Raw genomic sequence first — 115343 nt, forward strand, 5'->3', positions numbered from 1 at the left:
ATACTATATTAAAAATTTATTTATAACTAAAACTCAATTTACTCGAAAGGTGTAAACAATATGGAACAAACGAACAGCTTAGGTAAAATTCGTTCTTACTATGCGCGATTAAGTGATAAAGAAAAAAAGATTGCTGATTATATATTACAAAACCCAAAGCATATAATTCACAGTACAATTACAGAAGTAGCTGAAGACTTAAACGTTGCTGATGCAACTGTTTTTAGATTTTGTAAACGGATTGGATTTAAAGGTTACCAAGCGCTCAAAATTGCATTAGCATCTGAAATTATGACACCAATCCAGCAAATCCATGAAGAAATTAATGAAAAAGACGATGAGATAACGATTGCGAATAAAATATTTCAATCTAATATTCGAACACTTGAAAATACTGCCCAAATCTTAGATAGTGCATCGTTTAAAAAAGCAGTAAATCTTATATTAAAAGCTAATAAAGTTGAATTATATGGTGTAGGTGGCTCATCTGTTATTGCGATGGATGCCTTTCACAAATTTATTCGCACAGGAATAAAAGCAAATTCATACACTGACTCACACTTTCAATTGATGTCAGCTTCTCAACTAACCAAGGAAGATGTAGCAATCGTCATCTCGCATTCGGGCTCAAATAAAGACATCCTTCGTATTTTGCAAGTATTAAATGAAAACGGTACCAAAACGATTGGAATTACAGGTTTCCCAAAATCTACTTTAAGTCAAAATGTTGATGTCTCGCTTTACACCTCTTCCGAGGAAACAGAATATCGACCAGAAGCACTGGCATCTAGAATTGCACAATTAAGTATTATTGATGCATTATACGTAAACTTAATGATCTTAAACTCTCATAAAGCTAAAACATCATTCGAAAAGGTAAGAACTGCAATATCAGAAACAAGATCTTAATACTATTAGGAAAAAAGATGTCTCAAATAAAAATCTTGAGACATCTTTTTTAGTGGTATTGAGAAGGCTTTACTCTAACCTTCATTATTTAGCGATTTGACTAACAAATGTCTTCATAAATTTCAATAGCTTCATATGCATGATTGCCATTTCTTCAGGGGTAATTGGTTCTTCTTTTTCTAGCCATTGCTCCAACAGTCCAAAGAAGGCCGATGAAATGAATGCAGTTGTGTATTCATGTGGAATATCAATCATGTACTCTTCTTCTAATAAATCCACTAGTTTTTCATAAATCGTTTCTTTAATATGTTCCTTCATTTTCTTCGGAAAAGCTGGGTCCCCTTTTGTACTGATCAAAATTTTTATAAATCGTTGATTTTCTTTTAAATAATGATATACATTTAGAATAGGTGGATAGACCATATCATTTGAATAAAACTCATTCATTTCTTTTGGTCTTATAAAAATCAGTCGATCCTGTAATCCTTCTAAGATTTCATTTTGACTTTTTTCCATTAAATCATATTTATCTCTATAATGTAGATAAAATGTACCGCGATTTAATCCTGCTTTTAAAGTAATATCTCTAACTGAAATAGCTTCGAATCCTTTTTCCTCTATTAAATCTAACAACGTCTCTTTTATTAATTTCTTCGTTTTTGCAACTTTTATTTCTCTCAATGATTGACTCATTTTAGATCATCCTTTTGAAATATAAGTTCTTACTAAACAAATTTCATAAATGTGTTTAGCAATGAACACATTTGTATGATTTGCTTATTGTGATTTATTAAAACTCATTGTAATATCTTCACATAACAATAGTCAACACGTTGTTCAGTAATTTTATATAAAGGAATTAGGAGGTTATTGAAATGAACTTATTTAAACAAAAACAAGCTATTTTAGCTCCTCTACTAGTTTTAGTTATTGCGATTATTTTCAGTCTAACATTGGCATCATCCGTTAACCCTACACCTAAAAATCTTCCAATTGCGATTGTAAACGGAGATCAAGGAATCCAAGTTCCTTCAAAAGGGAATGTTAATATAGGTGATATGATGGTTTCAAAAATAAACAAACTATCTAAAACGAATAATGGTGAAAAACCAGCGATTAAGTGGATACAAGTATCAAGTGAGGAAAAAGTACGTAAAGGTCTAGATGATCAAAAATATTACGGTGCTCTTATTCTTCCAAGTGATTTAAGTAAAAATCAAGCTTCACTAAAAACAGCAAATCCTTCACCAATAGCGATTAAAATTTTAGTAAACCAAGGTAAAAATACAACTGGCTCAACGATGGCTAGTCAAATGCTAACTCATATTGTAGAAAATCTTAACCTAACTACTCATACTCAAATTTTTAACGAATTAAAGAAAAACGTGAGCTCAATTTCAGTAAAACAAGCTGAAGTTTTATCAAATCCGATTGTGGCAAATATTGAAAATGTAAATGCAATTGGGACACATACAGCAAATGGAAATGCTCCTGTCATCCTAATTACACCACTTTGGATGTCTAGCTTAATAGGAGCAGTTATCGTCTTTTTAGCGAAAAAGAAAACACAAACATCAAATTCAATAAGTAAATTAAAAGTTATTTTTGAACAATTAATTCTAGGAGTTATCCTATCATTCATAATCGGTTTTGGCATAACATTAATGGCAAAATGGATTGGCTTCACCCTTCCTAACTTCTTAGATGTTGCGTTATATTTAACAATTGCTTATTTCTGTTTCCATATCCTTATTTCTGCTGTTATGTCATGGGTTGGTTTTGGTGGAGTTGGGATCTTTGCCCTAATCTTTTTCTTCTCAGGTTCTTTAATTGGAATGCCAAAAGAGCTTTTACCAGCTTTTTCAAAAGACTGGATTTACTCTTGGGTTCCAATGCGATTTGGTGCTGACGGATTAAGAGAAATCTTCTATTTCGATAATGGATTATCAATGAGTCATCCAATGAGTATTATTTTATGGATTGGTATAATTTCTCTACTTGCCTTATCTTTATCTGCCTTTAAGCCGAAAAAAGAAGTAGTAAACCAAGCAGTAGCTATGAAATAACATAAAAAAGGGAAACCGGACTAATCGGTTTCCCCTTTCTTATTAATGATCTAATCCTAAATCTTTTAAGATGTCTTCTAAAGTCTTTCCTTTATAAGTAGTTTTTGGTTTTGGCGCATTATCAACTGAAGGATTTTGTAATCCGAAATTTTTTACGATAAAAGCCATATCCTTTGCGTCTACTACTTTATCAAAGTTAAAGTCTGCTGTATTTTTATTTGTCCCCCAATAAGTTTGGACAGCTATTGCATCTAAAATGTCGATTACGTTATCTTTATTAACATCTCCTGCAGCTGCTCTAGTTAAATTCCAATTCATTCTCTTTCCTACTAATTTACCACGTACATTATCTGCTAAGTTCATTTTTCGATACATTGTAAAATGACCTGGGATATCGACTTTCACAGTATAAGGTTTAAGATCAGCATTTATGCCTTCAGCAATGTATTGACCATTTTTGTTAGAAATCGGTGCTTCTACAGTCGTTTTTCCATCATAAGAAGTAACTGTTACTTTTGCTCCAATTTTACTTTGATCAATTGCATAATTCGTTTGACCTGTAGACGGATCAATTGATCCTTCAGATAATATGGCTCCATCTACCCTTGATTGAGCTTCCTTAATTTTATAAGTTTCCATATAAGTATAGACGTTATTTGTTTCTACATTTGATTGGTCAAGTGTTGATGCTGTCATTGTATACCAATCAAAAGGCATACCTTTACTCCACTTACCTGCTGTTTTCAAATCAAAATTAAATAGTTGTAAATCTTCGGGTAATGCTTTCGTTCCATTATAAGTAAATGTAAACGTATAAAGAAGTGTACCAGTTGCAGTAGGTACTGAAGACACAGAAACTTGCGCATCCCCATATTGTTTTACCGCATCATTTACTACGACATTTTGTATTGTTGCAAGATTTGGATCAACCTTTAAATTGATTTTTGTTGTTTTTAAGTTTTGCACATTATTTGAACGTACACTGTAATTGACCGTATCGCCTGTTGTAACCGTTTGTTTATTTGGTTTTAAGTAGTAATATGGAAAATTTTGATCGACAAATACGATTCTTAAATCATTCGAAGCGTTTCCAGTAAAGTTTCGTGCTGCATCAAATCCATAAAATGAAACTTGCAATGGTGTAGAACGCTTTTTAACTTTAATCTTATCCGTATAGTTCCCATTTTTATCTGTAAACTTTGGCTTTGCTGGGAATGGACTATCGTAAAACGATACAACCGAATTGCTTGATTGATCAACTGGAATACCTAAGCTGTTTGCTTCAGCAGTTTCAGGATCATTTAAGTTAATGTTAAAGTCATATAAAAATTGACCACTCCAATCGAATTGGCTATCTTTATATTCAATAACTTTTTGATCTAAATTGTCAAAGGTAGTTGTCATAGTTGGTGCGCCAGCATCAAAAAAGAAATCAGCTGTTTTAGTGAATACCTTACCATTTTCATTTGTTCCAATCATTTTTAATCGATATTTACCTGCTGTTGCATTAATCGGTTCGCTACTTATCGGATTTTTCGCATCTCCAGTAAATGGATAGTAAATCGAATTAAATCCTCTTGAATTCGTATAATTTTGGTTTTCGTTCAATGTGATTGGTACAAATGAGCCTACTAAACCTAAATCCTCACCAGTTTCTGCATCTTGTAACACAACATCTAATGTTTTCATATATGATTTTAATGAATAACTAAAACTTATAAAAGGATATGCATTTTCAGGCCAGTCTATATTATTGCCAAACATTGGATTGTTGATCTTAAAAGTATCAATTCCTTCATCAACAAAACGTCCACCAAATGGAATTTGATATGTTTCTGTTGAATCTGATGTATTTGTAAATGTAATATACCCTTCGTATGTTCCTTTTTCTGCAGTTTTTGGAATGTTTAAGTTAAATTTAATATTTTTTTGACTAATTCCATTCAATTTTACAGATGTAGGGCCAGTTAACGTTACATTGTTGGCGGCCGCATCTTTAGAACCTCTTAATCCGGTTTGGAATTTTACATCCACTTTAAATGTTTTCGCTTTTTCACTACGGTTTTTTAACGTAATATTTCGGGAATCCGTAATATCCTGGTCATCTGAACCGTAAGAACCGAAACTAACACCACCTGTTAATTCTTTAATTGATTTTTCTTTTCCATCAATAAACGTAGATGTTAGATCCACAACTTCTAATTCTACATTAGAGTGAATTGCTTCATATGCATCTACTCGCCCACTACCTACTTCAAAAACGCTATACGCTTTTGATAATGGATCAGCTGTGTTCATTAAGATTGATTTAATATCCTCTGGTTGTAAATCTTTATTTGATTGAAGTAATAATGCTGAAACCCCTGCTACATAGGGTGTTGCCATTGAAGTTCCAGATAAGCGCGAATAAGCATATTTATAATCTTCAGGTTTTGACCCATCAGCTGTTTTATTATTTTCATAAAATGGTACAGTTGAAAGAATCGAAACACCTGGAGCAGTCACTTCTGGTTTAATATCATAATTCCTACGAGATGGGCCTCTTGAACTAAATGTCGCTAATTCATCTGATGCAGTTTGTACTTTACTAAAATCTCCAAATGTGAAATCTGATGCACCAGCTTTGATTGCTGCTGAAATAGCTAAACCATCTTCATTTGAAACAGAGAATGCTGGAACTGCATCCATTGATTCACCAAGATATGATTGGATTGCACCTTCAGCCTTATTTGCTTCATCGTTATACATTAATACGCCAATTGCACCGTTTGCTTTTGCATTTTTAATTTTATCTATTAATGCAATCGTTCCACGTTTAGTAAATGCGATTTTTCCTTTTACATCTTTACCAGTAAAATCAGCAGGATTTCCTAAACCAACATCAACTAATTGATATGTTTTTCCTTTTAATGATGTCATATCATCAGAATAGTTCTGTGCTAATTGTCTTACTGAATAGTTTTTACCATTATTTACTCCAGCGTATTCGTATACGTCTAAAGCAATTGAAGACGCGCCAACCGTTAATGCTAATGCTGCAGCTCCCGGTGAACCAAGGGTATACATTTGATCACCAGTATTCCCTGCTGCAACTACTGTTGTCACACCACTTAAAACTGCATTATTAACTGCAATTGAAGTTGCATACATTGGATCATTTAAAGTCGCTCCAAGTGACATATTAATAACGTCCATACCATCTTGAACAGCACGGTCGATTCCTGCCAGTATGGCATCAGTTGTGCCACTTCCATATGGACCAAGCACACGGTAAGCGTATAAATCCGATTCTGGTGCTGCCCCTACCGTTTTATAATCACTATTTGCTTTGCCACGACCACCAATGATACCTGCAACATGTGTACCATGTTCAGTGTAATAAGCTTCTGAATTACTAACTTCAGGCTTACCAGATTTTTTCCAATCAGCGTAAGTTGATTCCATTGGATCATTATCGTTATCGACGAAATCATATCCACCTTTATAAGCATCCTTTAAATCTGGATGGTTATAATCCATCCCCGTATCTAAGATTCCGACTTTAATTCCTTTACCTGTAAATCCTTCATTATGTAAACGATCTAAAGCATCATAAGGTGTATAGTTTCCAACATTTGCTTCGTCTGCTTTTAGTTGATCATTTTCTTTTGGTGGATCAATTGAAAACGTTTGGTCACTCCAAATCTTACTAACAGCTTTTGATTTTAATAGATTCATAATTTGATTTGCTGGTAGTGTCATGGAAACACCATTAAATGCATGTTTATAAGAACGATTAATTTTATAATCTACCTTTTTACTTTTACCACTTGTTAAAACTTGGCCAACATCCTGAGTAAAAGTATCATGGTCTTGATTGATTAGCGCTTCAGCATCTGATTTTGTTAAGCTTTTACCTTCTACACTCGCTTCAATTTGTGCTACTTTAACAGGTTGATTTACAAATTCAACAATGACACTTGTTTGCTCCGAAGAGTCCAAATTAATATCAGAAGAAATTTGAAGCCCTGATTCTTCATTCGTTGAAAGCTCTTTAAAAGCCGCTCTTTGCTGTGCAGTTAGGTTAGCAAGAATGTCTTCTGCTTTACTTGGACTTTCTGCATTTGATACATTTGATGCTTGTCCAAGAGAACCTAAAATAAAACTAGATGTTAAAGCTACTACTGTAAAACCTTTAAGAACTTTACCCTTCTCTCTCTTTTCCCCCATCTTTCTTCCTCCAGTTCGTTTTCAACAATTTAGCTAATCCAAATAATTACAAAAAATATCTTATTCTGACAAAATCCATTGTAATTAATCGTATAAAATGAACAATTTTCGTTCATTTATCTTAATTAAATTATCGTGAATATTCTGTTTTTAATCAAATGGGTTATTGCAGGCCTTGATTTATCAAGTATTTATTCCATTAATTAAAAAATGCGACAAAACTCTACATTTTTCTCAATAAAATTAACATGATTTTTAACAATTTTAGGGATTCATTTTATCATTTAATTAACCTATTAAAACTTTTTAATTAAAATATTAATCGTTATTTAGATTTCTATATGTGTTAGATACAAAGTTAAAAAGATAGAATATTCCCAAGTAAGGTCTCTAAAACAAAAAAAGAACCAAGCTACGTTGATTCTTTTTTCATATATCAATTGTCAATTAAGTATCAAACAACTTTCCATCCAGTGCTTCAATATATCTTTTAGCAGATTTATAAACTACTTGTTTTGCATTCTCTTTTACAATCCCATGAAATGCATTATAAATTCTATCAAATATTAACTTCTCTACAGCTGACGATATTTCTTTTACTTTTTTTGCAGGTAGTGGTATTAAATTAGGATAACTATACATAAAACTTACCCAATTTGGATCTGCAACTACTTGAATAATATCCCCCGTTAACAGTATTCCCTTTTGCTCATTTCCAGCTTTCCATTCTAATACAGCCCCACCTTTAAAGTGCCCGCCTAATCGGTGAATTTCAATTCCTTTGTTAAGCTCTAACATTTCGCCGGTCCAAAAAATAATCTTATCACTTTTTCTCGTAACCCACTCTTGATCATCTTCATGTATGTATACAGGTACATCAAATTTTTCAGCCCATTCAATTTGACTAGAGTAATAGTGTGGATGTGATAGAGCAATCGCATTGATTCCTCCTAACCTCATAATTTCTTCAATCGTCTTCTCATCTAGATAGGTGACACAATCCCATAAAACATTAAACCCTTCATTTTTAATGAGATAAGCAGTTTGACCAATTCCAAACTTAGGACTAGTAACGATACTATATAAATTTTCTTCTTCAAAACGAATAATATTTTGATAGTTTTGGTCTTTCATTGATTCTAATGTTGTCCAACTTTGCCCAATTGGACTAACATATTGTCTTTCTTCAGAACAAATTGTGCAGTACTCAGGAGGATCGATCGACTTGTTATATTGAACGCCACATGTCGTACAAATAAAGTTGAACATTTGCTCATACATCTCACTTTCCTTTGAAATTATTCTGACAAATGGAACTTTATCAAAAGGTAAAAACTTCCAATAAAAATAGACACATTTAAGTATAGTAAATCAAAAACTGATTTATTACACTTGAATGTGCCTTAATAATTAAAGTTAGAGCATTCTATTATTTAATTTTTACAACTTTACCTTTTGTCATTTCAACTAATTCATTTGGTGTTAATTGAAAAATAGCTTTTGGATGACCAGCAGCTGCCCATATTTCACTATACTGTAATAGATCCTCATCAATAAATGTAATTACTTGGTTTTTATGCCCAATTGGTGAAACTCCTCCAATTACGTACCCAGTTTGTTCACGTACAAAGTCAGCATCTGCTTTTCCTAGTTTATCATTTAGTATTTTCTCGATTTGTTTCTCATTTACACGGTTTATTCCACTTGCTACTACTAGTACAGCGCTATTTGAGCTTTCTAATTTAAATATAATCGACTTTGCAATTTGAGCCACTTCACAATTTAATGCTTCCGCTGCTTCTTTAGCAGTTCTTGCACTATTTGGTAATTCAATCACTTTATTTGAATAACCTAACTCAAAAATTAAATCTTGTACGATTTGTGCACTTTCTTTTAATGCTTCCACAAACATCACTTCCCTAAAAAATTGATTTTTAAATTATTCAATACTAAAAGGTACAATCCTGCTTTTTTTCAAATAAATAAACTACTTCCACCAAATTGAATTAGGATATTCACCTGTACTTATATTAATTGTTTCACCAATTTTAGGTGTAGAATACTTTACTTCATTTTCTTTAGCAGCCTTCACGGCACGTTCAATTGGGTCATTCCAGTCATGAAATGCTAATGTAAAGGCACCAAAGTGAATTGGTACAAGAACTTCACCTTTTACATCAATAAAAGCTTTAACAGTTTCTTCTGGCAGCATATGAATTGCAGACCATCGTTTATCATATTGACCACATTCCATTAACGCTAGATTAAACGGTCCATATTTTTCCCCTATTTCCTTAAAATGAGGTGCATATCCGCTATCTCCACTAAAATAAATTTTCGTTTTCCCACCAATGATGACCCACGAGCACCACAAAGTACTGTTACGATCAGTTAAACTTCTTCCCGAAAAATGTCTTGCTGGCGTACAAGCTAATGTTAATTGATCAAATTTAAATTCATCCCACCAGTTATGCTCAGAAATACTCTCTTTTGGTACCCCCCAACTCACTAAGTGACTTCCTACACCAAGCGGAACAATAAATCGATCTACTTTCTGTTTGATTTTTTTTATTGTACCGTAATCTAAATGGTCATAATGATCATGCGATAGTATGACAGCATCTATTTTTGGTAATTCACTGATCTCAATTGGCAAACCTCCGCTATATCTTTTACCACCAAATTGCGGAAACGGGGTTGGTGCGTTCCCAAACATTGGATCAACTAAAATGTTTTTGCCTTCTATTTCAATTAATAAAGCTGAATGTCCAAACCAAGTAACTTTCGAATCTTTACTTTCAGAATGAAACCTGGAAACATCAACTTTCTCCATTGGAATACCAGCTCTAGGAACACGATTCGGATTTTTCTTAACAAAGTCTCTAATCATAGAAATGTTTGTTTTAAAATCCATACTCATACTTGTAGGGACTTGGTTTATAAACTTACCATTTTTATAATGCTCTAAAGCATAAAATGACTCCATTTGATCCTTTGAATATTTCTTCCCAAAATGAGGATATGTATTTAAAAACGTTAAAATAACGATAACTAATATGACTAAAATTAGTAAAAATAACATTTAATTTCTGCCTCCAAATAAACCTTTACTAAATTTTACACTACCACAAATTTAGATGATTAAACAAATATTCAGATTGCTTTTTTATATAAAAAATTACTTTCTCTTGATAAAAAAAGAGAGGTGAAATTCACCTCTCTTTAATCAGTTTCTTCTATTATATATATACTTAGTTTAAAGTTCTTAATAAATTAGCCATTTCAATTGCTGAAATACCAGAATCCCAGCCTTTATTACCAGCTTTAGTGCCCGCTCTTTCAATCGCTTGTTCAATATTTTCTGTCGTTAATACACCAAAAATGACAGGTATACCAGTTTGTAGAGTAATAGCAGCAACACCTTTTGCTACTTCATTACATACGTAATCGTAATGAGTAGTTGCTCCACGAATAACTGTTCCTAGCGTAATGATTGCATCGTATTTTTTTGAATCTGCAAGTTTTTTTGCAACTAATGGAATTTCAAATGCACCTGGTACCCAAATAACATCAACGTCTGATTCTTCTACACCATGACGATATAGGGCATCTTCTGCACCTCCAAGTAGTTTTGATGTAATAAATTCATTAAAACGTCCTACGATTACAGCAACTTTAAGTCCAGATCCTACTAAATTTCCTTCAAATTTCATCTTAATCTCTCCCATTTTTAATAGTGTAATAAATGTCCCATTTTTTCGATTTTAGTAATTAAATATTTTTCGTTTTCTGTTTTCATTTCGGTTTGAATTGGCACTCGATTATTTATCTGGATTCCGTGAGATTTTAGCGCTTCTATTTTAACTGGATTATTCGTTACTAAATCTATACTCACAATCCCTAAATCTTTAATAATTTGAGCACTTATCGCATAATCTCTTAAATCTGAATCAAATCCTAAATTTAAGTTTGCTTCAACAGTATCAAAGCCTTCTTCCTGTAACTTATATGCTCTTAACTTATTAAGTAAGCCAATCCCTCTGCCTTCTTGTCGCATATAAACAATTACGCCTTTGCCTACTTCTTCAATCATCGATAATGTTGATTGCAACTGAGGTCCACAATCACAACGACATGAGCCAAATACATCACCTGTTAAACATTCCGAATGAATACGTACAAGTACTGGTTCACCATCGTCAACTTTACCTTTTACAATCGCAATATGCTCTTTGCCATCGATTTTGTTTGTATAACCAATCATCTTAAAATCACCAAAATCTGTTGGTAATTTAATTTCAACTTCTCTTTTTACAAGTTGTTCAGTTTCTTGTCTATAATGAATTAAATCTTTAATTGTAATCATTTTTAAATTAAATTTATTTGCGATTTGAATTAGATCCGGTACTCTTGCCATCGTTCCATCGTCATTCATAATCTCACAAATGACACCAACTTCTTTCGATCCAGCCATTCGAGCTAAATCCACTGCCGCTTCTGTATGACCTGGTCTCTCAATAACTCCTCCGTTTTTAGCGACTAAAGGAAACATATGCCCAGGTCTTCTAAAATCTGCTCCAGTTGATTCATCATTTAACATTTGTAAAACAGTATGTGAACGTTCAAATGCCGAGATACCAGTAGTAGAGTCAATATGATCAATACTTATAGTAAAGGCAGTACCATGAGAATCTGTATTTTTTGTTACCATTTCATATAAATCTAGTTTCTTGGCTATCTCTTCAGAAACAGGTGCACAAATTAATCCGCGACCATGAGTGGCCATAAAATTGATATTTTCAGGAGTTGCAAATTCTCCGATAACAACAAAATCTCCTTCATTCTCTCGATCTTCATCATCACAAACAATAATAATTTTACCTTTTTTTAAGTCTTCAATTGCTTCTTCTATTTTAGAGAACATGAGCTTACTCCTTTATATATAGCCATTTTGAGTTAAAAATGAAGTTGTTATTGCATTACTCTTTTTCGTCTCATTCATACCAAGCATTTTTTCAACATACTTACCTAATAAATCAAACTCAATATTAACAACGTCTCCAACTTTTTTACTGCCTATGATCGTATGTGAACGGGTATGAGGAATTAAAGAGATTGTTACAATATCAGTTTCAACTTCAAATATTGTTAAACTTGTACCATCAATCGTTATACTGCCTTTTTGAAGGCAATATTTAGCAAACTGACTTGGAATATTAATTTTATAGATTACAGCATTTTCCATTGATTTGATGGATACAATTTTACCTGTACCATCAATATGACCCGATACAATATGGCCACCAAACCGGCCATTTGCTGCCATTGCCCGCTCTAAATTTACTTTTTGGCTAGAAACCAGAGTACTTAGATTAGATGCTTGAAATGTTTCAGGCATGACGTCAACAGAAAATTCATTTTTAGTAAAATTCGTAACGGTTAAACAAACCCCATTTACAGAGATGCTGTCTCCTAAATGAACATCCTCTAAAATTTCTGATGCGCCAATTGTAAGCACTAAAGTTTTACCTTTTTTTACGATATTTTTTACTGTTCCTATTTCTTCAACGATTCCAGTAAACAAGTTTATTCACCTCAATTCGAAAAAGCACATTACACTCAAGCCCGATAAATGACTTTGTAAGATCCATCTCTAATTTCATAAATAGTTGATCCAACTTATCACACCCTCTAATTCAAATTAATTTGAAAAAGTGAAAAGCCCCTTAGAAAACTCCTAAGGGGCAATAGATGTTTAAGAAAGGAAGTGTACTTAAATAAACGCAAGTACAATTTGAGTCTATTAAAAGACAGTACTATAGCGCGTCTATTGTTGTACATAAAAGATATGCACAACGAACTAAGCCTATACGGGTAGTATTTTTGAAAACAACCAAACCGTATATGCACTCCATCCTTCTCCCATCCAGACTATACTGTCGGCTCTAGATTCTAACTAGATCAGCAACAAATAAAAAATCTATATGAAGCTCACGGGCTTAGTATAAAAATATACAACACCGCCGGTTGGGAATTTCACCCGACCCCGAAGGACACTAATTATCAAATTTGGTTTCATTATAACTAGCAATTATTTCGTTGTAAAGATTTTATGATTCTATTTTCTTTTAAAACGATCTATTAAAAAACAAAATTAAAGTAAAAAACCTTATAAAATATGGAAAATTCCTCACTCTACTTAATTAAAAAAAATATTATTTTTTATTCTTATAAAATTAATCATCATGTTTTAAATATTTTCTTGCAACCAATACAAAAGTGTATAAATATTAATATTAAAATCATTACAGAAAAAAATTGAATTCTATTATTAGTATAGAAAGTAAGACTTACGAATTCCAAAAAACATGAATTTAGCTTAATTAAACACACAACTGAATTCGTTTTTTCATTTTATCATTATATTTTTTATTAACACAAAGAGTATCCCCCTTTTAACAATGTCCCTATAATACTTAATAATTTCAATTTTTAAAGCCCTGGTAACGTTAAAACAATATATAATTCTAAAATAACAAAAGGCTTTCATTCGTATTTAAAAAGGCAATAGTTAAACAGAAATATAGATACCAAACTGAAAAAAAATGGCTTGTAATTTCAATAAACACCCTTTAAAAACAATAATAAATATACAACAAGAAGAATTATTATAAGTATTTCAATTTCATAAAAATAGAAACTTCTTTTTATAGAAGTTTCCTTTCTAACTCATTATTCATTTCCTACTTGTAGAACTTTTTCATGTTGCTTTGAATCTCTTTTTTGCAGCCAAATAAAGTACACTGAAACTAATATGACCAATAGTAGAATGACCGGTGAAGAAAATAAAAGTATTCCTAAAAAGCAAATTGCTAGAATAAATGAACCGATTTTGAAAAACACAGAATCAAATAATCGCAAACATGCCAATACTCCTAGTAAAGCGTTGCATAAGAAGAATGCATTTGCAATTGCTACCAGTGTTTGAATACTTAGGAAGTCGCTAAAATAAAGAATAAATACAATTATGTGAATGCCAAACAAGCTAAATAATGAACGAGTTGCCACATTATTTTTATTTTTAAAAGAAAGCCATGAAGGTAATAAACCTGTTTTGGCTTGATCGGCGATAAGTCTTGATACTGCTCCTATTACTAAGAGAACCGTACTAATACAAAGAGCAATTGTAATTGACGAAATAATTGGTGTTGACCAACTTCCAAATAAACTCTGAAGTAGTGGTGCTAATGATTGATCCATCATATTTCCATTTTTAGAATGAATCCACTGGAAAGCAAATGCAACTGTTAGACTTACTATTGCTATAATCGAAAAACTTAAGACTACTGCTCTAGGAATTGTTCGTTCTGGATTTTTTACTTCTAAAGAATAGCTACCGATGACTTCCCATCCGATTAAAGCCCAAAATAATAATAGTAAACTTTCTCCAAAATCTGAAACAGTAATTGGATTCGATAAAGTAAAGCTCCCATCAACTGTAATTAACGTATGAATACTCCCAACTATAAGCGTCACTACAATGAAGCTAGACATAAAAAAGGCAAATTTTCCAACATCGGCAATGCTTCTAGTTAAAATGATATAAACAAAACATAGTATTCCTAAAGCTAGCCACTTTTCATTGAAAAAACTTTGATTCGTCAGTAGTTGTAAGTAATGCCCTGCCGTACCTGTAACTGCAATTGGACCAAAACAAACTGCAAGTAAAAAGAAAATAGCTGAAAGATTTTTTATTTGTGTACCAAATGCACGCTCAACTGCCAATGGTACTCCGGAATCTCCTGGAATCAACAGACTTAGCCTACCAAACATAAGTGCAAATATTAAACTTAAACCGAGCATTATAACCCAAGCAAAAATAGCATAATTACCAGCAGTTTCATACACTGCAGGTGGTAAAATGATAATTCCTGATCCTAATATAGGTCCAATCATTAACCCACTGAGCAAAAGAAAACCAATTTTTCGATTCCTCATTAATATCCCTCCAATAGTTATTGAAACAAATTGTAATCTCGTATACTTTAATTATATGAACAGATCTCTCATCGGTAAAATGAATAGTTACGATATAAACCATCGGAAAATCCGATACTAAGGAGGCTATTATGGAAATCCGTCATTTAATTACGTTAAAATCAATTGTCGATCTGGGCGGGTTCTCTAAAGCTGCGGTCCATCTCGGATATGCACAATCTACGGTAACTGCACATATACAAGCACTTGAGCAAGAGTTAGGAGTACCTTTATTTGACCGTTTAGGTAAAAAGGTTCATCTGACGGAGGTCGGTGAGAACTTTTTAGTTCACGCAATCGAAATGATTCAACTTTATTCAAAAGCTAAAGATGTATTTCAAATGGAAAATGAGGAAGTATCCACGTTAAAGATTGGAGCTCCTGAATCTTTAACGATCTACCGTCTTCCACAAATTATCCAAGCTTTTCGATCACAAAATCCGAAAGTAAATATTATGATGAAATCTGGTTCATGTTGGGAATTACAAGATGAATTACGTCGAGGAGATCTTGATATTGGCTTCTTTCTACAAGCTCCATTAACTGATTCAGATTTGTATACGGAAACACTAATTGAAGAACCACTTGTCATTTTGCTACCTCCAACTTCTGATACTAGAACACTTTCATCCTTTACACTAAATGCGAATGAAAATATCATTCTTACAGAACAAGGCAGTTATCGTGACTATTTTGAAGCATTCCTAAGAAGTAAAGGTATCGCAACTGAGTCTGGAATGGAATTTTGGAGTGTAGAGGCAATTAAACAATGTGTTATGTGTGGACTCGGAATATCCATACTCCCACTCGTAGCAGTTCAAAATGAAATGCAGCAACAAAAACTAAAAGTCATAAATTGGGATACAAATTTAGGAAGTGTCTCTACGATCATGTCTTGGCATAAAAACAGATGGCAATCACGTGCTGCTAGAAAATTTATGGAAGTTGTTAGAGAACAGTCTCCTTTATGGAATCAGTCTATTAAAAGCTAGTTTCTTACTAGCTTTTATTTTTTTGTTTAATTGAACTTTATTGATAAAGTTGTGAACTTTGTTGGTAACATTTCTTGATCATTCATTTGGAACTTCTTTTTGGAAGGATTTACTGAGTTTTGTTTAGTTTTGGTCGTTTCTTGGTCAATTTTATTGTTATTTTTCTATTTTTTTGATTCATTCACTCTCTTCATTCATGTTTCATGACCTTATTTGCAGTTATCCAGATTTTAATTGCAGTTTTGACATATTTATTTGTAGATTTGCCTTTTTTTTTGCAGTTCGACCTTTTTTATTTGTACTTCCCAATTCAACGAAATGAAAAACAGCTAGCCCCTGACTAGCTGTTTTATTATACCGTCTGCCGCTCAATTAATTTGATCGCTATCTCCTCTTGATTAATTGCAGAATTAATCGCTTGTATAAAAAGTTTCTTCCCTATTTCTCGTAATGGAATTTCGACTGTTGTTAACTTCATTACTTTTGCAATTGGTTGATTATCGAACCCAATTATCGCTAGATCATGAGGAATAGCTATTCCACAATCATTACAGCAAGTCTGCACCCCCGCTGCCACTTGATCACTTGTTACTAACAAAGCTGTTGGCCTCTCTTTTAAATTTAACAAAGATTGGACAATTCTTTCACCGTCTTCAAAATAGTAACAATTATCGAATACAAAATCGTTATTTAGTGATTCATTATATTTACTGTGAAAATCACTATAGGCAGCCTCTCTTTGTTTACTATTCTTACCTGTTCTACGACCAATACTATAACCGATTTTCCGATGTCCTTTTTGATATAAATATTCTAATGCAATCATGAAACAATTGTATTGATCGATAAATGTTGAGGAAACCCCTGTATTTCTCGTATCTTCAAATAATACTATTTGCCCATATTGCTTATAATTCTCGATCATTTCAATCGAACAAATTCTAGAACAAATAATGAGTGAATCGATTTGTTTATGCTGCAGCATTTTTAAAGCCTCAATTTCCCTCTTCTTCTCATAATTTGATTGAAATAGTACTAGCTTATAATTATTTTTTATCGCTTCGTTAGCAATTCCATCAATTAGCAATCCAAAGTATGGATGTTGTGAGAACGGAATAACCACTCCAATTAGATTCGTTTTTCCTTTGCTTAAATTTACTGCATTTTGATTTCGTTGATAATTCGTTAACTCAATTGCATTTAAAACTGCATTTCTTTTTTCCTCACTAACATACGGCTCATCATTTAAAACTCGTGAGACTGTTGTAACTGAAACGCCGGCAATCCTTGCAATATCTTTAATATTAGACATTTTCTCACCTTTTCTAAACTTTTTCTTGCTCTGAAACTAGTTCCATACTTTACTCTGTACTCATAATAAAAAGGAGGTACAAATATGCAATTACTTTTTGGCTTACTATGTTTACTATTTATGTGTAGTTCAATTTTATTTTTAGCTTCAATTGCTATCATACAACAAGATAAGAAACGAGTTAAGAAATGAGGAAAAAATTGAACAATAAGCTAGTTTAATCAATTTAGTAGTTTTTTTCTTCATCAATTCCCGCCTTAGATTTACATAATCCTAAAAGATGTCTCACTTTTTATGAATACTATAACTAGGCTATGTAAATAATAAAGTAGGTTAGTTATTAAAGGAGGTATTATGATGGATACTGAAAGAGCATTAGAAATCGTAGCTGCACCTGGTATGATTAATGTAACTTGCGATGGAGTACCGGTTTATATTCAGCATGTTAATAAAAATGAGGCGACAGCAAGAATTTATCCTCTTGATCAACCACAAAATGATAAAGAAGTATCACTAAGTCACTTAAAAGAACATTAAATGATAAAAAAGACCCAAAAATAAACCTCTATTAAAGAGGTTTATTTCATTTTTATTAAAAAAACATAAAAATATAATTATTTAGTCTGATTACAATTGCAACCATAAGAAATATGAAGATGTTAGAGATTTATTGTTACTTATGACATAACTTCTATCTAGTTCAATTTAACTGAACGACTAGGTATTGGGTAATATGTCGAATTTACTACATAATTTTAAAAAAAATGAAAAAAAAGTCGAAAAATTGTTTGAATATTTCTATAAGTGTGTTATCATAAAAATCACTTAAGCGAGACAATCTTTAAATTACTTCGGAGCTAATTGTCAGAATTTTCTATTTTTTAAGGTAAAATTAGAAAATAATTAACTTTCTAAATAGGAAATTAAAAAACTACTAAATATAGGATTAGAGGAGGCTCATATGAATTTATTTCGAAAAAAATCAGTTACAAGCAGTTCGCCTAGTTCACTTAAACAAGTTCTAGGAGCGTTTGATCTTACAATGTTAGGTATCGGTGCCATCATCGGTACAGGTATATTCGTATTAACTGGTGTAGCGGCAGCTGATTACGCCGGTCCAGCACTTATTCTTTCATTTATTATCGCAGGTTTAGCTTGTACATTCGCCGCACTTTGTTACTCTGAATTTGCATCTATGATTCCAGAGGCTGGTAGTGCTTACACTTATAGTTATGTTGCTTTTGGTGAAGTCATAGCTTGGATATTAGGTTGGGACATGGTACTAGAGTATGGACTTGCATCTTCAGCAGTAGCAAGTGGATGGTCTGGCTATTTCCAAAGTTTATTACATGGTTTTGGACTAAACCTTCCAACAGCTTTAACTAGTGCATTTGATGCATCTAAACATACTTTTATTGATTTACCGGCAGTAATCATTGTTTTAATTGTAACGTTCATTCTTACTAGAGGTGTTAAAGAATCAGCAAAACTTAACACAATCATGGTAATTGTAAAATTAGCAGTAGTAGCACTTTTCATCGTAGTTGGTATTTGGTACGTTCAACCACATAACTGGACTCCATTTATGCCAATGGGATTCCATGGTGTAACAGCTGGTGCTGCAGTAGTAGTATTTGCTTACTTTGGATTTGATGCAGTATCAACTGCAGCTGAGGAAGTTAAAAATCCTCAACGTAACTTACCAATCGGTATTATCACTGCTTTAACAATTTGTACAATCTTATATATTGTCGTTTCATTAATTCTTACTGGTATCGTTCCGTTTGATCAATTAGGTGTTAAAGACCCTGTTGCTTTTGCACTAGCATTTATTCACCAAGATTGGGCTGCTGGTTTCATTTCTCTAGGCGCAATCATCGGTATTACAACTGTATTAATCGTAATGATGTTTGGACAAACTCGTCTATTCTATGCAATCAGTAAAGACGGTTTATTACCAGGTAAATTATCAAAAGTTAACAAGAAAACTGCAGTTCCTGTAACAAGTACTTGGGTAACTGGCGGACTAGTTGCTTTATTCGCTGGCTTAATTCCATTAAACAAATTAGCTGAATTAACAAATATCGGTACTTTATTCGCTTTCTCTGCTGTTTCTCTTGGTGTACTAGTATTAAGAAAAACTCGCCCAGACTTAAAGCGTGGATTCAAAACTCCTTGGGTACCAGTAGTACCAGTATTAGCTGTTGTATTCTGTGTATATTTAATGCTACAACTTTCAACATTTACTTGGAAAGGTTTCGTAGTTTGGTTAGTAATCGGTTTAGTAATTTATATAACATACGGATATAAAAATTCTAAACTAAACGGTAAAAATAAGATTGATAAAGATTCAAATCAATCTGCATAAGTAATTAAATGAGGCTGTCTCAAAAGGTCGTTAAATGTCGACATTTTGAGACAGTTTTTTTTATTTTTTGAGGGATTTTTATAAAATTGTAAGCTTTAAAGGAGAGATTTTTTCTTTAGCCCTCTTGTTCTTACAATCTTGTCCTAGTCTTTTAACTAGATTTTTCACAGTTAGCTTAAAATTCATTTTTTTATATTTATTAACAATTTTATGTTTCCAATAACACTAGTAAGTTTTTTTTTTCAGAAGTTAAAAATATTATGAGCTAATTTTTAGAAAAACAAATTCAATTCATTAGTTTATTAATTAATGTTCGATATTAATTTACTTACAAACTGATTAATAAACAACAGTTAGGATACTCTTAGTAAAGGCTATTTGATTAGGATTTATTGCAGACTTTTTTTGATGAATAAGTTGATTGGAACGGAAGGTTGCTCGACTCCTATGGGATAAGCGGGAAGGCTGAGACCCCGCAGGCTTGCCGAGGAGGCTCAGGTCTCGCCCCATGGAAAGCGCGCATCCTGTAGTGGAAATCAACATCACTCTACTCCTTTTACGAAAATTTAGTTATTATTTGACAAGGTTGTTTTTCAACAGTGTGAAAAAAATCCCACTATAATAATCTATAGTGGGATTTTTTTGTTAGTTACATATTTCCCTCAACAAACTAGAATAATGATAAATATCCACATCTACAAACTTTACAAAAACAGATTTACTTTATGATATGATACGACTTAAGAAATTTTATTTTCGAATGAACAGGAGCTGTTAAAATGTTCCCATTAAAAAATTATTATGAATCATTTATAAAAAAAGATCTAATTGGAGTGAAAAGAGAGATTGCATTAAAACGACTAAGTAATTTACTTGCTTGTCAAAAGATTAGTAAAGATACGAAGGAAGTTGTACATATTCGTTATTTTACTTGTACCGAAACACTTCAGCCTACTGACACTTATTTAGGTACAATTGCTGTGAAGTTTCAAAATGGTTATGTAGTTGAAACAGCAATTTCACTTCCTAAGGAAAAATAATTCATTTATTAAAACTTACTTCTAGGTAAAAGCCTAATTACATTATAGACTAGTTTCATAGTTGGCAAAAAAACATACGATACATTATCCACCTCTCCTAATTGAAATTTTTCAATTAGCCGCATGACCCTAAGGGAGTTTTCCCTTAAATATCGTATGAAGGAGGTCACATGTATGAGTACTGGACATCACGGACACCATCTTAACGGTTTTGCTTTAATCGTTGTTCTATTTATCCTATTAATCATTGTTGGAGCAGCTTGCTGGTCTGGATATGACGGATATGGATATGGACATGGACATCACTGGTAATCATTAAAAACTATAAAACTCCTGTTAAGTTTTAACAGGAGTTTTTTTATTTTTAAAAAAGCTTGTACTTAATTATGAATACTCAAGTATACCTCTGTTAATAATATGTTAGGTTTCAATTATTAATGTAGAGGAGGTTATGTATGAATAAACAACGAGCTCAAGAAATTGCTTCTTCACCTGAAATGGCTAATGTGACATATAATGGAGTGCCAATTTACATTCAACATGTTGATGAAACAAATGAAACTGCTAGAATCTATCCGCTAGGTCAACCAGATCGAGAGGAAGAAGTTTCAATCAATAGTTTGTCAGAACATTAATTTTCGAGTAAAAAAACAAACCTCTTTGTTTTGAGGTTTGTTTTTTCTCGGTATTGAAAAAAATACTTGTCAATTAATTACCCAATTTTCGTAAAAGGAGTAGAGTGATGTTGATTTCCACTACAGTATGCTCGCTTTCCATGGGGCGAGATTCTTTAGCCTCCTCGGCAAGCCTGCGGGGTCTCAGCCTTCCCGCTTATCCCATAGGAGTCGAGCACACCTCCGTTCCAATCAACTTATTCATCAAAAAAAGGTCTGCAATAAAACCTATTCAAATAGCCTTTACTTAGAGTCCTAATAGTTGTTTATTAATCAGTTTGCAGGTCAATTACTATCGAACATTCATTAATAAACTAATCAATTAAATTTGTTTTTCTAAAAATAAGCTCAATCCTTTAACTTCTGAAAAAAACCATTACAAGATCATCCAAAAAATAATAATTTCATCATTAATAAATGTTCATTTAATTTCCGTTTTCCCTATTGTCCATTTTCTATTTCAACAATCTGCAAAAACAAACCTCTTTATTTTGGGATTTGTTTTTGCAGTGTTAATACCTATTACCAACATAAGCTCTCAATTAAACTGCATTTAAGACATTCTTGTATCGTATCTTTCTTCAAAAAATCGTGGTCACAATTTTTTTGAATCGTTTTCAGTTCTATTTTTAAGTGTTGCATATATTCTTCCAATTGTTTTATCTCGTTTATGATTTCTTCTACCCTATTCATATAAGGCTCACACCCTTATTGATAGATTTCCCCGCCTTGTTTTCTAAATTCAAGTGCTTTTTCTTTCATTCCTTCTTCAATGATTGAACCATTCTGAAGTTCTTCTTGTTTTACTATATCTCGAATATCTTGTGAAATTCTCATACTACAGAATTTTGGACCACACATTGAACAAAAATGCGCTGTTTTAGCTCCTTCGGCAGGTAATGTTTCATCATGATATTCAATTGCTCTTTCAGGATCAAGAGAAAGATTAAATTGATCACGCCATCTAAATTCAAATCTAGCTTTTGAAAGTGCATCATCTCTTTTTTGTGCACCAGGGTGTCCTTTTGCTAAGTCAGCTGCATGCGCCGCTATTTTGTATGTAATAACTCCTACTCTTACGTCTTCTTTATTTGGAAGACCTAAATGCTCTTTCGGAGTTACATAACAAAGCATTGCAGTACCAAACCAACCAATCATTGCTGCACCGATTGCTGATGTAATATGATCGTATCCAGGTGCAATATCAGTCGTTAGCGGTCCTAAAGTATAAAATGGCGCTTCCTGACAAATTTCTAATTGTTTATCCATATTCTCTTTAATTAAGTGCATTGGTACATGTCCCGGTCCTTCAATCATAACTTGAACATCGTGCTTCCATGCAATTTTCGTTAACTCACCAAGTGTTTCTAACTCAGAAAATTGTGCTTCGTCATTTGCATCGGCAATTGAGCCTGGTCTCAGTCCATCTCCTAAAGAGAATGTTACGTCATAACGCTTCATAATTTCACAAATTTCTTCAAAATGAGTATACAAAAAATTCTCTTTATGATGAGCTAAACACCATTGAGCCAAAATAGACCCTCCACGAGATACAATTCCTGTCACTCGTTTTGCCGTTAATGGAATATAGCGTAATAATACACCCGCGTGAATTGTAAAATAGTCTACACCTTGTTCCGCTTGCTCGATTAGTGTATCTCTAAACACTTCCCAGCTTAAATCTTCAGCGATTCCATTAACTTTTTCAAGCGCTTGATAAATCGGAACTGTCCCTACTGGTACTGGAGAGTTTCGGATAATCCATTCACGTGTTGTATGAATATTCTTACCAGTAGAAAGATCCATCATCGTATCCGCACCCCAGCGAGTAGCCCATGTCATTTTTTCTACTTCTTCTTCGATTGAAGACGTAACCGCTGAATTACCTATATTGGCATTAATTTTCACATGAAAATTACGACCGATGATCATTGGCTCACTTTCAGGGTGATTAATATTCGATGGAATGACAGCTCTTCCCTTAGCAACTTCATCACGAACAAATTCAGCCGAAACATTTTCTCGAATCGCAATAAATTCCATTTCAGGTGTAATAATTCCTTTTCGAGCATAATGCATTTGAGTAATATTTCCATTCTCCTTTGCTCGTAACGGTTTTCTTTTTAACCCTTTAAATACTTCAACATTATGTTGATCTGACTCTTTTCTATATCCATTATCTTCAGGCTTTATTTCGCGCCCTTCATACTCTTCAACATCATTTCGTTCAATTACCCAATTTTGTCTAATCGCCTTAAGTCCATTTCGAATATCAACTGAGCTAGCTGAATCTGTGTAAGGTCCGCTAGTGTCGTATACTCTAACTGGAGCATTTTCTTCTTCTCCAAAAGTGCCAGTTGTTGGGCTTAATTGAATCTCACGCATTGGCACCTTAATGTCAGATCTAGATCCTTCAACATATACCTTCTTACTCCCTGAAAAACTAGACATGATGGAAAAATTCATTTCATTTACAGAATTGTTCATTTGATTTCATTCCCCTTTTTAATTAGTTTAAAAAGGACGAAATCCAATTCATTTAAAGCATGAAAAAAGCCGGAATCTTATTTTTAAGACCCGGCTAGGTGTTAGCAAAACTACATTAACAATTATGAAATCATTAATGAGAAATTTCTAACTTCCCCACGCTGGTATGAACCAGATCAGGTCCTGAGGGTTAAGAAACTTAATCGCGTTTCTCTCTCAGCCCAACTAATTGGACACCCCTAGTCAATCTATTAACTTGTTCAAAACTAAATATAAACCCACAAATTTAAAATGTAAATGTTTTTATTTCCCTAAATTTTTACAGAAATTCCAAATAAAAAATTTTTTTGGTTTTTTTATACTCCCGAAAATACTTGATTTTACTATACTTCAAGCCCAATTTCTGGTAATAAAATTGGACTAGTAAAAATAAATTTAGTATTGAATATTATTTTTTATATGCTATGCTAAGATTAATTTTCAAACATATTCATCACTAGGGGATCCCTTGATAAGGGCTGAGAATAAAGTAGTTACTTTTAAACCCTCAAAACCTGAACAGGCTAGTACCTGCGTAGGAAAGTGGCGCATTTTATACTTTTTTCGCGTGCAATGTAACCACTTTCTTTGTTTTAGGAAAGTGGTTTTTTTGTTGAAAAAATTTTGATAATGAAAGAGGCTGGGAAATGGAACTTATTGCAATTACAGATGATCAGCACTCAGTCGAAGTACTTGCTACAAAAATAATTCAAATAATCGATGCAGTCGACTATGTACATATTCGCGAAAAATCGAAAAAGGCAATCGAGCTAATATCACTCTTAAATCTACTAAAAATGAACAAAGTAGATATGAAAAAAATCGTTTTAAATGATCGTTTAGATATAGCTATTTTCTCTAACCTATCAAATATTCACTTACCAGGACATGGTCTTCCACTTGTTGATGTAAAAGAATATTTTCCTAATTTACGAGTAGGAAAATCAGTCCACACACTTACTGAAGCAATTCAGGCAGAAAATGATAAAGCTGACTATATTCTGTACGGTCATTGTTTTGAAACAGAGTGTAAAAATGGATTAACACCTAATGGGATTGAACTAATTCCAGAAATGAAAAAAACGTTAACTATACCAATCTATGCAGTCGGCGGTATATTACCTGAACATATCCAAGTTCTAAAAGAGAACGATATTGATGGTATAGCTGTAATGTCTGGCATTTTTTCTGCCCGAAATCCACTAGAAGCTGCTCTGCAATATTTTGAAAGGTGTAAATTCGCTTATGAACAAGAAATTTGATGTTGTAGTAATTGGTGGTGGAATAATAGGTTGTTCCATTGCTTATTATCTAGCGAAAGAAAACATTAATGTCGCAGTTCTTGAAGAACAGCAAGTTGGACAGAAAACAACTAAGGCAGCTGCAGGAATGCTTGGTGCCCATTCAGAGTGGGATCAGTCCGAGTCATTTTTTACTTTTGCTAGAAACAGTCAATTAACTTATTTTCAACTTCAAGAAGAATTAAAAGAGTTATGTGGAATCGATATTGAACTAAAAAAAGGTGGCATTTTCAAACTAGCTTATACCGATTTAGAAAAAAAACAATTAACTCCACTACTCACTCAAACTTCGGCACTTTGGTATAACCATGAGGAGTTAAAAAAACAGATACCTGGTGTCCATCCAAACATAATTGGAGCAGCTTATATTGAAGACGACGTGAATGTATTACCTGTTTCTGTCTGTAACGCGTTTTGCAAGAGTGCTCAAATTTTAGGTGCATCTATATTTGAATATACTCATGTATTTCAGATTCAAAAAAATGATTCACATTATTTAATTAAAACTACAAATGGCAATTTTGAAGCAAAAACTCTTGTAGTTGCAAGTGGTGTTTGGAGTAATTCATTGTTTGGGCAGCTTGGATTACATCATGAAATTATTCCCGTTAAAGGTGAATGCATCGCGGTCAGAAGTGAAAAGGTTGCATTAAAACATACTCTTTTCCATGAACAAAATTATATTGTTCCAAGGAATGACGGTCGCCTTGTCATCGGAGCTACGATGATCGATAACGAATGGAATGAGAACCCTAGCTTAAGGGGGATTGAGTCATTAATACAAAGCGCTAAAAAAATGCTTCCCGAAATTGAAGACATGAAAATTGATTCATTTTGGGCAGGATTACGACCGCGAACTCTCGACTATAATCCCTTTATTGGAATTCATCCCGAAGAAGATCAAATCTTATTTGCGACCGGCCATTTTCGAAATGGTATTTTGCTTGCACCAGCAACTGGAAAATTAATTCGAGATTTAATCCTTAAACGAAAAGTCGATCGTAACTGGATCGAAGCATTTAAAATCAATCGTTAATTTTTATGTTTTGGAGGTGTAAACACTTGGAAATAAGATTAAACGGAAAGAACATCAACATTTCCAGCAAAACCTGTACAATTCAGGATTTGCTTAATGAATATCAATTAGAAAACCGAATTGTTATTGTCGAGGTTAATAAAGAAATTATTTATAAAGAACAGTATTCATTAACTCATCTCTCTAACGGAGATTCTGTAGAATTAATACATTTTGTAGGTGGTGGCTAATCATGTTAAAAGTAGGAAATCATACATTTCATTCAAGATTATTATTAGGAACAGGAAAATACCCTTCATTTGAAGTCCAGAAAGAAGCTGTTGAAGTATCGAAAGCCGAGATCCTAACTTTTGCTGTTAGAAGAATGAATATTTTTGAGGAATCTCAACCAAATTTTCTAGAACAACTAGATTTAACAAAGTATAAATTATTGCCTAATACTGCTGGTGCAAAAACTGCCGAAGAGGCTGTTAGAATTGCAAGATTGGCAAAAGCATCTGGCTTATGCGATATGATCAAGGTAGAAGTAATTGGGTGTGATAAATCATTATTACCTGATCCAATCGAAACATTGAAAGCATCAGAAATGCTATTAAACGAAGGATTTGTTGTATTACCTTATACTTCCGATGATGTTGTGCTAGCAAGAAGACTAGAAGAACTTGGTGTACATGCGATTATGCCAGGTGCATCTCCTATCGGTTCCGGAAAAGGAATTATTAATCCACTTAATCTTAAATTTATCATTGAGCAATCGAATGTACCTGTTATAGTAGATGCCGGTATCGGGTCGCCAAAAGATGCAGCTTTTGCAATGGAGCTAGGTGCTGATGGAGTCCTTTTAAATACTGCGGTTTCTAATGCAAAAGATCCTGTAAAAATGGCAGTTGCGATGAAGCTTGCTATTGAAGCTGGAAGACTTGGTTATGAGGCAGGAAGAATTGATGAAAAAAATTATGGTGAAGCTAGTAGCCCAATCACAGGGTTGGTGAATTCTTGACAAACCGTTATGCAAAGCAAGAATTATTTTTAGGAAGAGATCGCCAATCAAACTTACAAAAAGCTAGTGCCATTATTATTGGTGTTGGTGCACTAGGCTCATCAATAGCAGAAATGCTTGTAAGAGCGGGCATTGGAAATATAACAATTGTTGATCGTGATTACGTTGAATGGAGTAATTTACAAAGGCAGTCTCTTTATACAGAAGAGGATGCTAGAAATAAACTACCTAAAGTAATTGCAGCTAAAAATCGACTTCAACAAATTAATAGTGAAGTTTCGATTACTAGTTTAATAAAAGATATTACTAGTCTTAATATTGAAGAGTTGATTAAAGGCCAAACAATCATTCTCGATGCAACAGATAATTTTGAAACTAGAATGGTTGTGAATGATGCAGCAATTAAGCATGGGATCCCCTTTATTTTTGGTGCGTGTGTTGGAAGCTATGGCCTCTCGTTTCCAATTATTCCAGGGAAAACTCCTTGTCTTAACTGTTTATTAAATCATATACCAACTTTAAATATGACTTGCGATACAGTAGGAGTAATCAGTCCAATTGTGCAAATGATTGCTGCCTACCAAGTAACCTATGCCCTGCAATATCTTACTAACCATGAACTTTCACCAATCTTACAATCGATTGATGTTTGGAAGTATGAAAAGTCAGATATAAACATCGAAAAATTAAAAAATAATAATTGTGCAACATGTGGCTCTATAAGAAGTTACCCATTTTTAAAAGATGATGACCATATGAAGTCATATGTTTTATGTGGAAGAGATGCAGTCCAATTAAGAGTATCATCTCCTAAAATTCCAACACTAACTAACCTTTCTGAAAGATTACAAGGGTTAGTAAATGATTTGATCGTAAATCCTTATTTATTATCATGTACTTATGAAGATCATCGCATTGTTTTATTTAAAGACGGTCGAGCAATTATTCACGGTACAAAAGAAGCATCTGTTGCTAAAGAACTCTATCGCAAAGTTTTAGGTTGAAATAGAAAAATACCCTTTCGAAGACTAATAATATAATAGTCTTTGAAAGGGTCAATTATAAACAATCTCATAAATTAATTAGACTCATTCCCCACTGAACCCGCTAATGTTAAGTTAGATTCTTCAACGATTGGAAATTCAATAACTGTTCTTCCAACATTAATACAGCAACTATCATGGAAGGAATCAAACGCTGAGTTAATATCGTCTAACTTAATTCGATCTAAAACCAGATCATCTAGATTAAATTTTCCATCTAAATACAGTTTAGAGATAATTGGGAAATCTCTAAAAGGTTGCGTATCACCGTAAAAGCTTCCTTTAAGAATCTTTCCAACACGGTGAAAACCACCAGCTGGTAAATTAAGCACTTTAGAAGGGTTAAAGGCACCAACAACTACTACTGTTCCACCCTTTCTTGTTCCTTTCCAAGCACTTTCAGCCGCATTTGTATTTCCTGTACAATCAATTGCATAGTTAACACCAAATCCACCTGTAAATTCTTTTAGTTTTTCTTCAGCATTTTCTTCAGCTACATTGACTGTATGTGTTGCTCCAAACTTTTTCGCGATTTCAAGATTAGATTCTTTTACATCACAAGCAATGATTTTAGATGCCCCTGCAATTTTCGCACCTTGAATGGCATTAACTCCTACTCCACCAATTCCGAAAACCGCTACGGATGAACCAGGCTTTACACCAGCAGCATTTACAGCTGCACCGTAACCAGTTGCAACTCCGCAACCAATTAATGACGCTTGTGCAAGTGGCATTTCATCAGGAATTTTTACACATGACATTTCAGGAACAACCGTATATTCAGCAAAAGTAGATAATAAAGAATTATGGTATACCTTTTCCCCATCACAACTTAATCTAGAAGTCCCATCAAGCAAAGTGCCATCAAACATAGGGCCAAAAGCTGATTCACATAAATGAACATCTCCAGTTATACAAAACTCACATGTTCCACAATATGGAACCCAACTTAAAGCTACCTTATCACCTGGTTTTACATTTTTTACATTGGGACCAACAGCTTCAACAATTCCTGCACCTTCATGTCCAAGAATAGTTGGGATCGGTGTTGTTTCATCATCTAATGCGTTTAGATCACTATGGCAAACACCAGTCGCTACTATTTTAACAAGTACTTCATTCGCTTTAGGTTCTGCTAGTTCAACTTCTTTTATAATAAGTGGTTCACCATGTCCGGTCATTACTGCTGCTTTCATTTTCATCTTTTTTTCACCCTTCTATTTTAGTAAGCAAACCAAATTGCTTTTGTTTTTGTGTAAGATTGTAATGAGTGAATGGCATATTCCTTACCCCAGCCACTTTGTTTCCATCCACCAAATGGACTTGCAAAGTCATAGCATCCATACTTATTAACAAATACCATTCCTGCCTCTAATTTCTTAGCCACGCGATTCGCACGAGAAACATCATTTGTCCAAAGACCAGCAGCTAAACCATAAATTGTGTCATTCGCCATTTCAATGACTTCCTCTTCCGTGTCGAACGGAATGACGCAAAGAACTGGTCCAAAAATTTCTTCTTGAGCAATCGTCATTTTATTATGTACGTCTGCAAAAATAGTTGGGCGAACAAAATATCCGTTTGCATTTTCACCAGTCAGGTCTCTTTCTCCACCTGCTGCTAGACGCGCGCCCTCTTCTATTCCGCTCTTAATATAATTTAAAATACTTTCCATATGTGCTTCTGAAATTTGAGCTCCTTGATTTGACTCTGGATCAAATTGGTCACCTAATTTATAACTGTTTGCATATTCAGCTAAGCGACTAACTGCTTTCTCATAAAGATCACGTTGAACAAATAATCTTGTTGGTGCAGAACATTTCTCACCTTTATGAGTAAATAAGCCATAGAAAGAACGTTCAATTGCTGCGTCCACATCTGGAGCATCACTGAAAATAATGTTTGGAGACTTTCCTCCAAGCTCAAGTGTAACCGGTTTAAGATTTGAATCTGCAGAATCGTGAACAAGCTGCTTTCCAACACCTGTACTACCAGTAAAGGAAACTTTATCAACGCCCATATGTCGAGAAATATATGAACCTATTTTTCCTTTACCAAGTATTAGATTAAGAACACCAGGAGGTAAAATATTAGCTTCATGAATGATCTCAAATAGTCTAATAGCTGAAAAAGATGTCGTACTAGAAGGCTTTAAGATTACTGTATTTCCCATAGCTAGAGCTGGCGCAAGTTTCCATGCAGCCATATCGATTGGAAAGTTAAACGGTACGATTTGACCGCAGACACCAATTGGGTCTCTAGTTGTTACAGACAAAAAGTCGCCTTCAACCGGGTTATTTTCCCCATAATATTTGTCAGTCCAGCCTGCATAATATTCGAACATTTCTAATGCTTCCTGAACATCGTCATTATATGCCTCTGTATATAGTTTTCCGTTATCAAGCGCTTCCAAAGTAGCTAATTCTGCCTGATGCTCTTTCATTAACTCACTAATTTTACGCAAAATTTTCGCTCGTTCTTTACGAGTTACTTTACGCCACGAACCGTTATCAAAAGCATTACGCGCAGCATCAACCGCTTTATCAATATCTTCTTTTGTTGCACCTTGAATTTTTCCGATTACTTGTCCGTTTGCTGGATTAATTGATTCAATTTCTTCTTCACTACTGCTATCTACCCATTCACCATTGATATATAATTTCTTTGATTCTAGTAACCACTCTTTTGCCCATTCTAATTTTGGCTGATCGATACCTTCAAACTGTTTTTTATTCTCTACTTTAGTCAATTTCAAGTCCTCCTCTATTTACTAATTCCTTCACACCGTTCTTACCTTTTTCTGTCATTAATTTTGAAACAATTGAATATCCGTGCTTCTCCTTTAATTCAACGACAGAAGGAATTAAACTATTTGCGTACTCTTTACATTTTTCTTTATTTACATTTATGTCTTCCAAACACTTATCGTTAAATAAGCTTATTGAATTTTCTAGTATTTTCAAAGCGTCGATAATATTCGCTCCAGCTGCACCTTCAAAAATATTTAAATTTAATTCGCCATGCTCTAAAGTTGCCTGTACAACTCTGTCACAACCTAAAACCTGGAAGCAACTTTGGATTAACGTTTCAGGTATTACTGGATTTACTTTTCCTGGGAAGAAAGATGACCCCGCCATTACAGATGGCAAAATGATTTCAGAAAAACCAGCTTCTGGTCCAGAAGATAAAAGTCTTAAATCTTTCCCCATTTTGATTAAACATGTTGCAAGTAATGCTAACTGATTCGAAACATTTGCTAGATCGTCTATGTTTTGTGCAGCATCAATCAAATTTTCACGCTTTTGAAGCTGATACCCAGTTACTTTTGAAAGATTATGAATCACTAAATCTTGGTATGCTTTTGATGCTCCGGTACCAGTTCCAATTACGGTGCCACCTAAGTTTACTTTTTTCAGTTCCATCACACTCTGTTCAAGTAACTGATGTCTTCTCGATAACATAGCAGCATAACCACTAATAAAATCTCCTAATTGAATCCTCATCGCATCTTGTAAACAGGTCCTTGAAATCGTTGTTATTTCAATAAATGAATCAACCATTTCCTCGATCGTAGTTTGAACTTTTCTTAAAACTAAATCGAGTCGTGCAAACTCCTTAACAACTGCAAGTCTCATGGCGGTATGACAAACATCAGAGGTAGATTGAGAAGCATTCACATCATCGTTTGGATGAATAGTTGAATAAATTCCTCGGGTTCCCCCATTTAATTCATTGGCTATATTTGCAATGACTTCGTTAATGTTCATATTTGTACCAATTCCTCCCCCGCCATGGAGTATATCAACCGGAAAGTGGTCCAAATGTCTACCAGAAATTATTTCTTCACAGGATTTTAGAATAAACGATCCTATGGATTCTTCTAATACACCTGTTTCTATATTTGTTATTGCAGCAGCTTTCTTAACCAATGCAAGTGACTCTATATACTTTGGATATTGACTTAGAGTTTTTCCAGAGAATGAAAGATTTTGTACTGCTCGAACGGTTTGAATTCCATATAGGAACTGATTTGGTATTTCTACAGTTCCAAATGAATCTACTTCTTTTCTTATTTTCTGGTTCTCAATGACACTAATGAAAATCACCACCTTTTTTAAAATGAAAACGTTTAAAAGTTTTCTAATGAAAATGATTTGGCTCTACTCCAATCTCATCTTGGCTCTAAAAAACTATAAAGAAGAGTTATCAATTGGAAAGTTCGAACATTGCTTTATGTTCGTATTATGAACATTTAAGTTCACATTAAGAACTTTAACTAGATTATAAATCTGAAAAATTATCTGTGTCAAACAAATAATTAAAATTTTTGAAATTTATTTATTATTGTTTTTTTAATATGGAATTAAGCTATAATGAGTAACATGAAGATAAATAATGATGTAAAAACCAAAAAAAATTCAAAGCAAGACCTTTCATCAGTACAAGCCGTAGATCGTGCACTTTTATTATTAAAGATCATTGCTGACAGTGAAAATCCTATCTCTATAGGCAATCTTGCTGAAAAATCAGACATGAATCGAACAACAGCTTGGAGACTTATTGGAACTCTTGAGAACCATGGATTTGTAGAGCGTGACCCTCAAACTAAGGGCTATCAGCTTGGATATGCGGTTAATCATCTTGCGTCTAAAGTTCCGCAATACGGCTCTCTTGTTCGTCGTGCAAGTAAAAGTATGGAGAATTTGAAAGAAGAAATTCAGGAAACAGTTCTCTTAAGTGTTCCTAAACAAAATGGAACATTAACGATTGAACAAATTGATCCAGAAAACAGTGTTAGATTAGTCGTAGATTACGTTAATGCTTTTCTACCTTTACACTGTACTTCAAACGGAAAAATCCTTTTAAGTCAGCTTCCACCAAAAGAGTTAGATATATATTTGGAAAAACCTTTGGAAAAATTGACTCCTTATACAATTACAGACCGTGAGCAATTACGTAAGGACATTATTAATGTTCGAGAAAGGGGATTTGGCACTTCAATTTGTGAACTAGATGAAAATGAAAATGGTATTTCCGCACCAGTTTATGACAAGTCTCAAAATCTTGTTGCATTCATAAGTGTTTGTGGACCAAGTTTTCGTTTTACAAAAGAGAAAATGTTATCATCGGTAGATTTATTAATTAATACTTGTCAACAAGTTACAAATTATCTTGATTAATCGCACGTTTATGAAAAAGGCATCTGAATTTAAGTATTCAGATGCCTTTTTTATTTGTTCAAAAAAATTAAGTTTAGATCCTATAAAATTGCATTTAATCTACATGAACGTTTAAAGATATCATCATACAATTACATTCTTTAAATAAAAATAAATGTTCAAAAATAGTTTGACAATTTTGTGAACTTTATTTTATACTCTTCATATATTTCATATCGTGAAAAAACATGTTCACAATGCGAACTAATTTTAACGTTCATTCACTTTTTTTCTTTTTATCTGAAAACGCTACCAATACATAATGAAATTTCAGATTCTATTTTATTTTGCGTGCTTTCTATAAAAAGAGTTAAAAGTATTTTATTAAAAACTGCTACACTACTATTACTAAGGGGGAAACGAGATGAAAGAAAACCAAACGATCAGAATGGATGATGCACCACTTAATAAGTTTCACATTAAAATGGCTGGACTTACATTTGGAGCCCATTTTAATGACGGTTACATTCTCGGTATAATAGGAACCGCACTCACATTGCTTACTCCCCAAATGCACCTTAACGCATTTTGGCTTGGATTAATCGGCAGCTCCGCTTTAATTGGGCTATTCTTAGGAAGTTTAGTACTAGGTTGGGTATCTGATATTATCGGCAGACAAAAGATATTTGTTTTAAGCTTTGTACTTATTACAATTGCTTCCTTACTACAGTTTTTCGTTGATAATCCAACACAGTTATTTATTCTGCGACTATTAATTGGGATCGGAATTGGTGGGGACTATAGCGTTGGTCATACAATGTTAGCTGAGTTCGCTCCAAAAAAACACCGTGGCGTATTATTAGGATCTTTTAGTGTAATTTGGACTATCGGATATGTTGTATCAACATTCATTGGGCTTTGGTTGCAAGATTTAGGCCCTGATGCTTGGCGTTGGATGCTAGCTTCTTCAACAATCCCATCAGTGATTATTTTGTTCCTACGAATCGGAACGCCAGAATCACCAAGATGGCTAATTAATAAAGGCCGTATTGATGAGGCAAGAGAAATAGTAAAAAAATATGTTGGTAAAAACATTGTTTTAGATAATGAAACGCCTGTAAAAGAAGATAGTAGCTTTTCTGTTTTATTTAACAAAAAGTATAGAAAGAGAACAGCATTTAATAGTCTTTTCTTTGCCTGTCTAGTAATGCCTTATTTTGCAATCTATACTTTCCTACCAAATATTTTAAGTATTATGGGTCTTAAGGAAGACTTTGGAACAGACTTCTTATTAAATGTAATCTTAATCATAGGAGCAGTCTTAGGGATCTGGTTTACAATCATCTTTTCACGCAGAGGTTTCTTAATTAGCTCTTTCATTATTCTTGTAGTGTCCTTATTCGTACTAAGCGTTTCACCTAGCAGTGCAACAACATTAATGATTATCTGTTTTGCAATTTTCACATTAATCTTATCAGCTGTAAGTAATCTTGTAGGGGTTTTCCCAGCTGAGAGTTTCCCAACCGAAGTGAGATCTTCAGGAGTTGGACTTGCTACCGCAATTAGTAGACTTGGATCAGCAATTAGTACATTCCTATTACCATTAAGCCTTTCACACTATGGTTTAAATCATACAATGCTAGCATTAACAGGAGTGTTAGTCGTTGGTACATTAGTTTCAATTGCATGGGCACCTGAAACTAAATACTTGTCACTTAACGATGCTAGTAAGACTGATGGTTTAAAAAAACCAGATAGTAATCCAACTGATATAAAGTCAAATATTTTATAAAACTATTAATTTGTTAATATATTACTTTTAAAAAATATAAAAAGAGCAGGAAAACAAAGTGTTTCCTGCTTTTTATCTGTTTAATTTATGGTACATCCACAACAAATGGCACAATAAACACATCTCCATTTTGTTTAAACTGTCCCCATATTTTATATAATCCTTTTTTAGGAAAACTAGTCATAAACTCTGCTTCAGGTCCACTTGATTTTTCATTCATTGGATGGACGTGTAAGTAAGTATTCGTATCACCACTAATCGCAACAACATGACCAATAGCACCCAAATAAGGCTGTAAATCAGTAATCCCTTTTTTTGTTTTAGCATCTTTAATCGTAAATGTCATTTTAACTTCAGCTTTTGTCTCTAACTTATTAAATTTTAAAGTGACCTCTTTTCCATCAATTACTTTTGTTAATATTTTATCTGGTATTAGCGAAACCGTTTTGGCTTGCTCACCTGCCACTTGTATTAATTTTGTTTTTACATTTTTATCAGAGCCCTCAGGTTTAAAATCTGCAAATAATTTATATTCACCACCATTTGGAAAATCTGGTGTGACTGTAAATAATCCTTTCCCTTTATATACTGGATGCACATGGTCAAAAAATGATAAATCCTTACTTACAACAATTAAATGCATTAATTTTTCGTGCTCGAGCTCAAATTTGTTTACTGTTTTCCCCATCAAATTATTAACTTGAATATTTAAGTTTACTTTTTTACCACTTTCAGGATTACCCTTAAACGTAAATTGTACTTTGGTTGAATCTTTTTCATCTTTTGTTTTTTCATGATTCATACTTTCATGTGTAGAAGCTGTATGAGACATATTTCCACAGCCACTTAAACCGATCACAGTTACGAAACTTAGCAATAATAAAAAGTATTTCATCCAATTCCTCCCCAGTATAGTTAATTTTTCGCCAAATAAAAAGCGAACAAATAAGTTCGCTTTTTTATTTAGATAATGTCATACCCTTGATCTTCAATAGCCTCTTTCACTTTCTCAATTGTTTCAGCGTTTGAAGTATTGAATGTTACTTCTTTATTTTCTAAACTTACGATTATATTATTTGTACCAGACACACCTTCTACCGCTTTCATAACTGCAGCTTTGCAGTGTCCACATGTCATACCTTCTACTTTTAAAATTGTTTCCATTACTAAATCCTCCTAAATTTTTATACGTTTTAATCGTAATGCATTTATGACTACCGATACGGAGCTAAATGCCATTGCAGCACCTGCAATCCAAGGCTGCAATAACCCTAAAGCTGCAATCGGTATACCTAAACTGTTATAAAATAACGCCCAAAATAAATTTTGGCGAATATTATTCATTGTTTTCTTACTTAAGCTAATAGCTTTCGGAATATGTGATAAGTCGCCACCTACTAGCGTAACATCCGCTGTTTCAATCGCCACATCTGCGCCAGTACCGATCGCCATACCAATATCAGCTTTTGCAAGAGCTGGAGCATCATTAATTCCATCTCCAACCATCGCAACAATTTTCCCTTGTTTTTGTAATTCTGCTACTATATCTGCTTTTTTCTCTGGTAGAACTTCAGCAAATACATTTTCAATCCCAACTTGATCTGCAATCGCCTGTGCAGTGTGTTTATTATCACCAGTAACCATAAAAACTCCTATTTTTAAATCCTTTAATGCTTTTATCGCATTTCTTGAAGATTCTTTAATAGTATCGGCTACAGCTATAATTCCTTCAAGCTTATCGTCAATTGCTACTAACATCCCTGTCTTTCCTGCAGATTCAAATACAATTAATTGTTCATCAACTGAAGAAAAATCGATATTCTTTTCATTCATTAACTTTCGAGTACCGATATATACCTTTTTATTTTCAATCATGGCCTCTACCCCATGTCCAGGTATGGCAATAAACTCTGTAATATCAGTTAGTTTCATTTCCTGCTTAACAGCGTAGTTTACAATTGCCTGTGCTAGAGGATGCTCTGACATTTTCTCTACACTTGCAACGAGTTTCAATAAATCGTCTCGTTGATTTAAATTAAGAATATCTGTTACTTCAGGCTTTCCTTTCGTAACAGTTCCTGTTTTATCAAGAATGATTGTATTAATTTTTTGGGTAGTTTCTAAAAATTCTCCGCCTTTGTATAAAATCCCGTTTTCCGCACCTTTTCCACTTCCAACCATAATCGAAGTTGGTGTAGCAAGTCCTAAAGCACAAGGGCATGCGATGACTAAAACAGCTATTGCTACTTCAATTGACTTAGGCAAATTTTGTGGGTCGATTACAAAAAACCAAATGATAAATGTTAATATGGCTATGCCAATTACAATTGGAACAAATATATTCGAAATTCGATCTGCTAATCTTTGAATTGGAGCTTTTGAACCTTGTGCCTCTTCAACTATTTTCACAATATTTGCTAATGCAGTATCCTTACCAACCTTCTCAGCTAGAATCGTTAAAATACCATTTCCATTAACTGTTGCTCCAACAACTTTATCATCAGCCTTTTTATCAACTGGTAATGACTCACCAGTAATCATTGATTCATCAACTGTAGATACTCCCGAAACAATCACACCATCCACTGGAATTTTCTCACCTGGTTTAACAAGTAGTAGATCTCCAACTTTTACAGCTTCCAATGGTACATAAATTTCATTTCCATTTTCTAAAACGATTGCTTCTTTAGCTTGTAATTCCATTAGTTTAGAAATTGCTTCAGTTGTTTTTCCTTTAGCAATATGTTCAAAATATTTTCCAAGTAAAACTAATGTTATTAATACTGCACTTGTCTCAAAATAAAGATGCGGCATATACATACTATTATTTATTGTCTTAATTGACTCGACTAAGCTATAAAAGTAAGCAGCCGAAGTTCCAAGGACAACAAGAACATCCATATTCGCACTATAATTTCGAATGGCTTTAAATGCTCCGACGTAAAAATGCCAACCTATAATAAACTGAACTGGAGTTGCAAACAAAAGTTGAAACCATGGATTCATTAAAAAATGTGGCATCCATATATTTGTACTAAATGGCAGATGAGATACCATCGAATACAATAGTGGAATTGAAAGTAAGATTGAAACGATTAATTGAATTCGTTTGTTTCTTGTTGTGTCTTTTTCTTTAACTGTATTTTCTTCTTTTATAGCTGCTGCATAACCAATATGACTAATTTTATCGATTATCGATTGAAGTGAACGTACTTCAGGTAAATAAGAAATTGTTGCTATATTCATAGCCAGATTGACATTAATTTGCACGATTCCATCCATTTTTCCTATTACTTTTTCGATTCGAGCAGAACAAGCAGCACATGTCATTCCCTCAATATTTAAGGTAACTTTTTCAACTGCAACCTCATAACCAATCGTATGGATTTTTTCTATTAAATCAGAAGTTTGATATTGCCCTTTATCATATATAATAGTAGCTTTTTCTAATGCAAGATTCACATTCGCTTGTAAGCCATCCATTCGATTTAAGCTTTTTTCGATTCGGGTTGCACATGCGGCGCAGGTCATACCCTCTATACCAAGGGTTAACTGCTTTGCATCATTCATTCTAATCAACCCCCTTTACTTTACGTAACGCTTAATAACCTCCATTAATTCGTTTACAGATTCTTCGCCATTGTTTTCTTTAACTGCCTTAACCATACAATGATTCGCATGTCTTTCAATTAATGAGAAACTTACCTTTTTCATAGCAGCTTCAACTGCCATAATTTGCGTCAAAATATCTATACAATATCGGTCCTCTTCGACCATTTTTTGAATACCTCTTACTTGCCCCTCTATTCTACGAAGACGTTTCATTAAATCGTTAATTTCGTCTTCACTTCTTGGAACCATTTGATCATCATGGCAATTTTCCATTTTATCACCTCAACATTATTATATACTCATAGGGGGTATAGGTGTCAATTTTTTTCACTTTAAGAAAGTTTAAATTGGCAACGAGGAATCGTACTCGACGTGGTAGCCAATTTTAGGAATAAAGTATAAGTGCAACTACGCCTCTAACTTCACCTAAAAGGCTTGTCAGTCGACGAGTTTTCTTTATTCTATTTATTTTAAGTTGTCCATATGATGATAAAAAGCGAATAGTTAGGGGGTATCATATATGTTCACCAGTTGGGTATGTATTAGCATAATGCTCTTTATAACAATCATTTCGATCCACCTTAAACCAACAAAAAATGACCAGATGCATCAAATGATGTATATGATGATGATCAGTATGACTACTGGTTTAACAATAGGTGTGCTCATTACACTTTCATATCACCAACAATTTTTCCATTCCTTACTCATTTCGATGGGCGTATCTGCACTCATTGGATTACTTATCGGTTTTCGATTACATTTCCTTGCACTACTTGAGGGGATCTTTACTGGAATGATGGCCGGTATGATGGGGAGCATGATTGTCGTTATGATTTCAATAACAGAAGCACATGCTTTATTATTAATTTGTTTATTATTATTAACTTGTTCAGCCCTATTTTGTTCTACTATGTTTTTAAGTCAGCGATTCCCAAAACTTCTATCATCATTCTTTCCAGTAATTATTATTTCTAGCCTATTGCTCATCTTAACTGTGTTTTATTCTTTTACTCATTTTGGAACTACTACCGTTTCCCAGAGCTATAAAATTAATGTGTTAAAAAAATAAAAACGATTAAACATCTAAATTAAACGCCCGTATCATAATTACTACGTAATTGTCGATACAGGCTTTTTTTTTAAGCTGCTTTAACATAGCAAAGGAAAAATTGGTGCTTGAAGGAGAGAATAAGATTTAATTTACCTATGGAGGGTATACAAAAGAACAGAATGAATGTGGTTTAAAACCAATACACATAAAAAAAGGGACTTCAAAAAAAGAAGTCCCCTAAAAAAAAGAAAGAAAAATTATCAGTAAAAAGATATCATTTAAACCTTAAAATTAGCTTAACTTTATCACCAAATTGTTTACTTCAAGTTGAAAATTCCCTTACCAGTTTCCATATTTATAGGTAATGATGAATGTTCATGAACAATGACCCAAGTTTCATTCACTTTTTTTAAACCGAATGTGAACCGATTAGTCATTTGACGAAGTTTCTCACCAGATTCTTCTTGGTGAGCAGCAAAAGTAACCGCACAATGTGCAAATGCCAGATTTGAATTTTCTTCAACTACTAGATCATTAAATTCAACTTTAAGTAAAACACCGTCCTCACTCAAACCATTAAACCACTCTACTACATTTTCCTTCCATGAAGAAATACCTTTGCTCTCCCAGTTCCCCCAGCAATCATATAGATGAATTTCAGGAGCATACAAGGATAGAAATCTTTCAACATCCTTTTCGTAAACTGCTGTTTTGTAATTTTCAAGTACGTCTTGAACTTTGAAAAAACCATCTGACATTAAGTGCATCCCCTTTACTAATTTCAGAAATGTAAGTATGAACTATAGATACATTCTCTATACAAACAGTTTTCCCTTCTTCGAGTAAAATGACAAATAGTAAAGTAGGAACCACTCATCGTCATCGGCCACCAGAGTTTATTAAACTAAGACGGTGCGTTAGTTTGATTAGTACTGTTCTATTTTAATTAATTAAAAAATGACTCAATAATCGCACCAGTACCTACTTAGTGCTGTAGCCTCATAGTAATTTTAGATATCGTAAACCACATAGAAATAAACATCAGTATTGCAAAAAAATCAGTAAGAATAACACTGCGACCTACAAATAAATGTTCATAATGAAATAATGGGGTATTATAAATGGCAATAATTATTGATAGTGCGGCAAAAATAAGACTAAGTTTGTTCTTAATCATTTTATAGAAAAAATAAAAAAGGGTAGCATATGCCCAAAACTGTGAAATAAACCAAGCGTGTGATAGCCTGATCCCTGATTTAGTATGGAAAAAAAATAAAACTAAAACTAATAAAATAATAAAGGCAATAACTGGAGCAAATTTGACTATATTTATAAGTCTAATAAAACGATTATTTAATGTAACCGTTTTTGAATTCGCTTTGAATAAATCATCTTTTATAACTAAGTAATTAAAATAAATAAACACTAAACTGCAAGTAAATATTAAAAACTGCATGAATTAAACACTCCCGTTTTTTACATCAACTATTAATAGTATCATAAAATTGGTAAATTTTGTTAAATTTACGATAAAAATATCCTTTATTTTTTGGCATATTAATAGAAAAAAAGATAGTAGGAAAAAACCTCCTTACTATCTTTACTACTGATATATGTGTGCTTTTAATCTAACGAGGTATCTTTATAATCATTTATTTATCGAAACTTTATAGCCAACAATTTCAGCAAAATACTTTAAATGAATTTGTTCTTTATTAATTTCCTCTTTAAAATATCGTTCATGGATCAATACTTTTGCGATATACTCTTTTCGAATGTGATCTTTCGCATCTTCAAGAGCAGTAACTGCTTCAACTAAATCTGCCATTTTATTTGCGATTTTCTTTGCATTATATGATTGAGTATTAGCATCTAAAGTAAATGTATAATGAACAATTTCATTTAATTCCTCCAGCTTTTTCTTTACGATTTCACTTTCATCTACTAATGTTTGAGGTGTTTCCACTAATTTTTCTTCAATATATGATTTAAAGACTTGATAACCATTCATTTTTTTAAACAGTCTCAAAATCTCTAAACCTAAAATATTAGCTGTTCCTTCCCAAACTGTAAGTACTTGAGCATCTCTTAAAAGTCGAGGTGTAACAAAATCTTCTATATAACCATTTCCACCATGCATTTCAATCGCTTCGTGGGAGAAATGAATTGCTTCTTCTGCAGTACGCATTTTTAATATAGCAATCAAAATCCTTACTAATGTTTGTTCTTCGGTTGTTCCATTTTCATTACCAACCACTCGATCATATAAGGCCACTAAATTAAATACTGCACTTGTTTGTACTTCCTGAATGGTTGCAAGTTTTGCTAATGTCTCTTGTATCATTGGAAAATTCGTTAATATTTGTCCAAATGCCGGTCTATTTTCAGCATATTTTTTCGCTTCCACATAGGCTCTTCTCATAATTCCAACAGAAGCTACAGCATTACATATTCTAGATAAATTCAATGCTTCCATCATGTAGTTAATTCCTCTGGAAGGATCTCCGATTAGAAATGCTTTCGCTCCATTAAATTCAACTTCTCCTGACGGAACCGCTCTTACACCTAGCTTATCTTTTAAGCGACGAATCGTGAATCCATTATTTGTACCATCATCATTCTTCCAAGGCACTAAAAATAAACTTAACCCCTTACTCCCAGAAGGAGCTCCCTCAATTCTTGCTAAAATCGTTGTAATCCCACATTGACCTGCATTACTAGCAAAATATTTTTCTCCATAAATGCGATAATAATCTCCTTCTTTAACTGCTTTAACTACATTAGCTCCAACATCTGAACCACCTTGTCTTTCAGTTAAAAAAGTTGCTCCTTCATATAATTCTATTTCTCCAGTCGATAGTAAATGAGGGAGATATTTTTCTTTTATTGCTTCATCTGCATATCTTTCAACTAAAAACGTAGCAGCCATTGATAATGTTACCGGACAATAAAAACCAGCTTCAGTCTGTGATAATAAATAACCTTGGGCATAGGAATAAATGTAATTCCCCTTAATACTAAGCTCTGGTATTGGCTTATGAATATAGCTAACAATCCCTCTATTATAAGTATCTTTTACAGTTTGTTTATAACCTTCATTTACCCAAACATGTGAAATATCATTTCCATATGCATCATATTTGATTAAACGTGGTTGACCTTCTCGGTCTGTGTGTATTGCACGCTGATCAAACTCTTTCGCGCAAAGCTCACCAAATTCTTCTAATTCTCCATTAGCCCATGCAAAAAAATCTTCTTTAAAATATTTTCTTAAAATTATTTGTAAATTAAGATCTTCTTTATAAAAATTCATGTACTTCTCCCTCCAAGTGTTTTTACTGAATCTCTAATAAATTCCGCTCAAGTTTACCCTTCATTTTAATAATTTCTTTTTTTAATTGGATTAGATCGTTTATTTTTTTATCTAACTCTATTATCTTCTGATTTCCATATTCAATTGTTTTGTGTAATTGTTTTTCACCTGTTCGATCAATCGTAAATAAATCAATCATTTCTTTTATTTCTTGCAAATTAAAGCCTAAATTTTTGCCCCTTTGAATTAAATAAAGACGTGTACAATCCTGTTGAGAGTACCTTCTTCTACCACTTTCAGTATAGGTAGGCATTAATAATCCGATTTCCTCATAATATCTAAGGGTTCTATGAGTCGTATTAAATTCATTCGTCATCTCTCGAATCGAATATAACTTCAAAATGCCCTCCTCCTTCTAGCTATAGATTTATTATAAATCTTACGTAAACGTAAGTTTCAAGATGGATTCTTTCGACAAAAAATTCGAGGATCAGTGACTTTTTAAAGTATTTATTCTTAATGCCTCCTACTTTTCCTGCCTTTTTTTGGTATAACGTTTTAAAGTTCTGCAAAACATAACTTTATCTGTAGCTTAAGGCTTAACAAATAGAATTAGTTCCATAATGGTGAACTAGAAGGAGATTACAATGAGGAAAACAATTGCAGATTTACTGATCGATTCATTGATTCAAGCAGGGGTTACTAGAATTTATGGTATTGTTGGCGATTCTTTAAATGCTGTTTTAGATTCAATTAAGAGCTCTAAAAGAATTGAATGGATCGGCGTTCGCCATGAGGAAGTTGCAGCTTTTGCTGCAGGTTCCGATTCACTTATGAGTGGAAGTATCGCAGTTTGTGCGGGAAGCAGTGGACCGGGAAACCTTCATCTTATCAATGGATTATACGATTGTCATCGAAGTCGTATTCCTGTACTTGCAATTGCGGCTCAAATTCCAAGCATCGAAATTGGAAGTGAATATTTTCAACAAACTCGACCTGAGCAATTATTTAAAGATTGCAGTCACTTCTGTGAAACAGTATATAGAGCAGAGCAAATGCCTCGTCTAGCAACGATTGCTATGCAGCACGCAATTGCTAGAAAGGGTGTATCTGTACTTGTATTACCTGGAGACATAGCTGCGCTAGAAGATCGACAAACTGTACCAGAACAAGTTATTCATGTTACGAATCCACTGATTAGTCCATCTAAACCTGAATTGGAAAAACTCGCTGGGTTCCTAAATGATGGTAAGAAGGTTACTTTACTTTGCGGAGCAGGCTGTGAAGGTGCACATTCTCATTTAATGCTTCTTTGTGAAAAGTTAAAATCTCCAATGGTTATTGCGCTTAGAGGTAAAGAATTCTTAGAATACGATAATCCATATAATGCAGGTTTAACTGGTTTAATCGGCTATTCATCCGGGTATCATGCCATAATGGACTGTGATGTACTATTGATGCTCGGCACAGATTTTCCATACCGACAATTTTATCCAGATGATGCAGTTATTTTACAAGTAGATGTTCGAGCTGAGCATTTAGGACGACGCGCTGCACTTACTTATGGACTATGTGGAGATGTAAAAGAGACAATAAGTCAGTTATTACCACTCTTAACAGATGTGAAAGATTCAAGCCATCTTGAAAAATATGTTTCAGCATACAAAGATGTACGTGAAGATCTAGATAAATTTGCTGTCGGAAAACCTGGACGCACACCGATCCACCCTCAGTATTTAACTAAGGTTGTAAGTGATTTTGCAAATGAAGATACGATTTTTACATGCGATGTGGGCACGCCAACATTATGGTCTGCAAGATATTTACAAATGAATGGAAAAAGAAGATTACTTGGATCATTTAATCACGGAACGATGGCTAATGCCATGCCTCAAGCAATTGGTGCTCAAGTTTCTCAACCTGGACGTCAAGTAGTCGCATTATGCGGAGATGGTGGATTATCAATGTTATTGGGTGATTTATTAACGATCCATCAGCATAAATTACCTATAAAAATGGTTGTATTTAACAATAGCGCACTAAGTTTTGTGGAATTAGAAATGAAAGCTGCTGGTTACCTAGAAACTGGAACAACTTTAGAAAACCCTAACTTTGCGTCATTAGCTCAATCGATGGGGATTGAAGGAATTCGTGTAGAGGATCCTGCTGATTTAGAGTCCGCAGTACAACGTGCGTTTGAACACAATGGACCGGCATTAATAGATGTTTTAGTTAACCGTCAGGAATTAGCAATGCCTCCTAAAGTAAGTATTGAACAAGCACATGGATTTACACTATGGACATTGAAAGCAGTATTAAATGGTCATGCCAATGATGTAATTGATCTTGCTAAAACTAATCTTTTAGATCGATTCCATCTATAACAAAAGAACCCGTTCGAATTGAACGGGTTCTTTTGTTTATTTAGAAAATTAGTAGTCAATTTTCCATACCCACAACGGGTTTATGAGTCACTTAAATATCTTGATGATTCAAAATAACTTACTCATAAGCAATATCAAAAAGCCCGTTTATTAAAACGGGCTCTTCCTTAAATTTGTTCAGTAAGTTTTCCATTTTCAATATAAACAACACGGTCACATAAATCTAGCATCCTTTTATCATGAGTGACCATTATCGCAGCTTTTTGTCTTTGTTTCACTTCTTTAGATAGCATTTCAACAACTGATCTTCCTCTTTCAGAATCAAGACTAGCTGTAGGTTCATCCGCAAAGATTACTTCTGGATCATTCATTAGTGCTCTTGCAATGGCTACTCGTTGTCTCTCTCCACCTGATAATTTTTCTGGATAGTTTCTCATCCTCTTTGATAATCCTAATTGTTCGAGCAGTTCATTCGCTTTCTTCTCTGCAATTTTGTTTTTTATTCCAGCTAATTCGGCAATTAATAGAAGCTGATCTTTAACTGTTAAATACGGGATTAAATTAGACATTTGAAAAATAAATCCGATTTTAGATAATCTAAATTCATTTAGTTTATTTGCTGGGAGATTACTAATATCAGTATCATCAATTAAAATTTTCCCACTAGTCGGAGATAGTAATGCTCCAGCTATTGAAAGGAAGGTACTTTTACCAGAGCCTGATGGACCTACAACTGCTACTAGTTCACCAGCCTTTACTTGAATGGAAACTTGATCTAATACAGTTGTTGCTAAAGAATCTCCGTCATTATATATTTTGCTAATATTATCTAGCACTAATTTATTACTCATTAAAAGGCCCTCCCAATCGCTTCAATCGCATCAATTTTTACTACTTTTAATAAAGAAATTAATGAGCCAACAATTGCTACAATTAAGAATAATAATGAACTTCCAATGATTAACTGAGCATCAAATACAAAAGGTAAGCTTGCTGGTAATACTTTAGATAATCCAAATGTGATTGAAATACTTATAATTAGACTTAAAAGTGTAAGTGTTAAAACTTGAAAAATAATATTCTTAGCCAAATAACTAGTTTTTGAACCAATTGCTTTTAGCACGCCAAATTGATTTATTTTTTGAATCGTAATGATATAGAAAAAGACTGCTAACACAAATGCTCCGATAAAGAATAGAAATACAATCATCATTAGTAAAGAGCCCTGTTCTTCTTTATAACCAGGTATGCCTTTTAATGCTTGGCTTTTATTAATTACTTCTACTCCTGAGACTTTTTCATTTACCTTTTTTGCAGTACTTGCGTTCGTTTTTAACGCAATTGCATTAAATGAATTCTTGTTATTCACCATAGACCACTCTTTGTAATTCATATGAATCACCGGTGCGTGACTATATGATTGGTTCTCAGTAAATCCAACAATTTTAAAATCTTTTCCCGAGATTTGATCAGAAATCTTGTCACCAAGCTTGATTCCTTTTTCTTTTAAAGAAATATCTCCTACAACTTCATTCTTTGTTGAATTATTAATCATGTCACCTTCTATTACCTTTGGTGCCGCTAAACCATTCACATCAATTCCAAATAAGGTAGCATCAATTTTTTTAGATGTTCCATCCTTTAGAAACGTAGTCATTTGAACTCCTAAAGTAGTAGAATTTTTCTCATCAACAAACTTCTGAACTTCATTTATTTGACTTTCTGTTAACATTGAATGATTAATTTGTTTACCTGATTCTTTTTGTAAAACAAAATAGTTTGAGGCCATACTATCAATAGAAGAAGCATTATCAAAAGATAATCCTTTCGCTAATCCTGAAACGAATAATACTAGGAATGATATAAGGATCATGATTAGACTAATTAATAAAAAACGTAACTTTGCGTGTTTAAACTCCCTTAATGCAAGAAACACCTGTCATTCATCTCCTTTAACATACTAAATTTTAAAGAGTGTAAAAAGTAGAATCACTCTTTGTAATTTAAAGTATAGGAATGTTAGATGAACAACAGGTGAACAGTCGATTACAAATATAAATCAGAACTCATTAATATTAGGTATAGTTAGATGAAATTTGGTTCCTTCGCCTACTTTACTACTTACTTCTATGTGGCCATTATGTAATTCAATAATTTGTTTAACAATCGCTAAACCTAAGCCACTACTGGATTCCTTTCGATTCCTTGCTTTATCAGCAATAAAAAATCGATTAAATATTTGTTGTAAATCATTTTCGGAAATGCCAATTCCAGTATCTTGAAATTCAATTTGAACATACTCTTCTTTACTACTCAGTTTTATTGAGATGGATCCACCTTCATGATTAAATTTTATGCTATTCGTCATTAGATTTGTCCAAACTTGATGCAGTAGATTCTTATCAGCATACACAAGAGTTTGAGGTAATTCCAAATCAATGGCCAAGTCTTTGTTTCTCCAACTCCATTCAGTTGTAAAAACCACTTGTTTAATTTGTTCGGCAACATCAAATGTTGTTTTTTGCAATATACTTTCTTCCTTATCTAATGAGGCTAACGTTAATAATTGTTTACTTAACAAGGACATTCTTTTACTTTCTTCCTCTATGATCGATAAATAATGATTCTTTTGCTCTTCGGTTAATTTTTCAGTTTGAAGTGACTGCGAAAAACCTTGTATCGATGCAAGTGGTGATTGGATTTCATGAGATACATTTGAAACAAACTCCTGACGCATCGCCTCAATTTGTCCTAATTTTTGTGACATATGCGAAAAGTGATTAGCAAGTTTTCCTATTTCGTCTTGGCGTTTAATTTGCAATTGAACATTATATTTTCCTTCTGCAATCTTTTTAGTTGCTTCAGTTAATTTAATAATCGGTTTAACAATATATCTTGTACTAACTAAAACGAATATAATACTTAATACGATTGTCAGTAAAAGGAGTATGGAAAAGAGTATACGCAATTCACCAAATTGAAGCTGTACATTTGGTCGCATAAAAAGAGCCAAATGATTAGTACTCGATTTTATAGGAACACCAACTGTATTACTCAATGTATTATCAAAAAAACCAGTCACAAATAATGATGTTGGAAATTCGGCAATACCATGATATACATTTCCATTTAAAACCGAATCAATTACTTTACGATCAAATTTCTTTTCTCTAAAAGACCCTCCATAAAAGGATTGTTTTCCTTGAGGATCTACTAATAAAATTTGATAACCTAATTTACTAATACTTTTTAAGTAATTGCTTAATTCGATATCATTATTTTTTTCATAAAAAGTACCAACATCTAAAGCCATTTTAGTTAATTTTTTATCATTATAAGGCTTTAGATTATAGTGGTAATACACATTTGAAAAAAAGAAAGCCAATAAACTGCTAAAAATCATAACACCGAGGATTGTAAGAACAATTCTTATGTATAAAGTTTTCACTTTCTGGTGACCTCCAATTTATAACCAACACCTCTAACAGTTTTTATACTAAAGTCATCCGTTAAAGTAGAAAATCTTTCACGTAAACGTTTAATATGAACATTTATTGTTCGATCATCACCCTCAAAATCAGCACCCCAAATTAATTGGATCAACTCATCACGAGTAAATATTCGATCCGGATAACTTGCCAATTGAGATAATAATTCAAATTCCTTCATTGGAAGCATAAGTAATTTTCCATTACAGTAAACTTCATAGCTTTTTCGATCGATAACCGTTTCGTTCAGTTTTATTTTTTGAGCACTAATCATATTGTATCTTCTTAGCAATGCCTTAATCCGGAAAAGTATTTCTTTTGGTTCAAAGGGCTTGGTCAAATAATCATCTGTGCCTACTGCAAACCCTTTTTCTTTATCAGAAAGCTCGCTTTTTGCAGTTAACAATATTACCGGAAAATCATAATACTCTCTTATTTCCTCACAAAGCTGGTAACCATCTTTACCTGGCATCATTATATCTACAATCGCTAAATTAATTTGTTGATTTTCAAGCAATCTAGAAGCTTCATCTCCATTAGCCGCTTCAAATGTCGTATAGCCTTCAGTTTGTAAATACATTTTCAGTAACTCTCTTATATGAGAATCATCATCCACAATTAAAATTCGAATCATAATTTATCCCCATTCTTTATAATTAGTACAATTATTTAAAAAATCATATCATATTTTAATTTTAATATCCTTTTTCTATTTTTCATTGGCAAAATGCGGATTTTTTATAACGTGAATAAAAAAAGTTTTGTAATATAGTTTGTCCCCCATACATTTCTTTAATTTTAAACATAAAATTAATATATAGTTATAATGGCTGTTTTCGTAAATCTTGTTGCCGTTTTAGAGATGTCTAGTTGAATTTACTTTAGGAGGCATCTCAAATTTTCACTTTTTCTGATACTCCTACAGAAACCCCACACCTTGTTTCTGATCAGCTTCTTTATTTACTCTGTGCTTTAAAAATGATCGGTTTATAAACAACAACCATTTCGAAAAGAGTCAAACATAATAGAATTGTGTTAGAAATAGTAAGATTTGTCCCTATTTTTAATATTATTATTTCAACATAATAAAAACCCAAAAAAAGTTCCTTTATGGAACTTTTTTACTTTTACACTACTTCTTTAATTTGAAAACATAAATAATAAAAGAACTGTCCAACAACAGTCCTTTAGTTATGTATTTTAATAACACCTATTAAGAAGTTAGACATTTCGACTGCCTTCTCAAACTCTTTTTCTTCCACATAATAATCATACAACTCCTTACCATATCGTTTCATGAATATAGTATGATTGCGTGACTTAAAATATGGAAAAGCAGTTTTTTCTATGTACTGTATATATTCTTCCGTTTTATTTTCTATCGAATAGATTAGTAATGTAAAAAGGATTTGATAATGTTGATTCTTTAAATTTTTTGCGATTGTTAGACCTTTTTGGGCACTATTTAATAAGGCAGATTTGCGCATTAATTTACCTTCAAATGAGCTTTTAAGATAATTATTCAGTCGTTGAAGATAAATTACCGTTGGCTTTTTTTCCAATTGTAATGCTGCTTTATAATACTTTTGCGCTTTTTCATAATCTTTTCTTTTAAAATATTCCAAAGCAAAATTATTTAACAACATCCCTGTTTTATCTGGTGCATTGAGCGTTTCACTATCATGAATCAGATTTTTGTATGATTGTTTCAATTTTTTAAAGTCTAAGTGCCCATCGTTGCTTGATTGTAAAAGCATAATTGATTCAGCATTTATGGCACGTAAATAATTACTTGTATCTTTAAAATATTTAAGCGATTTTTCTGCATATACATAAGCCATTACCTTAGAATCGACCCATCCATATGCTACTGCTAAATGATAGTAGTATTCTGGATTACCGTACTCGTTTATATCAATCTTCTTTAAAGTTTGTATTGCTTTATGATGATTCTCTGTACTTGAATTATTGTAATTATTTAAATAATAAATTCCAATTACATGCAAAAGAAGATTTCTTTCAAAAGGAGGTAGGTCTTTATAGTTTCTTTGTATATTTAGAACAATTGTATAAGTGTTTTTATAGTCATTCATTAAGAGATAATATCTTGCTAGTAGCAATTGATACCAAGCATCATATTTTGGAGAATTAATAAAAGGGCTTTCTTCTAACTCTTTTTTATATGAATCAATTTCCTTCATTCTTAGTTTAATTATTGCTGTCTGCCAGTTTAGTAGTTTATTTTCAAGATTTTCAAAGTTAGCAATTTCTTTTCGAATATCAATTTGTAATCGTTCAGAAAACAAGGTAATAATCTCAGATGAGTAGGATGTATTCCCTCTTTCTATTTTTCCTACGTGCTTGGAAGAACAGATTCCTTTTCCTAGTTCTTCTTGAGTTAGTCCAGCTTTAGTACGATAAAATTTTATAACTTCCCCTTCGATCATTGATTGCTCCTCCTATCCTAAAACTTATACTAAATATACAATAGTTCAACTTAGTTTCCATCATGCTATTCACACAATTTATGAGGATAATTTAATGTAAAATTAATAATTATTACTTAGTATTCATTTTAAAAAACATAGGAAAAATTTAACAGAAAATAAGAAAACCATGAACAGGCAAACTAGTTCATGGTTTAATTTTATTATTCGTAAACACCTACAGAAGTATATGCATCCATAACAGCCTTCGTTTGAGCAGAAGGTACTCCATTTTTATCAGGGAAGAAATCACGTGATGCCTGAATTACTGCTGCTCTCATTTCTTTAAAGTTAGAATCAGCTGTTAGATATTTTAAAGCTTGGTAGTAAATTTTTTGTCCATTATTTACACCAACTCCAGTGATCGTATAGCCATTATTTGTACCACCTTGAGTAATTAAATATGCAGCTTTGTTGTTAATACCACTATTAATATGCACTCCACCATTATCTTCAGTACCTAAATATCGATCTTGATAAGTATCTGGATAGTAACCTGAAGGCATATATTTCGTGCTTACACGTACTGAACCTGGGTCGCTTAATGAACGTAGACCACCGTCACCTGGTTTAGTTGGAGTGTAAACATCTTCACCCATTTCCCACTCGTTTACTTTTGTTGTATAGATTTGAACGAATGTTCCAAAGATGTCTGCTAATGACTCATTAAGTGCTCCAGACTCTCCTTGATATGTTAAATCAAGTCCAGACTTTTCAATCACACCATGTGTCATTTCATGTCCGATTACATCTAATCCACCAGAAAGTGCGCCTAAAACAACACCATCGCCATCTCCGTATAACATTTGTTTTCCATTCCATGCTGCATTATTCCATTTTGCTCCAACGTGAACTGTACTAATTAAAGCCATACCTTTATCATCTAAACTGTTACGTTTGAATACATTTTGATAATATTTGTTTACTTTATCAGCATTAACATGAGCTGATACTGCAGCAGGATCATAGAAGAAGTTAGTTGGGCTATTTGTTGTTACTTCAAAGCCAGTAAATCCTAAAAGTGCTGATAAAATGATAAATGAATTTTCAGGCATGCGATGAGCATCAAATGTTGCTAGTGGTACGATAGTAGGTTTTGTTGTAGAACCAGTAACTGATCCACCATATAAATAGCTAGAACCAGTTGATGCGTCTTTTCCAACTGGGAAAGTTTGCATTTTACCAAATACGTCCAAGCCCTTTCCAGTAGTAACTGTAAGCTTTGACACATCAATATTATCAATTGCATTAAAGCTATTAATGATTTCACCACTTGTAGCGTCTACAAAATAATGGAAATATCCTGGTGCTGGAACAGAAGTTGAAGCCTTAACTAAATACGCTAAGTGATACTTCCCTTCATATGGATAGATCGTTAATTGTGTATCAATTCCATCATAATTTTTAACAACTCCGATTTGTGAATCAATACTTTCTTTCGCAGTTGCTACAGCATCGTCCTCAGAAATTGTAGCTTCAGTCGGAATAATTGCGCGAGATAATGTTTGATTTACATCACCAAATGATGCATATACATTGTTATTTGTGTCTAATGCTACAGTTTGTCCTGAACCATAAATTGGAATTCCTTTATATTGTTCAATTGTTCTTACATGGTAAGTATCAGTCACACTGTTAGCTTCTTCACTAACAATCTTAAATTGTTCCCATGGAGAAGCTGATCTTGCAAGACTTTTTACCTTTGAATTCAGGTACGCTTTTACTACCTCTTCCTTACTTAAAGCTTGATTTACTGTAGCTGCACTAGCTTTTACATTTACAAATGAAGGTAAAGTTGTTAATCCCCCACTAAAAGCCACAGTTAATGCCATTACTGCTGGTATTGCTTTTTTTCTCATTCTTTTCTCTTTTTTCATTTTCAAAACTTTCACCCCTTATTTAATTTTGTTGTGACTGCAATTTTCATTATTGAGAATATTCGAAATTAAATCAATACGTCAAACCCGGGTTCTTTTTATAGTGGTTTTACAGCTTTTCATCCTAAAAATGACTAATTCTGACAAAAAACTACCATAAATCGACTCAAAAATAACCCGGTTTCAATTTTCTGACAACTGAGCAATAATGAATTTCAACAGGGCTTTTGCAAAGGAGTGAAAATTTGAAACAAGCAAGGAAAAAAGTCTCCATTATCGTAAGTTTATGTTCTATTCAATTTTACTTGGCAATGCAAACAGTTGGTCAAACGGAGGCAACCTTTTCTAGTCAAGCATCTTCAGAACAAGTCGTTTCAGCAGCCATTGTGTTTCCTAAAACAATCCAACAACTAGAACTAGCCGCAAAAAATCATTCAACAAGAGCTAATCAATTATATGATTCGATCATGAAGATATCTATTACTGGTACAGACACTGAATTATCAAATTTACTTACTACTGTTCTCAATGAGGAACATGAAATAAATAATGAGATTAAGAGTTTACAAAGTATTCAAGAGCAGTTGAACTCTTATCACAATCAAATTCATGAACTTCCAGAAACTGAACAAAGTAACTATGAATACGAGAGAAAAGGCTATCAGGTTGTTAACCAACTAATCCACCAATTAAATGAGTCAATTAATCTACAAAAGATAGCGTCAATTAAATCTACAATTCAAACCCAGCTCAATGAAAGTAATGAAAAGATTAATAACGATATTAATGAACCTAAAAATTCTACAGGTGCAAGTCAGAGCCAAAGTTCTGATAGTTCAGATACAGATTCAATACCGAGTCAGGATTCTAAAGATTCTAATTCCGAATCGACCCAGAGCCAGGATTCTAATCATTCCAATACAGATTCATCTCCCAGCCGGGATTCTAATTATTCCGATACAGATTCATCTCTGAGCCGGGATTCTAATCATTCCGATACAGATTCATCTCTGAGCCGGGATTCTAATCATTCCGATACCGATTCAATTCCGAACCAGGATTCTGATCGTACCAATACGGATACAAAGTCAGATTAAATTTCTAATAATTCAGTAAATAAATTCCAAACGAATAGGTGATCTCTCATGTTGAAGAAAATTTTATCAATTGTAGGTACTATTTTTAAAAGTATTTCTATTGTCATCTTGTGTTTCTTAGCTTTTATTGTGATTTCATCAAGGTTTACAGGTGGAGATTCTACCATTTTAGGCTATCAATTAAAAGCTGTTTTATCTGGATCAATGGAACCTACATTTCATACTGGTTCAATAATTGCTGTTAAGCTAGGTGCAAATCCATCATCATATCAAAAAGGCGACATTGTTACCTTTCAAATGGACAATAAGTTGATCACCCACAGAATAGCTGCCGTCCATCATAAAAATGGTGAAACTTCATATAAAACAAAGGGTGATAACAATAACGCCCAAGACTTATGGACTGTGTATCCTCAGAATATTGTAGGAAAATATTCTAATTTCACGGTTCCATATGTTGGCTATGCATTAAATTTTGTAAGCTCAAAAGCTGGATCAGCACTATTGTTAATTGTTCCAGGTATCCTTTTAACTCTTTCAGCGCTACGCAATTTATTCCAATTAAGAAAAGAGTTTGAACAAAAAACTGCAGGATGAAGTTGGTTAGATCTCTTAAGTACAAAATAAAAGCTTAAGAGTTTAATAAATAAACCTTAAGGGGGAAATGAAATGAGTTTTACTAAGAGAATTGGTCAAGTTGTAATGAGTGGAGCAGTCGGTTTGTCATTAATTAGTGGAGGTACTTTTGCATATTTCAGCGATACAGTTAAAACTGATAATACATTTGCAGCAGGTACATTAGACTTAGGGATGAACCCTAATGCTGTTGTTAACATAAGCAATTTAAAACCTGGTGATGAAGTATATCGTGAATTTACATTAGAAAACAATGGAACTCTAGATATTAACAAAGTTTTATTAAACACTAAATATCAAGTTGAGGACGCAAAAAATAATAACACAGAAGACCTTGCTAAGCATATTAAAGTAACAATTATGTACAACACAAGCAGTGCTACAAATGAAATCGTTGAAACTACATTATATGACTTACAAAATCAAACTCCTGATTTAACGGCAATTAATCAATTTGTAGGTAGTACAAAAGATCCAGATGGCATTGCAGCAGGACAAAAAGAAAAGATTTTTGTATTATTCGAGTTTGTTGATAATGGAAAAGACCAAAACCAATTCCAAGGGGACAAGCTAAAAGTTGATTGGACATTTAATGCTCAAACTGGTGATGGTAAATACTACGACGACACTGATCCTAACAGCAACTAATAAAAAACAAAAAGCCACCTATTTAAATTAGGTGGTTTTTCTATCTTTCTATTAAATTAAGTAAGTCATTCATAACATTTAAATTTTCTTTAACAATTAATCTTTCTTCTCCGCTCTCAATTTATAAATTCTTAATATGTAAAAAAAAGAAGCTGTAAAAACAACTTCCTAAAATTGATAACTTTTTCTAGTTTTTTAATTCCTCTACATTCTTAACAATGTCATTTGCCGTTAACTTATAAAATTCCTTTAAATAGTCTTCCTTGCCAACTTGCCCAAATTGTTCTTTAATCCCGATTCGTCTCATTTTAGTTGGACAATGCTCACTTAATACTTCTGCTACCGCACTACCTAAACCGCCTATAACATTATGATTTTCAGCCGTGACAATTGCCCTTGTTTTGTTAGCATATTTTACGATTAAGTCTTTATCTATTGGCTTTATTGAAAACATATCGATTACACTTGTTTCAATTCCTTTTCCCTGAAGTATGTCAGCAGCCTTCAACGATTCAGCGACCATAATGCCACTTGCAATGATTGTTACATCTTCACCATTTCGAAGGACCTTACCTTTACCGGATTCAAATGTTTCGTTTTCATCATAAAGTTTGACAGCTTTTTTACGAATTGTTCGGATATAATGAATCCCGTATTCCTTCTCAACTTTGCGGAGTAAGCACCCAAGTTGATTGGCGTCACTTGCTTCATATACATTTGCATTTGGAATTAAACGAGCAAGTCCTAAGTCTTCAAATGCCATATGTGTCCCACCATTATGCTCTGCAGTAACCCCCGAATCAGAACCTAATATTTTTATATTCAATCTTGCATATGCACCTGAAACGAACAATTGATCAAACGCTCGACGAGTAGCAAATTGCGCAAATGTATGAACATAAGGAATTTTTCCAGTGAGTGATAGACCAGAAGCTACTCCCATCATATTCGCTTCCATAATCCCACAATTTATTAATTGTTTTGGTATTTCACCAATAATTTTACTTGTAGTAATTGCACTCATTAAATCAGCTTCTAGGGCAATTACATTTGGATTTTTCTGCGCCATTTCAAGTAGTGTATTGGCATACATTTGTCTCATTTCTATACGATCTAATTCATAACTCTTAAATGGTGTTTGAATCATGAATTCACGACCCTTCCTAGTTTATTTCCTAGTTCAGTAATTGCTCCTAAAATAGCTTCTTCATCCGCTTGGTTGGGCCGTATATGATGGTTATCAGCTTTCTCTTCTAAATATTTAACACCTTGACCTTTAACCGTATCTAAAATAATTGCAATTGGTTTGTCGCTCTGAAATTTCCCCTTCATAATCGAGGCATAAATTTGTTCAATTGATTTTCCATCGACTTTTAATGTGTAAAAACCAAAAGCCTTAAATTTTTCTACAAAATCAAATGGATCAATAATATCCTTAGTTAACCCATCAAGCTGTTTTTTATTGTCATCAACAAAAACAAATAAGTTGTTTAATTTATGGTGCGCAGCAAATTGAAGTGCCTCCCAACACTGCCCTTCATTAAGCTCTCCATCACCTACTATGCAATAAGTATAATTATCCATTTCAGAAAGTTTATGAGACAAAGCCACTCCAACTGCTGCTGATATACCCTGTCCTAAAGATCCTGTTGTCATATCAATACCAGGCGTTAAATTTCGATCGGGATGGGAAGGGAGTGTAGTCCCATTTTGATTTAAAGTGTATAAAACCTCTTCAGGAAAATATCCCTTTAAAGCCAATGTTGCGTATAGTCCAGGTCCACCATGACCCTTTGATAGTATAAAGTAATCTCTTTCCTGCCATGAAGGGTTTTTGGGATCGACCTTCATCACTTCACCATATAAAACTGCTAAAGTCTCAATAATTGATAAGCTTCCACCATAATGTCCAAAACCAAGATTATATAGTTCTTTTAAAGTTAGATAGCGAATTTCGTCACGAAATGCTTCTATTTTTTGAAGATTGAATTTCAATCGAAATCCTCCTTTAATCAATAAAATACAACATACATCATTTTCATAATTTAGCTCATTTTAGATCTTAGTAGATTCGTATTGTGACATATTAATTAAGCCTCGATGTTTGCAGATTTACTGTTGTTACGATCTTTTTTGAATAATCCAAACAACACAGCTATTGCAACTAAACCTACTACTGTTACCGTTACACCGGTTGCTCCAAATGACTTAGCAATATGCCCTAAAATGATACCTGATGTAGCAAAGTCTGCATCAGAGAATGTCGTACTTGCAAATCCTAAGTCACCTAGAACTGGTAATAAAAAGACAGGCAAGAACGTAATTAACAAACCATTTGCGAATGATCCAATCGTTGCTCCTCGTATCCCCCCAGTAGAATTACCGAATACACCAGCTGTAGCTCCAGTAAAGAAGTGGGGAACAACCCCTGGTAAAATGATAATAGATCCTGTTAGACCAAGGAAAACCATTCCTACAATTCCTCCGAGAAAGCTACAAAAGAAACCAATTAAAACTGCATTTGGTGCATATGGGAAAACAATAGGACAATCAAGTGCAGGTTTTGAATTAGGAACTAATTTATTTGATATCCCTTTAAATGCTGGTACAATTTCAGCCAAAACAAGTCGCACACCAGATAAGATAATAAAGACACCCGCAGCAAAAGTAACTGATTGAATTAATGAATAAACAAGATAATGAGTTCCCCCACTTAGTTCCTTCTCTATATAAGTAGGACCAGCAAAAAGTGCTATAACAAGGTATATAATTGTCATTGTTAACGCAATCGTAACGGAACTATCACGTAAAAATCCTAATCCTTTTGGAAATTTTATCTCTTCTGTCGATCGTGATCCTTTGCCGACTACCTTTCCAACTAAACCGGAAAGAACATAACCTAAACTTGAAAAATGTCCAAATCCTACATTATCGTTACCTGTAATTTTTCTCATAAACGGTTGGCTTAAAGCTGGGAAAACAGCCATAATTAAACCAAGTGCTAGTGAACCAACGATTACAAGTGGGACACCTTTTAATCCTGAAACTACTAAAATAACAGCTAGCATACAAGCCATATATAATGTATGGTGACCTGTTAAAAATATATATTTTAGTCTAGTAAATCGAGCAATAATAATGTTTGCAACCATACCAAAGAACATAATATAGGCAGTGAATGAACCATATTTTGATAGTGCCATTGCTACGATTGCTTCATTATTTGGAACTACACCTGAAACATGAAACGCTTCTTGAAACATCTTACCAAAAGGGTCTAGTGAGCCCACGACAATTCCAGCCCCGGCAGAAATTACGATAAATCCTAAAAAAGTTTTAGTTGTCCCTTTAATAATCTCGCTTGTAGGCTTTTTCTGAATAATAAGTCCAACAAGTGAAATTAGTGCTACTAAAACTGCCGGTTGACTTAATACATCCATAATTAATTTCAGAAACCTTGCTTCCACGAACAAAACCTCCTATAAATAATATTTGATGTAAATTAATCCTAAAATTTAAAATAAGCCTTTTGATTGAAGAACTTGTGTTAACTTCGTACGAAGACCATCCATATCGATAATGCTATCAATCACAACAACCTCACCTAAATGCCCCATACCTTCTGCTATGTCCTTTGCCGCGATAAAAACATCTGCTGAGTCAGGCGTAGCAGAACTAAGATCTGAATGTTCTACTTCAATCCCACTTACTCCTAACTCATTTAATATTTGAACAATATTCATCTCTAACATAAAGCTACTTCCTAATCCTGAGCCACATACTGCTAAAATTTTCATAACGTACCCCTCCATTTTTTTCAACTAATCTATTAAACTTGAAGATCAATTAACTGCTGAATAGTGTTCAAATAATTCCACTAATACATTTGAAGATTCTGCTTCCTTCAGAAGTTCAATATTCTCTTTTTCACTAAGTAACTTTGTCAGCTGCGAAAGAGCTTTCAGATGTGTTTTATTGTCTATTGCTGCAATACAAAACAATAGTCGAACAGGATACTTTTCATCATTTAAAAAGAATACTGGCTTGTTCAGTTTTAAAAAACTCATTCCTACTTTGTTTACTCCCATTTCTGGTCGAGCATGTGGAATGGCAACCTCAGGACCTATTACTACATACGGCCCCATCGTTTTTATATTTTCTAGCATCGCATCTACATATGACCTATTAATTGCTCCATTCTTTAACAATGGATCGGCCACAACTTTTATGGCATCTTCCCAATTTGAAAGATGATTAATCATTTGAATTGTTTCCTCTTTTAATAGATCTTGTAACACAGGTTGTCTCCTCCTAGATATATCTACTTTTTTATGAAAAGTAATTTGACTTAAAGCAGCTTTCAACCCCACTTCGTCGTAAACATTCGCATACTTTTCAATCGTTTGAATTAGTTCATTCATTGAAAGATCATAATATTGAATCCCAAATAAATACTGGTAAACTTCATTGACAATGCTATTTTTTTCACTCGGTGTCATAATTGGTTTAACTCTAAAACATGGTATCTTTGTTTCTAAATCAACTGTGGAAAACATTAGATCATATTCATTGAAATTTCCTTCTTTAAATTCCTGTAATGATAATATTTTCTCTACGATAATTTCAGAAAAAAGTGCCTCAAGTTGGTGCTTGACCATTAATGAGGAACTAATTCCACTTGGACAAACAACGATTGCACGTTTCTTTTGCGGAAGAACCTTTTTGGGTTTCTCTAAAAGTGCACCAAAGTGAATCGTAATATAGCCAATTTCCTCCTCGGGTATCGTGATACTTAAAAGAGTACCGATTGGAGAAAGCAATTCTTTTACAATTGTAAAAAGTTCTTTATGCTCATTCATAATTTGAGAAAGTAGAGGATTAAAAATAGGAATTCTATATTTCATGCGAAAATAAGCTGGTTTTAAATGTTGATACAATGTACTAACTACTTCATTCTTTTTCTCAAAAGCAATACAAGCCTTTGATTCAAAGTCGAACACTAATTGTTCACATAGCTTAAAAAGTAAGCCACGATCATCATCTTGAACTTGGTTTCTCCCTAAAGATAAACCTAATAATTGAATTGTAAGATAACAAATTTCTGGATCATTTCCATCAATTTGAAGAAGTTGACTAATCTTCTCTGCTATTAACCACATTGAATCTTGCTTTAGAATTTGGATTTCATCAGGATGAAATAAAACAAACTTTTTTTCTGTCTGGCGATAAAAATAATAAATAAGAAAGTAAACAAACTGCTTTAAACGTTCCTCTACAAATTGAAGATTGAAATCTTTTTCAATTTGTATTAGCACATTATGCATATCAACGAATTCATAAAGTCTATCTCGATCCTTTAAAATATAATTTATAATTTTTTCACCATATGGTATTTGTAAAAGCCGAGATAGGAATTGCATAAGTAAAACTCTCTTATCAAATTCTGTGCCTTCTAAGTGATAACCATTTTGTCTTGAGTATTCAATTTTTACTAACTGAGTACCGATTATTTCATTTAACTTTTTCACATCGGAGATTGTTGTATTTTTACTAACTCCCAATAGTTGAGTTAAATGAGCTGTTGAAATTGATTCCTTACGGATAATTAAATACAAGTAGATTACTATTTGACGCTCTTCTTCTGTAAAAATAAAATCTTTCTTTAATTCTTTGTTTTTTTGTTCTTTAAAAAACTGAGTAACATCTTCTGGCATTTTAATGTAATGAATACCTTTGTACTCAATGGGAGGCAATCCTTTTACTTTTAACCAGTAATTAATTTTGTCCAAATCATATGAAACCTGCCTTCTTGTTAACTGCGTAGAATTCATTACCTGATTCATTGTCGTATGATTTAAATTAAGTAAGTGGTCCAATAGTATTGCGGGGCGTTTCTCAATGATCATTGGCTTTACCTCCTGTTTTTATCATATTATAAACCGCTTACATTCTGTTTAGAGATTGGGAACAATAGATGTAAGATAAAGGTTACAAAGTTGTGCTGAAGTAAATTTATACCCATAAATCTATTGTTATACGATAGAAAAAACCCATTATCGAAACAAAAGTAATTTGATTACTTTGCCTTCAATAATGGGAAAAGATTATTAAAATAAAAGTTAGCAGTAAATCTATTTACTTTCTACTTACAAACTAAATCTTTCTTTAATTAATTTAGCTACTTCTTCTGCACTCATATTTGTGTTAGTTATCTTTAGATAATTTTCTTTCTGAATTTCCCCTTCTATTGAATTTAATCTGTATTTATCCATTGTCTTTATTAAATTGTCTTCAGACCATTCAATATCTCTTTTTGTTGGTTTATGCTCTAATCTGTGAGGAGTTTTATTTCGTACAAGTCTCTCATCTAGTTCTGCTTCTAGTTCAACAAAATAGGTTGTTGCCCCTTTTGACTCAAATATAGTACAAACTTTCTCGACATAATCCCAATCAGACTTTTGATCCAGAGCCCACACATATGTAAAAATAATTCCATATAAGTTACTTTTTGACACCTCTTCAAATATTTCATTTCGAAATAAATTAACTAATCTACTTCCCTCTTTTGTTCCATAATCAAAGAACTTACTAACTAAGTCGATTGTCATGTGATTATGAAACAATTTCAAATCTGTTATTTTTTCTAATTCATGTCCTACAGTCATTTTCCCCACAGCCTGAGGCCCGAATACTAATACAAACTTCATGGATTTCTCTCCCAAATATATTAATTTTTTTATTATCACCAACGAATATAACTGAATTTTTTGATTAGTATATCACACTTAAAAATAATTAACTTGAAAATAAACTTCAGCATGCTTAAAAAAAAGAATAATCTGAATGAATTGCATAAGAAATAGTAAAAAAGCAGAAACAAAGAAAAGGAAAATATTCTACGTATATTATCTGTTTACTAAAAATTTACGAAGTTATCAAAAATTTTTTATTACAATTGGGAACTATTGTGTTAAAATCAGCATATAATTTAAAAAACTTTCCCTAGGGAAAAACTATTTGATGTGTACAATAAAACAGGTGGTGGGAAACATGTCACAAGAATCACAAGAAAAAGTCATATATAAAGAAGCCGGATGGAGACAGGAACATACACAACCTAGTTTGCAAGAGGTTCATCGTTCATTATCTGTTCCAAAGAAAGCTAGTAATTTTCGTAAGTTTCTAGCATTTGCTGGCCCAGGATATTTAGTTGCAGTTGGATATATGGACCCTGGAAACTGGGCAACTTCAATAGCAGGTGGATCTGCATTTAATTACAATTTATTATCTGTTATTTTAATTTCTAATCTTATGGCCATCATTCTACAATCATTAGCTGCTAAATTAGGTATCGTTACCGGTAGAGATTTAGCTCAGGCATGTCGAGACCACTTCAGTAAACCTGTATCATTTATGCTTTGGGTGCTTTGTGAAGCCGCAATTGCTGCATGTGACTTAGCTGAATTAATAGGGTCAGCCATCGCTTTAAATCTATTATTTGGTATTCCGTTGTTTTATGGAATTTGTTTGACAACTTTAGATATATTCATTGTTTTACTTTTACAAAATAAAGGATTTAGGTATATCGAGGCTTTTGTTATTTCATTAATCATATTAATTACTGGTAGTTTTGTTTTTGAATTGATTATGTCTCAACCTGATGTAAAAGCTGTATTTGGTGGATTTATTCCAAGTTCTCAAGTTATTACAGATCCAAAAATGCTTTATATTTCTTTAGGAATTTTAGGGGCAACTGTTATGCCTCATAATTTATATCTTCACTCTTCAATCGTTCAAACTAGAAAGTTTGATGTATCTGATGCTGGTAAAAAAGAAGCAATTAAATTTGCTACAATCGATTCGACAGTTGCATTAATGATTGCATTGTTTGTAAACGCAGCGATCTTAATATTAGCTGCTTCAACTTTCTACAAATCGGGTCATACAAATGTTGCATCAATTGAAGATGCATTCCAGCTTCTTACTCCATTACTAGGAACGACTTTAGCAAGTACATTTTTCGGATTGGCATTATTGGCTTCAGGTCAAAATTCTACTTTAACAGGTACTCTAGCTGGGCAAATTGTAATGGAAGGCTTTTTAAATATTAAGCTAAAACCTTGGATAAGAAGATTAATAACTCGTTTAATTGCCGTTACACCAGCTCTTATCGTCACTTATTTTTACGGGGCAAAGGGAACTGCGGATTTATTAATACTAAGTCAGGTAATCTTATCTTTACAGTTATCTTTCGCGGTTATACCACTAGTTATGTTCACTAGTGACGCTAAGAAAATGGGTAAATTTGCTAATAAAACTTGGCTTAAATCAGTGGCTTGGTCGATTGCTTCAGTTATTGCAGTATTAAATGTATATTTACTTTGGGCAACATTCTTTAAATAATAAATTGAAACAAAAAAGATTGAACAATTGTTCAATCTTTTTTTACTTTCACTTTTAAAGAAGCTTTGCTTATAGAGAATCTATCTGGGTATTTGATGCACTTTAATCTTAAAACGTAAAAAACAGAAAAAACCCAAATGTTTTTTCTGTTTTTTATGATTTATGACCATCTAGATTTTGATGATAATATATACTAGCTTGTCTAATAAAATCTAATTCAAATTCTGGAATTGTATATGTTTTTGGCTTTTGATCTTCGGGTAACGATTTAAATCTTTCCCAAGATTTTTTCATGCCCTCTTTAATTTCTGGATCATTTTGACTATAACGACTATTCATTTCCATCAAAAACTTAACAAGTCCTTGCGCTTCAACACTTTCAATTGTATATCCTTCTTGAACTAGCTCTGTTAATTTGCTTCTAAAATATTGATAATCATTTAAATGACGAACATGGTTTCCTTCAGTCCATCCTCGCTTCGCTAATTTTTGTAAAGTAGCTTTAGTATATGACTGCTTGGCGATGTTCCTCATCACTTTTCGGTCTTCAGTTGATAAATATTTATTTACCCAATCAGGCTTCAAATTAAAATGTGCTATTTGAATCAACTCTGTAACACTTTCATAATCAATTGAATCAGATTTTATCGATGTTTCTACCTGCTCAATCACATTAACAATCTGATCAATTTGATCTTTTTTAGCTTTCAACATTGCTTTTTGTTCTTTTAACTTCTTTGATAAATCTAAACTACTTTCCGTTAAAATCGATTGAATATCTTTTAAAGAAAAACCTAAAAATTTGAAGGTAAGTATTGATTGAAGATGAACTAAATCAAAATCTGTATATAACTTAAATCCCGATTCATCGGTATTTGTTGGTATTAATAAACCAATTTTGTCGTAGTATCGTAGTGTTCTAACAGAAATAGAAGTTTTTCTGGCAAATTCGGTTATATAATAAAACTTACTATCCATTATCTCTCCTCCTTTCTTTTCACAGTTTATACGGTTACGTAGCGTCATAGTCAATCGTATTGATTAAAGATGAGTGTGGGGAATTCTTAGATCTGCAAAAAACAATGAACTGCAATTAAATTTCGAAAACCGCAATTAAAATTAGCAAATCTGCAATTAAATTTTGAAAATCGCAAATAAAAATAGCGAATCTGCAATTAAATTCCTAATAACCGCAATTAAGACGAAAAATTACCCATACCAGTTAAGGTATTATGACATGAAAATCGTACAATATTGGCTATTCCCACATGGAAAACCACTCTAATTCATATCATATTGAATAAAAAATTAATAAAATCTACTTAATATTTATAAAAAAGGGGCAATCATATCAACTACAAATAAAAAATGCACCTATAATCCCCACAGCTAAATCTACATAAAAAGGCCGCTCCTTAGTCAGATAACCCGACATATGGAACAACCACAATTTCAAATCTATCGCATAAAACCTAAACTTATTTTAAAAATTTATCAATGATTGAAATTTGATCATTTGTATTTAAAGCAGGTGCATGACCAACTTTAGGTATTGTTTCCATTTGGAACTTTTGCGTTTCCTTCATTTTTGATGCTACATCAAGTGGCAAGACGTCCGAAACTTCTCCTCGAATAAGTAAAATCTTAGACTGAATAGCTTCCCAGTAATTCCACAAAGTTAAATCCTCAGTATGCTGAAATTGTAATGCAATTTTAGGATCATAATCTGGGCCTATTCCACCCTCATCTCTTCTACGGCAAGAATTTTGCGTAAAGTCATTCCATTCTTCTTCATTTGAAACACCAAAAGAATGATAAATTAATTTATAGTAATTTTTCAATTCAGTAAATGTTTTAAATTGCGGTGGTGAACCAACATAGCTAATAATTCTCTTAATTCCTTCAATATCTTGTGGTTGGTTTTCTGAAGCACCTGCTCCAATATCATTTAATACTAAATGAGAAATGCGATTTAGATGCTCCGGCGTACCAGCAAGTCGCATTCCAATTGCTCCACCCATCGAAGTCCCTACCCAACGAACTTGTTCAATTTCTAAACGATCTAATAAACCAACCGCTATATTTACATAGTTTTCAAAACAGTAATCTTGCTCCGGAGAAGTACTCCACTGACTTAATCCTCGTCCAATCGTATCTGGGCAAATTACATGGTAATCCTTAGCTAAATGATGAGCTAAAATATCAAAATCCCTGCCATTTCTAGTTAAGCCATGCCAACAAACAACTGTTGGATTTTTTCTGTCTCCCCATTCTGTAAAATGAAGTTCCATTCCATTAATCGATTCAAACCGAGATTCAGGATAAAAAATATCAATCACTCCATTCATTTTAGTGTCCACTTTATGTAATATTCGATTTTTATAAAAATATCCCTATAAAAACTACCGATAAAAAATGAAACGATTCGGGTCTATTTAAATAATAATAATGACAAATACAACACAATCATGAATATTAAAAAAGAAAATAGAATTGATACAAGAATAATTGAATTATGAGTAGGAAAAAATTTTCCATTTTGAATTTCTTTCCGCTTTTTACTGTACTGAATAGTAGCTAATACACCCGTAATAAAACCAACAATACATGCATATATGCCAAGAAAAATTGCTAATGTATTAATGAATTGGTTATCACTAATTTTAATTGTAAAGTGTAGTGAAGTTGTTAAAAATCCTACACCAGTAATTGAGATTGCAGTACGCAGCCATGCTAAATATGTCCTTTCGTTTGCTAGATGCTGTTGTGCATATTTAACACTTTCATCTGATAAATCTTTTACTTTATTAAAAGAAACCATATTAAATTACCCCTATCAAAGATTTATAGAGTGATAAACTTGTAGAAAACATATCTAAGTTTTAGTTTAATCTTTAAAATTTAAGATTTAGTAAAATTGAGGTTACGTTTTGATAAAATTGAAATGGAGTAATGTAAATCTATATTATTTACTAAGGAGTTAACAGAAGACTACTATATAAATAGAAGAAATAACGTCATTAGACTGAGCTATCAAAAATAAAACGGTCAAAAAGATGGTAATTCCGTCCATCTTTCTGACCGTTCATGCTAACTATTTTTCTGTTTGCTGAAATTCATTTTGAACCTTTTCCAAAAGGTTTTTATCGGTAATTAAACGATAGCCCGTTAGAGCCAATGCTTTTGCTCCCGTAACTAGAGCATGATCACCAAGTGGCGACCTCGCAGCTTCACGGAATTCATTCGTATGAGCAATTAAATCATCAGGTCCAATTTTAATATATGCGTGAGAAGTCGGAACAACGTGGCTTACGTTTCCGGCATCAGTAGATCCAAGCCCGCCGCTTTTGCTATTCACTACTTCACCCAATAGGCTTAGTTCTTCACCTACAATCTCATCAAGAGATTGATTGATAATAAAATCATGGACTTCATTTTGAAATCTTTCAATTTTCACAGTACTGCCAGTTGCAATTGCTGCTCCTTCGGCAATATTACGAATCTTAGTGGATACTTCCTCCGTTCTTTTCCAAGTACTAGCACGGATGAAAAATCTTGCTGAAGCATACTCTGGAATAATATTTGGTGCATCGCCTCCATGAGTGATAATCCCGTGTATGCGAACATCACTAGTAAGCTGCTGACGAAGGGCGTTAATTCCATTGAATAACTGGATTACTGCATCTAAAGCATTAATTCCATGTTCTGGAGACCCAGCAGCATGTGCTGCTCTTCCATAAAAATGGAAGTCTAAAGGATCTACTGCCAAAGATGGAGTCGACAAACCAGTTTTACCACTTGGGTGGAGCATAAGAGCTGCATCAACGTCTTCTAGTAATCCATTTTTTACAAAACTCCCTTTTGCACTTCCGTTTGGTCCACCCTCTTCTGCTGGTGTTCCAAATATGACAACCTCTCCTCCGATCTCAGAAATGACTTCAGCAAGAGCGATTCCTGCTGCTACACTCGTTGTCCCAATAATATTATGTCCGCATGCATGACCAAGACCAGGTAGTGCATCATATTCTGCTAAAAAAGCGATGGTTGGGCCTTGCTTAGATGACGTTTTTCTTGCTACAAAGCCTGTTTCATGCCCTGCAATATTACGTGTGACATCGAAACCAGCTTCTACTAAAATTTTAGTATGTGTTTCTGATGCAAAAAATTCTTGATTGCCAATTTCAGGCTTCTCATGAATCTTGTGGCTAATTTCAAGATAAACTTCCTTCGATTCCTCAATACTTTTCACAATTTGCTCTCTTTGTGTTTCAATTTTGACTGTCATTTAAACTTTTCTCCCTTCCATTCTTTTAAATAAGCATGAACTAGCTTTATAGATTTTTAATTTTATCAATCGTAATGACTACTGGAACCGTAGCACCTTTGTCACGTTTAATAATGTAATCATGAACTTCTTTTGATTGATAAGCCTTTACAATCTTTGCAAAGTCCTTGTCATTTTTATTCTTCGTACGAGATGCAATAACATTGATATACGGCATAGCTGCTTTATCATTAGGATCTTCTTTATAAAGTGGGTCCTTTGCAGGGTCTAAGCCCGCTTGAACGGCGAATCCATTATTGATGATCGCTGCTGCCACATCATCCAATGATCTAGCTGTTTGCCCTGCAGCAATCGGTTTGATTTTTAAATGCTTAGGATTTTCTTTAATTTGTTCAATACTTCCTTTAGGGTCAAAATTATCTACTAAACTAATTAACTTTGAAGATTGTAATAGTTTAAGTGCACGGCCAGCGTTCGTAACATCATTTGGTATCGTAATCGTTGCTCCATCTGGAATATCACTTAGCTCTTTAAATTTATGTGAGTAAATCCCCATTGGCGCAATCACTGTCGAGCCAATCGCTGAAATATCTAAATTATGATCGCCTTTAAATTGGTTCATATAAGTAATCGTTTGAAAAGAATTTAAATCAAGGCTACCGTCATTAAGTGCTGTGTTAGGCTGAACATAATCTGAAAATGATATAATTTTCAATTTAATCCCTTCATTTTTCACTTGTTTTTGTACAATATTCCAAAGTTCATAATCATCACCGTTAATACCAATCTTAACTGTTCTCTCTTTTCCATTACCTGATGATACATTAGAACCACATGCTGATAATACCGAAACCGTTAATAATAATGCTGCAAAAATAGTAAAAAACTTTTTCATCCTCTTTTCCTCCTTACGTATCTTGACCACGTATTTCCTAAACTTTGTATGAGTTGAACAATAACTACTAGTAAAACAACTGTAATGACAATAACCAATGTTTCAAAGCGCTGATAACCATATGTAATAGCTAAGTCACCTAATCCCCCAGCACCAACAGCACCAGCTGCCGCAGTCGATCCAATCAATCCAATCGTTGCTGTTGTAAATGATAGAATCAACGATGGAATTGCTTCAGGCAAAATAAACTTCACGATGATTTGAAACTTTGTTGCTCCCATTGAATAGGCAGTTTCCAGCACTCCCTTATCCACTTCTAGCATGGAATTCTCAATCAATCTTGCCAAATATGGCCCTACAAAGATTGAAAGCGGAACAATTGCTGCAACTACGCCAATGGACGTTCCCGTCAATAATCTAGTAAACGGTATAATGGCAACTAGTAAAATAATAAATGGTACAGATCGAACAATATTTATAATGGTATTTAACAACGTAAATAAAGGTTTGTTTTCCATTATATGACCTGGCCTTGTTACAACTAGGATAATACCTAAAGGCAATCCTATGATTGTGCCAAAAATAAATGACCCTAGTACAGTTAGAAATGTATCTTGAGTTGCCTGTAAAAACTGCGGCCAAAAGAATTCCCAATTAAGCTCCATTTAACTCAACCTCCCTTACATCTATCCCCTTTTCCGAAATAAATTTAATAGCTTTTGCGCTTTCCTCTTTTGTTCCTTCTAGTGCCACAAGCAAATTCCCATAAGGTCTTTCTTGTAGCTCTGTAATCGATCCATAAAGAATGTTTAAATGAATATCGAATTTTTTAAGAACCTCCGATAATAGTGGATTGGCTGCCTTTTCACCTAGGAAGACTAATTGATAATATTTCCCCTTTGATAATGTTTTCGATAACTTAGACGGCACCTCATTTTGTAATACAGTGTTAACAAAATTCTTTGTAATACTTTTTTGTGGATTCGTAAAAACGTCGTAAACATTACCTTCCTCGACAATTTCACCATCATCAATGACAGCCACTTTATCACATAAATCACGAATTACACTCATTTCATGGGTAATAAGAAAAATTGTAAGATTATAGGATTTATTTACCTTCCTTAAAAGCTCTAATACATTCTTTGTTGTTTCAGGGTCTAATGCAGATGTAGCTTCATCACATAGCAACAGATCTGGGTCTGTTACAAGTGCCCTTGCAATTCCAACTCTTTGCTTTTGTCCCCCCGATAAGTGCCCCGGAAATACATCTTGCTTCCCTGTCAGTCCAACAAATTCAATTAATTCCATTACCTTTTCCTGAACATCCCGTTTCTTCTTTCCTTCAAGGTATAGCGGCATTGCGATATTATCAAATACCGTTTTGGCTGAAAGTAGATTGAAGTGTTGGAATACGACACCAATTTTTCTACGTGTCTTACGTAACTCTTCATCATTTAATGTCATTAAGTTCAATCCATCTATCAGAACTGATCCTTCTGTTGGCTCTTCAAGTCTATTTAAACAACGAATCAATGTACTTTTTCCCGCTCCGGAAAAGCCAATGATTCCATAGATCTCACCTTTCTCAATTTTCATATTAATATTATTTAAAGCTTTAATTGGTGGCCTTCCAGGATAAACCTTGGAGACATTTTTAATCTCAATCAAATTTCTTCCTCCAATGCAAGTTATTCCAAACATTATAACTAAGTAAACACATTCGAAAACTAGGTTTTATAATTATATTTTCTCCTTTTTCTCCTATGGCAACTCATCAAAAAACCCCCCTTCTTATCCAATAAGACAGATAAGAAGAGGGGTTATAATATATAAGCCACTTTACTTCTTATCTTTCAAATCGCTTAAACGATTTGCAGGAATTAGCACGGTATTTGTTTCGAAACAACAAACCCGTTGCCGAGGTATCGTAGGGCCAGTCCCTCCACCTCTCTGGATAAGTAATAGAATTTATTAAGTTTTTAAATTATTGAGTTCATGTTATCTCTCTTTTTATAATACGTCAAGAATTATTTTTAAGTTTTTTAGAATAAATTGTGTTTTAAAATAGCATTTTTTTTATGAATAAGGTCTTAGGTCCTTTATATTCAAATCAAAAAAACCTATTCTATATTCCATTTGAAATAGGTCAATATACTTATTTTTTGAGTTTGTATAAGCATTTCATTTAAAAGAAGACCAAAAAAGCAGACAAGGCCTCCGATAAAAGAGAACCTGTCTGCTTAATTGAATCATACCTACCATAATGCAGGCTTTACTACCATGAACCATAGCATAACCATCAATAGAACGATGTAAATCCAGATGGATCGACGAAGCTTCTGAATTAGCATTTTCTGGTCATGGGTTGGTTCACTGAATTTCCGAATGGTCGGTGAAAAGGCTCTAGCTAGGAAAAATAATGAACTCACCAAAAGAAGAATCGTCATCACAATCCAAGATGTCTTCCACGACCAATGACCCACTAGTACCAACAAAACCCCTGATCCAACCAATACATGCCCAGCATGCTTTGCCAATCTGACAGCAAACCGGAATACATCCAAATAAATCTGTTGTATCGCAGACTTTGAGGTATGCAGCTTTTTGAGTATCGGAATCAATACAAAAAAAGGGCCAATCGATAGGATTACACTAGCAATATGTATATAAAGAAGAAATCTATACAGCATGAAAATTATTCTTGGATGAGACGGAACTCATGAACCCATACCCTCATTTTTGGCAACCAAGGCATCCCAGGGTGGATTGAAAGGATCGATTGTTTATACTCTTCTACTGTCGCATAGCCTTCTTGCTTAGCATCCTCATCTGTCAATTCACCAAGGGCTTGAGAATAAACTTTTTCAACAACATACTGATTATTTTGAAGGGTCATCACTTCCCCAACATCTGCATATCTTCCGTTTCGGCGAGTAGCAGTTTTTTGTCCTGCCAATACTTTTTCAACATCCTCTTGAAGCGTAACAAGGCGTTCAATTGTACATGTTTTTGGCGGTAAAGCATTCGTTTCATTCTGATTTGTCATCTAATTCATTCTCCATTTCAATTTAAATTTATCGTAAAGACTAAAAAAAAAAACGACTAGTTCCATTTTAATTAAATTAGTACAAAATTAGCAAATTTTTATGAAAGATATTTGAAACAGCAATAAGTTACACAAGCATAGCATAAAATAACACCCTTTAAAACCAACGTTGCCTCGATCTACTTTATTGGGTTCAGTCTAATCAAATATGTGCTTTTATCTTCCCTAAATATTCTCTTCTAAAATAAACTTAGATAGATTGATTGCTTTCGCATAATTCTTAGTTTCTATGTAGTTGTTATATAATTTTTCGACATATGTTTTAAAAACAACCATATTACTTACTGACTGGAAATAGATTAAGGCTGTCTTCTCCATAAAAATATAATACTGATCGAGTTTATCCTCTATAAGATAGATTAAAAGTCGGAATAATATTTTGAATAAACTGGAGTCCAATTTTTCTGCAATAGCTTTTCCTTCATTAGCTTTTTTAAGCAAATCATTTTTCTGTAGTAAATTCCCCAAAAAACTACTTTCCAAATAGTTATACAAGTATTTAACGTATTTATAAGAAGACCGATCTACCTTATCAAGTGTCACCTTAAATAATATTTGCGCGTTTTCAAAATCTTTTCTCTTTAAGTATAAATCTGCTAAGTTATTTTGCAGTAAGATTTTTCGATCAAGTGCATTCACTCTTTCAGAGGCTTCAATAAGGTTATGATATGATTCCAAAACTTCCTGAAAATCAAAGCTCTTTTCGTTTCCTTTTATTAGAAGTAAGATTGCCTCCGCATCAATTGCTCTTAAGTAGTTATACGTTTTCTTGAAGTACTTCAATGCTTTTTCTGCGTAAACATATGTCATGATTGATTTAGGATTAACCTGGTAGTAGGCTAGTGACAAGTAGATATAGTATTCTAGATTCCCCAACTCACTCTTATTGATATTTTTTAATACTTGAATAGACTTTTCGTAGTTATCAGTTTTTCCATATAAAATGCCCCATACAAGCCATTTCAAGTTCTTTTCAAAAGGGGGAAGATCTGGATGTTTTTTTTGGATATCCTTTAAAATGGTTTTTGTCTTTTCAAAATCATTCTGCAGGAGATAATATCTTGCTTGAAGTAATTGGAAGAGCGGAGCATATTTAGAAAAATTAATGATATAATTTTTTTCAATATCTTTTTTGGCTTTCTCCACCTCGATCATGTTTTGCTTAATGATTGATGTATGCCAACTATTTAACTTCTTTTCTATGTTGTTAAAGTAGTTAATTTCATATTGTATGTCAATTTTTAAGCGCTCAGAAAATAACTCAATTATTTCTTTAGAATATTGAGTTTCACCTCTTTCAATTCTACTAACATGAGTGGATGTACAAATGTCTTTTCCAAGCTCCTCCTGAGTTAGGCCTGCCCTTTTGCGATAAAATTTTATGATTTCCCCTTCTTGCATGAATTTCTCCCTCTTTAAAACTTAATGATAATATAATTATGTAGTTCCTAGAAAAATGTAGTAGCTATACTAAAAGAGCTTTATTCCTTATAGAATTTATCAAATCTTCAAATTATTTTACCATAATCTTACTTTTAATTCTTAAAGAACATTATTTAATTTTTTACTTGTCCTTTTTCCATCATCTTTCCAGTTACAACAATGAAAAAAGCATTGGTGATTATGATCTTCCTCACTAACCTATTAATTTCTCCTAATCTGTAATTCGAAAAGTTAGAAGCAAGGAATGTGATACATGCCAATAAAAAAACAGAAAAACTCTCAATAGTTTTTCTGTTTTTTACAGTTAACCGTTATTCAACTAATCCATGATTTAATAATCGTAAACCAAATTTTCAAAGCAGTAAAACCAATTAAAACTGCCAGAATCCCTCGTAAAACCTGCGTTTTTGTTTTTTTGCCTATTTTTGCACCTAATGGTGAGGCGATTAAGCTTGCAATTACAACAATAATAGTAGGCAACACTTCAACTTGACCAGTAGAGATTTTCCCGATCGTTACGCCAATTGAAGAAATAAATGTGATTGCAAGTGAAGAAGCGATTGTCACACGAGTTGGTATTTTTAAGATTGTTAACATGATTGGTACTAACAGAAATGCTCCTCCTGCACCAACAATCCCTGCACTAGTGCCCACAACAAATGCTAGGCCAGCCGCAAGCCATACATTAATTGAAATTTGACCATCTGCTGACATCTCGACGTTTTTTCGAGGAATAAACATTAATACGACCGCAATCATTGCTAAAATTCCGTAAACAAGATTAATCCCATGTTCTGAAAGTAGATTTGAACCGAATCCACCAAGAAAACTTCCTATTAGGACACTTATTCCCATACTTAATATTACTTTTTTGTTTAAAAAACCGCTTTTACGATAGCTTAATACTCCACCTAAAGTTGCAAATACTACTTGGACAGCACTTATACCTGAAACTTGATGAGGAGTAAAAGCAGCAAATCCTAATAATGGAGGAATAAATAAGAGCATTGGATAATTTATAATTGCTCCACCAATTCCTACCATTCCTGAAATAAAGGACCCAAAAAAACCAACTAAGAAAAGTACTAAAATTAAGGTCCACTCCATTTTAAGTCCCCCTATAATAGAAAAGGAGATGTAACTCTTAACTCTCCTTTTCCACTTAATCTATTTACTTATCCTTTTTTAATCCAAAATTTTAAAACATTGTCTTCTTCTGTATAATTTAATAATTCGTGTCCACCTGATTTAGCCCAAGCTGCAAGGTCATTTTTAGCACCTTTATCAGTAACATGAATTTCTAGTACTTCGCCTGCTTCAATCTCTGCAATTGCTTTTCTTGTTTTTACAATTGGAATTGGACATGCTAAGCCCTTTGCATCTAATAATTTTGTAGATTCCATTTTATTTCCCTCCAAGTTTCATTATCGTACTGCACAGCGATTTGGACCGATTTCCATTTCTCTCTGTTTTTCTTCATTTAAGCTAATTTTCCCCATATTTACTTCACGGATTTCTTGATATGAGTTTGGTTGTGGTGGCAAGTTCTCAGTTACTAACTTTCTAAATTCACTTTCACTCTCAATGTTCAACCCATGATTCTGATTAAATAAATAGCCGAGATTTTTATAAACACTACCATCTTCGTTCAATTCACTAATCACCATAAAGTGTGATGGAAGCACGGTTAATTCAAGCGATAAGTTTCTGTACTTTTTATAAAGGGTTTCGCGTAAGTCCCCAACCCAATCCTCTGCCATACCAGCAAGATCTGGTCTTCCAATTGAATCGATAAATAAAATATCACCAGAAAGTAAGAACTTTTCATCAATAACAAATGAAGTTGATCCAATTGTATGACCTGGTGAATAAAAAGCCTCAATACTGATTGCTGTTTCACCAATCATTACCTTATTCCCATCTTCTAATGGACTATATTCAAAAGTAACCTCTGTAGCATCTTTTGGTGGTAGCCAGTAGGTTGCTCCCGTAATCTCAGCAATTTTTCTTCCCCCAGAAATATGGTCTGCATGAAGGTGGGTATCAAATACATTTGTAATTTTTGCACTCTTCGTATTTGCAAAATCAATGTAGATGTCCGTCATTCGAGTGGAATCAATAATAGCAGCCTCATTACTTGAGATAACCATATAGGATAAACATCCCTTACCGATTCTGACGAATTGATACAGTTCTCCACCGTTTTTCAAATCTGCAATTTTTACTGGTTCTAGATGTTCACTCCACTCTTTCATTCCGCCTTGAAGGTAAGCTACGTCTAGTCCCTCGTCTGAAAGCATCTCTGCAATCATGATGGAAGAGCCTTCTTTAGCACACACAACTAAAACATCTGTACTTGTAGGAATCTTATCTAATATATCTTCAACCCCATCTAGTAAATCAAAATAAGGTATATTTAAATGTTCAAAATTTGAACCTTCTATTTTCCAATCATTAAAATCGTCAGTATTTCGGACATCTAAAATGAATAGTTCTTCTTTATCAAATATTTTTTTTGTAATCTCTTTTGCAGACATTGATTTGACTGCCATCCTCAATACCCCCCATAGTATAATATTTTTCAAAAAAAATTAGATTAACCTTTTATGCTCACTGTTTCCCCAGACCACTCAGTCATTCCAGGTACTACATTAAACACGTTTGTAAAACCACTCGAAACTAATAATTGAGCAGCAAAATCACTACGGTTACCTGTTCTGCAAATGATATAAATTTCGTTATCTTTATCTAGCTCTGACAATCGGTTCTCTAATTCACCTAAAGGGATTGATACCGCCTTTGGTATATGATTAAACACATATTCTGCTTCTTCTCTTACATCTAAAACAATTATATTTTCATTTTGTAGCTTCACGTTTAAATCATCGTTTGTAACAACATTTTCAAACTTTTTTTCAATTGTATTTTCATCTGAAGATTTTCTTAAATAATGAAGTAATACTTCTCCATTTTCGATTGTTCCTAAGTATTGATTTCCCGTGCTTTCTGCCCAAGCTTTAATGTCTGCTTTTGATCCTTTATCAGTCGCTTGAACCTCGATTACTTGCCCATTTTCTAATTCCTTCATTGCTTTTCTAGTCTTCACAATCGGCATTGGACAAGCTAATCCTTTTGCATCCAATTTCACGTTTGATTTAATCAGTTCCATCTGACAACCTCCATACTTAAAATACCGCTTGGGGTATATATTTAATCAAAAAATTATTCTACGTTGCCGAACCAAGAAAGCATTCCGCCTACCATATTTTTAGCGTTAAACCCATGAGATTGAAGGAACTCCGTCGCACGACCACTTCTAGCTCCTGAACGACAAACCATAATATATTCTTTTGATTTATCTAATTCGTGTAGTCGAAATTCGATTAATCCAAGTGGAATATGAATAGCTTCTGGGATTTTCCCTGCTGCAACTTCATCTACTTCACGCACATCGATAAGATTTACTTCTTTTCCAGTTTTTAATTTATTTTCAAGCTCAATCGCAGTAATTTCTTTCATGTTATTCAAATCCTTTCAAATTTAAATGAATAAATTAACCTGACCTTCTTCTGCTTCACCAATATAGGCTGCAACCCCAGCATACTGAATATTTTCTAATAGCTCTTCAGTTTGTAGACCTAACAGATCCATTGTCATTGTACATGCTACTAAATTTATATCTTGCTCTTGAGCCATTTCAATTAATTGCGGTAAAGGTAGTGCATTATGCTTTTTAATAATATCCTTAATCATTTTTGGTCCAAAACCAGCAAAATTCATTTTAGAAAGACCCATTTTATCAGCGCCTCTAGGCATCATCTTTCCAAACATCTTTTCAATAAAACCTTTTTTTGTTGCTACATGCTCACCTTTACGCAAAGCATTTAATCCCCAAAATGTATGAAAAATAGTTACTTCATGATCAAAAGCTGCTGCACCGTTTGCAATAATGTAGGCAGCCATTGCTTTGTCATAATCTCCACTAAATAAAATAATATTAGTTTTCTTAGTTGTCATATTCTTTCTCCTTATCGTTCTTTATACCCACTAGGGTATGCAACAAAACAAAAAAATATATTTATATATACTATTACCCCTATGGGTATATGATATTAAAAATAAAAAATGGTGTCAATTTATATTTTATCTACTTTTTACAAGTAAATTTACTGCTTCTTTCACTAAATCTTCGGCATCCTGCCCGTTTTCATTCGCATTTCGGACACAATCAACTAAGTTTGAACTTACTACTACTCCAATCGTACGATCCAAAGCTGATTTAACTGCTGATAACTGTGTAATAACATCTTTACAGTCTTTGTCTTCTTCCATCATTTTTAAAATTCCACGAATCTGTCCCTCAATTCGCTTTATTCTATTTTTTACTGGATCATCATATTTCATTAAATCACCCCTAACTCAGAAAACTAAATAAAGCCTAAGCATTTATTTTAGAATATATGTGCAATATTCTTATTTAGAATATATACCCCTTAGGGTATAATGTCAATCAATTAATTTTATATAAATTAATCTTCTTTTAGTGAGTGAAAAGTAGATATGAACAAAAAAGATCACAATAATGTGATCTTTTTTTCGGGTTACTTTGAAATTTTAAGATTTTACAGTCATTTCAATCTCAAAATAAGTACCGACTTCCATAACTGCTTCGTCTTTATGGATAAAGTCATTTTTCTCTTTTAAATAAATATAATCTTTAGACCATTCGCCAATATTTTGAATTATATCTTTTAAAGCATTAGTGAATACGACTACTTCCTCATTCGTCGTCGTTGGATGAACACTCATACGAATCCAACCAGGCTTAACACTAATATTTCCATTATCAATTTCATCTGTAATTGCTTTAGACATTTCCTTTGTTATATTTAGTAGCATATGTCCATAAGTACCTGCACATGAACAGCCACCTCGCACTTGAATTCCGTAACGATCATTTAATAATCTAACGACTAAATTATGATGAATATCTTTCAAATAAAAGGAATAAAAACCTAAACTTGGATTGCTTGAATCTTCAAGTAACATTACATTTTCACTTGTTCTAAGCTCCTCTAAAACGATATGTGCCAATTCTTCTTCACGACTTAATATATTCGCTGTACCCATTGCATTTTTCACCTTAATTGCAAGAGCTGTTCTAATTGTTTGCAGAAACCCTGGAGTACCTCCATCTTCTCTTTCACGAATATTGTTAATGTATTTTTTCTCACCCCATGGATTTGTCCATTCAACAGTTCCTCCGCCTGGATGATCTGGAATTTTATTTTGATACAGTGAAGAGTCAAATATTAAAACACCACTGCTACCAGGTCCTCCTAAAAACTTGTGTGGAGAAAACAGAATTGCATCCAGCTTTTCCATTGGATCATTAGGATGCATGTCAATGTCAACATATGGTGCAGATGCAGAGAAATCCACAAAACAAACGCCATTATATTCATGCATTAGTCTAGCTAGTTTATGATAAGGTGTAATTAATCCAGATACATTAGAACAAGCACTGAATGATCCGATTACTCTTCGTTTATTTTTATAAAACTCAAGTCGTTCTCTTAAAGAATCTAAATCAACTACGTTGTTCGCACAATTAGGTACAACTTCCACATCACAAATCGTTTCTAACCACGAAGTATGATTGCTATGATGCTCCATGCTTGTTATAAAAACAACTGGTCTTTCTTCCTCAGGTATACTTAAGCGGAAATGGAAATTTTCATGTATTTTCAGCCCTAAAATACGTTGAAACTTATTCATAACGCCAGTCATTCCTGATCCATCTGTTATGATTGTGTCGGAAGCGCTTGCATTCACATGTTCCTTTATGATCTGTAATGCTTCATGATAACAATTCGTCATCGTGCTTCCAGTTATATTTGATTCCGTATGCGTATTTGCAACATATGGCCCAAAAGTTGAAACTAATTTTTCTTCAACAGGTCCATATAACCTACCGCTCGCAGCCCAATCTAAATAAATAATTTTCTTTTCACCAAATGGCGATAAGAATGTTTTTTCATTTCCAATAATCTCTTTTCTAAATTGTGAAAAATACTTTTCTAAATTCAATTTTATCGCTCCTAATAAGAAAATGTTTTGTGCTTTTTAATCGGAAGGCTCTGTTTAGTAATTATGATAAAACCGAGTATTCCAATACCCAATAGGGTATTATATAAAATGCACTGAAGCCAGTCCGCTCATGACGGAATGGCTTTATTAAAGTAATTAATTAATTTTTAAACAGAACCAATTAAAAAGAAAATATCTTGCGTCAAAATCTAAATAGAAAACTTATTTACATATACAAATATATGTCAAATTATTCTGCATTAAAAGAATTTTTTCACTTTTAAAATATTAGTAAAATTTTACACTATCTATTTTATTTAAAAAGAGACCCTTTTTGATAGTACTCTTTCATCATTTTTTCCGGGACCATACTACCACCTGTCCCCCAAATAACATGGGTACTATTCTTCATTTTTTTCAACAAATTATTTTTTAGTAAATAATTATGGCCCTCATTAAATAATTTAGTTGGACCGATCATACCAGCTAGTGCTGACGGTTCTAAATAAAGATCCTCAGTATCAGCTAACTCTTTTAACATTGTATATAGTTTTTCATCACTAATTGTATAGCTACCACTTAAAAAAGGCTCAATGATTTTTCCCACAAAGCCAGATGGTCTCCCTACAGCTAGGCCATCTGCATCTGTTTTATTATCAATACCGAAATCTTGTACAGAAACTTGATCATGAAGTCCAGTCATTAATCCAATCAACATACATGGAGAATGAGTTGGCTCGGCAAAGAAGCAATGAACATTATCTTTGAATAATAGTTTCAAACCAAATGCAACACCACCAGGACCTCCTCCAACTCCGCAAGGTAAATAAACAAATAGTGGATGATTTTCATCAATTGTAATGTCTAATTCTTCAAATTGCTTTTTTAAACGTGAAGCTGCTACTGCATATCCTAAAAATAAATCATTTGAATTTTCATCGTCTACAAAATAACAATTAGGATCTGCTTCTGCTTGTATTCGACCTTCTTCTACTGCTTTACTATAATCCGCCTCGTACTCAATGACATTTACGTTTTTACTTCTAAGTAAATCTTTTTTCCATTGCTTTGCATCCGCTGACATATGTACCGTTACTTTAAAACCTAACTTTGCACTTATTATTCCAATACTCATACCTAAATTGCCTGTAGACCCTACTGCAATTGAGAAGTTTGAGAAAAACTCTCTAAAAATATCACTATCTATTTTTGAGTAATCATCATCAATCGTTAATAATTGATGCTCTAAAGCTAGGCTTTCGGCATGCTTTAATATTTCATAAATGCCACCTCTTGCTTTTATTGACCCTGATATTGGTAAATGGCTATCACATTTTAAAAATAATTCTCCTAATATAGTTTGTTGAAAGTTTTTCTCTAACGATTGTTTCATAGAAGGAATTTTTACTAAAGGAGACTCAATAATGCCATTTGTATCTTTTGTTTCTGGAAAAACTTTTGAAATATATGGAGCAAACCTTTTTAATCGTTCATCTGCATCGTTTACATCCTCTTGAGTAAGTGGTGACTTTTTAATTGCTTTTTGAAACATCTCAAAATTTGGATTCAACCAAAGATATTCCTCTAATTCAATCAGTTTTTTTAAGATTGGATCATTTTCTATATATTCCTGAATATCAATTCTTTCCATCTATTTTCCTCCTAGACTTTAACAGTTTATATGTAGTTTAGCAGATATTATTACAAGAACAGTAACGTTGTTTTCAAAAAGAGTTTCTAGAATAACTTTGATTGTTAATCTTTTGTAAATTCCCATCAAAAGAGATTGGTTTAGATTTTGATTCAAACTATACTATTTTTATGTATCAGTTGTTGGAGGGAAATATGAATCCTTATGATAAAAATAGTAAGTTATATCTTTTGTTAGAAATACTTATTGTTTCTACTAAACTAGGTTTAACTTCTTTTGGTGGACCGATTGCTCATTTAGGTTATTTTCGTGAAGAATATGTAAGAAGAAAAAAGTGGATTGACGATCCAAACTATGCTGACTTAGTCGCTTTGTCACAATTTTTACCTGGACCAGCAAGTAGCCAAGTTGGTATTGGTATTGGTTTAATACGTGCAGGGGTCTTAGGTGGCATTGTCTCGTTTATTGGATTTACATTACCATCAGTCATTGCACTTATCTTATTTGCATTATTACTACAAGACTTGGATATAAAAAATTCGGGATGGATTCATGGACTAAAACTAGTTGCGGTACCGATTGTTGCACAGGCTATTTTAGGTATGGTAAAGAACTTAACACCTGATTTAAAAAGGAAACTACTCGCTTTATTTGCATTGATTGTTACATTAGTATGGCAAACAGCATTCTCTCAAATTGTTGTCATTTTAATTTCTTCAATTGTAGGTTATTTTCTATATCAAGATAATGATAACAGTGATAAAACTACACTCACTACGAATATCTCAAAAAAGTTTTCTGTGTTTTGTTTAGTTATATTTTTTATTTTATTGGCAATATTGCCTTTAATTAATTCCTTAACACCATCAAAATGGATCGCTATATTTGATAGTTTCTATAGAGCAGGATCAATGGTATTTGGTGGAGGCCATGTTGTTCTCCCTCTCCTTGAACGTGAGTTCGTTCCTACTGGATGGCTAAGCAAAGAAACATTTTTGGCTGGATATGGTGTCACGCAGGCTGTACCTGGACCATTATTTACGTTTGCAGCCTATTTAGGAACTGTTATGTTGGGCTGGCGAGGGGGTTTAATTGCAACGATTGCCATCTTTTTACCTGCTTTCCTACTTATTTTAGGTACTCTCCCATTTTGGTCTAGTATGCGTCGTAGTTCGAAATTAAGAAGAGCTTTATTTGGCGTAAACGCAGCAGTAGTTGGGATTTTAATTTCAGCCTTTTGTAATCCAATATGGATAAGCTCTGTATTTTCGATTTTTGATTTTGTAATCGTAGCGATCTTATTTAGTTTGTTAGTGTTTTGGAAATTACCACCTTGGATCATTGTACTTTTAGGAGCAATTAGCGGAGAAATTTTATCTAGAATTTAAATTAACTTTGGTTGAATAAAGCCGTTCAAGCATTAGAAGAACAGCGTCTCGCCATTTTTAATAGAAGGGCAAATCCAATAAAAAAGCAGAAAAACTTATACAATGTTTTTCTGCTTTTTTATTTTCAATTATTTTAATAATACAGCTATATTTCTCGCAGTTCTTTCAATATTTTCAAATGCGTTCTTCATAACATCTTCAATCGGTAAGATTGCAGGAATTGTAGGAAAAATGGCATCGATTCCGTGTTTATACATTTCCTCTATTCCATCACCTATACTTCCACAAATGGCAATTACTTTCGCATTAGATGGGGCACAAGCAGCCGCCCCAACAGGTGCCTTACCAAAAATTGTTTGTCCATCCATTCTGCCTTCTCCTACAATTACGATGTCAGCATCCTTACATATTTCTTTAACATTTAATTGTTCAAGAACCAGTTCGATCCCTTTTTTGATTGAAGCATTTGCGAATAGCATTAGGCCTGCACCCATGCCCCCACCAGCTCCACTACCGGGGAACTCTGAGACAGATTTATTTAGATAATCCTCGGCAATCTGATAGAAATTTCCCATTGCTTCATCCATTGTAGCTAATTGTTCCTCAGAAAGTCCTTTCTGTGGTCCAAATATATAGGTTGCTCCATTTCTACCAATCAATGGATTAACAACATCTGCCGCAATCGTGATTTTCACATTATCTAGTAGTGGTTGCCTGTTTTCATCAGACATTGAAGCTACTTTTAGCAATGCCTCACCAATACATTCAATTTCCCCACCATTTTGATCGAAGAATTGGTAGCCTAACGCTTGAGCCATCCCAATCCCACCATCATTTGTTGAGCTACCTCCAACACCAACAATAAGCTCAGAAGCTCCACGCTCAATAGCATAAAGAATTAATTCGCCAACACCAAAAGAAGTAGTTTGTAATGGATCACGTTTTTCAAGTGGTACAAGATGCAAACCACAAGCTTCAGCCATTTCGATAAATGCCGTTTTATTATCCTTAGAAAATGCAATTTTAGCTTGAACAGTTTCATTAAGTGGGCCTGTTACATTAATGGTCTCTACTTCTCCACCATTTGAAGCGATTAAAGCTTGAACAGTGCCCTCCCCTCCGTCAGCCAATGGTAATAAATGATACTCTGCATTCGGGAATACGGTATGAAAGCCTTTATGAATGGCATTAGCTACATTCGTTGCATCCAAGCTTTCTTTAAAGGAATCCGGTAATATAACTACTTTCATTTGTCCTCCTCCTTAAAGTGAAGCGATAATTTGATCTGTTAAGTTAAATAATTCTCCGTTAATTTCAATCGCAACTTCTGTATCAGTTTGTTTAGTCACCGTTACAGATTCGTGCGTAATTGAAATCTCAAGATTTATACCTTGCCAATGGAACGGGAAAGAAAGTTTGTCCCAATTTTTAGGTAAGTTTGGATTAATCTTTAACTTATTAGCTTCCACCGTAATGTTTGCAAAACCAAAGATTGTTGCTAACCAATTAGCACCTAGAGATGCTGCATGAATTCCTTCATCGGATGACTTCGGATTAGGTCCTAAATCGATTAAGCAAGCTTCTTGAAAAAGTCGATAAGCATTTTCTTTTTCGCCATATCTTGCAGCAACAATTGCATGAATCGCTTTACTAAGTGATGAATCATGAATTGTATGCTCCTCATAATAATGCAGATTCTTTTTAATTACATCTTCTTCAAATAAATTTGGGAATAGATATAGTAACATAACTACATCGGCCTGTTTTAAAATCTGCATCTCATTTATTTCTTGTCGTGAATAATCAAAGAGTATTGCCTGACTACCTTGTGTCTGTTTATAAATCGATAAATCAATCTCAGGTTTTGTTAAAAATGTATCATCCTGTGGAATAATCTTGTCTTCGTTTGGTTGTGGTAAGTAAAGTCGATTTAAAAAGTCATTTCCGCTCTTTACTAGGTCTTCTTCGATTTTATTATATTTTTCCATATAGCATAATGCTTGTTGAACATTATAATAAGCCATATAGTTCGTATAAGCATTGTTGTTAATATGTTCTGTATATTCATCTGGTCCAATTACATCATTAATTGAAAGTAGTTCATTTTCAGCAGTCGTACGACTAATCCAAAAACGTGCAGTTTCCTTTAACAATTCTAAACCTTCATTTGCCATAAATACTTCATCATGTGTATTTTCATAGTATTGACATACTGCAAATGCAATATCAGCTACAATATGATGCTCAGCTATAGACGAAGCAACCTTTTGACGAGTACCAGTTAATATATTAATAGCTGCATATTCAGGAGTTTCCTCCATTCCAGAGTATGCACTTTCCCATGGGAAAAGAGCTCCAGCATAACCATTTTTAGTAGCCTTATCTTTTGCTTCTTTTATATGAAGATATCGATATGTTAATAATTTTCTTGCTACTTCTGGTTCAGTGAATAAGTGAAAAGGTGCAATAAAAATTTCCGTATCCCAAAATACATGTCCTTTGTATCCTTCACCTGTTAAACCTTTTGCTCCAACACTAAATCTTTCATCATGTGATGGTGTCATTATTTCAATATGGTAAAGTGAAAAGTCTATTGCGATTTGATCAATCTCTTCCTTTGAAGAAATGCTAACACGCTTTTGTTCCCAAAAATGATTCCACTTAATAGCTGAACTTTCTAGTAGACGATCGTATCCAACTGAACTATTGTCTTGAACAGCCTGAATACTAGCTTGTGCAGGTTCTTGTTCTAACTTATCAATTGAAGTATAGACTGCACTTATTTTTTCTAATTCGAACGGCTGATCAACGGTTAAATCTTGTTTAATGATTGCCATAAGTTGACGATTCTTTGCCACAAAAGAAACATCACTAGTTCTAGGTACATTACACGAAGTTGCTAAAGCGATTGTATGATTACTTTCAGTCGTTCTATATACAGCATGCATTATTTTTTTATCGATTACACGAATATTTTCTTCTAAAAGGTGTTGCTTTCCAAAATTGGACGTTTGTGCATCAATACCAGTTGTTATTTTAATTGATGCATCGCAATCTAAACTAATCACAGTAATTTTTGATGCAAGTAAATGTAAATTATCTTTTGAAACAAACCGTTGAAATTTTAAACAAAAACGGTTACCATCTTTGTTTTTCCATACGACTTCTCTTGTTAGTTCACCTTTTTGCATATTTAAAATACGCTTATAAGATAGGATTTCACCTGTAAGGACAGAAAAAATCTCACCATTTATTTCAATTTTCATACCAATTAGATCTGGTAAATTTACGATTTCTGTAACATCATTTGATGTGAATTTATTATAAACCCCTGCTACGTACATTCCTCGAGTTTGTTCTGAATAATATTCCTCATGACTTGCTCGTAAACCTAAATAGCCATTTCCTAAAGCCATAATCGTTGCGTACTTATTAATAGATTGTAAATCAAATTTATTTTCGTTAATTACTTTTACTTCTTTCATAAAGATATACTCTCACCTTTTTCAGCTGATTGATAGATCGCTTCAACAAGTTGTTGGATAGCATAACCTTGTTTTCCATCTGCTAACATGACATTCTTACCTAAACAACGATCAACAAAAGCAGCCATGCTTTTCGAATGGCGATCAGGATCAGCCTCTTCTCTCTTTAAAAGAGTTACAAGCTCTCCTTTTTCATCTGTGTAGATTTCCGCAGGGAACAACAAAGCACCAGCTTGATCTCCACAAAGTTCTACATTCATTTCTGATTTTTCTTTTATATTCAATGCAAAGGATGTTTCTAATTGAATTAAGCATCCATTTTCTAATTCAATATAAGAAAATAAAGAATCTTCTACTTCAAATTTTGAAGGATCCCATTTACCAAATGCTCCTTCATCTTTCTTATGACCAATTTTCTGAAACATTTTTGCTGTTACTTTTTTAACTTTTGGATAGTCCAAAACGTATAGTGCAGTATCAAGCATATGGATTCCTAAATCTATTAGTGGTCCTCCACCTTGGATCTCTTTATTAGTGAAATTACCCCAACCTGGAATTCCATTTCGTCTTAAAGCCTTTACTTTAACAAAATAAATATCACCTAATAAACCTTGCTCTATTTTTTCTTTTACGATCGATACATCATCAGCAAAACGATGATGAAAATCATAGGCAAGTATACGTCCCTTCGCTAGCGCTGTTTCATACATCTTTCTAGCATCTTCAGCTAAGATAGCAGGTGGCTTTTCACAAAAAACATCACAATTATTTTCTAATGCTTGCATAACACTTTCAAAATGATATTTATTTGGAGTGCAAACACTAACTATTTCAGGACTTTCTTTTGCATACATTTCAGTAGCATCAGTGTAATAGTTAGGAATATTATTACGCTCTGCAAAGCTCCTTAGTGATTCCTCATTTAAACCAACTACTGCAACAACTTCTAAATCTTCTCTAGTTTTATAGTAAGCAACGTGAACTGTTTCAGCTATTTGTCCCCCACCAATAATAGCTACTCTCTTCTTAATCACAATGCTACTCCTTTCAACTTAAAGCTTCTTTTATATGATGAAATGCTTTAATGTACTCATCCTCTAAGTTATTTCCACGTACTCGACATTCAAATGTTAAATAACCATCATAGCCATCTTTATTTAATTGCTCAAAGTGCTTTTTAAAATCTAATGATCCACTCCCTGGTTGGAAGCGATGATTATCTGCAATGTGAATATGTTCAACTAAGTCACGATTATTGTGAAGTGCTTCTGATATACTATCCTCTTCAATATTCATGTGATAAAAGTCCGCAATTATTTTCACATTTTTAAACTGATTATCTTCAATATATTTACGTGCATCAGCTAAAGTATTAATCATATGATCTTGATATCTGTTTAATGGTTCTAAGTAAATTGTCGTTCCCGTTTCACCTGCTACTTTATCTAGAAATACTAGTGATTCAGTAACAGCTTTTCGGTCCCCTTCTAAGCTTCTTGGTGAAGTCATAGGTGGTAAACGGAATGTAAACATCCCCCATGCCGCTGGAACGACAATCCCTTTTCCTCCCACTTCTTTTAATGCTTTTAAAATCTCTTCAATATCAGCTAACCCTTTTAATCGACGCTCTTCAATAAAGTCGCCAATCCAACCATAATAACCACCACAAGCTGTAGTTACAGGTAAACCAGTCTCAGTGATTGCCTCTTTAACCTCATCTAAATGATCAACTAAATATTTACCATCAATTTCAAAACCTTCAAAACCAATTTCTTTTAAATAGCTAAATTTTTCCTTTATGTTATCTGGGAAAAAGGCTTGATTTTGTGTTCCAATTTTCATCTTTATTCACTCCTAAATAGAGGGGAGTGCTATACACTCCCAAAACTCTTCTTTTACTTATTAAATTGAACACCCATCTTAATACTTAGTTCTGGTTTTTGATCAACAAATTCCATATATGATTCAGCAACTTCGTTAAATGAAACAACTGGTTCAATTAAATCTTCACAATTTAAATACCCGTTCATTAATAATTCCCAACAAGTATTTTCGATTCGTTTACGTGACCAACGTGGATAATCTGGGTTCGGTTCACTACTGCCTCGTGAAAATACAATTTTTGCATTGTTAAAGTGAGCTTCACGACCAAGATTAAATCCTTCAGGGAAAGGTTTAGCAAATGCAATATAAGAAATTGTTCCACCGTAAGCAATACCTCTTAGTGCTGCTTGCAGTGAACTTGATACACCACTTGTTTCAATGATTGAATCTGCGCCTAATTTATTCGTAATTTTTTTAATTTCATATCCTAAATCACAGTTGATTGGATCGAAGCAATAATCCGCTCCATTGTTTAACGCGATATCACATCTATGTTGTAATGGATCTACACCAATTACAATACTAGCGCCAGCTTTCTTTGCTAACTGGATAGCAATTTGTCCAATTGCACCTAGTCCTACAACTACTACATAATCACCCACTCTAACATTTGCATCCCTAACTCCGCTCATTGCAAATTGTGCTGGATCATAATAAACTGCATTCTTCCAAGAAGAACCTTCTGGCATTTTACGTAATTTATAATTATCTACAGCATTAACGATTACAGTTTCCATGATTGGACCATAAGTACAAACTTGATCTCCTAATTTGTACTCAGTTACGTCATCACCGATTTCACAAATGCTACCTACAACCATATTTCCTAATTGAAATTCTCCAAATACGATTCCGCGTGCAGAGCCTTCTTCACGTGGCATAAACATTTTCCACTCTTCATTGAACTCCTCATCAATAAATGGGCTAAGTCCTCTAAAATCAACCACTTCCGTACCATGCTTTGGTGATGCGAACTCTACTTTAATTTTTACTTCATTAGGTTGTACTGGGCGATCTTCGTACTCGACTAATGCTGCAACTCTCGGTTCAACTGCTACTAATTTTTTCATATTATTTCATCCTTTCAGTAAAAAATTGTTTCGAATTAACCTTTAACTCCACCTTCAGTTAAGTTTCCTTTTATAAAGTGCTCGGATAATGCATACATAATAACTACCGGTAAAGCAGTAACTAAAGATGCTGCCATCATACGACCCCACACATAATCTGGTGTACTAAATAAAGTATTTAAACCGATTGGTAACGTAAAGTTTTCTGAACTTGATAAGAAAATTGATGCAAATAAATAATCATTCCATGCAATCATAAATGCATATACGAAAACAGATACGATCCCTGATATTGACAAAGGAATAATAATATAGAAGATTATTTTTAAGCGACTAAGACCATCAATCATAGCCGCTTCTTCTAAATCTTCAGGTATTGTATCGAAATAACTCCTTAACATAAAAATCGCTGTTGGAAGAGTTTGCACAATCATCGTAATAATCAATGCAATTTTTGTATCATATAAGCCAAAGCCAGATATTATTTTGAATAAAGGAACTACTAGTAAAATCCCTGAAAACATATACACAGTGTAAAAACTAGCATTAATCGTGACTCTTCCTTTAAATTTCAGTTTCGATAATGCGTACGCTCCTAATATTCCAAGTACTACTGATAATGAAGCTGCTATTATTGAAACGATTAAACTATTTTTGAAGTAGTTTAAATATGGGAAAATTGTTGGGTTAAAAATGTCAATATAATGCTGGAAAGTCCATTCATGTGGCAATATTGTCGGATTTGTTGCAATTGCTTCTTTTGAACTTTTTAATGACGTCATTAGCATAATAAAGAATGGAAATAACATGATCCCTAGTATTAGAATCAGCACAACGTAGAAACCAGTTTTCTTAATAATTTTATTTCTTTTGCTACTTACTGCTGCCATTTAAGTTCACCCTCTTTCTTGATACGATAATAACAATGAATAAGATAATGAATAAGATTACTGAAATTGACGATGCTTTTCCTAAATTATTGAAAGCAAACGCTGTTTCATATAAATAAATACCTAAAATATTTACTTTGTTTGTTAATAAGTAAACATCTGTAAACATGTAGAACATCCAAATAAATCGTAAAGTTACAACCGTTAGTAATACCGGCATAATCGCTGGTAATGTTACAACTTTAAACTTTTGCCAAAGTGAAGCCCCATCGATATCAGCGGCTTCATATAATGATTTATCAATCGTTTGCAAGATTGCTAAAAACGAAATAAATGCATAAGGGAAATACTTCCAAATCGCAAAAACGACTACAACTATAAAACTACTAACTGGATTGTCAAACCATAGTGGTGCAGTTTTAAAAAGATGGAAAACATCCGTCCCTAAGTAATTAATAATCCCATATGAGTTATTAAACATATATTTCCAAGCAAAAACTAATGAAATAGATGGAGTTACATAAGATAAGATAATTAAAGATCGAGCAGTTTTACGGAACTTAAATGGTCGATTAAAGAATAACGCAACACCTAGACCAACTACAGTACTACCAACTACTGTTAAAACTGTATATAGAATGGTAATTCCTAAAGATTTATAAAACTCAATATCTTTAATAACATCTGTGTAATGAGACAAACCAACAAATTTAGCAGGTAATCTAGGGTTAATTGGCTGATCAAAGAAACTTATTTTAATATTAGATAACATCGGATAAGCAACTAGTAATAATAGTAGGAAAATACTTGGTAAAAGCAGTACCATTGCTAGCTTTATATCAGATTTTTTTCGGACAATCGGTTTCATACTACCTCCTAAAATACAATCTACTCTCTCATTTAATAGATTGGTGATAAAGAAAAGTTGTTTAAAAAGCAACTTAGCTTGCTTTTCAAGCGTTCGTTCTTCTTAAACAACTTTCAGTAATTAAGAAATTTAAATTGAATTAAAAGTTTATTTAATTACACCTTTTAATTTTTCTCCCGCTTCTTTAATAGCAGAATCTACGCTTTTTCCACCAACAGTCACTTCATTAATTAACTTAGCAACTGCTCCTGAACTTGTAACATCACCCATTTTTAAGAAGTTCTTGTTATCAACAAGACCAAATACTTGAATGTTATCAAACGCGCTAGCGATTTCAGTTGAAAGTTCACCAAATGAATTTACAACTTTATTTTCTTTATATTCTTTGCTTTCTGTTACATCTTTATTTACCGGTTGAGATCCACCTGGAGACATTAATACTAACTTCGTATTATTTTCAGGTTTTGCCATAAACTCTACTAATTTTTCTGCTGCAGCTTTTTGGTCATCATCTAAACCTGAAGAAATCGTGTAAGCAGAAACTGTTCCATAAACTGCTTTTGTTTTTTCAGTTGGAATTACAAATCCAATATTGTTTGTTTTTCCTTCTTCATATACTGAAGGAAGAATATAAGTAGAATAAACAGCCATTGGAGCAGATCCATTCATGAATGCATCTTTTACTTCTGTAACATCATTAGAACCTGGCATTGTGTATTTTGATAATTCTTTGTAGTAACTTACAGCTTCTTTCATTTCAGGTGTATCTAATGTTAAATTACCTTTGCTATCGAACATATTTGCATTGTTTGATAAAGCGAATTGTGAGAAGGCTTGCTCAGAAAAACCACCTTCAACAGTTGGAAGTGCAATACCGTATTTTTTATTTCCACTATTCGTAAATGCCTTTGCAATCTTTAAAACATCATCCCAGTTTTTAGGTTCTGTGAATCCCTTGTCCGCAAGCATTTGCTTGTTATACCAAATTCCTTGTACCCAACCACTAATAGGAACACCTGTATAATTTTTGCCGTCCTCAGTTTTTAAAAGCTTTAACGCACCTTCATAATACTTATCTTCCCCAACTTTAGAGATGACAGATTTAACTGCATCTTTATCAATTAATTCGTCCTTGTCCATAACTTTTGCATAGTCTTGTCCAACTTCAATTACTGCTGGAAGTTTACCAGAGCTTGCTAATGTTACAACCTTTGTATTGTAAGCATCTTCCTCAACTGGAACTTGCTTTACTTTAATATTTGGATTTGCTTTTTCAAATTTTGAAATTAAGTCTGTAATAACTGCTAATCTTTCTTGTTCAACAGAAGAATGCATAAATTCGATCGTTACTTTACCATTCTCTTTCTTACCACCACAAGCTGTTAATCCAACAGCTAACATTAAAACCAAGAACATACTTAGAAATTTCTTCATTGTTCTTCCTCCTAATTTACTGGTTTTAACCAAATGTATTGATATGGATCTAAAGAAATAGATTCATTAAATTCTTCAACTTCTTCAGTTAAAATATTTAAATACTTTCCATTGAAACTGCATAAAGCTTTTTCATTTGATAGATTATGAAGAATGACAATGCTATCTTTTTCACCTACTCGTTTAATAGCGAATACATTTTCATTTAGATCAAGTACTTCCATTTTTGCATTTGGATTAAATAGTTTTTCTTCTTTACGTACTTGAATAATATTTGTAAGTTCTGTAAAAATCTTATTTCTTAATGATCCAACTTCATTTAATTTTTTTTCAATTTCAACAAATGAATATTTTTGACGATTAATCGAACGATTCATACCTGTTCTTTCTACACCTGCATAATCATTTCTTGAACCAAGCATACTTTGAATATAAATTGCCGGTACTCCTTGGAATGTTAATAAAATTGAATGTGCCAATAAGAATTTCTTTACTCTTAGATCATCACTTGATGATTGTTTATTTAAAGCATCTAAGTACGTTACATTAATTTCATATGGACTTTCAGTACCATCTGAATTTTTCTTATAATTTACTAGTGCACCTTCTACTTTTAAATCTTCTACTAATGAAAGTATTTCTTCTTCAGGGATAATTCCACGAATCGGATTTAAACCAATTCCATCATGAGATGCCAAGAAGTTGAAGAAGGTTGTTTCTTCTCCAGATCCTTCAAGATTTTTTGCCCAATTTGTTAATGCACTTCCATTCCCTTTATGAAGTGAGTATAAAACTAATGGAGGCAGTGGAAATTGGTAAACCATATGTGCCTCATCATGTCCGTTACCGAAATAAGAAATATTATCTAAATGAGGTACATTTGTTTCAGTAATCATGACTGTACCTTTTGCAGCTTCATCTAATAAATCACGGAATAATTTAACGATTTCATGTGTTTTTTCAAGATGGATACAAGAAGTTCCAACTTCTTTCCACATATATCCTACAGCATCAAGTCTTACATATTCTGCTCCTTGTTCCAGGTAAAACAGTAAAACATCAACCATATCTAATAAAACTTGTGGATTACTAAAGTTCAAATCAATTTGATCATCACTAAAAGTTGTCCAAATGTATTTTTCCTCACCATTCGCTAATTTAAACTTTGATAGCAATGGAAGTGCTCTAGGTCTAGTTACTGAGCTTAAATCAATTGATGGATCCATTTCGACGAAGTAATCTTTATATTTTGAATCACCATTTAAATAGCCTTGGAACCATTCACTCTTACTAGAAATGTGATTACATACATAATCAAACATGATTCTCGCTGATTTTGATAAATTCTCAATATGTGACCATTCTCCTAAATCTGGATTTACTTTTTTATAGTCAACTACTGAAAAACCATCATCGGATGTATAAGGATAAAAAGGTAAAATATGAACAAGTTCAAATTTATTTGCCAAATGTTCATCAAACATTTTTTTAAACGTTTCTAATGTTGCTTTTCCCTCTTCTTGGAACTGATCACCATAAGTAATTAAAACAACATCTGACTCATCCCAATTTTGTTTTCTTTTTTTCGTAATTTTCAATTTAGCTTCTTTAATTCGTTTCTCTATTAAGCTATTAATCTGATCTATGTCTTCATTTTCATAAATAAAAGCTAATCTTTCTTTTATTTTACTCATATGATTCCTCCTTGTGGTATCGCTCCCACAGAGATGTAAAAAAAATTGGTACATGACTGGTACCGCTCCCAAATTCAATATATTATAGAAAGCGCTTACTGTCAATTTAAAATATTTATAAAAATTCACTTTTTTATTAACAATCAATTTACTTTAATAGAATAATTTAAAGCGTTTTATATTTATTAATAAATAATTAGTATTGCTACTTTTTTCTATTCTCCCTATAATTGCCCTAGTAATGTTTACAACATAAAACAAGTTTAATTTTACTATTCGCTGTTCACAGTCTTGACAAATTTTAAAATAAATCGTTACTATCAATGTATATTATGAACAATATTTTTTTGGAAGCCGCTCCTAGCTATTCGGTACAAAAAAATATTTCGATATAATTTTATTCGAACATTACAGGTTCTTTACTTTTTAAAAATAATTTATAACGATAAAATGTAAACGTTTTTACTAAAATCACTTTAAACAAGAATGGAGTATACAAATGGGCCCTACTATTTATGATATTGCTCGTGTAGCTAACGTTTCAAAGTCCACTGTATCTCGAGTACTAAATAATAAAGATAATATTTCAGAAGAAAGTCGTAATCGAGTAATGAAGGCAATTAGAGAATTAAATTATCAACCAAATAAATTAGCTCGAGCACTTACATCATCAGGTTTTGATGCAATATTGGTAATGTCTCGTTCTACGAAAACAACTGCCGGAAACACGTTTTTCTCTGAAATTATTCACTCTATATCAACGAGATCAGAAGTAGAAAATTTCGATGTCATTATTCAGACATCTAAAAATAGCAAAGATGAGTTAAATAAATGTATCGAGAAAATTCGTGGGAAAATGATTAAGGGAATTCTAATGCTGAGTTCACCTGCAAATGAAGACTTTTTCAAAGAATTAGATAAATATGAAATTCCAGTAGTAGTTATTGGAAGAGTAGAAGGACATTATCAACATATTTATTCAGTAGATACTGATAATTTTAATGATAGCTATCAATTAGTCCAACACTTAATCGATCAAGGACACACAGACATTGCATGTCTTCATTCTTCTCTCGATTACCATGTATCGATTGACAGATTGGAAGGATATAAAAAATGTCTAATCGATAACGGAATTCCTCTTCGACCTGATCGAATTATTGATAGTGGTTATACAATGGAAAGTGCATATGAAGTTTCAGAATCACTTTTGAAATCTAAAGATCTACCTACAGCAATTTTTGCAATAGACGATCTAAAAGTTATTGGACTTTATAATACCACTGCAAAGTTAGGAATATCTATTCCGAAAGATATATCAATTATTGGATATAATAATGGGATTTTTTCACCTTTATTCTCACCACCTTTAACAGGGATTGAAATTCCGATTATGAAGCTTGGTGAAATAGCTACAGACTTACTGTTTAAACGAATAAAAAATGAACCTGAAAAATCAGAGCATATTATTGTTCCAACAAAGTTAGTCGAACGAAAATCAGTTGCCAAAATAAATTGATTGAAGTAATGGGGGTACCATTTTGAATAAACAAATTGAAGCGATAATTTTTGACTTAGATGGTGTAATTACTGATACTGCTGAATTTCATTATTTAGCATGGAAAAAACTAGGTGAAGACTTAGGAATTCCTTTTGACCGAGAGTTTAATGAAACGCTAAAAGGAGTAAGCCGAACTGATTCCTTAGAAAGAATTCTGAAATTAGGAAACAGACAAAAAGAGTTCTCCGGAGCTGAAAAAAATGAGTTAGCAACGAAAAAGAATGCTCATTATGTTGAACTAATCCGTAATATTTCTGAAAAAGATCTATTACCAGGAATCGAATCTTTCTTAATTCAAATCAAAAAAGCAGGCATTAAAATTGCAATGGCTTCGGCATCAAAGAATGCATTAATGGTTGCTAATGCTTTAGGAATTACCTCGTATTTTGATCATATAGTTGACGCTGCAACGGTCGCTAATTCAAAACCAGATCCAGAAGTATTTCTAAAAGCTGCTAAAGCAGTTTCGGCTAACCCTGTAAACTGTATCGGTGTAGAGGATGCAGCTGCAGGAGTCGATGCGATTAATGCTGCAAATATGTTCTCTGTTGCAATTGGAGATTCAACTATTTTAAGTCATGCAAATTTTGTTTTATCATCAACAGAAGAGTTAGAGCTTAATAGAATTATTGATAAGTATTTAGCATCATAAATTATACAAGAATAACTTTTTACCTAGATAACCAAAAAAAACGAAAATCTCATTTTAAAGATTTTCGTTTTTTTTATTATGAAAATATCTCTTCTTGTTTCCCAACCAACTCAATCTCAAACCCTAAATCTTCTAGCATTGCATGGTCACTATTCGTCTCCTGACCCTCCGTAGTCAAATAATCACCTATAAAAATACTATTTGCAGCATAAAGTCCAAGAGGTTGTAAACTACGAAGATTTACTTCACGTCCTCCAGAAATACGAATTTCTTTTGTTGGATTAATGAATCGGAAAAGTGCTAACACTTTTAAACAATAACGTGGATTTAATTCGTTCACGCCTTCTAGTTTCGTTCCATCAATAGCATGTAAAAAGTTTATTGGAATGGAATCTGCATCCAATTGTCGTAATGACCTCGCGATTGAAATTACATCTTGTTTCGTTTCTTTCATCCCTATAATAGCTCCGGAGCACGGAGATATACCTGACTTTTTAACTTTTTCAACTGTATCAATTCGATCCTGATATGTATGGGTTGTCGTTATGTAATTATGATGCTCAGCTGAAGTATTTAAATTATGATTATATCGATCAACACCTGCTTCTTTAAGTTCGTTCGCTTGTTGATCCTTAATAAGCCCTAAACAAGCACATACTTTTAAACCATATAATTCTTTAATTTCTTTAACTGCATCAGTAACAACATTTACATCTCGGTTCGTTGGTCCTCGTCCACTTGCAACAATGCAATATGTACCTGCTTTTAATTCAAAGGCGCGCTTTGCCCCATCAAGAATTTCTTCTTTGGAAAGAAAAGGATATTTCTCAATAGGTGCACTAGAAATTGAAGACTGGGAACAATAGCCGCAATCCTCAGGACAATAACCACTTTTAGCATTAATAATCATATTAAGTTTAACTTTTTTTCCATAATAATGTTTCCTAATGATGAATGCACCTTGTAAAAGTGAAAGTAAGTCATCATCTTCACATGATAATATACTTAATGCTTCTTCGTCTGAAATTTCCTTACCTGAAATAACTTCATATGCTAAATTTGTCCAATTCACTTTGAATCTCTCCCTTTCATTTATCAGTTCGTCAATAATTGTTGAATTTCAAAAATATGATCTTCCGTAAAAAAGACCGATTGTTTCGGAATAACACCTAGAATGTCATGGCCAGTTAGTTTTTCTAGCATCACTAAATTATCTTTTTCCATTTCATTCATAGGAGATGGTACGTTATTAATAAATAAGCCTAAAATATTAATTTTGTGTGATTTTAAATATTCAGTTGTTAATACAGTATGATTAATTGTTCCTAACTTTAATGATGTAACAAGGATTACTGGTAAGTTTAATAGTTTTATTAAATCAATCGTTCCAAAATTTTCTTTTAACGGAACCGCAACTCCACCCGCTCCTTCAACAAAAACAACATCGTGTTTGTTTTCTAATTGCTTATATTTTTCTAAAATAACTTGCTCATCAATAAAAACATTTTCTAGTTTACTTGCTAAATGTGGTGAAACAGGTGTTTCAAATGTGTATGTATTGTAGTATTGATAATCTTCTATTAGTTCTAGATTCTCTTTATAAAAGGCTACATCTTCGCCTATGACTCTATTGTTAATATCGACTACTCCACTTTGAATTGGTTTATAAGGAATTGCGTCGATTCCTTTGTTCTGCAAGCAATCCACCATTTGGGCAGTAACATAGGTTTTTCCAATATTTGTATCGATTCCAGTAACAAAATATCCTTTTCCCATTTTAAGCAGCCACCTTTTTTTCATTTTCTCTAGCTTTTGCAAAATGAGAATGTAGGCGTACCGCCAATACTCCTCCAAAAACAGCTAGTAACAAATCTTGTCCAATACTATATACGAGTCCCATCATTAGAACTTCTTTTAATGAAACGGTACTATCTAACCAAGTGTTTAATGAAATGTATACATATGTAATGCCTAAAATATAAACAATAATTAACCCTATTACATTAGCAAAAATGAAATTCTTAAGTTTTGGTTCCTTCGTTTTTTCAACGATTGATCCAATTACAAACGCGGCAACGATGAAACCTATTAAATATCCAAATGTTGGTTTTAAAACATATTCAGGTCCGCCACCTGAAGCAAATACTGGTATTCCGATTAATCCAATTCCAACATACAGTAGTTGACTCATCATCCCTTTTTTACTTCCTAAAAGACAGCCCGCTAAAAATACGAATAGTATTTGAAGCGTAAAAGGAATCACTGGTAAAGGAATCTTTATAAAAGCCCCAATCGATGTTAGCGAGGCAAATAATGATATTACTGTTAATGATAGTGTCCTATTTTGCATTGTATCCCCCCTATTAGTTTATGAGTTTGACAAATTAGCAAAATTTGACAAACCAACAAAATTAAATTAACATGCAATTGAAATATATGTCAACCAAACTATAAATTTAGGTTAACATATAAAACAGGGGGGAACATATATGAATCATGAACTCTATCAAGATTTATCTAAAAAAAATAAACAGTATCTTTGGCACCCATTTACCCAAATGAAGGACTATATAAACGAAGACCCGCTAATTATTTCACATGGTAAGGATCGAAAACTATATGATGTGTTAGGCAATGAATATTACGATGGTGTATCCTCTATTTGGTTAAATGTTCATGGTCATAATATTCAAGAATTAAATGAAGCCATTCATGAACAATTAGAGAAGGTTGCTCATTCAACACTTCTTGGAATGGCCAATATACCTGCGATACTTTTAGCAGAGAGACTAGTTGAAATTTCTCCTATCGGCTTAGAGAAAGTTTTTTATTCAGACTCGGGAGCTACTTCTGTAGAAATCGCGATTAAAATGGCCTATCAATATTGGCGAAACATAGGGAGATCCGGTAAAAATACATTTGTTACGATGAAGGAAGCTTATCACGGAGATACAATCGGAGCAGTGTCCGTAGGGGCAATTGACTTGTATCATCAAGCATATAACGAGTTAATGTTTCCAAGTTTAAAAGTTTCCTATCCACATCTATATCGTTCAAAATATGTAGGGTCTGAAGAGGAAATAATAAATTCCTATTTAATCGAGGTTGAAAATTTATTCATCGAAAAGGCTAATTCAATTGCGGCATTAATTATTGAACCAATTGTTCAAGGAGCAAGTGGTATTATTGTCATGCCAAAAGGATATTTAAAAGCAATACAGGAACTATGCATAAAGTATGATGTATTGTTAATAGCTGATGAAGTTGCAACAGGATTTGGTCGAACCGGTAAAATGTTTGCTTGTGAGCTAGAGGGAGTTACGCCAGATATTTTAACTTGCGGAAAAGGGTTAACTGGTGGCTATTTACCAGTAGCAGCAACTTTAACGACAAACAGAATTTATGAAGCATTTTTAGGTACATACGAAGAACAAAAAACTTTCTTTCATGGTCATAGTTATACAGGTAATCCCCTCGGATGCGCTGTTGCATTAGCGAATTTAGATCTATTTAATAAAACGAAATTATTACAACATGTCGAAAAAATTTCATCTTATGTCCAAGAGAAACTGATGCAATTTAATGAGTTAAAACATGTTGGAGATATACGTCAAAGTGGCTTGATGATTGGAATTGAACTAGTAAAATCAAAGGATACTAAAGAAGCTTTCGATTGGAACGAGCGAATTGGAGTAAAAGTTACGAAAAGAGCAAAAGAGCTTGGATTAATCACCCGTCCACTTGGAAATGTTATTGTATTTATGCCTCCATTAGCGTCAAAGGAATCGGAGCTTGACGAAATGTTAGCTATTCTTTATCGTGCTATTTCTGATTTTACAGAAAGATAGACTCCATAAGTATTTAACCTATTGATAAATTTTTAAATCCTTTAAAGGTTGAGTTAGAATGGCTCGATCATCATTAATCTTGCATAAAAAAACAGAAAAACTTTTCATATTAGTTTTTCTGTTTTTTATACTAATAGTCCATTTAGTTTTTTAAGTAACTTCTTTAATTCTCTTCAACACTCTCATTAACAATAAGGCAGTAATTAATGCAATCACACCATTAATATAAAATGAAGTAGTGGCTCCAAATTGTTGCCATAACCATCCTGTTAGCAAAGAAGCTGGAAAAAATCCAATTCCGGAAACCATCGCATAGAAACCGAGTGCCGTCCCCAACGCATGAGGGCTTGCTATTTCTACGACAAGTGCTTTTTCAACCCCTTTTGTTAATGCTGAATAAAGTCCGTATAGAATAAATAGAATGATTAAACCAGTGGCTGATTGAACTTCTGCAAATCCGATATAAACGATTCCATATAAAGCATACCCAGCTGTTAGTATTCCTCTACGTCCATATTTATCTGAAAAAGCTCCAGAAATATAAGAAAAGGAAGAAGCTGTTAAATGAAATAGTAAATACATCAATAATACACTTTGATTCGAGAATCCAAGATTTGCCGCTCTTAATAACAAAAAAGAATTGGATGAATTTACAATTGTAAATAATAGTACAATTAATAATAGTTTCTTTAGATTGGAATCTAAAAGCTCCCATTTAAAATCTAATTTTCTTGATGGCTTATAAGGTTGCTCAATTGGTTTATTTATTCTTTCCTTTACACTAAATAATATAATCCAACCGATTGTTATCGGAACCAATGAATATAAAAACACATCCTTAATGTTTTTATTTCCTACCGCTTGCAAAATAACAATGGCTGCTCCTATTCCTATAGCAGCTCCCAACATATCCATCATTTGATGAATACCGAAAACTCTACCTTGTTTATTTTTCCCACCAGATTCTGATATTAAAGCGTCTCTTGGAGCTGTACGAATTCCCTTTCCTGTTCGATCAACTAGCTTCCAAATGAAAACTCCGATCCATGAACTTGAAAAAATTAGAACAAACCTTCCTATACCTGATAGCCCATATCCTACAATCGCCAAGTTTTTTCTGTTCTTCAGTCGATCTGAACGCTTACCAGAATATAACTTTAATACACTAGCCAGACTTTCGGATAAGCCGTCAATAAGACCGATTATGAAAGGACCTGAGGCTGAAAGAATAATAGGGATTAACGGTGTTACCATGTAAGTACCCATGTCTGTAAAAAAGCTGACCAGACTTAATATCCATACATTCTTACCTCTCATAATCCATTACCTCCTTAAATCGTAATAAAAGAAGATTACAGTCATTCGACTTGCTTTTTTAACAATTTTTCACCACGTATATTCTCTTTCAACAGCGAGACAAATCGAAATAACTCCAGTGAGAATATGATTCCACTTAACCAAACTGAGCTGAATACAAATCCAGCAGCAATGTCACTAGGCAATAAGTGGTGCAAATAGACGCTACTTATAGAAAATAGTAAAACAACAAAAATAAAGCAGAAGAACATTACGATATTAAGTAAATAAGCTTTGTTATGTCGAATTAACATAATAATGAAGTAACCTAGTACTGTCAAAATCAACATAGACTTTTCATTTGGAAAGTTTTTACTTACATTGCTACCGAGCATAAAGTTGAATATCCAAGGAACCCCTTCGGATAGAATAAGAATCCCAGCTAAACTAGCGATAAAAAAGAGCAATTCTAGCCATTTATTTTTGTTGTTTATTAAAATGACAAGGATCGTAGCAAGTGAGACAGCCAACAAAACCTTCCATGTCGATAATGAATAAATAAAGTTCATACTCCCATGCCAATTTTGATTAAATAAATTAAAAACAATGGTCTTGAATACGGAATTGAATTTATTAAATTCATTACTAATTTTGTCCTGAATTAATCCGATCATTAAGATAAAGAATGAAACGAAAAAAATTAAACATGTTAGGATAATCAACTTTAATTTCATGAAACTTTTAAATCTCTTGAAACTTGACTCAAAAATTAATAGTAATGACTCTTTAATTATTTCCTTATTTGCTTTAACAACAAATAATGTAAGTACGATAATACCTAATAAAATGCTACCTAATACTAACCACTTTTTAATTTCTACTTGATAGATATCCCATTTAGGTCCCATAATCTGCCCTAACCATATAAAGGTTCCAATCCAAAGAAATACACCTATATAGGAAAAAAAAGCAAAGGATCGATACGGCAATTTAATGATTCCAGATATGATGCTTGCGAAATGTCTAATCCCTGGAATAAAGAAAGATACTAGTAATAATACCTTTCCATATTTTTCATACCATTTTGACATCTTTTCGATCTTTTCAGGTCCCATATGGATATAGTGTCCAAATTTGCGAAAAAACGGTGTACCAAGTTTATATCCTAGCCAATAGGAGATGGTTATCCCAACAATTCCTCCAAGCCAGGCTGAAATAATGGACAAAACAATATTCATTTTTCCATGAAAACATAAAACTCCTACATAACTCATCAATGCTTCATTCGGAATAGGTACTATAATCAATTCCAACATTAATGATAGAAATAAGATGATATAGCCATATTCATTTAATAAATGGATGATTTCGTTCATATTAAGACCTCAATCTTCAATACTCTATAACGTACTGATTATTTTCACTTAATCTCATTTAATGGAAATAATACCTCTACTTCCGTTCCTACATTTTCAACACTGTTAATATTAACTTTTCCATTATGCAAGCTAATTATATTCTTAGCTATAGAAAGACCGAGTCCAGTGCCACCACTAATTTCACGGCTACGTGCTTTATCAACTCGATAAAATCGTTCGAAAATATTTTCTAATTCTTCCTCTCGAATACCAATACCGTAGTCTTTTATTTTAAGAATAGCTGCTTCACTACTACAACTAATGCTTACTTCAATTTTGTTAGAACTGTACTTTATTGCATTATCTAGGAAGATAATAATAACTTGTTTAATTTTAAGTTCGTTACCTTTTATAAATATTTTCTGTTTTTGTGCATGTAAAGTAATTTCTCGTTTATATACATTTTGCAGTTGTACTAAAGTCGAATTACACAAAGCAACTAGATCGACTGGATTCATTTCGATATTCTTTAAATTCTCCGATTCGGCCAAAGTTAATAACGTTTTTGTTAAATCTTGCATACGGTTTGCTTCAGAATATATCGTTTCTATTGCTTCCGTCGCCATTTCCTCATTTTTCAAACCACGTCTTCTTAATAAATTAGCAAAGCTACTAATGACAGTAATCGGAGTTTTTAACTCATGAGAAGCATCTGAAACAAACTGTTTCTGTTTTTCGATGTTTTCTTGTAACCTACTGATCATTCGATTAAACGTGCTTGCCATTTTGTGCAATTCATCTTTCGTTTCATTTTTTATTAAAATCTTTTTTGGAACCCCACTTTTTTCAATATCTTCCATCGTAGTAATCATAGAAATAATTGGGTTCATTATGATGCGTGTTAACCATCTTCCAGCCATCATTGATAAAATTGCAGAGACGCCAGTAACGATTGCCATTATTGTTAATAACATATCTTTTCGACCTTCAAGTCCTACTAACAACTCTCCAATTTCTAAAGTTCCAATTACTTTTTGGTCTTGTAAAATCGGTACACGTACGACTATATTTTGATGCTCACTAAAAGGAATTAGTCTCGTTTCTTCTTTTCTAGTGAACTTAGGTTTAATACGGTTCAGTAGTTTATCATTACTAATTTCTGTCACAATTTTAGAATTTGGATCAATGATTCGAATATAAGAATGATTAGACATAAATGGATATAATGCCTCTTCATTTAGTTTCAATGTTACAGGAATATCTTGTTTTTTTAAGATTTCATGTGCCTTTTGACTTACAACATGCTCTTCCATATTTACAGTCGTTTTCATAAACAAATAAAAAACTAACCCGTTTATTAAAATTAGAATGATTAAGATCCATGAAGTAATTAGCAAATTTATTTTAGTCGTTATTTTCATCTTAACCCTTCCTCATTGTGTACCCCACACCTCGTATAGTTCGGATTAAAGGAACGTCAAAATCCTCTTCAATTTTCTTTCTTAAATGTCTAATGTACACATCAACAACATTTGTTTCCCCTTCGTACTCATAACCCCAGACAGTAGTTATGATGCCTTCTCTAGTCATAATTTTATTTTGATTTGTTAATAGATAAACTAATAAATCATACTCTTTTGGTGTTAATGAAATGACTTGATCATTCCTCTTTACTTCTCTGGCCTCTAAATTAACAACTAAATCTTCAATCGTTAAAGTGGGATCTTCGTCTTCGCTTTTCTTAAATTCATGAACAAGATTACTTGATCGTAAACACGAACGTATTCTTGCTAACACTTCTTCGATTTCAAAAGGTTTCGTAATATAATCATTCGCACCATAATCAAGTCCAATAATCTTATCATGTGTAGCATCTCTAGCTGTTAATAAAATTACAGGTACAAATTGATTTGTTTTCCTTATTCTTCTTAATACTTCTATTCCACTCAATTCAGGTAACATAACATCTAATAAAATTAGATCGATATTTTTACTTAGAGCCGATTCTAAACCAGCTTTTCCGTTATGTTCTACTAACACTTCATAACCTTCGTATTCTATTTCTAATTTTAAAACTCGAGCAATATTCACTTCATCCTCGATAATTAAGATCCTTTTCATTTAACTCACCTATTTCTATTAATAGTCTTAGTGTCTCGAAAAACTCTTTTCTATTTTTAAGACCGATTCTAGTCTTGGAAGTTCCTTGTATACATGCCATTATAGAACTTTTAATTCGTATTTTTTTCATTTTAATCTAATTTTAATTGATTATTCATTAAAGTTTCAGTTAGGAATTTTAAAATGACATGGAGTTGATTTATGAAATAATTTTCTATTTTCAATAAAAATCTTAGGAGGTATAGGATGAAGAAATTTATAGAAGGGACCATGCAAAGAGCAATTTTAATGATCGTTTGTGTCGTTATGATTGTTGCTTGGGGTGCTATTTCAGCTTACCAAATGCAACGTGATTATTTACCGGGTATTAATAATACGACTCTTACAGTTAGCATGCGTCTACCTATGTACCAGGCGGATCAAGTAAAACAAAATATAACCAATAATCTTGAAAGTGCTGTAAGAACAACAGAAGGATTACAAGATATTGAAACAAGCTCCTATGATGGTGGAGTTTTTATGAGTCTGTACTTCCCAATGAATACAGATATGAAGCAAGCCGAAGTTGATGTGAATAGAGCTTTAGAAAATGCGGACATTCCTCCGACAATTACATCTAAACCTCTAGTAACAAGACTTACAACTAGTTCATTTCCTATTTTAACCTACAGTTTAACTAGTGATAAATTAGATGACAATACATTAAAATCAATTACACAAATGGATATTGTACAGCACCTTAAAACGGTTCCTGGTGTATCTGATGTATCAGTATTCGGTGGAGCAAAGGACGGATATGTACTAACTGTTAGAACGAAAGACCTAGCAAAAAATAAACTTACTTTAGACGACTTAAATAAAGCCTTAGCAGTAGCAATTCCAGCCTTCCCTGAAGGGACTATCTTACAAAACCAATTATCTATTCCAGTTAAATTTGATGGATGGAATTTAAATGAGAAACAACTCGGTGATGTAAAAATCAAAAATTCAGATGGTAATCAAATTCCACTGTCGGCATTTGCAACTGTTACTCATGCCCTAAATGATGTAAAAACGATTGCAAGAACAGATGGAAAAACAAGTGTTCAATTAAATGTGATTAAAACGCAAAGTGCAAACATTACAGACGTAGCAAAAAATGTAAAAGAAAGAATTAAAGGTTTACAACAAGTAAAAGATGGTACTGTAAAATTAACGCCTCAATTAGACCGTGAAAAAGAATTAAATGATTCACTAAATGGTTTAATTCGCGAAGGTTTACTTGGCTGTCTTTTCTCAATGGTTTGTGTATTCTTCTTCTTCCGAAATGTTAGATCAACATTAACCATTGCAATTTCATTACCAATTTCTTTATTAGCTACAACAGCTATTCTAAAATCAATGGGCATTACACTTAATATCTTAACCGTTTCAGGTTTAATTGTTGCAATGGGACGTATTGTTGATGATTCCATCGTTATCCTTGATAATATGTACCGTAAAAGAGAACAAAACCCTGATAAATCATTACTATTTTCATTAAGTTCGGCAGTTTATGAAATGACACCTGCTATTTTAGCATCTACACTTACGACAATTGCTGTTTATATTCCAATTGCCTTTGTAGGTGGAACAATCAGTGCTTCATATAGCGGTTTTGCATGGTCAGTTGTTATCTCTTTAATTATATCGTTCTTTGTAGCAATTCTTGTTATTCCAGCACTTGCACTAATGGGTTGGAAAAATAATACAAAGAAAACAAAAGCTGTTTCGTTAGAACCAATCATGCAGCCGATCTTAAAAAATACGATTAAAAAGAAAAAATTAACTATTTCTATATCCGTACTATTATTTATTTTTGCTGCAGCATATGGATCATTTTTACCAGTATCATTCTTGCCAACTGCTAAAACTGGCCAAGTCGCAATTAAACTTGATTTACCTCAAGGAAGCACATTAATGCAAGTTGATACAGAAGTTCAAAAAGTGGAAAATCAATTAAAAGAAAACCCTAAAGTAAAGTCGTATACTGCTAATTTTGGTTCGACTAATACGCCTCAAGGTGACGATGTATTCGACCAAGGTGGTGGTTTCCTACAAAAACCTAATGTAGCGAATCTATCAGTTGTTTTAAAAGACTCAAAAGATGCAGATTCAATCATTAAACAACTTGGAAACCAACTTCCAAAATTATCTAATAACGTAGCTTATACTGTTTCAAGTACAAGTATTGCCGGTGATGATTCTTTATTGAAAGTCATATTTACTGGCTCTGATCAAGCTACACTAGACAAGATTGCAGACCAAATGAGATCAAAACTTGTGAAGATTGATGGATTAAGTGTTGATGGAAAAGTAGATTTAACATCTGGTCTTCCAAAATATAAAATTACATTTAATCAACAAGCAATTAATCAAAATGGAATTCAATTAGCAGATGTAATGAAAGTGATTAACCGTTATATGTCACAGTCAAAAGATGCTACATTTGTAGTTGACCATGTAAGTCTGCCAGTTGATATGTATCTTGATCAAATTAGTAGTGGAAAAACACAAGTTCAATTAAATGCATCACCAGAAGATGTCATCAATTCGCTTAAAAATGAAACTTTCCTAACAAGCAGTAATAAAACTGTCAAACTTGAACAAATTGCATCTATTACGAAAGATACTGCTCCTTCAACAATTAACGAACGTAATGGAGAGCCTTATTCAATCGTAACAGGCCAAATTACTTCAAATGACATTAGTAAAGTTGCCAAACAAGTTGATAACGTCATTAGTAAACAAGATCTTCCTAAAGGAGTAAGTTACTCTATGGGAGGTATTACTCAACAAGTTAAAGAAATGATTTTTGATATGTCGATTGCCGTAGCCTTCTCTATACTCTTAGTTATGGTTATTACTTCATCATTATTCAAAGGCTGGAGAGCTCCAGTTTCTGTATTATTAAGCATTCCTTTAGCATTAAGTGGTGTTGTCATCTCTTTAGTAATAGTAGGAGGAGAATGGAATTTAGCAGCATTAATTGGAGTCTTAATGTTAACAGGAATTGTAGTGACAAATGGGATCGTACTAGTTGATAAAATTGAACGTAATCGCAAAAACGGTATGAATATTGAAGACGCAGTTATTTCAGGTAGTCTTTCAAGGATTAGACCAATCTTAATTACAGCAGCAACAACGATTTTAACACTATTACCACTAGCATTTTCACATCAAGGTGATACTGTCATTTCACAAACATTAGGAATTGTAGTAATCGGTGGGATGATCACCTCTACTTTAAATAGCTTTTTAGTAATACCAATCATTTATCAATGGCTGCATAAAAAACAGTCAAATAAGAAAGTAATTTCAACTGAGGAAGTTAATTCACTTTAATTAAACTAAAAAGGTAACTCTAATTTTTGGAGAGTTACCTTTTTTTATTTTTAGAATTATATTTTTTGGACTAACATCTTGTACATATTTTCATCTAAATAAAGTAAATATAGTCAAAGACACTGACAAGCTGTCCTATTTGTACATATTGATAGTTTGAAGACCTAAATAATTCAATTTTAATGGGTGATTTTTTAATGAAAGATATACGTAAGCCAATTAAACCAATGTGTCCGCCCAGTCCACCGTGTCCTCCAAGTCCGCCGAGTCCTCCTAAGCCACCGAGTCCTCCTAAGCCGCCAAGTCCACCTAAGCCGCCGAGTCCACCTAAGCCGCCGAGTCCGCCGAGCCCACCGTGTCCTCCGTGTCGACCGTGCCCGCCGTGTCCTCCATGCCCGCCGTGCCCTCCATGTCCGCCATGCAAATGTTGTTGCGAACATAAGAGATGCGATTGTCATGAGCACAAGAAATGTGACTGCTGCGAACACATGAGATGCGATTGTCATGAGCACAAGAAATGTGATTGCTGCGAACACATGAGATGCAATTGTCATGAACATAAGAAATGTAATTGCTGTGAACACAAGAAATGCGATTGTCATGAGCACAAGAAATGTAATTGCTGTGAACACAAAAAATGCGATTGTCATGAGCACAAGAAATGCGATTGTCATGAGCACAAGAAATGTGATTGCCATGAGCACAAGAAATGCGATTGTCACGAACACAAAAAATGCGATTGTCATGAGCACAAGAAATGTGATTGTCATGAGCACAAGAAATGTGATTGCCATGAGCACAAGAAATGCGATTGTCACGAACACAAGAAATGTGATTGTCATGAGCACAAGAAATGTGATTGCTGTATTAAGGTGAATATAAATATTAATTGTTGTTGCAAAACAGATAAGAAAACTCGAAAACATTTCGACAGGCATAAATGTGATTGCTGTGAAGACCATGAATGCGACTGCTGCGAAGACCATGAATGTGACTGTTGTGAAGACCATGAATGCGACTGCTGCGAAGACCATGAATGTGACTGCTGCGAAGACTATGAATGTGATTGCTGCGAAGACCATGAATGTGATTGCTGCGAAGACCATGAGTGTGACAGCTGTGAACACAAGAATTGCGATTGCTGTACAGATGTAATCGCTAAAATATTACGTGCTATCCAAAATGGTCAATCACCATCTCATTGTGATAGACAAATTATTATTAATATCAACATTAACGATAAATAAGCAATTACCCAAAATGAATCCGCCCCAAACATTGGCAAAAAAAAATAGAGTGAAGAAACCTAGTGTTTCTCACTCTTTTTATTTATTGAAATCGTTTTTCCTTGTTGAATTGCCTTTTATTTCATCTAATGAATTAAAATAGAGCTCAATTTCATTCATTTTTAGTTGAATATCTTTAATTGCATCTTCCAATATTTTTGTTAAATCATTTTGTACTTGTTTAATAACTTCATCATTTTCTAGACCATCATATCGGATAATACGTTTAACTTTTAGTTCTTCAAGTGCCATCTTCATTTCGATCTTTGTAACAATTTCTTGCGTTAAACGATTGATGTTTTTTTCAAAGTATTTTTCTTTAGCTTGTCTTATTTCAGTAGTAGTATTTGATTGTTCGAAATTCAATCCATACACACCCCATCATTAAATTATCACATATCAATATATGCAAAATTTTAGGAAATGGAACAAGCCAAAATAAAAACTCATGATTATTTTTGCAGTAAGTAATCCAGCGAAATAAAATAGTGTCATATCGCTTTTTACTGTGGTAATTATTAAAATATTCTTATTTTACTAAATTAATGATTTACATTGTTTCCTATTTTAACTACTATCAAATTAGTAAATAAAAGAAAGGTAGATTTGATGATATTCCATATTGATCCATCGTTATTAGTAACTTTAATTGTATTTGGATTTTTAGCTGCATTTATTGATTCTGTAGTTGGAGGCGGTGGGCTAATTACTATACCAGTATTATTATTTACTGGTCTATCTCCAGCAGCTGCAGTCGCAACGAACAAATTAGCTGGGTCAATCGGCTCTTTAACGAGCACAATCATGTTCTATCGATCTGGAAAGCTTGATTTGAAATCCGTCTATAAGTTATTCCCACTCACCTTTATTGGCTCGATTTTGGGAGCTTGGACGGTTCATTTAATAGACCCTACTGTACTTAAGCCACTTATGCTCGTGATGCTTGCTGCTGTTGCAGTTTATACTATTTTTAAGAAAAACTGGGGAGATACTACTTCTAATATAAAGTTGTCAGCTACTCGGATCATTCTGTTTATGCTTTTAATTTTTGGTATTGGTTTTTACGATGGATTCATTGGTCCTGGAACAGGATCATTCTTAATATTCGCTTTTTTAATGATGGGATTTGATTTTTTAAAGGCGGCAGGTAATGCAAAGTTTTTAAATTTTGGAAGTAATATAGCTGCATTATTAATGTTTATGTATTTAGGACAAATTCATTATGCATATGGTTTAGCTATGGGACTTGCACAAATAGCTGGTGCCATTTGTGGATCAAAATTTGCGATTAAGAAAGGTAGTGGCTACGTTCGAGTCCTTTTTATCACAGTAACCTTCTTATTATTAGCAAAAAATACATTTGATTATCTTCATTAAGATAATTAAAAAACGAATCTAGATTATAAACTAAAATGGTAAGCAATTCTTCGGTGAATTTGCTTACCATTTCTTTTAAATAGATTATACAGCTTCTATGATCATTGAAACTCCTTGTCCACCACCTACACATAAAGTCGCTAGCCCAATTTGTTTCTTTTGACGTATTAATTCATGTAATAAAGTAACTACAATTCTAGTACCAGAACAGCCGATTGGATGCCCTAATGCAATAGCTCCTCCATTTACATTAATAATCTCCTCTGATATACCTAATTCTTTATTTACTGCTAGCACTTGTGCAGCGAATGCTTCATTAATCTCAGCCAATTCAATATCCTGTATTGTTAGTTTTGCTCGTTGTAGTGCTTTTTGTGTTGCTGGAACAGGACCAATTCCCATAATCGAAGGAGCAACAGCAGCGCTTGCTACCGAACGAATTTTGGCAAGCGGTTTTAAACCATATTCTCTCACTGCTTGTTCAGATGCAATAATAACAGCAGCTGCACCATCATTTAATGATGAAGCATTTCCAGCTGTCACTGTTCCATTCTCTTTAAAAGCTGCTTTAAGAGTTTGTAGTTTCTCTAGACTAGTATTTTTTATGTTCTCATCTTCTTTAAATAAAATGGGACCTTGTTTCGTTTTAATCGTAACTGGAACAATTTCTTTTTCAAATTTGCCCTGTTCCCTAGCTCTAATCGCTTTTTGCTGACTTTCTAAAGCAAAAATGTCCTGCACCTCTCGTGATATACGATAGTCTTCAACTAAATTTTCAGCTGTAACTCCCATATGATAACCTTCTATTGCACAGTGAAGTCCGTCATGAAAAATTGCATCTACTGTCTTTAGGTCTCCCATCTTTTGTCCCCATCTTGCATTCATGACTAAATGTGGGACATTACTCATACTTTCCGTCCCTCCAGCAATTACAACATTCGAATCTCCAGCTAGTATTTGATGATAGGCTAATGTGATTGCTCGTAGTCCAGATGCACATTGTTTATCAATTGTAATAGCTGGTATCGAAACAGGTAAGCCAGCATTAATTGCGGCTTGTCTTGCTGGATTTCCTTTAAGCCCTGACTTTAGAACATTCCCTAATATTACTTCATCAATACAATCAGCAGATAGACCAGATCTTTGCCATACCTCCTTAATAACTGTTGATGCAAGCTGTATCGCACCTACATTTTTTAATGAGCCTCCAAAACACCCAATTGGAGTTCGTAGTGCCTCAACTAAATAAATATTCTGCATTCATGATCCCTCACTTCATTGTCTTAAGTTACTTACACTTTTTCCTCGATCATCTTTCGGGTATAAATAGTTACCCACTTCCTTGGTAGTATTCCAACGGATTTAGCCATCAGTTTATTTTTAAAGCCTGGAATGATCACCGTTTTATTTTTCATTAAGCCTTCGAAACCACATTTGGCAACTGCTTTAGGGTCCATTAAATTTTTAATAAAAATTTTTGTTCCTGTTGAAGCAAGCCCCTCAGTAAGTGGTGTCTTTGTTGACGGAGGACATAGTACACTAACTTGAACTCCAGTACCTTTTAGTTCTTCAGCTATCGCTTCTGTAAAAGATAAAACATATGATTTACTTGCCCCATACATCGACATTCGTGGAGTTGGTTGAAATGCTGCTGTTGAAGCAACGTTTAAAATTTTACCGCGTCTTTGTTTAACCATTTCATCTGCTATTAGTCTAGTTAAATATGTTAAAGAAATCATATTCAGCTGCAGACATTCTATTTCTTTCTTAATATCTAATTCTGTCATTAGCCCTAATCCGCCAGCCCCGGCATTATTAATCAAAATATCGATGCTGATTGCTTCAGTTTTCAAGTAACTATACAAGTTCTCAACAGTTTCATGGTTACTTAGATCACCCACAAAAGTATTTACTTCGACTCCATATTCCTTATTTAAATACTCAGCTTGTTTTTCCAACAACATCCCATCTCTGGCAACTAAGACTAAGTTATAGTGTTGTCCTGCGAAAACTTTTGCAAATTCCAATCCAATGCCTTTTGTAGCACCAGTGATCAATACTGTTTCTGTTGGCATCTATTTATAGACCTCCCCTTATTTTAAAAATTCTAAATTTTATAAATATTAATCCATAAACTAATTATACTCATAAGTAATAATTAAATAAAATTAAAGAATTTAACTTACAAGTTAGTTCTATTAATATATGAACAGTAAAAGATTTACTTTAATGCAGATAAGAGAATCATAAATAAGAAAAGAGAATCCTTTCCGTCACACGACGGTCAGATTCTCTTTTCTTATACTATTTATTAATATTTAGTTACATCTACAGGCTCGATTCCTTCAGCTGCACAATATTCATAGTATCTATTTAGGAATGTTTCCCAATTATCTCTAGCAAGAATTTCACCATTCTCACCTATGTAGTCTAATGTGCCTTCTACAATATTAAATGTAATAACATCTTCGTCACCTACAGCTGTAGGCGTATGTTTCGATCCAGCAGGTTCATATACAACATCTCCTGGTTTAGAGATCCAAGACTCCTCAAGATATCTCCACGTTCCTTGAACAGTATATACAATAACTGTTCCAGGATGGAAATGTGCAGGAAGTTGCATTTTTGCTGGTACATATAATAAAGTAAGTGTTTGTCCTGTTACAGGGTTTGCTTTAAGTAATTTAAATTTTGAATCACCAAAATAAGGAATCCAAGGCAATTCGTCTACATTAATATTTCCAGCATGGTGCACTACTACTTCTTTTATTCCCTTTATATTACTCACTTATATCCCCTCTTCCAACTTATGTTTTTTAAATTCGTCTATAGTAGTCCCTTACATCGGTAAGAGCACTTTAAACTACTTCGAATTCGTTATTATCAGTATATTTGTAATTTTCTGTAAAGTAAAATTAGTATTTTTAACTTGTATTTAAGTTTCACTAATTTACATCACTAATTTATTGTGATGAAATTTACTTAGCACCAAGGCCTCCATCAAGAACTAGTATTTGTCCTGTACAATAATTAGATGCTGCTGAAGCAAAGTAAAGAGTAGCACCTACTAAATCATGATCACTACCTAATCTTCTAAGTGGAACTTGAGTAGCAATAAATGGACCTGCTTTATGTACAAGCGTTCCTGGTATTTCTGGATTATTCATTCCTGTAGTGAAAACTCCTGGAGCTATTGAGTTTACATTAACACCATGGCGCCCCCACTTAACTGCTAAGTCTTTCGTTAAAGTCATAACGGCACCCTTACTTGTTGTATAACCAACAGAATCTACAGCTTCAGGGTCAACACCTTTAAACCCTATACTAGAAGAAATATTAATGATTTTGCCATATTCGTTATTAATCATATGTTTACCAACTGCCTGACACATTAAAAACGTTCCTGTCACATTCGTATCAAGCATAGATTGCCATTGTTCTAAAGGCATTTCTGCAGCTGGCGTTTCATAAACAGTTCCACTACTATTTACTAAAATTTCGATGCTACCAAATTGGGAAATAGCTTGTTCTAATCCCTTTTCAATTGATTTCGGACTAGTCACATCCAATGATATGGCTAACGCACGTCTGCCTAATGCCTCTATTTCTTTTACAACTTCTTCGCAGACTTCTAAACGTCTAGAACAAACTACTACATTTGCCCCTGCTTCTGCTAAAGCTATTGCCATTACACGTCCCAACCCACTTCCGCCTCCTGTAACAATCGCCGTCTTTCCTGTTAAATCAAATAATTGTGTTAATGACATTTTACTTTCCCTCCTAAAATTAAGAATATTCTAATTTTTGAAAATCTTATTGATATTGATTATACA

103 protein-coding genes and 4 riboswitches are annotated in these 115343 nt (G+C 33.3%); of the genes, 29 read left to right on the plus strand and 74 right to left on the minus strand.

The window, feature by feature from the left end; genetic code table 11:
* Positions 1 to 60: 60 nt before the first annotated feature.
* On the plus strand, positions 61 to 909 hold the full coding sequence (locus tag ACFWM3_RS12770) for a MurR/RpiR family transcriptional regulator (protein WP_056471469.1): 849 nt from the start codon (positions 61 to 63) through the stop codon (positions 907 to 909).
* 84 nt (positions 910 to 993) lie between these two features.
* Here ACFWM3_RS12770 and ACFWM3_RS12775 read toward each other — a convergent pair whose 3' ends face one another.
* Entirely contained in the window at positions 994 to 1602 is a 609-nt protein-coding gene (locus ACFWM3_RS12775; protein ID WP_390311562.1) for a TetR/AcrR family transcriptional regulator, read from the minus strand.
* Positions 1603 to 1784: 182 nt separating this feature from the next.
* Between ACFWM3_RS12775 and ACFWM3_RS12780 the strand changes: the two genes are divergently transcribed.
* On the plus strand, positions 1785 to 2975 hold the full coding sequence (locus tag ACFWM3_RS12780; protein WP_390311563.1) for a YhgE/Pip domain-containing protein: 1191 nt from the start codon (positions 1785 to 1787) through the stop codon (positions 2973 to 2975).
* Between the two features lie 42 nt (positions 2976 to 3017).
* Here the strand turns inward: ACFWM3_RS12780 and ACFWM3_RS12785 are convergent, their stop codons facing one another.
* From ACFWM3_RS12785 to ACFWM3_RS12820, 8 genes are all read right to left on the minus strand, one after another.
* Positions 3018 to 7184 (minus strand): S8 family serine peptidase, encoded by a 4167-nt coding sequence (locus ACFWM3_RS12785; protein ID WP_390311564.1) that lies wholly within the window; start codon positions 7182 to 7184, stop codon positions 3018 to 3020.
* A 447-nt stretch (positions 7185 to 7631) separates the two neighbouring features.
* Complete coding sequence (locus ACFWM3_RS12790; protein ID WP_390311659.1) at positions 7632 to 8453, minus strand: MBL fold metallo-hydrolase; 822 nt, start codon at positions 8451 to 8453, stop codon at positions 7632 to 7634.
* Positions 8454 to 8613: 160 nt separating this feature from the next.
* A complete protein-coding gene (locus tag ACFWM3_RS12795) occupies positions 8614 to 9090 on the minus strand; it encodes a YbaK/EbsC family protein (RefSeq protein ID WP_390311565.1) in 477 nt (158 codons plus the stop codon).
* An 81-nt stretch (positions 9091 to 9171) separates the two neighbouring features.
* Positions 9172 to 10170, minus strand: a complete 999-nt coding sequence (locus ACFWM3_RS12800) for an MBL fold metallo-hydrolase (RefSeq protein WP_390311660.1) — start codon at positions 10168 to 10170, stop codon at positions 9172 to 9174.
* A 265-nt stretch (positions 10171 to 10435) separates the two neighbouring features.
* Positions 10436 to 10897, minus strand: coding sequence for a 6,7-dimethyl-8-ribityllumazine synthase (gene ribH, locus ACFWM3_RS12805; protein ID WP_097976649.1), 462 nt, complete (start codon positions 10895 to 10897; stop codon positions 10436 to 10438).
* Between the two features lie 17 nt (positions 10898 to 10914).
* Positions 10915 to 12108, minus strand: a complete 1194-nt coding sequence (locus ACFWM3_RS12810) for a bifunctional 3,4-dihydroxy-2-butanone-4-phosphate synthase/GTP cyclohydrolase II (protein ID WP_390311566.1) — start codon at positions 12106 to 12108, stop codon at positions 10915 to 10917.
* A 12-nt stretch (positions 12109 to 12120) separates the two neighbouring features.
* Positions 12121 to 12768: a riboflavin synthase gene (gene ribE / locus ACFWM3_RS12815; protein ID WP_056471491.1), complete on the minus strand. Its 648-nt coding sequence runs from the start codon at positions 12766 to 12768 to the stop codon at positions 12121 to 12123.
* Between the two features lie 326 nt (positions 12769 to 13094).
* Positions 13095 to 13242, minus strand: a riboswitch (FMN riboswitch).
* 674 nt (positions 13243 to 13916) lie between these two features.
* Positions 13917 to 15182, minus strand: coding sequence for an APC family permease (locus ACFWM3_RS12820; RefSeq protein WP_390311567.1), 1266 nt, complete (start codon positions 15180 to 15182; stop codon positions 13917 to 13919).
* A 131-nt stretch (positions 15183 to 15313) separates the two neighbouring features.
* On the opposite strand from ACFWM3_RS12820, the gene ACFWM3_RS12825 reads away from it, so the two are divergent.
* Positions 15314 to 16213: a LysR family transcriptional regulator gene (locus ACFWM3_RS12825; protein ID WP_056471497.1), complete on the plus strand. Its 900-nt coding sequence runs from the start codon at positions 15314 to 15316 to the stop codon at positions 16211 to 16213.
* A 352-nt stretch (positions 16214 to 16565) separates the two neighbouring features.
* Here ACFWM3_RS12825 and ACFWM3_RS12830 read toward each other — a convergent pair whose 3' ends face one another.
* Positions 16566 to 17525, minus strand: a complete 960-nt coding sequence (locus tag ACFWM3_RS12830; protein ID WP_390311568.1) for a LacI family DNA-binding transcriptional regulator — start codon at positions 17523 to 17525, stop codon at positions 16566 to 16568.
* Between the two features lie 357 nt (positions 17526 to 17882).
* On the opposite strand from ACFWM3_RS12830, the gene ACFWM3_RS12835 reads away from it, so the two are divergent.
* The 5 genes from ACFWM3_RS12835 to ACFWM3_RS12855 all read left to right on the plus strand — a co-directional run bounded on the left by ACFWM3_RS12835 (position 17883) and on the right by ACFWM3_RS12855 (position 21568).
* Complete coding sequence (locus ACFWM3_RS12835; protein ID WP_390311569.1) at positions 17883 to 18062, plus strand: H-type small acid-soluble spore protein; 180 nt, start codon at positions 17883 to 17885, stop codon at positions 18060 to 18062.
* Between the two features lie 424 nt (positions 18063 to 18486).
* Positions 18487 to 19893 (plus strand): branched-chain amino acid transporter BcaP, encoded by a 1407-nt coding sequence (bcaP, locus tag ACFWM3_RS12840; protein WP_390311570.1) that lies wholly within the window; start codon positions 18487 to 18489, stop codon positions 19891 to 19893.
* Between the two features lie 779 nt (positions 19894 to 20672).
* On the plus strand, positions 20673 to 20933 hold the full coding sequence (locus ACFWM3_RS12845; RefSeq protein WP_056467548.1) for a hypothetical protein: 261 nt from the start codon (positions 20673 to 20675) through the stop codon (positions 20931 to 20933).
* A 174-nt stretch (positions 20934 to 21107) separates the two neighbouring features.
* Entirely contained in the window at positions 21108 to 21245 is a 138-nt protein-coding gene (locus ACFWM3_RS12850; RefSeq protein ID WP_156339615.1) for a YjcZ family sporulation protein, read from the plus strand.
* A gap of 143 nt (positions 21246 to 21388) precedes the next feature.
* On the plus strand, positions 21389 to 21568 hold the full coding sequence (locus ACFWM3_RS12855; RefSeq protein ID WP_056467551.1) for a small acid-soluble spore protein H: 180 nt from the start codon (positions 21389 to 21391) through the stop codon (positions 21566 to 21568).
* Positions 21569 to 22315: 747 nt separating this feature from the next.
* On the opposite strand, the gene thiC is transcribed toward ACFWM3_RS12855, so the two are convergent.
* The gene (gene thiC / locus ACFWM3_RS12860; protein ID WP_390311571.1) at positions 22316 to 24094 is read right to left on the minus strand and encodes a phosphomethylpyrimidine synthase ThiC; all 1779 of its coding nucleotides are present in this window, start codon (positions 24092 to 24094) and stop codon (positions 22316 to 22318) included.
* A gap of 136 nt (positions 24095 to 24230) precedes the next feature.
* Positions 24231 to 24345: riboswitch (TPP riboswitch) on the minus strand.
* Positions 24346 to 24582: 237 nt separating this feature from the next.
* Positions 24583 to 24692, plus strand: a riboswitch (TPP riboswitch).
* 88 nt (positions 24693 to 24780) lie between these two features.
* Between thiC and ACFWM3_RS12865 the strand changes: the two genes are divergently transcribed.
* The 5 genes from ACFWM3_RS12865 to ACFWM3_RS12885 are packed head-to-tail and all read left to right on the plus strand — an operon-like array spanning position 24781 to position 28474.
* Positions 24781 to 25395 (plus strand): thiamine phosphate synthase, encoded by a 615-nt coding sequence (locus ACFWM3_RS12865; protein WP_390311572.1) that lies wholly within the window; start codon positions 24781 to 24783, stop codon positions 25393 to 25395.
* Complete coding sequence (gene thiO, locus ACFWM3_RS12870; RefSeq protein WP_056467560.1) at positions 25379 to 26470, plus strand: glycine oxidase ThiO; 1092 nt, start codon at positions 25379 to 25381, stop codon at positions 26468 to 26470. The genes ACFWM3_RS12865 and thiO overlap by 17 nt, the downstream gene beginning before the upstream one ends.
* Before the next feature lie 26 nt (positions 26471 to 26496).
* Complete coding sequence (gene thiS, locus ACFWM3_RS12875) at positions 26497 to 26700, plus strand: sulfur carrier protein ThiS (RefSeq protein ID WP_056467563.1); 204 nt, start codon at positions 26497 to 26499, stop codon at positions 26698 to 26700.
* Between the two features lie 2 nt (positions 26701 to 26702).
* Positions 26703 to 27470: a thiazole synthase gene (locus ACFWM3_RS12880; protein WP_390311573.1), complete on the plus strand. Its 768-nt coding sequence runs from the start codon at positions 26703 to 26705 to the stop codon at positions 27468 to 27470.
* Complete coding sequence (locus ACFWM3_RS12885; RefSeq protein WP_390311574.1) at positions 27467 to 28474, plus strand: ThiF family adenylyltransferase; 1008 nt, start codon at positions 27467 to 27469, stop codon at positions 28472 to 28474. Before ACFWM3_RS12880 ends, ACFWM3_RS12885 begins: the two co-directional genes overlap by 4 nt.
* A gap of 74 nt (positions 28475 to 28548) precedes the next feature.
* On the opposite strand, the gene ACFWM3_RS12890 is transcribed toward ACFWM3_RS12885, so the two are convergent.
* Genes ACFWM3_RS12890 through ACFWM3_RS12900 form a run of 3 tightly spaced genes read right to left on the minus strand, consistent with a single transcriptional unit; the run spans position 28549 to position 32619 of the window.
* Entirely contained in the window at positions 28549 to 29715 is a 1167-nt protein-coding gene (locus tag ACFWM3_RS12890; protein WP_390311575.1) for a Zn-dependent alcohol dehydrogenase, read from the minus strand.
* Between the two features lie 20 nt (positions 29716 to 29735).
* Positions 29736 to 31262: an aldehyde dehydrogenase family protein gene (locus ACFWM3_RS12895; RefSeq protein ID WP_390311576.1), complete on the minus strand. Its 1527-nt coding sequence runs from the start codon at positions 31260 to 31262 to the stop codon at positions 29736 to 29738.
* Positions 31255 to 32619, minus strand: coding sequence for a lyase family protein (locus tag ACFWM3_RS12900; RefSeq protein WP_390311577.1), 1365 nt, complete (start codon positions 32617 to 32619; stop codon positions 31255 to 31257). The genes ACFWM3_RS12895 and ACFWM3_RS12900 overlap by 8 nt, the downstream gene beginning before the upstream one ends.
* A gap of 267 nt (positions 32620 to 32886) precedes the next feature.
* On the opposite strand from ACFWM3_RS12900, the gene ACFWM3_RS12905 reads away from it, so the two are divergent.
* Both ACFWM3_RS12905 and ACFWM3_RS12910 read left to right on the plus strand, forming a co-directional pair.
* The gene (locus ACFWM3_RS12905; protein ID WP_390311578.1) at positions 32887 to 33693 is read left to right on the plus strand and encodes an IclR family transcriptional regulator; all 807 of its coding nucleotides are present in this window, start codon (positions 32887 to 32889) and stop codon (positions 33691 to 33693) included.
* Positions 33694 to 34096: 403 nt separating this feature from the next.
* Complete coding sequence (locus tag ACFWM3_RS12910; RefSeq protein WP_390311579.1) at positions 34097 to 35464, plus strand: MFS transporter; 1368 nt, start codon at positions 34097 to 34099, stop codon at positions 35462 to 35464.
* A gap of 85 nt (positions 35465 to 35549) precedes the next feature.
* On the opposite strand, the gene ACFWM3_RS12915 is transcribed toward ACFWM3_RS12910, so the two are convergent.
* The 4 genes from ACFWM3_RS12915 to ACFWM3_RS12930 form a co-directional block, all read right to left on the minus strand.
* Positions 35550 to 36359, minus strand: coding sequence for a hypothetical protein (locus tag ACFWM3_RS12915; protein ID WP_390311580.1), 810 nt, complete (start codon positions 36357 to 36359; stop codon positions 35550 to 35552).
* A gap of 68 nt (positions 36360 to 36427) precedes the next feature.
* Positions 36428 to 36628 carry a cation transporter gene (locus tag ACFWM3_RS12920; RefSeq protein ID WP_129691419.1) on the minus strand — a complete coding sequence of 67 codons (201 nt, stop codon included), beginning with the start codon at positions 36626 to 36628 and terminating at the stop codon, positions 36428 to 36430.
* A 12-nt stretch (positions 36629 to 36640) separates the two neighbouring features.
* Positions 36641 to 39034: a heavy metal translocating P-type ATPase gene (locus ACFWM3_RS12925; RefSeq protein WP_390311581.1), complete on the minus strand. Its 2394-nt coding sequence runs from the start codon at positions 39032 to 39034 to the stop codon at positions 36641 to 36643.
* Positions 39035 to 39049: 15 nt separating this feature from the next.
* Entirely contained in the window at positions 39050 to 39349 is a 300-nt protein-coding gene (locus tag ACFWM3_RS12930) for a metal-sensing transcriptional repressor (RefSeq protein WP_025671826.1), read from the minus strand.
* A gap of 247 nt (positions 39350 to 39596) precedes the next feature.
* On the opposite strand from ACFWM3_RS12930, the gene ACFWM3_RS12935 reads away from it, so the two are divergent.
* Positions 39597 to 40148 (plus strand): hypothetical protein, encoded by a 552-nt coding sequence (locus tag ACFWM3_RS12935; protein ID WP_390311582.1) that lies wholly within the window; start codon positions 39597 to 39599, stop codon positions 40146 to 40148.
* A gap of 299 nt (positions 40149 to 40447) precedes the next feature.
* Here the strand turns inward: ACFWM3_RS12935 and ACFWM3_RS12940 are convergent, their stop codons facing one another.
* The 4 genes from ACFWM3_RS12940 to ACFWM3_RS12955 form a co-directional block, all read right to left on the minus strand.
* Positions 40448 to 40888 carry a YybH family protein gene (locus ACFWM3_RS12940; protein ID WP_390311583.1) on the minus strand — a complete coding sequence of 147 codons (441 nt, stop codon included), beginning with the start codon at positions 40886 to 40888 and terminating at the stop codon, positions 40448 to 40450.
* 227 nt (positions 40889 to 41115) lie between these two features.
* Positions 41116 to 41586, minus strand: coding sequence for a hypothetical protein (locus ACFWM3_RS12945; RefSeq protein ID WP_390311584.1), 471 nt, complete (start codon positions 41584 to 41586; stop codon positions 41116 to 41118).
* A gap of 192 nt (positions 41587 to 41778) precedes the next feature.
* The gene (locus ACFWM3_RS12950) at positions 41779 to 43443 is read right to left on the minus strand and encodes an acyl-CoA dehydrogenase family protein (protein ID WP_390311585.1); all 1665 of its coding nucleotides are present in this window, start codon (positions 43441 to 43443) and stop codon (positions 41779 to 41781) included.
* Between the two features lie 22 nt (positions 43444 to 43465).
* Positions 43466 to 43843, minus strand: a complete 378-nt coding sequence (locus ACFWM3_RS12955) for a MerR family transcriptional regulator (RefSeq protein ID WP_390311587.1) — start codon at positions 43841 to 43843, stop codon at positions 43466 to 43468.
* Between the two features lie 247 nt (positions 43844 to 44090).
* On the opposite strand from ACFWM3_RS12955, the gene poxB reads away from it, so the two are divergent.
* Positions 44091 to 45827: a ubiquinone-dependent pyruvate dehydrogenase gene (gene poxB / locus ACFWM3_RS12960; protein ID WP_390311588.1), complete on the plus strand. Its 1737-nt coding sequence runs from the start codon at positions 44091 to 44093 to the stop codon at positions 45825 to 45827.
* Positions 45828 to 45994: 167 nt separating this feature from the next.
* Here the strand turns inward: poxB and ACFWM3_RS12965 are convergent, their stop codons facing one another.
* The 6 genes from ACFWM3_RS12965 to ACFWM3_RS12990 all read right to left on the minus strand — a co-directional run bounded on the left by ACFWM3_RS12965 (position 45995) and on the right by ACFWM3_RS12990 (position 53660).
* Positions 45995 to 46678, minus strand: coding sequence for an ABC transporter ATP-binding protein (locus tag ACFWM3_RS12965; RefSeq protein ID WP_390311589.1), 684 nt, complete (start codon positions 46676 to 46678; stop codon positions 45995 to 45997).
* On the minus strand, positions 46678 to 47763 hold the full coding sequence (locus tag ACFWM3_RS12970; protein ID WP_390311590.1) for an ABC transporter permease: 1086 nt from the start codon (positions 47761 to 47763) through the stop codon (positions 46678 to 46680). Before ACFWM3_RS12970 ends, ACFWM3_RS12965 begins: the two co-directional genes overlap by 1 nt.
* A gap of 123 nt (positions 47764 to 47886) precedes the next feature.
* Entirely contained in the window at positions 47887 to 49275 is a 1389-nt protein-coding gene (locus ACFWM3_RS12975) for a sensor histidine kinase (protein ID WP_390311591.1), read from the minus strand.
* Positions 49272 to 49949, minus strand: coding sequence for a response regulator transcription factor (locus ACFWM3_RS12980; RefSeq protein ID WP_390311592.1), 678 nt, complete (start codon positions 49947 to 49949; stop codon positions 49272 to 49274). The genes ACFWM3_RS12975 and ACFWM3_RS12980 overlap by 4 nt, the downstream gene beginning before the upstream one ends.
* 553 nt (positions 49950 to 50502) lie before the next feature.
* Positions 50503 to 51762, minus strand: coding sequence for a helix-turn-helix domain-containing protein (locus tag ACFWM3_RS12985; protein WP_390311593.1), 1260 nt, complete (start codon positions 51760 to 51762; stop codon positions 50503 to 50505).
* Between the two features lie 203 nt (positions 51763 to 51965).
* The gene (locus ACFWM3_RS12990; RefSeq protein WP_082459378.1) at positions 51966 to 53660 is read right to left on the minus strand and encodes a M4 family metallopeptidase; all 1695 of its coding nucleotides are present in this window, start codon (positions 53658 to 53660) and stop codon (positions 51966 to 51968) included.
* Positions 53661 to 53923: 263 nt separating this feature from the next.
* Between ACFWM3_RS12990 and ACFWM3_RS12995 the strand changes: the two genes are divergently transcribed.
* The 3 genes from ACFWM3_RS12995 (at position 53924) to ACFWM3_RS13005 (ending at position 56059) form a co-directional block, all read left to right on the plus strand.
* Positions 53924 to 54775: a DUF4047 domain-containing protein gene (locus ACFWM3_RS12995; protein ID WP_390311594.1), complete on the plus strand. Its 852-nt coding sequence runs from the start codon at positions 53924 to 53926 to the stop codon at positions 54773 to 54775.
* A gap of 48 nt (positions 54776 to 54823) precedes the next feature.
* Positions 54824 to 55372, plus strand: a complete 549-nt coding sequence (gene sipW, locus ACFWM3_RS13000; RefSeq protein ID WP_390311595.1) for a signal peptidase I SipW — start codon at positions 54824 to 54826, stop codon at positions 55370 to 55372.
* Positions 55373 to 55444: 72 nt separating this feature from the next.
* On the plus strand, positions 55445 to 56059 hold the full coding sequence (locus ACFWM3_RS13005; protein ID WP_056467620.1) for a TasA family protein: 615 nt from the start codon (positions 55445 to 55447) through the stop codon (positions 56057 to 56059).
* Between the two features lie 187 nt (positions 56060 to 56246).
* On the opposite strand, the gene ACFWM3_RS13010 is transcribed toward ACFWM3_RS13005, so the two are convergent.
* The 6 genes from ACFWM3_RS13010 to ACFWM3_RS13035 form a co-directional block, all read right to left on the minus strand.
* On the minus strand, positions 56247 to 57206 hold the full coding sequence (locus ACFWM3_RS13010; RefSeq protein WP_390311596.1) for a transketolase family protein: 960 nt from the start codon (positions 57204 to 57206) through the stop codon (positions 56247 to 56249).
* Positions 57203 to 58054 carry a transketolase gene (locus ACFWM3_RS13015; protein WP_056467627.1) on the minus strand — a complete coding sequence of 284 codons (852 nt, stop codon included), beginning with the start codon at positions 58052 to 58054 and terminating at the stop codon, positions 57203 to 57205. The genes ACFWM3_RS13010 and ACFWM3_RS13015 overlap by 4 nt, the downstream gene beginning before the upstream one ends.
* Positions 58055 to 58149: 95 nt before the next feature.
* On the minus strand, positions 58150 to 59526 hold the full coding sequence (locus ACFWM3_RS13020; RefSeq protein ID WP_156339617.1) for a PTS ascorbate transporter subunit IIC: 1377 nt from the start codon (positions 59524 to 59526) through the stop codon (positions 58150 to 58152).
* 48 nt (positions 59527 to 59574) lie between these two features.
* Positions 59575 to 59856: a PTS sugar transporter subunit IIB gene (locus tag ACFWM3_RS13025; RefSeq protein ID WP_056467630.1), complete on the minus strand. Its 282-nt coding sequence runs from the start codon at positions 59854 to 59856 to the stop codon at positions 59575 to 59577.
* 45 nt (positions 59857 to 59901) lie between these two features.
* Complete coding sequence (locus tag ACFWM3_RS13030; protein ID WP_390311597.1) at positions 59902 to 61965, minus strand: BglG family transcription antiterminator; 2064 nt, start codon at positions 61963 to 61965, stop codon at positions 59902 to 59904.
* A 240-nt stretch (positions 61966 to 62205) separates the two neighbouring features.
* Complete coding sequence (locus tag ACFWM3_RS13035; RefSeq protein ID WP_056467635.1) at positions 62206 to 62766, minus strand: DEAD/DEAH box helicase family protein; 561 nt, start codon at positions 62764 to 62766, stop codon at positions 62206 to 62208.
* A 343-nt stretch (positions 62767 to 63109) separates the two neighbouring features.
* On the opposite strand from ACFWM3_RS13035, the gene ACFWM3_RS13040 reads away from it, so the two are divergent.
* Positions 63110 to 64462 (plus strand): Nramp family divalent metal transporter, encoded by a 1353-nt coding sequence (locus tag ACFWM3_RS13040; RefSeq protein WP_056467637.1) that lies wholly within the window; start codon positions 63110 to 63112, stop codon positions 64460 to 64462.
* A 153-nt stretch (positions 64463 to 64615) separates the two neighbouring features.
* Here the strand turns inward: ACFWM3_RS13040 and ACFWM3_RS13045 are convergent, their stop codons facing one another.
* The 19 genes from ACFWM3_RS13045 to ACFWM3_RS13135 form a co-directional block, all read right to left on the minus strand.
* A complete protein-coding gene (locus tag ACFWM3_RS13045) occupies positions 64616 to 65440 on the minus strand; it encodes a MerR family transcriptional regulator (RefSeq protein ID WP_390311598.1) in 825 nt (274 codons plus the stop codon).
* A gap of 500 nt (positions 65441 to 65940) precedes the next feature.
* Positions 65941 to 66810: an alpha/beta fold hydrolase gene (locus tag ACFWM3_RS13050; RefSeq protein ID WP_390311599.1), complete on the minus strand. Its 870-nt coding sequence runs from the start codon at positions 66808 to 66810 to the stop codon at positions 65941 to 65943.
* An 83-nt stretch (positions 66811 to 66893) separates the two neighbouring features.
* The gene (locus ACFWM3_RS13055) at positions 66894 to 67283 is read right to left on the minus strand and encodes a YidH family protein (protein WP_390311600.1); all 390 of its coding nucleotides are present in this window, start codon (positions 67281 to 67283) and stop codon (positions 66894 to 66896) included.
* Between the two features lie 273 nt (positions 67284 to 67556).
* A complete protein-coding gene (locus ACFWM3_RS13060) occupies positions 67557 to 68747 on the minus strand; it encodes a M20 family metallopeptidase (protein WP_390311601.1) in 1191 nt (396 codons plus the stop codon).
* Positions 68748 to 68793: 46 nt separating this feature from the next.
* On the minus strand, positions 68794 to 69642 hold the full coding sequence (locus ACFWM3_RS13065) for a MetQ/NlpA family ABC transporter substrate-binding protein (protein WP_390311602.1): 849 nt from the start codon (positions 69640 to 69642) through the stop codon (positions 68794 to 68796).
* Entirely contained in the window at positions 69639 to 70307 is a 669-nt protein-coding gene (locus tag ACFWM3_RS13070; protein ID WP_056467650.1) for a methionine ABC transporter permease, read from the minus strand. The genes ACFWM3_RS13065 and ACFWM3_RS13070 overlap by 4 nt, the downstream gene beginning before the upstream one ends.
* Complete coding sequence (locus ACFWM3_RS13075) at positions 70297 to 71313, minus strand: methionine ABC transporter ATP-binding protein (RefSeq protein ID WP_390311603.1); 1017 nt, start codon at positions 71311 to 71313, stop codon at positions 70297 to 70299. Before ACFWM3_RS13075 ends, ACFWM3_RS13070 begins: the two co-directional genes overlap by 11 nt.
* 175 nt (positions 71314 to 71488) lie before the next feature.
* Positions 71489 to 71606: riboswitch (SAM riboswitch) on the minus strand.
* 294 nt (positions 71607 to 71900) lie between these two features.
* Complete coding sequence (locus tag ACFWM3_RS13080; RefSeq protein WP_390311604.1) at positions 71901 to 72335, minus strand: hypothetical protein; 435 nt, start codon at positions 72333 to 72335, stop codon at positions 71901 to 71903.
* A gap of 5 nt (positions 72336 to 72340) precedes the next feature.
* Positions 72341 to 72691 carry an ASCH domain-containing protein gene (locus ACFWM3_RS13085; RefSeq protein ID WP_390311605.1) on the minus strand — a complete coding sequence of 117 codons (351 nt, stop codon included), beginning with the start codon at positions 72689 to 72691 and terminating at the stop codon, positions 72341 to 72343.
* A gap of 225 nt (positions 72692 to 72916) precedes the next feature.
* Complete coding sequence (locus ACFWM3_RS13090; RefSeq protein WP_390311606.1) at positions 72917 to 74152, minus strand: helix-turn-helix domain-containing protein; 1236 nt, start codon at positions 74150 to 74152, stop codon at positions 72917 to 72919.
* Between the two features lie 357 nt (positions 74153 to 74509).
* Complete coding sequence (locus ACFWM3_RS13095) at positions 74510 to 75301, minus strand: sulfite exporter TauE/SafE family protein (protein ID WP_056467663.1); 792 nt, start codon at positions 75299 to 75301, stop codon at positions 74510 to 74512.
* A gap of 68 nt (positions 75302 to 75369) precedes the next feature.
* A complete protein-coding gene (locus tag ACFWM3_RS13100; protein ID WP_056467666.1) occupies positions 75370 to 75597 on the minus strand; it encodes a sulfurtransferase TusA family protein in 228 nt (75 codons plus the stop codon).
* Between the two features lie 21 nt (positions 75598 to 75618).
* Complete coding sequence (locus ACFWM3_RS13105; RefSeq protein ID WP_390311607.1) at positions 75619 to 76746, minus strand: MBL fold metallo-hydrolase; 1128 nt, start codon at positions 76744 to 76746, stop codon at positions 75619 to 75621.
* A 44-nt stretch (positions 76747 to 76790) separates the two neighbouring features.
* Positions 76791 to 77363: a sulfurtransferase TusA family protein gene (locus tag ACFWM3_RS13110; protein ID WP_390311608.1), complete on the minus strand. Its 573-nt coding sequence runs from the start codon at positions 77361 to 77363 to the stop codon at positions 76791 to 76793.
* Positions 77364 to 77416: 53 nt separating this feature from the next.
* Positions 77417 to 77713, minus strand: a complete 297-nt coding sequence (locus tag ACFWM3_RS13115) for a rhodanese-like domain-containing protein (protein ID WP_390311609.1) — start codon at positions 77711 to 77713, stop codon at positions 77417 to 77419.
* A gap of 21 nt (positions 77714 to 77734) precedes the next feature.
* A complete protein-coding gene (locus ACFWM3_RS13120) occupies positions 77735 to 78211 on the minus strand; it encodes a DsrE/DsrF/DrsH-like family protein (RefSeq protein WP_056467677.1) in 477 nt (158 codons plus the stop codon).
* A 126-nt stretch (positions 78212 to 78337) separates the two neighbouring features.
* On the minus strand, positions 78338 to 78598 hold the full coding sequence (locus ACFWM3_RS13125) for a metal-sensitive transcriptional regulator (protein ID WP_056467679.1): 261 nt from the start codon (positions 78596 to 78598) through the stop codon (positions 78338 to 78340).
* Between the two features lie 210 nt (positions 78599 to 78808).
* Positions 78809 to 80284 (minus strand): aminotransferase class V-fold PLP-dependent enzyme, encoded by a 1476-nt coding sequence (locus tag ACFWM3_RS13130; RefSeq protein ID WP_056467681.1) that lies wholly within the window; start codon positions 80282 to 80284, stop codon positions 78809 to 78811.
* Positions 80285 to 80597: 313 nt separating this feature from the next.
* Positions 80598 to 81935: a D-serine ammonia-lyase gene (locus ACFWM3_RS13135; RefSeq protein WP_390311610.1), complete on the minus strand. Its 1338-nt coding sequence runs from the start codon at positions 81933 to 81935 to the stop codon at positions 80598 to 80600.
* Positions 81936 to 82129: 194 nt separating this feature from the next.
* Between ACFWM3_RS13135 and ACFWM3_RS13140 the strand changes: the two genes are divergently transcribed.
* Positions 82130 to 83323 (plus strand): chromate transporter, encoded by a 1194-nt coding sequence (locus ACFWM3_RS13140; RefSeq protein ID WP_390311611.1) that lies wholly within the window; start codon positions 82130 to 82132, stop codon positions 83321 to 83323.
* 128 nt (positions 83324 to 83451) lie between these two features.
* On the opposite strand, the gene ACFWM3_RS13145 is transcribed toward ACFWM3_RS13140, so the two are convergent.
* The 9 genes from ACFWM3_RS13145 to ACFWM3_RS13185 form a co-directional block, all read right to left on the minus strand.
* Positions 83452 to 84573: a glycerate kinase gene (locus ACFWM3_RS13145; protein WP_390311612.1), complete on the minus strand. Its 1122-nt coding sequence runs from the start codon at positions 84571 to 84573 to the stop codon at positions 83452 to 83454.
* Positions 84574 to 84585: 12 nt separating this feature from the next.
* On the minus strand, positions 84586 to 86808 hold the full coding sequence (locus ACFWM3_RS13150) for a glycoside hydrolase family 65 protein (protein WP_390311613.1): 2223 nt from the start codon (positions 86806 to 86808) through the stop codon (positions 84586 to 84588).
* Positions 86805 to 87839: a Gfo/Idh/MocA family protein gene (locus ACFWM3_RS13155; protein WP_056467873.1), complete on the minus strand. Its 1035-nt coding sequence runs from the start codon at positions 87837 to 87839 to the stop codon at positions 86805 to 86807. The genes ACFWM3_RS13150 and ACFWM3_RS13155 overlap by 4 nt, the downstream gene beginning before the upstream one ends.
* A gap of 16 nt (positions 87840 to 87855) precedes the next feature.
* Entirely contained in the window at positions 87856 to 88650 is a 795-nt protein-coding gene (locus ACFWM3_RS13160; protein ID WP_390311614.1) for a sugar phosphate isomerase/epimerase family protein, read from the minus strand.
* A 53-nt stretch (positions 88651 to 88703) separates the two neighbouring features.
* A complete protein-coding gene (locus ACFWM3_RS13165; protein WP_390311615.1) occupies positions 88704 to 89762 on the minus strand; it encodes a zinc-dependent alcohol dehydrogenase in 1059 nt (352 codons plus the stop codon).
* A 35-nt stretch (positions 89763 to 89797) separates the two neighbouring features.
* Complete coding sequence (locus tag ACFWM3_RS13170) at positions 89798 to 90652, minus strand: carbohydrate ABC transporter permease (RefSeq protein WP_056467701.1); 855 nt, start codon at positions 90650 to 90652, stop codon at positions 89798 to 89800.
* A complete protein-coding gene (locus tag ACFWM3_RS13175; RefSeq protein ID WP_098862610.1) occupies positions 90636 to 91520 on the minus strand; it encodes a carbohydrate ABC transporter permease in 885 nt (294 codons plus the stop codon). The genes ACFWM3_RS13170 and ACFWM3_RS13175 overlap by 17 nt, the downstream gene beginning before the upstream one ends.
* A gap of 147 nt (positions 91521 to 91667) precedes the next feature.
* Positions 91668 to 92954, minus strand: a complete 1287-nt coding sequence (locus ACFWM3_RS13180; RefSeq protein ID WP_387364954.1) for an ABC transporter substrate-binding protein — start codon at positions 92952 to 92954, stop codon at positions 91668 to 91670.
* Positions 92955 to 92965: 11 nt separating this feature from the next.
* The gene (locus tag ACFWM3_RS13185; protein WP_390311618.1) at positions 92966 to 94648 is read right to left on the minus strand and encodes a sugar phosphorylase; all 1683 of its coding nucleotides are present in this window, start codon (positions 94646 to 94648) and stop codon (positions 92966 to 92968) included.
* A gap of 499 nt (positions 94649 to 95147) precedes the next feature.
* On the opposite strand from ACFWM3_RS13185, the gene ACFWM3_RS13190 reads away from it, so the two are divergent.
* Together ACFWM3_RS13190 and pgmB are read left to right on the plus strand one after the other, a co-directional pair.
* A complete protein-coding gene (locus tag ACFWM3_RS13190; protein ID WP_390311619.1) occupies positions 95148 to 96167 on the plus strand; it encodes a LacI family DNA-binding transcriptional regulator in 1020 nt (339 codons plus the stop codon).
* Positions 96168 to 96189: 22 nt separating this feature from the next.
* Positions 96190 to 96861, plus strand: coding sequence for a beta-phosphoglucomutase (pgmB, locus tag ACFWM3_RS13195; RefSeq protein WP_390311620.1), 672 nt, complete (start codon positions 96190 to 96192; stop codon positions 96859 to 96861).
* Positions 96862 to 96937: 76 nt separating this feature from the next.
* Here pgmB and bioB read toward each other — a convergent pair whose 3' ends face one another.
* From bioB to ACFWM3_RS13210, 3 genes are read right to left on the minus strand one after another with little or no spacing between them, the layout of a single operon-like run.
* Entirely contained in the window at positions 96938 to 97933 is a 996-nt protein-coding gene (bioB, locus tag ACFWM3_RS13200) for a biotin synthase BioB (RefSeq protein WP_056467719.1), read from the minus strand.
* Between the two features lie 23 nt (positions 97934 to 97956).
* The gene (gene bioD, locus ACFWM3_RS13205) at positions 97957 to 98637 is read right to left on the minus strand and encodes a dethiobiotin synthase (protein ID WP_390311621.1); all 681 of its coding nucleotides are present in this window, start codon (positions 98635 to 98637) and stop codon (positions 97957 to 97959) included.
* 1 nt (position 98638) lies between these two features.
* A complete protein-coding gene (locus ACFWM3_RS13210) occupies positions 98639 to 99211 on the minus strand; it encodes a biotin transporter BioY (RefSeq protein ID WP_056467726.1) in 573 nt (190 codons plus the stop codon).
* 139 nt (positions 99212 to 99350) lie between these two features.
* On the opposite strand from ACFWM3_RS13210, the gene bioA reads away from it, so the two are divergent.
* Complete coding sequence (bioA, locus tag ACFWM3_RS13215) at positions 99351 to 100709, plus strand: adenosylmethionine--8-amino-7-oxononanoate transaminase (protein ID WP_390311622.1); 1359 nt, start codon at positions 99351 to 99353, stop codon at positions 100707 to 100709.
* 150 nt (positions 100710 to 100859) lie between these two features.
* On the opposite strand, the gene ACFWM3_RS13220 is transcribed toward bioA, so the two are convergent.
* Genes ACFWM3_RS13220 through ACFWM3_RS13235 form a run of 4 tightly spaced genes read right to left on the minus strand, consistent with a single transcriptional unit; the run spans position 100860 to position 105484 of the window.
* Positions 100860 to 102026: an MFS transporter gene (locus ACFWM3_RS13220; protein WP_390311623.1), complete on the minus strand. Its 1167-nt coding sequence runs from the start codon at positions 102024 to 102026 to the stop codon at positions 100860 to 100862.
* A 41-nt stretch (positions 102027 to 102067) separates the two neighbouring features.
* On the minus strand, positions 102068 to 103381 hold the full coding sequence (locus ACFWM3_RS13225; RefSeq protein WP_390311624.1) for a VTT domain-containing protein: 1314 nt from the start codon (positions 103379 to 103381) through the stop codon (positions 102068 to 102070).
* A gap of 44 nt (positions 103382 to 103425) precedes the next feature.
* The gene (locus ACFWM3_RS13230) at positions 103426 to 104784 is read right to left on the minus strand and encodes a sensor histidine kinase (RefSeq protein WP_056467738.1); all 1359 of its coding nucleotides are present in this window, start codon (positions 104782 to 104784) and stop codon (positions 103426 to 103428) included.
* Between the two features lies 1 nt (position 104785).
* Positions 104786 to 105484: a response regulator transcription factor gene (locus ACFWM3_RS13235; protein ID WP_056467739.1), complete on the minus strand. Its 699-nt coding sequence runs from the start codon at positions 105482 to 105484 to the stop codon at positions 104786 to 104788.
* 246 nt (positions 105485 to 105730) lie between these two features.
* Between ACFWM3_RS13235 and ACFWM3_RS13240 the strand changes: the two genes are divergently transcribed.
* From ACFWM3_RS13240 to ACFWM3_RS13250, 3 genes are all read left to right on the plus strand, one after another.
* Entirely contained in the window at positions 105731 to 108847 is a 3117-nt protein-coding gene (locus ACFWM3_RS13240) for an efflux RND transporter permease subunit (RefSeq protein ID WP_390311625.1), read from the plus strand.
* Between the two features lie 552 nt (positions 108848 to 109399).
* Entirely contained in the window at positions 109400 to 109723 is a 324-nt protein-coding gene (locus ACFWM3_RS13245) for a hypothetical protein (RefSeq protein ID WP_390311626.1), read from the plus strand.
* A gap of 66 nt (positions 109724 to 109789) precedes the next feature.
* The gene (locus ACFWM3_RS13250; protein WP_390311627.1) at positions 109790 to 110002 is read left to right on the plus strand and encodes a hypothetical protein; all 213 of its coding nucleotides are present in this window, start codon (positions 109790 to 109792) and stop codon (positions 110000 to 110002) included.
* 170 nt (positions 110003 to 110172) lie between these two features.
* Here the strand turns inward: ACFWM3_RS13250 and ACFWM3_RS13255 are convergent, their stop codons facing one another.
* Positions 110173 to 110499 (minus strand): hypothetical protein, encoded by a 327-nt coding sequence (locus ACFWM3_RS13255; protein ID WP_056467752.1) that lies wholly within the window; start codon positions 110497 to 110499, stop codon positions 110173 to 110175.
* A 243-nt stretch (positions 110500 to 110742) separates the two neighbouring features.
* Between ACFWM3_RS13255 and ACFWM3_RS13260 the strand changes: the two genes are divergently transcribed.
* A complete protein-coding gene (locus tag ACFWM3_RS13260) occupies positions 110743 to 111510 on the plus strand; it encodes a TSUP family transporter (protein ID WP_390311628.1) in 768 nt (255 codons plus the stop codon).
* A gap of 84 nt (positions 111511 to 111594) precedes the next feature.
* On the opposite strand, the gene ACFWM3_RS13265 is transcribed toward ACFWM3_RS13260, so the two are convergent.
* From ACFWM3_RS13265 to ACFWM3_RS13280, 4 genes are all read right to left on the minus strand, one after another.
* Positions 111595 to 112770, minus strand: coding sequence for a thiolase family protein (locus ACFWM3_RS13265; RefSeq protein ID WP_390311629.1), 1176 nt, complete (start codon positions 112768 to 112770; stop codon positions 111595 to 111597).
* 32 nt (positions 112771 to 112802) lie between these two features.
* Positions 112803 to 113585 (minus strand): SDR family NAD(P)-dependent oxidoreductase, encoded by a 783-nt coding sequence (locus ACFWM3_RS13270; RefSeq protein WP_390311630.1) that lies wholly within the window; start codon positions 113583 to 113585, stop codon positions 112803 to 112805.
* 236 nt (positions 113586 to 113821) lie between these two features.
* Positions 113822 to 114298, minus strand: a complete 477-nt coding sequence (locus ACFWM3_RS13275) for a 2,4'-dihydroxyacetophenone dioxygenase family protein (RefSeq protein WP_056467765.1) — start codon at positions 114296 to 114298, stop codon at positions 113822 to 113824.
* 190 nt (positions 114299 to 114488) lie between these two features.
* Positions 114489 to 115277 (minus strand): SDR family NAD(P)-dependent oxidoreductase, encoded by a 789-nt coding sequence (locus tag ACFWM3_RS13280; RefSeq protein ID WP_056467766.1) that lies wholly within the window; start codon positions 115275 to 115277, stop codon positions 114489 to 114491.
* Between the last annotated feature and the right edge of the window lie 66 nt (positions 115278 to 115343).

Origin of the sequence: Gottfriedia sp. NPDC058432 (genome assembly GCF_042721555.1) — a bacterium.
GTDB lineage: Bacteria > Bacillota > Bacilli > Bacillales > Bacillaceae_G > Gottfriedia.

Excerpts from the sequence above, each read along its gene's own strand:
- ACFWM3_RS12770 (WP_056471469.1), top strand. The coding sequence starts at position 61 with ATGGAACAAACGAACAGCTTAGGTAAAATTCGTTCTTACTATGCGCGA.
- ACFWM3_RS12775 (WP_390311562.1), bottom strand. The coding sequence starts at position 1,602 with ATGAGTCAATCATTGAGAGAAATAAAAGTTGCAAAAACGAAGAAATTA.
- ACFWM3_RS12780 (WP_390311563.1), top strand. The coding sequence starts at position 1,785 with ATGAACTTATTTAAACAAAAACAAGCTATTTTAGCTCCTCTACTAGTT.
- ACFWM3_RS12785 (WP_390311564.1), bottom strand. The coding sequence starts at position 7,184 with ATGGGGGAAAAGAGAGAGAAGGGTAAAGTTCTTAAAGGTTTTACAGTA.
- ACFWM3_RS12790 (WP_390311659.1), bottom strand. The coding sequence starts at position 8,453 with ATGTTCAACTTTATTTGTACGACATGTGGCGTTCAATATAACAAGTCG.
- ACFWM3_RS12800 (WP_390311660.1), bottom strand. The coding sequence starts at position 10,170 with ATGGAGTCATTTTATGCTTTAGAGCATTATAAAAATGGTAAGTTTATA.
- ribH (WP_097976649.1), bottom strand. The coding sequence starts at position 10,897 with ATGAAATTTGAAGGAAATTTAGTAGGATCTGGACTTAAAGTTGCTGTA.
- ACFWM3_RS12810 (WP_390311566.1), bottom strand. The coding sequence starts at position 12,108 with ATGTTCTCTAAAATAGAAGAAGCAATTGAAGACTTAAAAAAAGGTAAA.
- ACFWM3_RS12820 (WP_390311567.1), bottom strand. The coding sequence starts at position 15,182 with ATGAGGAATCGAAAAATTGGTTTTCTTTTGCTCAGTGGGTTAATGATT.
- ACFWM3_RS12825 (WP_056471497.1), top strand. The coding sequence starts at position 15,314 with ATGGAAATCCGTCATTTAATTACGTTAAAATCAATTGTCGATCTGGGC.
- ACFWM3_RS12830 (WP_390311568.1), bottom strand. The coding sequence starts at position 17,525 with ATGTCTAATATTAAAGATATTGCAAGGATTGCCGGCGTTTCAGTTACA.
- ACFWM3_RS12835 (WP_390311569.1), top strand. The coding sequence starts at position 17,883 with ATGGATACTGAAAGAGCATTAGAAATCGTAGCTGCACCTGGTATGATT.
- bcaP (WP_390311570.1), top strand. The coding sequence starts at position 18,487 with ATGAATTTATTTCGAAAAAAATCAGTTACAAGCAGTTCGCCTAGTTCA.
- ACFWM3_RS12845 (WP_056467548.1), top strand. The coding sequence starts at position 20,673 with ATGTTCCCATTAAAAAATTATTATGAATCATTTATAAAAAAAGATCTA.
- ACFWM3_RS12850 (WP_156339615.1), top strand. The coding sequence starts at position 21,108 with ATGAGTACTGGACATCACGGACACCATCTTAACGGTTTTGCTTTAATC.
- ACFWM3_RS12855 (WP_056467551.1), top strand. The coding sequence starts at position 21,389 with ATGAATAAACAACGAGCTCAAGAAATTGCTTCTTCACCTGAAATGGCT.
- thiC (WP_390311571.1), bottom strand. The coding sequence starts at position 24,094 with ATGAACAATTCTGTAAATGAAATGAATTTTTCCATCATGTCTAGTTTT.
- ACFWM3_RS12865 (WP_390311572.1), top strand. The coding sequence starts at position 24,781 with ATGGAACTTATTGCAATTACAGATGATCAGCACTCAGTCGAAGTACTT.
- thiO (WP_056467560.1), top strand. The coding sequence starts at position 25,379 with ATGAACAAGAAATTTGATGTTGTAGTAATTGGTGGTGGAATAATAGGT.
- ACFWM3_RS12880 (WP_390311573.1), top strand. The coding sequence starts at position 26,703 with ATGTTAAAAGTAGGAAATCATACATTTCATTCAAGATTATTATTAGGA.
- ACFWM3_RS12890 (WP_390311575.1), bottom strand. The coding sequence starts at position 29,715 with ATGAAAATGAAAGCAGCAGTAATGACCGGACATGGTGAACCACTTATT.
- ACFWM3_RS12905 (WP_390311578.1), top strand. The coding sequence starts at position 32,887 with ATGAGTAACATGAAGATAAATAATGATGTAAAAACCAAAAAAAATTCA.
- ACFWM3_RS12910 (WP_390311579.1), top strand. The coding sequence starts at position 34,097 with ATGAAAGAAAACCAAACGATCAGAATGGATGATGCACCACTTAATAAG.
- ACFWM3_RS12915 (WP_390311580.1), bottom strand. The coding sequence starts at position 36,359 with ATGAAATACTTTTTATTATTGCTAAGTTTCGTAACTGTGATCGGTTTA.
- ACFWM3_RS12920 (WP_129691419.1), bottom strand. The coding sequence starts at position 36,628 with ATGGAAACAATTTTAAAAGTAGAAGGTATGACATGTGGACACTGCAAA.
- ACFWM3_RS12925 (WP_390311581.1), bottom strand. The coding sequence starts at position 39,034 with ATGAATGATGCAAAGCAGTTAACCCTTGGTATAGAGGGTATGACCTGC.
- ACFWM3_RS12930 (WP_025671826.1), bottom strand. The coding sequence starts at position 39,349 with ATGGAAAATTGCCATGATGATCAAATGGTTCCAAGAAGTGAAGACGAA.
- ACFWM3_RS12935 (WP_390311582.1), top strand. The coding sequence starts at position 39,597 with ATGTTCACCAGTTGGGTATGTATTAGCATAATGCTCTTTATAACAATC.
- ACFWM3_RS12940 (WP_390311583.1), bottom strand. The coding sequence starts at position 40,888 with ATGTCAGATGGTTTTTTCAAAGTTCAAGACGTACTTGAAAATTACAAA.
- ACFWM3_RS12945 (WP_390311584.1), bottom strand. The coding sequence starts at position 41,586 with ATGCAGTTTTTAATATTTACTTGCAGTTTAGTGTTTATTTATTTTAAT.
- ACFWM3_RS12950 (WP_390311585.1), bottom strand. The coding sequence starts at position 43,443 with ATGAATTTTTATAAAGAAGATCTTAATTTACAAATAATTTTAAGAAAA.
- poxB (WP_390311588.1), top strand. The coding sequence starts at position 44,091 with ATGAGGAAAACAATTGCAGATTTACTGATCGATTCATTGATTCAAGCA.
- ACFWM3_RS12965 (WP_390311589.1), bottom strand. The coding sequence starts at position 46,678 with ATGAGTAATAAATTAGTGCTAGATAATATTAGCAAAATATATAATGAC.
- ACFWM3_RS12980 (WP_390311592.1), bottom strand. The coding sequence starts at position 49,949 with ATGATTCGAATTTTAATTGTGGATGATGATTCTCATATAAGAGAGTTA.
- ACFWM3_RS12985 (WP_390311593.1), bottom strand. The coding sequence starts at position 51,762 with ATGATCGAAGGGGAAGTTATAAAATTTTATCGTACTAAAGCTGGACTA.
- ACFWM3_RS12990 (WP_082459378.1), bottom strand. The coding sequence starts at position 53,660 with ATGAGAAAAAAAGCAATACCAGCAGTAATGGCATTAACTGTGGCTTTT.
- sipW (WP_390311595.1), top strand. The coding sequence starts at position 54,824 with ATGTTGAAGAAAATTTTATCAATTGTAGGTACTATTTTTAAAAGTATT.
- ACFWM3_RS13005 (WP_056467620.1), top strand. The coding sequence starts at position 55,445 with ATGAGTTTTACTAAGAGAATTGGTCAAGTTGTAATGAGTGGAGCAGTC.
- ACFWM3_RS13010 (WP_390311596.1), bottom strand. The coding sequence starts at position 57,206 with ATGATTCAAACACCATTTAAGAGTTATGAATTAGATCGTATAGAAATG.
- ACFWM3_RS13025 (WP_056467630.1), bottom strand. The coding sequence starts at position 59,856 with ATGAAAATTTTAGCAGTATGTGGCTCAGGATTAGGAAGTAGCTTTATG.
- ACFWM3_RS13030 (WP_390311597.1), bottom strand. The coding sequence starts at position 61,965 with ATGATCATTGAGAAACGCCCCGCAATACTATTGGACCACTTACTTAAT.
- ACFWM3_RS13035 (WP_056467635.1), bottom strand. The coding sequence starts at position 62,766 with ATGAAGTTTGTATTAGTATTCGGGCCTCAGGCTGTGGGGAAAATGACT.
- ACFWM3_RS13040 (WP_056467637.1), top strand. The coding sequence starts at position 63,110 with ATGTCACAAGAATCACAAGAAAAAGTCATATATAAAGAAGCCGGATGG.
- ACFWM3_RS13045 (WP_390311598.1), bottom strand. The coding sequence starts at position 65,440 with ATGGATAGTAAGTTTTATTATATAACCGAATTTGCCAGAAAAACTTCT.
- ACFWM3_RS13050 (WP_390311599.1), bottom strand. The coding sequence starts at position 66,810 with ATGAATGGAGTGATTGATATTTTTTATCCTGAATCTCGGTTTGAATCG.
- ACFWM3_RS13055 (WP_390311600.1), bottom strand. The coding sequence starts at position 67,283 with ATGGTTTCTTTTAATAAAGTAAAAGATTTATCAGATGAAAGTGTTAAA.
- ACFWM3_RS13060 (WP_390311601.1), bottom strand. The coding sequence starts at position 68,747 with ATGACAGTCAAAATTGAAACACAAAGAGAGCAAATTGTGAAAAGTATT.
- ACFWM3_RS13065 (WP_390311602.1), bottom strand. The coding sequence starts at position 69,642 with ATGAAAAAGTTTTTTACTATTTTTGCAGCATTATTATTAACGGTTTCG.
- ACFWM3_RS13070 (WP_056467650.1), bottom strand. The coding sequence starts at position 70,307 with ATGGAGCTTAATTGGGAATTCTTTTGGCCGCAGTTTTTACAGGCAACT.
- ACFWM3_RS13080 (WP_390311604.1), bottom strand. The coding sequence starts at position 72,335 with ATGCTGTATAGATTTCTTCTTTATATACATATTGCTAGTGTAATCCTA.
- ACFWM3_RS13085 (WP_390311605.1), bottom strand. The coding sequence starts at position 72,691 with ATGACAAATCAGAATGAAACGAATGCTTTACCGCCAAAAACATGTACA.
- ACFWM3_RS13090 (WP_390311606.1), bottom strand. The coding sequence starts at position 74,152 with ATGCAAGAAGGGGAAATCATAAAATTTTATCGCAAAAGGGCAGGCCTA.
- ACFWM3_RS13095 (WP_056467663.1), bottom strand. The coding sequence starts at position 75,301 with ATGGAGTGGACCTTAATTTTAGTACTTTTCTTAGTTGGTTTTTTTGGG.
- ACFWM3_RS13100 (WP_056467666.1), bottom strand. The coding sequence starts at position 75,597 with ATGGAATCTACAAAATTATTAGATGCAAAGGGCTTAGCATGTCCAATT.
- ACFWM3_RS13105 (WP_390311607.1), bottom strand. The coding sequence starts at position 76,746 with ATGGCAGTCAAATCAATGTCTGCAAAAGAGATTACAAAAAAAATATTT.
- ACFWM3_RS13110 (WP_390311608.1), bottom strand. The coding sequence starts at position 77,363 with ATGGAACTGATTAAATCAAACGTGAAATTGGATGCAAAAGGATTAGCT.
- ACFWM3_RS13115 (WP_390311609.1), bottom strand. The coding sequence starts at position 77,713 with ATGAAAGAAATTACTGCGATTGAGCTTGAAAATAAATTAAAAACTGGA.
- ACFWM3_RS13120 (WP_056467677.1), bottom strand. The coding sequence starts at position 78,211 with ATGACAACTAAGAAAACTAATATTATTTTATTTAGTGGAGATTATGAC.
- ACFWM3_RS13125 (WP_056467679.1), bottom strand. The coding sequence starts at position 78,598 with ATGAAATATGATGATCCAGTAAAAAATAGAATAAAGCGAATTGAGGGA.
- ACFWM3_RS13135 (WP_390311610.1), bottom strand. The coding sequence starts at position 81,935 with ATGGAAAGAATTGATATTCAGGAATATATAGAAAATGATCCAATCTTA.
- ACFWM3_RS13140 (WP_390311611.1), top strand. The coding sequence starts at position 82,130 with ATGAATCCTTATGATAAAAATAGTAAGTTATATCTTTTGTTAGAAATA.
- ACFWM3_RS13145 (WP_390311612.1), bottom strand. The coding sequence starts at position 84,573 with ATGAAAGTAGTTATATTACCGGATTCCTTTAAAGAAAGCTTGGATGCA.
- ACFWM3_RS13150 (WP_390311613.1), bottom strand. The coding sequence starts at position 86,808 with ATGAAAGAAGTAAAAGTAATTAACGAAAATAAATTTGATTTACAATCT.
- ACFWM3_RS13160 (WP_390311614.1), bottom strand. The coding sequence starts at position 88,650 with ATGAAAATTGGAACACAAAATCAAGCCTTTTTCCCAGATAACATAAAG.
- ACFWM3_RS13165 (WP_390311615.1), bottom strand. The coding sequence starts at position 89,762 with ATGAAAAAATTAGTAGCAGTTGAACCGAGAGTTGCAGCATTAGTCGAG.
- ACFWM3_RS13170 (WP_056467701.1), bottom strand. The coding sequence starts at position 90,652 with ATGGCAGCAGTAAGTAGCAAAAGAAATAAAATTATTAAGAAAACTGGT.
- ACFWM3_RS13175 (WP_098862610.1), bottom strand. The coding sequence starts at position 91,520 with ATGAAACCGATTGTCCGAAAAAAATCTGATATAAAGCTAGCAATGGTA.
- ACFWM3_RS13180 (WP_387364954.1), bottom strand. The coding sequence starts at position 92,954 with ATGAAGAAATTTCTAAGTATGTTCTTGGTTTTAATGTTAGCTGTTGGA.
- ACFWM3_RS13185 (WP_390311618.1), bottom strand. The coding sequence starts at position 94,648 with ATGAGTAAAATAAAAGAAAGATTAGCTTTTATTTATGAAAATGAAGAC.
- ACFWM3_RS13190 (WP_390311619.1), top strand. The coding sequence starts at position 95,148 with ATGGGCCCTACTATTTATGATATTGCTCGTGTAGCTAACGTTTCAAAG.
- bioD (WP_390311621.1), bottom strand. The coding sequence starts at position 98,637 with ATGGGAAAAGGATATTTTGTTACTGGAATCGATACAAATATTGGAAAA.
- ACFWM3_RS13210 (WP_056467726.1), bottom strand. The coding sequence starts at position 99,211 with ATGCAAAATAGGACACTATCATTAACAGTAATATCATTATTTGCCTCG.
- bioA (WP_390311622.1), top strand. The coding sequence starts at position 99,351 with ATGAATCATGAACTCTATCAAGATTTATCTAAAAAAAATAAACAGTAT.
- ACFWM3_RS13220 (WP_390311623.1), bottom strand. The coding sequence starts at position 102,026 with ATGAGAGGTAAGAATGTATGGATATTAAGTCTGGTCAGCTTTTTTACA.
- ACFWM3_RS13225 (WP_390311624.1), bottom strand. The coding sequence starts at position 103,381 with ATGAACGAAATCATCCATTTATTAAATGAATATGGCTATATCATCTTA.
- ACFWM3_RS13230 (WP_056467738.1), bottom strand. The coding sequence starts at position 104,784 with ATGAAAATAACGACTAAAATAAATTTGCTAATTACTTCATGGATCTTA.
- ACFWM3_RS13235 (WP_056467739.1), bottom strand. The coding sequence starts at position 105,484 with ATGAAAAGGATCTTAATTATCGAGGATGAAGTGAATATTGCTCGAGTT.
- ACFWM3_RS13240 (WP_390311625.1), top strand. The coding sequence starts at position 105,731 with ATGAAGAAATTTATAGAAGGGACCATGCAAAGAGCAATTTTAATGATC.
- ACFWM3_RS13245 (WP_390311626.1), top strand. The coding sequence starts at position 109,400 with ATGAACATAAGAAATGTAATTGCTGTGAACACAAGAAATGCGATTGTC.
- ACFWM3_RS13260 (WP_390311628.1), top strand. The coding sequence starts at position 110,743 with ATGATATTCCATATTGATCCATCGTTATTAGTAACTTTAATTGTATTT.
- ACFWM3_RS13265 (WP_390311629.1), bottom strand. The coding sequence starts at position 112,770 with ATGCAGAATATTTATTTAGTTGAGGCACTACGAACTCCAATTGGGTGT.
- ACFWM3_RS13270 (WP_390311630.1), bottom strand. The coding sequence starts at position 113,585 with ATGCCAACAGAAACAGTATTGATCACTGGTGCTACAAAAGGCATTGGA.
- ACFWM3_RS13280 (WP_056467766.1), bottom strand. The coding sequence starts at position 115,277 with ATGTCATTAACACAATTATTTGATTTAACAGGAAAGACGGCGATTGTT.